Raw genomic sequence first — 115343 nt, forward strand, 5'->3', positions numbered from 1 at the left:
AACGGATCAGCGGCCGGTAACGGATCAGCGGCCGGTAACGGATCAGCGGCCGGTAACGGATCAGCGGCCGGTAACGGATCAGCGGCCGGTAACGGCTCAGCCCAGGTCCAGTGGCGTGGGCACATACCTGGTCGTCGGGCGTCCGGGAGTGAGGACGAGCTCGGTTCCCGGCTCACCGGTCCGCAGCAGCTCGACGACGGCGGCGGCCACGTCGTCGGCGGTGAGCATGGGGACGCCCGCGGCGCGGAACTGATCGCGCGCGGGGGCCGTCAGCGGAGTGTCGACAAGACCGGGGCAGACGGCGCCGAACCGGATGTTCTCCCGGGACAGCGGTCCGGACAGCGCCCGGACCAGGCCGATCACCGCGTGCTTGGTCATCGTGTAGATGGGGTCCTGCTCGACGCCCCGCAGCGCCGCGTGGGAGGCGGTCACGACGATCGAACCGCAGCCGCGGGCGCGCATCGCCGGTAGCGCGCCGCGAAGCCCGTAGACCACCGAATGCTGGTTGACGCCGACCACGGCCTGGTAGCGGTCCAGGTCGAGGGTGGCCGGGTCCTTGTCGACACAGTTGTGCCCGGCGTTGAGCACCAGCAGGTCCAGCCGGTCACCGGCGGCGGCGACCATCCGCAGCGACAGGTCGGGGTCGGTCAGGTCTCCCACCACCGCCGCACCGCCTATGGACGCGGCGACGTCGGAAACCGCCGGGTTGCGGTCGACGAGCACACAGTGCACGCCCGAGGCGGCCAGCCGGCGGGCGACGGCCTCCCCGATACCGCCCGCGGCACCCGTGATGATCGCGACCTCGCCCATGCGCCCCACTCCATCCGGTCCGGCCATGCCCCTGATCCAGTCAACTGTTTACCTGCACTGGAGTCGGCGGCTCAACCGGTCGGCGAGGCGGTCGAGCGGTTTGGCTACGGCTTGCGAGCGATCGCGCCGTACATGTAGACCTGCGTGTCGGCGAGGGCGGCCGACTCGGTGTCGGGATGCCAGCGGTGGACGAGGACGACACCCGGGTCCAGGATTTCCAGTCCGCGGAAAAGTCCTTCGACGGCCTTCCGGTCCCGCGCGATGTTCGGGATGCCGTTGGACCGGTAGGCGGCGACGCCGGCCTCCACCTCCTCGGGGGAGTAGTCCCCCGTGACGGTGGAAAGGGCGAGGATGCTGCCCGCGGGCAGCGGGGCCATCAGCTGGTCGATGACGCCCCGCACGACGTCGTCGTCGGGGAAGAACTGCACGATCGCGAGCAGGCTGACCGCCACCGGCTGGCTGAGGTCGAAGGTCGAGGTGAACTGCGCGGACGTCAGCACGTTCTGCGGTTCGGCGAAGTCGGCGTCGAGGTAGGCGGTGCGGCCTTCGGGGGTRCTGGTGAGCAGGGCCCGGGCGTGCACCAGGACGATCGGGTCGTTGTCGACGTAGAGGACCCGTGACTCGGGGGCGACCTTCTGGACGACCTCGTGCAGGTTCGGAGTGGTCGGCAGCCCGGTGCCGATGTCGAGGAACTGCCGAATTCCGTAGTCGGCGGCGAGAACGTGGGCCATCCGGGCCAGGAACTGCCGGTTAGCCCGCATGGACGAGGGCAGGTTCGGCAGGCTTTTGACGATTCCTGTGGCCGCGGCCCGGTCGGCGGGGAAATTGTCCTTGCCGCCGAGGATGTAGTCGTAGACCCGCGCCGAGTGCGGGATGTCCGTTTTCAGGTCGACATTCGGCGGGGTCCAGCCCGGTGCCGCGGCGCTGCCACCCCAGCTGACGTCGTGCTGGTCGGTCACGGCTACCCCTGTCTCCGATATCACCCGTCGTGGACGGCGGTTGACCTATCGCCAGCCACTCTGCCATCACCCGGCCAGGTCCAGTCGGATGGGGTGGGACATCTTGGGTCACCGTAGTGGAACGGAGCCCTGCCGGGATATGAACAGGGATAACGTCCCCGTTCACGCATATCTGCTCGCGTGAACGGGGACGGCGGGACTCAAACCGATATCAACGCGTCAAATGATTGTGGCGTCAAACAGATCGCCGAGCCGTCAGCCGTGAAGCGGTCAGCCGCCGAGCCGTCAGCGGCCGAGCCGTCAGCGGCCGAGCCTTCAGCCGCAGAGCCCTCGGCCGTGGAGGGGCTGGGTCACGGCTTGCGGGCGATCGCGCCGTACATGTAGACCTGGCTGTCGGCGAGGGCGGCCGACTCGGCGTCGGGATGCCAGCGGTGAACGAGCACGACACCCGGGTCGAGGATTTCCAGGCCGCGGAAGAAGCCTTCGACGGTGCTCCTGTCCCGCGCGGCCATCGGAATACCACTGGCGCCGTATGCGGCGACGCCGGCGGCTATCTCCTCGGGGGCGGAGTCGGCCGTGACGGTGGAAAGCGCCAGGAGGCTCCCCGCGGGAAGGGGAGCCATCAGCTGGTCGATGACGTCCTGCACGATCGCGTCGTCGGGGACGAACTGCAGGATCGCGATCAGGCTGACCGCGACGGGCTGGTCGAGGTCAAAGGTCGAAGCTAGCTGCTCCGATTTCAGGATGCTCCGGGGATCGGTGAAGTCGGCGTCGAGGTAGGCGGTGCGGCCTTCGCGGGTGCTGGTGAGCAGGGCCCGGGCGTGCACCAGGACGATGGGGTCGTTGTCGACGTAGACGATCCGCGCGTCGGGGGCGACCTTCTGGACGACCTCGTGCAGGTTCGGCTCGGTCGGGAGCCCGGTGCCGATGTCGAGGAACTGCCGGATGCCGTGCTCGGCGGCCACAACATGGGCCATCCGGGCCATGAAGTTCCGGTTCGCCCGCATGGATGTCGGCAGGTTGGGCATGCTCCGAGTGAAATCTCCGGCCGCGGCCCGATCTGCCGGGAAGTTGTCCTTCCCGCCGAGGATGTAGTCGTAGACCCGCGCCGAGTGGGGGACGTCGGTCTTCAGGTTGACGTTCGGCGGAGTCCACCCCGGTGCCAGCGAGGTACCACCCCAGTCGGCATCGTCGCGGTCAGTCACGACTACCCCCACCTCTGATATCAGCCGCCCTCGACGGTGGCGTTTGCTTGCTAGCACTTTCCCACCACCCCGTCGCGGCAATCGGACAGGGTAGGACATTCGGACCACTTTGGCTGACGCGAACATACCTGTGAAGAGGCCGGCGCAGGCCCCGATCCGCCCGCGCGCCTTGGTCTTCTCCCAGGTAGCGGGCGTGCGGAGGGTTGGGTGGGACGCGGCAAGGCGGCTCGGCGCCGGTTCCCCGGGGTATTTCGACGAGGAGCGACAGGGTCTTTGGTCCTGTAGGTGGCGTCGGGAAGTTCACTGCAGTGCGCAGCCCGGTGGGGCCGGCCTTACCGGCGACCAACAGGGCGACCAGCCGGCCCGGCGTTGTGCGGCCGGCATCACGCGACCCCGGCCCGCGTCATCCCGTCGGCCCCGCCTACCGGCTTACCTACCGGCCCGGCCGCCCCAGACAAGGCCGCAGAGAAGGCCCAGGACAAGGGTCGCCAGGGCCACCACCAACGCAAGCAGCGACTCCGCGCCGGCTGCCGGCCACGCCCAGCTCCTGGCCTGCCCGTTGACCTGTGCGCCCAGCGAACTGGTGACGACCGCCACGGTAACCGGGAACAGGGACGAGGCCTGGGCGCCGACGATCGCCACACCGACCAGCGAAAGACCTATGTACCCGGCCATGTTGCGGCCCGCGGCGAACCCCTGGTCATTGAGCCCCGTCACCTGGAGCAGGGTTCCCGCCAGCATCCCGATGGCCGCGGTCATCACCATCACCGCGCAGTCGAGCCACCGCGTGGGCTGTGTACCGGTCAGCTCGAGGCCGTCGCGTCTGGACAGGCAGTAGGAGGCCACGCTCGACGGGGCCAGCGGGAGCAGGAGCATGACGGGGAGCCGCAGGCTGGAACCGCCGAGGAGGCTCGGGACCGGAAAGGCCGCGTCACCCACCAGGAGTACGGCGACGAGCGTGCCCACCACGACGGAGAAGTGCATCGTGTAACCACGGTTCCGCCACCACCAGATCACGCGTACCCGCCGGTTGTGACTGAACGGGCCCCGAGATCGGAGCGTCCGCGCCTCGTGGGGTCAGGTGCCATCGGTGCCCCCGAGCGGTCGGCAGTTCCGTACGAGTGCAAGTGTCCGTTCGTATTCTTCCCGTTGGTGGGAGATAGGGTTTCCTGTCCGTTCGTGGAGATATGTCAGAACGTCCACCGGGTAGGCATTCGCGACGTACTGCTCCGGAACGCCCACCTGGAGCGCCAGCCACGCCTGCAGGTAGGGCACCGCGAGCGATGACGATGCCGTCCGCATGCTTTCCCAGGGCGGCAGCTGACGGGGTGGGCGACCCGGCTCGCATTCCGGCGGACGGGGAACCACCGCGCGAGCGAGCGCCAGTCGGACCTCGGCCGCGTCCGCGTCGCTGGGCAGGTAGAAGAACCAGTCCGCGGTGGATGCCTCGGAGGCGGTCCCCGGGACGTCCAGGCCGATCGCCTGCAGGCGGGAGCGGACAACCTGAGCCTGCGTGGCGGCCTCCGAGAGCAGGTTCGCGTGCTCCGGCCAGACGCACACCAGCGGACTGGAACCGGCACATCGCAGGTCACCGGGATCGCGTTCGCTCTGGGGCGAATCCCCCATGGATCTGGCGGTGAGGCAGGCGGCCGTGACCGCGACCGCGGACACGGCCAGGCCGGGAAGCAGCATCCAGCGTGGATGCCTGGTCTCCCGCACCAGCAGGATCAGGACCAGGACAGCCCCCGCCGCGAGTGCGGCCGGGGCGAAGAAGACGCCGGCCGACGGCTGCGCGGCCAGCATGCAGCAGTCCTCCGGCATCCCGTTGAGGTGGCGCAACCAGGGTGGACTGACCGTCACGGGGTATGTGATCAGGATCCAGCCGAGCACAGCGACCGCCGGCGCGGCGATGACCCCTGGAAGGAACCACCCGAAGATCAGCCCGGCCGCGGTCATCCCCGTCACCACGGCGACCGCGGCGGCGGCGATGACAGGACTGGGATGACCGGTCACGGCGTCGAGCTCGAAGCCGACCGCGAGGTAGGAAAGCAGCAGACCGAGAAGCCCCGCCGCGGCGATGGGGCTGACCAGCCGAAGCAGAACATGGAAGACACTGCGTGCGGGAGCCAGCCGAAGCGCGCCAGACCTCCTGAGGCGACCGGCCTCCCAGGCCGCGGCTGCCGCGCACACGGGCGCCACGAACGGAAGCGCATAGGACGCCTTGGCGGAGCCGGTTACCCAGTACCCGTCTCCGAGCTGCATCGTCACGAAGGCGGAGGTCTCGTAGAGGAGAACCATCGGAACGATGAAGAAGGGAGCTTTCAGCGCCGCATGGGATCTCAGGTACCAGGTCCATCGTGAGCTCAGGCGCGAACGCACCGCATAGCCGAGCCGAAGTCGACGGGCCATCAGCTTTCCGAGACCAGATGGGTGTACGCGAGGGCGGCCTGGCGTCCTACCGGGGCATCCGGGCTGTCGGCCAGAGCGAGGTAGTCGGCCACGGAGCCGGAGAACCGCACCTCACCGTGGTCCAGGACGACGACGTTGTCGAAACTCTCGAGGAGATCCTCGGTCTGATGGGTCGACACCACGACCGTGGCCGATTCGGCCAGATCCGACACGAGCTGAGTGAAGACCTGCCGCTGAGCGGGGTCCAGACCCGCCGTCGGCTCGTCCATGAGCACGATCTTCGCTCGGTGGACCACTGCCTGGGCGATACCCACCCGTCTGAGCTGCCCGCCGGACAGGGCCCTGGCCAGTTCGTTCTCCCGGTGGTCGAGGCCGACCTGGGAGAGCGCGTTCTTCGCCTCTCGCCAGGACTCCGACTTCGACATGCCTTTGAGCCAGCCGACGTAGGCGACCTGCTCACGAATCGTCAGACCGGCCATGGGCCTGACGTGCTGCGGCATCCAGGCCATTTCGCGTCGGTACTGCCGGCGCCCGGACCCGTGTTGGATTGGACGCCCGTCGAAGGTGACACGGCCGGTGCGTGGCGCCAGCACCGTCGCGCCGACGGCGAGCAGGGTGGATTTTCCCGCGCCGTTCGGGCCCAGTAGTACCGTGCGCCCGGGCTGGAAGGCGCAGGTCAGGTTCCGAAAGACATCCCGCCCAGCACGATACGAGTAGGATATTTCGTCAAACACGAGAAACACAAACATCATCCATTTTTTCGGAGCGGGCGGGAGGGCGGGTGCCGTGCCCCGCGGGGCACGGCACCCAGCAGCTCCGATGTCTACCAGCTCACGCCGACAGTCTCGACGTCGAGAATTCTACCCGAATCCGAGCCGTTGATGGTCTTCAGCCTGAATCGGTAGTTTGTGGCGGCGGGGTCGGCCCAGTGGTAGTTGTCGCTGTCGTAGCAGTTCAGCACGACGGTGCTGCCCTCGCCGTCCGGCAGATAGGGGCGCGCCCAGCGGAGCGCGATTCCGGCATCCGCGCCTCCGGTGCTGTTGTTGTTGACCCGGCAGCCCTTGAACGTCACGATCGTGTCGTCGTTGGTCGAGTTGTTGTCCTGCCACCAGCGTGACTCGAAGCCGGTCACGGCGTCATCGATGTACGAGCTGAAGGTGCCCTCGTACGCATATGCCGGTAGTCCCATCCCCATGATGGCGACGGGAACACCGGCGACCACGGCCGCGGACCTTCTCATTTCGACCAGCTCTCTTTCGTCGTTGGTTCGGTTTTTCTGGTTCCCGGGCCCGGCGTCGCCGCTCTGGTTCGAATGGGTGAACGTCTCTGGGGGCGCAAAGAGGATCCGTGAATCCGTCGGCCTCGAAGAGGCATGGTGGTCACCTGGGAGATGGCCTGCTCGGTGGAGCTGACGGCCACCCCGGCACGGCGGGTGTCAGGGGCGATCCGAGCCGCGGTCGGCGTCGACCTGTCCCGAAATCCGCGGCCCGAAGGTCAACRGCCCCGACGCCGCTCTTCGCCGGCTCGGCCAGACCGCGATTATGTACTCGTCCCAGTAGCGCCCGTCGTAGTAGATCGCCTCCCGGAGGCAGCCCTCGACGTCGTACCACTTGCCGCGGCCGCTGGCGATCTGGGCGAAGTTGTATTCGGGAAGCTCCGCGTAGAGCTTTCTCGGGCCGTAAACCTGGAAGACGTGGTCGATGAACAGGTTGACCGCCTCCATCGGAAGCCCCCGCGCTATGGCTTCGGGCGTGAAGACAGCCGCAATGTATGCACTCCTGCGCCGTTGATCATAGTTGTAGCAGACAACATGGCCGATAGGTTCGGGTGTCGGCCACAGATATGCGACGAACTGCGTGAGAACGCCCTGCTGGATTCCGTGCTGGAACGCCTCGAAAGTTGGGACCGCACCACGGAACCGCCAGCGGTGACCCAGTTCCTCGCTGATGGYGAGTTGGTAGAGAAAGTGATGCGAATCAGGATTCACCGGGCCCAGGGCGATATTGTGCGTCCTGAGTCGGATGGGGCGCGGATTCAACGCCCCGGGCGCGTCGGCGTCGGCACCGGCGTCGCCTTCGTTCTTTGTCTTCGGCGATTCCTCTGGAATGCTCCCGAGTAGCTCGACGAGATCGCCGAAAGTTTGCGGATGGTTCTTGTCGAGCGCCTCCCGAGGGACACCGGCTGTGGTCAGCCAGTGCACCAGCTCCAGCCACTGCAGAGAATCAACCGCCAGGTCCTCGTGCAATTTTGCGCCGAAGGAGAAGGGCTCCCGAGGGACTCCGGTGAGGTCTGCCAGGAAATCCGCCAGACCCGCCTCAACCGCCTCCCGGGAGGGCGCTCCGGGGCCGCCTCGGGCCGATATGGTTTCGTTCGTCAAATGTCCGGACTCCAGCCCTGTCCTTGGTATGTCTCGAGCCAGGGCGACGTGAGGGAGCGGCCGGACCTCGGCAGCACCGGTTGTCTGCGCACCACAAACGCCCGCCGAGCCGCGTCCCTCTTTCTCGCATCGCCCCGCGGCGCGACACCAGCAGCCTCGATGGATTTCGGTGAAATCTGTGTTCTCCGACTTTCGGCATGCTAGTCGGGCTATTTATGGCGAGCAAGGCTTCGGCGCGGGCGGAATCGCCGAACGTCAGGCGGGAGCCGGAGCGGCTGAAGCGATTTCCTTACCAAGAGTAACGGGCGGATTCTGTGTACCGAGCGTCTCTGGCCCCGCACCGAGGGGAGTGATGCACGTTGGGGGGTCGACCCGCTGTCGGGGGACGAATCGCGATGCCGCGAGCTCCGTACACAGAGCGTGTTGAAATGCGTGAGTGAGAGGCTGGGATGGCCGCGCGCCATGTGAGGCATATCACCTGATGATCCGAGGCTGCCCGCCTGCCAGCCGTCCGTCGCGGGCTGGGGCGGCTCCGCCGAACGTGCGCGGGCCTGAGGCGAAATCCGGGCTTGGGACGGCGGAATCCGGACCGAGCGCCAAGCACGGAACGCCGGCCACGTGGAGGCGTGGCCGGCGCTCAGTCGGCTGCGGGGGCGCCGCCCGTCACCTGCCCGGGTGGCGCCCCGCCGTCGCTTCCTGGAACAGGTCCGGCTCGGTGGAATCAGACCAGGTCGTAGCGGTCGAGGTTCGACACCTTGACCCAGGCGGCGACGAAGTCGTGCACGAACTTCTCCTTCGCGTCGTCGCTCGCGTAGACCTCCGCGAGTGCACGCAGCTCGGAGTTCGACCCGAAGACCAGGTCGACGCGGCTGGCCGTCCAGCGGACCGCACCGGTGGCGTCGTCGCGGCCCTCGTACAGGCCGGCCTCGTCCGCCTTCGGCGCCCAGGTCGTCCCCAGGTCGAGGAGGTTGACGAAGAAGTCGTTCGTCAGTGACCCGGGGGCGGTGGTGAGGACGCCGAGCTGCGACGGCCCGTAGTTCGCACCGAGCACCCGCAGGCCTCCGACCAGCACCGTCAGCTCGGGCGCGCTCAGGGTCAGCAGGTTCGCCCGGTCGACGAGCAGGAACTCCGCCGGCAGGCGGCTGGCCTTGCCCAGGTAGTTGCGGAACCCGTCCGCCTTCGGCTCGAGCGGGACGAACGACTCGACGTCGGTCTGCTCCTCGGTCGCGTCGGTGCGTCCCGGGGTGAACGGCACCTCCACCTCGACACCGGCGGCGCGGGCGGCGGCCTCGACCGCGGCGGCGCCGGCCAGCACGATCAGGTCGGCCAGCGAGACTTTCTTCCCGCCGGTCTGGGCGGCGTTGAAGCCCTCCTGGATCTCCGTCAGCGTGCGCAGCGCCGTGGCCAGTTCGTCGGGCTCGTTCACCTCCCAGCCGCGCTGCGGCTCCAGCCGGATGCGGGCACCGTTCGCGCCGCCGCGCTTGTCCCCGCCGCGGAACGTCGACGCGGATGCCCACGCCACCGCGACCAGCCGCGACACCGGCAGCCCCGAGGCGAGGACCTGCGCCTTGAGGCTGGCGACGTCCGCCGCGTCGACCAGCTCGTGGTCCACCGCGGGCACCGGGTCCTGCCAGATCAGCCGCTCGGCCGGGACCTCCGGGCCGAGGTAGCGCTGGATCGGGCCCATGTCACGGTGGGTCAGCTTGAACCAGGCCCGGGCGAAGGCGTCGGTGAGCTCCTCGGGGTGCTCCAGGAAGCGCCGTGAGATCGGCTCGTAGATCGGGTCGAAACGCAGCGCCAGGTCCGTCGTCAGCAGCGTGGGAGCATGCCGGCGGGACGGATCGTGCGCGTCGGCGACCGTACCGGCGCCGGCACCGTCCTTCGGCTTCCACTGGTTCGCCCCGGCCGGGCTCTTCGTCAGCTCCCACTCGTAGCCGAAGAGGATCTCGAAGAACCTGTTGTCCCAGGTGGTCGGGGTGTCGGTGAAGATACCCTCAAGACCACTGGTGATCGTGTCGCCACCCTTGCCGGTGCCGAAGCTGTTCTTCCAGCCGAGGCCCTGCTCCTCCAGCGGGGCGCCTTCGGGCTCCGGACCGACGTACTCGTCCGGGTTCGCTGCCCCGTGCGTCTTGCCGAAGGCGTGCCCGCCGGCGATCAGCGCGACCGTCTCGACATCGTTCATCGCCATCCGGCGGAACGTCTCGCGGATGTCGCGGGCCGCGGCGAGCGGGTCCGGGTTGCCGTTCGGGCCTTCCGGGTTGACGTAGATCAGCCCCATCTGCACCGCGCCGAGCGGCTCCTCGAGCTCCCGGTCACCGGTGTAGCGCTCGTCGCCGAGCCAGGTCTGCTCCGGGCCCCAGTAGACGTCCTCGTCGGGTTCCCAGACGTCGGGACGGCCGCCGGCGAAACCGAACGTGGGCAGGCCCATCGATTCCAGCGCGACATTACCGGTGAGAATCATCAGGTCGGCCCAGGACAGTGCCTGGCCGTACTTCTTCTTGACCGGCCAGAGCAGGCGGCGGGCCTTGTCCAGGTTCCCGTTGTCCGGCCAGCTGTTGAGCGGCGCGAAACGCTGCTGGCCGGCCCCGGCACCGCCACGGCCGTCACTGATGCGGTAGGTGYCGGCGCTGTGCCAGGCCATCCGGACCATGAACGGGCCGTAGTGCCCGAAGTCCGCCGGCCACCATTCCTGGGATGTCGTCAGCACCTCGGCGATGTCCCGCTTCACGGCGGCGAGGTCGAGGGTGTTGAAGGCGGCCGCGTAGTCGAAATCCGAGCTGAGCGGGTTCGCCACGGCCGGATTCTTGGCGAGGATCTTCAGGTTGAGCTGCTGCGGCCACCAGCCGCGGTTGCCGCCCCCCTGGGTGGGGTGCGGGGCGCGGCCATGCGCCACCGGGCAGCCTCCGGCCGCGTTGCTTTCCGTGTTGGTGGGAAAGACTTCCTTTTCCTGGTTCTCGGACATGCAACCCTCCGGGCAGGGATCTCATCAGGGCAAACTGGGTCACGAATCGCACACTGAGAGTGACGGTTTGATCGATGGCTGATGGAACGGTGGTGGATCGCGACGCGATCGGGTCTTCAGCTGCTCGGGTGCTCGGCGACGGATGGATCGGGCAGTGGGGGATCAGAAACTTCCGGCGTCGGAACCGGAACAGGCGGGGCAGCGGCCCCAGTAGACGACCTCGGCCTCGTCGATCGAGAACCCGTTGTCGTCGGAGGCGGTGAGGCACGGTGCCTCGCCCACGGCGCAGTCGACATCCGAGATGGCACCGCAGGATCTGCAGACGACGTGGTGGTGGTTGTCTCCGACTCGCGACTCGTACCGGGCCACCGAGCCGGCCGGCTGGATGCGCCGCACCAGGCCCGCGTTCGTGAGTACCCGCAGCGAGTCGTAGACGGCCTGGTGGGAGGCGTCGGGGAGCTCCGCGCGCACCGCCCCGATGATCGAATCGGTGTCAGCGTGCGGATGTGCGTGGACCGCGCCGAGCACGGCCACCCGCGGACGGGTGACGCGCAGGGCGGCCCCCCTCAGCATCTGCTGGAAGTCCGCGGACGTCGTCATGCGCACTACGGTGCGCCCTTTTCCTGAACGAGTCAAGAAAACTGTTCAAGATCTTTTTGAGGGTGGGGTGCGGCGGCACTCCCGGGCCGGGTGCGGGCGGCCGGGTCGAGAGAGATCGGGCGGGGCTGGGTCGGGAACGACAAAGCCGCGGCCGGAAGGGATCCGGCCGCGGCTTCGGCGAAGCTGGGTGATCGACCACGGCTCGCCCGCGTTGACCGACTACAGCTTGCGGGCGACTACAGCTTGCGGGCGACTACGGCTTGCGGGCGACGCCGCCGTACATGTAGACGTGGCTGTCCTCGATGGCGGCCGACTCGGCGTCGGGGTGCCAGCGGTGGACGAGGACGATGCCCGGGTCGAGCAGCTCCAGGCCGTCGAAGAAGGCCTCGACGGCCTTCAGGTCACGCGAGACCATCGGGATCCCGCTGGCCCGGTAGGCGGCGGTGCCGTCCGCCACCTCCTCGGGGGCGAAGTCCGCCGTCACGGTGGAGATCGCCAGGACGCTGCCCGGGGCGAGCGGCGCCAGGAGCTCGCTGATGACGTTCTTCACGATCGCGTCATCCGGGATGAACTGGACGACCGCCAGCAGGCTGACCGCCACCGGCTTGCTCAGGTCAAGGGTCTCCTGCAGCTGGGCGGACTGCAGGATCTCCTGCGGCCGGCTCAGGTCGGCGTCGAGGTAGGCGGTGCTGCCCTCGGCAGTGCTGGTGAGCAGCGGCCGGGCGTGCAGCAGAACGATGGGGTCGCGGTCGACGTAGACGACCCGCGACTCGGGCGCGACCCGCTGGGCGACCTCGTGCAGGTTCGGGGAGGTCGGCAGCCCGGAACCGATGTCGAGGAACTGCCGAATGCCGTGCTCCGCCGCCAGGTTGTGCGCCACCCGGGCCATGAAGTTACGGTTCGCCCGCATGGACGTCGGCAGGTTCGGCAAATGCCTGGAAAATTCTGCGGCTGCCGCGCGGTCGGCCGGGAAATTCTCCGTCCCGCCGAGGATGTAGTCGTAGACCCGGGCCGGGTGCGGCACATCGGTTTTCAGGTCGACGTCCAGTGGCGTTCCGTCGGCGGTGATGACGGAAGTGCCGCCGTCGTTGGGCTCGGCCTCAGTGGTCACGAATTCCCCCGTAGTGGGCGCGAATATTCCTCCGGCGCCTGCGTACGGGTGGGTCACATCTGCCGAACGCGGCACTGGCGCTGCCGGCGGACAATGCCGACGTTGCGGGTAGAACCCTACCGTTCCGCTGATGGGGTGGGCGCTGTTTTGTCAGAAGGGAGCAAATGGAGTTCCGGCCCACCCGGACCCGGTGGACGGCTGCCGGCCGTCGCGGCAAACGTGGCCACTGGTTGCTTCTGGAGGCAAACCGGTGCCGTGGAGCCGCCACACGACGGCGCGATCCGCGCGATCTGCACGAAATGTCTAGTCAAGTGGGCCTATTGCCCTCTTGTTCGCATCGTGTATGCGTGCACCGGTGCGGTGAACCCACGTTCTCGGCCCGAGACCACTACCTGCCAGGCCGGCTTGCCTCTGCCCGACTATCTGGCTGGCCCGGCGGTTCTGAGCCCATCCAGCAGGAGGTCGAGCAGGCGCCCGACCTGGGCACGGTCGCCGCGATCCGCGGTCGCCAAGGTCACGCCGCTGATGCCGAGCAGGAGATCGTCGGCGGTGACGTCCGCGCGCAGCATGCCCGCCGACACCCCGGCGGCCAGCAGCATCGCCACCGCGTCGGTCAGCCGCCGGCGGCTGTTCGCGAACGGGTCGCCGCCGGCGGCGACCAGGGCGCGAAGCGCCCCGCCCATCCCGCGCTTCGTCGCCATGTAGTCGACGAACCGGTCCATCCACTCGCGCAGCGCCTGATCCGGTGGCAGGTCGCGGACCAGCCCGTCGACCGAATCGCACAGCCGGTCGAGCTCACCGCGGTAGGCGGCGTCGACGAGCGCCTCCCGGGTGGGGAAATGGCGGTACAGCGTCCCGATGCCGACGCCGGCCTCCTTGGCGATCGCGGCGAGCGTGACCTCGGAGCCGTCCTCCTCCTGCGGCAGCAGGCGGACCGCCGCGTCGAGCAGTCGCTGCCGGTTGCGCTGGGCATCCACACGCAGGGGGCGGGCGGATGGCATCAGCTCTCGACCTCCTGGCCGGCCGGGCTGGCCGGCCGGGAAATTTTCCGGAGCCCCCTCCGGTTCCTGTCGAATGGAACGGAGGAGACTCCGGATAAGCGTACCGAGGAGAACCTGATCATGACTGATCGGATCACGACCCCGTTCGACGCCGAGTCGACCGCCGCCGAGGTGATCGCCGGTATCGACCTCACCGGCCGCCGTGCCATCGTGACCGGCGGCGCCTCCGGCATCGGCGTCGAGACCGCACGGGCACTCGCCACCGCCGGGGCCGAAGTCACCCTGGCCGTCCGTGACCTGGCCGCGGGCGAGCGCACCGCCGCCGACATCGCTGGCACGAGCGCGAGCGCGGTCACCGGTGCCGGCGAGGGCGCGGATGCCGGCACGGCCGCGGGGCGGGTGCTGGTCGAGGCGCTCGACCTCGCCGACCAGGCCTCGGTGGCCGCGTTCGTGCGCCGCTGGGACGGCCCGCTGGACATCCTCGTCAACAACGCCGGCGTCATGGCCTCGCCGCTGACGCGCACCCCCGAAGGCTGGGAGCTGCAGTTCGCCACCAACCACCTCGGCCACTTCGCGCTGACCGTCGGCCTGCACGATGCCCTGGCCGCCGCGGCCGCGGCCGCGGGCGGCGACGGCGGTACGGCCGGCGGTGGTGCGCGCGTCGTCTCGGTGAGCTCCAGCGCCCATCACCGCTCCCCGGTGGTCTTCGACGACATCCACTTCGACCGCCGCCCCTATGACCCGTGGGGGGCCTACGGCCAGTCGAAGACGGCCAACGTGCTGTTCGCCGTCGAGGCCAGCCGCCGCTGGGCGGCCGACGGCATCACCGTGAACGCCCTGATGCCCGGCGGCATCCGCACCAACCTGCAGCGATACGTCTCCGACGAGGATCTCGCCCGGCTGCGTGCCGCCGCGGGAGGCGCCGACCTGAAATGGAAGACCACCGAGCAGGGTGCCGCGACCTCGGTGCTGGTCGCGACGTCGCCGCTGCTCGCCGGAATCGGCGGGCGCTACTTCGAGGACTGCAACGAGGCCCAGGTCGGCGTGCTCGGAGCACGCAACGGGGTAGCCGCCTACGCCCTGGACCCGGACGCCGCCGCCCAGCTCTGGGACGTCTCGGAGCGCACCCTCGGCCTCGGCGTGCCAGCCGCCAGCTGATCCCGCCTCGCCGCTGCCCACTCGGTTCCGGGTTGTCGGCCACGTGGCGTGACGGATGGCCGATGCCGCGGATCGGCCGTCCGCCGGCGTCCCTGCCGGGGCGTTCGTGGTCCTGGGCTTTCTGGCCGCCGGCCTTGTCGACGCATGTGCGCATAATCCGGGCCGACAGATACCTTACACATGGTTACAGATGCTTACCGTGAGCAACAATTTACATGGGTTAACATTCCGGACACATCCAGCTGGCCCTTCTGTCCGTAGACAACGGGCATGGCTCGTAAGCACCCCTCCACCGGCAACATCAGCAGTCACCGTGTCGACCGGCGTGCCCGGCAACGCGTTGTTGCAGTTGGGGGCGCTGCTGCTGTGCTGCTGGCGTCCAGCGCGGTGGCGACCGCCGCGGCCACGGTCACCGGCACCGCCGGGCTGACGGCGGTCGCGTCGACCTCGGCGCTGGTCCATTCCGTGGACTCTTCTCCCACCACCGCGGCGGCCTCGGCGGACACCACGGCCGCGCCCACGTCCACTCCCACCGCGACGACCGCCGCTCCGACGGCCACCCCCGCGACCACGGCCACCCCCGCGACCACGGTCACCCCCGCGACCACGGCCGAGCCCACGGCAACGGCCACAGCCACGGACGCCGGCCCGGCCGGGTCGAATGCCGTCGGCGCCGCGCAGGCTCCCACCCCGCTGGCGGCGAGCACTGCGTCCGCGCAGGGCGGTGTCACCGCGAGCGCCCTGGCGGAGCGGTTCCGCGCCTACCTGGCCGGACGTCCCGGCTCGACCAGTGTCGCGCTGTACGACGCCGCGACCGGTGAGACCGTCGTCAGCAGCAGCGCGACGACCCGGACGGGATGGGAGACGGCGAGCACCGTCAAGCTGGACATCCTGGCCGCGTTGCTGTCGAAGACCGGTGCGAGCGGTCAGCTGACCGCGTCCCAGACGGCGCTGGCCAAGAAGATGATTTCGATCAGTGACAACGCGTCGGCGACCTCGCTGTGGAACCAGGCGGGCGGCAGCACCGGCATGAACGCCTTCTACCAGCGGCTCGGGATGAGGGCGACCACCGCCGGCGCCGGCGGCAAGTGGGGGCTGACGAAGACCACGGCGAGTGACCAGCTCGCGGTGCTCCGCGCGGTTGCCTACCCCAACACGACGCTGTCCGCCGCGGCCCGGGCCACGGCGAAGAGCCTGCTGGACAGTGTGATCACGTCCCAGCGGTGGGGCCTGACGGCGGGCGTGCCGTCCGGGGTGGCAGTGGAGATCAAGAACGGCTGGCTGCCCTACGACGGCGGATGGGTGATCAACAGCCTGGCCCATGTTCACGGCAACGGTCGCGACTACGTGATGGCTGCCTACACCCGGGACAGCGCCAGCGAGAGCACCGGCATCGCCACCGTCGAGGGCCTCTCGCGGATCGCCTGGGCCGCCGGGACCGTGCGGGGCTGACCTGGACGATGCGCGGCTGACGCGGCCTGGAACAGCTGCGTCAGCCGGGTGGCACCAGCTGCGAAAAGGTGCGAGGAGCGTGCTGGTCACCGCTTCCGGGTACGTACCTGTACCGGGGGACACGGAGGTCGCTGCGACGTGAATTCGGYCGGTGATGCGCGGCGGCCTCCGGTGCCTGTGCGACTGGTCCGCCGGACGAGCCCGGTTCTGGAACGAGGCGAGGCTGACGGTCCGGTCGACCTGTCTTCGCTGTTGTGGCTGTCGTGACTGGCGAACCACCGTCCAGGAAGGCGCTTGCGCTGTGCCGATTCTCTGTCGTCCGGCAGTGATGGTGCCGGAGCATGTGATTTCCATGGAACGGACCCTGGAGCTGGCCCGTCAGCTGCACAGCGATCATCCGCGGCTCGACCTGGTGCTGCGGCTCATCGAGAACACCGGGGTGCGTCAACGTCATCTGGTGCGTCCGATCGCGGAAACCCTGCGGCATCCGGGTTTCGAGGCCCGCAACGCTGCTTACGAGCAGGAGGCGCGGCAGCGGGTACCAGCGGTGGTGCACGCCGCGCTGGCCAGTGCCGGGCTCGACGTGGCGGACGTCAACGCGATCATCTTCGTCTCGTGCACCGGGTTTCTCATGCCGTCGATGACGGCGTGGATGATCAACCGGATGGGCTTCCGTAACGACACCCGGCAGATTCCGATCGCCCAGCTCGGCTGCGCCGCCGGGGGTGCCGCCATCAACCGGGCCGGCGAGTTCTGCCTGGCCTATCCGACGGCGAACGTTCTCATCGTCGCCTGTGAGTTCTGTTCCCTGTGCTATCAGCCGACCGATGACGGCGTGGGAAACCTGCTGTCCAACGGACTGTTCGGTGACGCGGTCGCGGCGGCGGTCGTCCGTGGGCAGAGCGGTCACGGCGTCCAGCTGGAGCGGAACGGATCCTTCCTGGTTCCGGACACCGAGGAATGGATCTCCTACGCCGTCAAGGAGACCGGATTCCATTTTCAGCTCGACAAGAGGGTTCCGGCGACCATGCCGATGCTGGCGCCGGCGCTGCGGACCCTGGCTAGCAGTCACGGCTGGGACGCCTCCGACCTCGATTTCTACATCATCCACGCCGGCGGCCCGCGCATCCTCGACGATCTGCGTGACATTCTCGGCGTCGATCCCGCCTTCTTCCGCTTCAGCCGGGCGACCCTCACCGACTACGGAAACATCGCGAGCGCGGTCGTTCTCGACTCGCTGCGCCGCCTGTTCGAGGACGACGCGCTCGAGCACGGCGCCCGCGGGCTGATCGCCGGATTCGGGCCCGGCATCACGGCCGAGACCTGTGTGGGTACCTGGCCCCGAGCCGTCCGCGGTGGCAGCGGCGGAGGTGGCGGCAGCGACCGCTGAGAGGTGGCGGCGACCGCTGAAGGGTGGCAGCGGTCACTGAGGCAGGAACGGCGCGAGCGGGTCACCTGGGCGGGCCCTTCCTGGGCTGCCCGGACGGGCTGTGTGGGAAAACCGTTTGATTTCCGGCCTCGTCGGTTCGATGAATGTCGCGGATGGTGCTTTTCCAGCCCAATCAAATGGCGACTCCAGCGTTCTTTCGGGCTGTCGGGTTAACGTGCACCCGGCGTCTGTAGTCGCGCCGAAAAATCATCTGGAGAGGGATCAAGAATGAATCAGCAGGAGCAGCGCCAGCAGATCGAGCAGCAGCTGCGCCGGAACTGGCGGCAGCTGCGCTACCGCCTGCTTGACCAGTTCGGCCAGGTCAGCACCTCGGACCTGGACGCGGCAACCGGGATCAACGACCTCGTCGCCCGGATCGCGGACCGGACCCACCACAGTGAGCGGTACGTGGAGAACCGCCTGCGGGAACTGGTGGGAATCGGCGCGGGCCAGGGCATCCAGTCCAGCGAGCGTTTCGGATCCGAGTCGGCGGGGCGGGACCAGCCGTTCGGCGGCTAGCAGCAGCGGGGGATTTCTCCACCGGCAGGCGCGGTACGGGGCCACGATCGACCGGGCGCGCCTGTCCTGCGTTCACAGCGCCGCGCCAGGCTGTTCTCGTCGCCCGGCGCGGCGTTTCCTGTGCCTGGTCCCATGTCTGGCGATGCCTGGCCCATGACTGGTGACGTGGCCGCGGCTCGGCCGGGCCTGTGCTCGCTGGCTGATCTCGCTGGTGGCCGGTGCGGTGGCGCCCGTGGGCGCGCCGTGCTCGGCAGGAGCGTCACCGCCGAGCTCGATCCGTCAGGGTTTCCCGCGGCATTCCGGGGCGGAGCACGCCGTGGGACACCAAGCAATTCGCACCAAGAGGGGCAAAAGGGGCGAATAGGCGCTTGGCGGCCCGCAAGATAGAACGATTCTGGTCGTCCCGACGACCAGAATCGTTCACTCTTGCGACTCGCCAGACCGGGCTCCCGGGTGCTCGGGCTCCCGGGTGCTCGGGCTGCCGGGTGCTCGGGCTGCCGGGCGCTCGGGCTGCCGGGCGCTCGGCGGTCCGGCCGCGTTCGTGGAGTGCGAACCTCCCCGACCAGCGATCTTGATCGGCGCCAGCGTGCGGCAGGCTCCAGAACGACGACCATCCGCGGATCTTCGAGCCGTGGCTCCGGGCTGCCGCTGTTCGCTGCTGCCGCTGTTCGCTGGGCTGGATCGGATGATCGTGGTCGTCGGGGCGACAAACATCCTCGGGTCTTCGAGTTCCGGCTCCGGGCTGCCGCTGGGCGTGGGCGGTCGGCGGTGTGCGGTCGGCGGTGTGCGGAGGACTGTGGCGAGCCTGCGTATACCGTCCTGCTTTATGGTGATGGGGTGAGCCACGGAGGACTTCGCGCCACGCCTGCCTTATGGGGTTGCGCCGCCTGGCTTCACATGGTCGGGGAGCTTCCTGCTCCGGCGGGATCGCGGTCGCGGAGGTCGTCATGGCAGGTGGGCTGAAGCGGCGGCGTTGGGGTGTGGCCGATGTGCCGGACCTGACCGGGAAGACGGCCGTCGTCACCGGCTCCAACACCGGAATCGGCTTCGAGGCCGCCAGACTGCTCGCCGTCAACGGGGCGACCGTCGTCATGGCGTGCCGCAACGAGGCCAAGGCGCTGGCCGCCAAGGAGAAGATCGTGGCCGCCGCCCCCGAGGCGGAAGTCTCCGTGCTACAGATGGACCTCAACTCGCTCACGTCTGTCCGCAAGGCGGCCGAAGCGCTGGTCAGTGAGCACCCGGTCATCGACCTGCTCATCAACAACGCCGGTGTGATCCTGCTGCCGCACGGTCAGACAGAGGACGGCTTCGAGCAGCATTTCGGCATCAACCATCTGGGCCACTTCGCCTTCACCGGGCTTCTGCTGGACGCCGTGCTGGCCGCCGACGCCGGCCGCATCGTGACGGTCGGCAGCAACGGGCACCGGATGGGGAAGATCGACTTTGAGGACCTCGCCTACAAGCGGAACTACAAGCCGCTGCGGGCCTACGGCCGATCGAAGCTCGCGAACCTGATGTTCTCCTATGAGCTTCAGCGCCGGCTCGAGGCGGCGGGGAAGACGTCGACGATCTCCCTCGCCGCGCATCCCGGCGGTGCGAACACCGACGTCGGTGGCCGGGGTGACACGCCGATCAAGCGGCGGATCAAGCGGTTCATCGACAGCATCCCCAACCCCATCGTGCATTCGGCGCTCAAGGGCAGTCTCCCCATGCTGCGTGCGGCGTTGGATCCGGAGGCCAAGGGCGGCGAGTACTACGGGCCGTCGGGGCTGCTGAAGATGACCGGTCACCCGGTTGTGGTGAAGTCCAACGCGGCGTCGCACGACGAGGAGGCCTCGAAGCGGCTGTGGGAGGCCTCGGAGCAGATGACGGAAGTGACCATCTCGCTCTGAGGAGCAGCCGGGTGGCCCCGTGGGCCCGTGGCTTTTCGATCCCCGGGCTTGCGCCCTCGCCCGATCCCCGGGCGTGGGTCATCGCCGGTGCGGGCTGGCGGCCATCCGCAGGCCCGCCGTAGGGGCCGACTGCAGTGCCTTGTCCGGTGGCCAGCTGCCGTGGGCGTGAACGATCCGCGGCCCCGGCCTTCAGGCGTGTCGGCGTCCCGGTGTGTCTGCGTGTGGGCGCGGTTGGTAGCTAGATGATTACTGGTTTTGGTGGCGGTGTGTCTTCTCCTTTGAGGGGGCCGGTGGACGTCGCCGTCGCCGAAGGTGTCAATAGGGGTCATAAGGGACGTTGGAGCCCGACGATTGTCGATATTAGTGGCATCGTCCTGAGTCCAATATTAATGAACTTCCATGTCAGTCGATCGGCGTAGATGTTGCCGACATCACTGCTCGGCTGGGAACGGTCGGATATTCGGTGGAAGGCGTGCTACAGTCGCGATGGCTCGAGGGCCAGAAGGCGCCACTGCCGATCCGGGGGGTTCTGCGTTTGACGCCAGCCAAGTCACAGGCGGCGGAGTCTGTGCGGTATGAGGTCATGCATCGTGCTCCGCGATTTCATTTGCGCGGCCGGCTGGCCTCGTGCTCTGAACAGTGCTGCTTCCGGGTGGTGCCCGCCTCTGATGAGGCCGCCCCGGCCCGATGCCGTATGCCCGTCCTCTGAAGCAAGTAAACGCAGTATGTCCTCATATGAAACTTAGCCCGAACGGGGCTTCAGGGCAGCTGCGCCTACAAATTCATGGCTCTTTTTGACATGTCGCCGACTGGGGGATCGGTTCATGCTGCCCATGAAGCCATACGGGCGTTCCGGAAATGAAAGCGCGGCGTGCCCTGTCGTGATGCCGAGAACAACCCGTGCCAGCGTGTCCGCGAAGGTCTGGCCGGCCCCGGTGTCGGGCGCCGGGGGCGCGGGGCGTGGAGCGTCGTGGTGAGCAGATCCGGCGCATCTGACCGCGGCGACGTCGGCGACGTCGATGTGGCGAGTCTGCTGCCACCTCCGCGCCGCCCGGAATCACCGACCGCGGCGGCACCGGCTCCGCTACCGGCCCCGACCGCGGCGGCACCGGCACCGCCACCGGCCCTGACCTCCGTTGCCGCCGCGGCTGGCGGTGCGGTGGCGTCCTCGCCAGCCGGGCCGCCGGCTGTCTCGGTAATCGTGCCCACCCGGAACGAGGCCCTCAACGTCGACCCGCTGCTGCGCCGGCTCGATGCCGCGCTCGCCGGCCTGACCTGCGAAGTCATCTTCGTCGACGATTCGGACGATGAGACTCCGGCAGCCATCGAGGTCGCGCGCCGCAGCTGCGGAATCCCGGTGCGCGTGTTGCACCGGGCTCCGCAGGAACGCCACGGGGGTCTCGGCGGCGCCGTGTGCGAGGGCATTCGGATGTGCGCCGCGGCCTACGTGGTGGTCATGGACGGCGACCTCCAGCACCCGCCGGAGACTGTTCCCGAGCTGCTGGCCACCGCGCGGGAACAGTCCGCGGATGTGGTCGTCGGCAGCCGGTACGTCGACGGCGGCAGTGCGAACGGCCTGGCCGGAAAAGGCCGCCGGCTGATCTCCTCCGGGTCGAACCGCGTCTCACGGCTGGTGTTTCCGCGGCGGCTGCGGGGCGTTTCCGACGTCATGAGTGGATTCTTCCTGCTGCGGGTGCAGGCGTTCGATGTCGACGCACTACGCCCGGACGGCTACAAGATCCTCCTTGAGCTGCTGGTTTCGGCCCGGAAGCTGCGGGTGCGGGAAATCGCCTACGAGTTCGGCGAACGGCAGGCCGGTGCATCCAATGCCTCGCTCACCCAGGGTGTGCGCTTTCTCCGCAGGCTGTTCGCGCTGCGGGTGCCGCGTCCGGCCCGATTCGCGCTCATCGGTATCTCCGGGCTGCTTCCGAACCTGGCCACAACCTGGCTGCTCCACCACGCGGCCGGTCTGAACTATCTGGTCGCGGCGACGGTCGGCACCCAGGTGGCGATTGTCTGGAACTTCGTCGGCTGCGAGCTGCTGGTCTGGCACGGTCCTGAGCGGGTTCCACTGCGTCGGTTCCTGCCGTTTCTCCTCATCAACAACGCTGACCTGGTCCTGCGGCTCCCGCTGCTGACACTGCTCGTCGACGGCTGGGGCCTCGGGGTCGGCCTGTCCACGCTGATCACTCTCGCCGTGGCCGTGGTTGCCAGATATTTCGTGGTCGACCGGACGATCTACCGGACGCGCTCGTTCGACGCCGACCCTCGAGCCGAGTCGCCGCCAGCGCAGGCGTCGGTGCCGGTGGCCAGGACCGCGGCGACCCGTTCGCTGCTTCCCGCGTCGGTGTCGGCACCGGTCTGCGCACCGACCGGCGGTGTGGTCGATCTGCGGCCGCAGATCGAGAACCCAGGGGTGGAGTGACCTGTGTCAGCAGCTGACCTGCGCCGGCCGAAGCGAGGCCGGGCCCGTCGCGGCCCGGCTCGCCGGCGTCGCCGAATCCTGGTGGCCGTGTTGGTGTTCGCGCTGGTCGACCTCGGCGCGCTGCTGCTGGTGGCACCGTCGGCGAACGCGATCACCTGCCCGGCCGGACAGTGGGCCGCGGACTACTACGAGGGCACCGGCCTGACCGGCACACCTGCCGGCTCCCGCTGCGACAGCGAGATCTACTTCACCTGGACGGACCAGGGCCCCGGCATCGGCGGCCTGGGCACGGAGAACTTCTCGGTGCGGTGGACRCAGACCGTCACCTTCCCCGCCGAGGGCACCTACACCTTCACCGGCGTGGCCGACGACGGGATCCGGGTGATCCTCGACGGCACGACCGTCATCAACGGCTGGGTGGACCAGGGGCCGACCGCCTACACGGCCGAGCCGCACATCACGGCCGGTCAGCACCAGGTGGTCGTCGAGTACTACCAGCACGGCGCCGGATCCGTCGTGGCCTTCGACTGGTCCGGTGGCCCGCCACCGACGGCGTCGTGCGAGCCTGGCCAGTGGTCGGCCGCCTACTACGCCGGGCGGACCCTGTCGGGCACCCCGACCCTGCAGTGCGAGACGGCCGTCAACCACGACTGGGGCGCCGGCGCGCCGGGGGTCGGCACGCTCGGGGCGGACAACTTCTCGGTGCGCTGGATCCGGACCGACACCTTCGAGGCGGGGCCGGTGACCTTCACCGCCACCGCCGACGACGGGATCCGGGTGTGGCTCGACAACACCCTGGTCATCGACGAATGGCGCGACCAGGGCACGCCGACGTTCACCGGGACCGTCCCCGCGGTCACCGCGGGTGAGCACACGATCAAGGTCGAGTACTACGAGGCCGGTGGGGGAGCCGTCGCCCGGGTCAGCTACGCGGGCGCGCCACCGCCGGCCCCGGTATGCCAGGCCACCCAGTGGTCGGCGTCCTACTTCGCCGGCACCGCGCTCGCCGGCAACGCGGTCGCGCAGCGCTGCGAGGACGCGGTCGACCACGACTGGGGGGAGGGCACGCCCGGCCTGGCCGGTATAGGGGCGGACAACTTCTCGGCGCGCTGGACCCGGACCGACACCTTCCAGGCCGGCCAGGTGACGCTCAACGCCACCTCCGACGACGGCATCCGGGTGTACCTCGACAACATCCTGGTCATCGACGAATGGCGGGACCAGGGTCCGGAGCCCTACTCGGAGACCGTCGACGTCACCGCCGGCACGCACACCATCAAGGTCGAGTACTACGAGAAGGGCGGCGGCGCGCTGGTCCGCGCCGGCTACACCACGACCGTCGAGACCGGTGTGTCGGCGTGTACGTCGATCGAGTGGTCCGCGTCCTACTTCAACAACAGAACGCTCGCCGGCGCTCCGGTCGCCGAGCGGTGCGAGGCTCCGCTGAGCTACGACTTCGGTGAGACCGGCCCGGGCGTGGGGGGCCTCGGCGGCTACAACTTCTCCGCCCGCTGGCTGCGCACCGACCGGTTCCGCGGCGGGACGACGACCATCTCCGCCACCGCCGACGACGGGGTACGGGTGTGGCTCGACAACACCAAGGTCATCGACGAGTGGCGGGCCCAGGGGCCGACGACCTTCACCGCGACCGTCCCGGTCACCGAGGGCGTGCACACCGTGCGGGTGGAGTACTACCAGGGTGACGGCGGCGGCCTCGTCCGGGCCAGCTACACCGGTGGCGGCGCACCCGGCCCGCTGCCCGCACCGCCGCCCGGCGGCTGCACCTCGAACTGCCAGGGCTCGTGGACGGTGCTGCCGTACGAGGCACCCGTCCGATCCATTCACGCGACCGTTCTGCGTACCGGGAACGTGCTGCTGGTGGCCGGCTCCGGCAACAACCAGCAGAACTTCGAGAACGGCGTGCTGACGTCCAAGGTCTGGAACCCGAGCACCGGTGCCTTCGCGGACGTCCCCACCGCGGACGACCTGTTCTGCGTCGGCCACACCCAGCTTTCCGACGGGCGGATCCTGCTGGCCGGTGGCACCAAGGCCTACCCGACGGCGACCGAGAACTACTACGGCCTGGACGTCACCTACATCTTCGACCCGATCGCCGGCACCTACGAGATCGTCGGGGACATGCCCGGCGGCGGGCACTGGTACCCGAGCCTGGTCAACCTCGGCAACGGGGACGTCTTCGCCACCGGCGGCCTCAACGAGACCGGTTCGGGCAACGTCTCGGTCGAGATGTGGGACGACAGCGCGCAGCGCTGGAAGCAGCTCAACGAGGTCCAGCAGACCTACTCCTACTGGGGCCTCTACCCGAACATGATCCTGATGTCGGACGGGCGCCTGTTCTACGCCGGCACGCACACCTTCGGCAACGCGCTGCCCGGGACGTCCGGCTCGGAGATCTACGACCTGGACGCCGGCACGATCACCGAGGTCGCCGGGCTGCGCGACATCGACTTCCGTGACCAGGGCGGCACCGTTCTGCTTCCCCCGGCGCAGRCCCAGAAGGTGATGACGCTGGGCGGCGGGAACTCGTACAGCCCGCTGGACCCGACCGCGAAGACCGACATCATCAATCTCAGCACCCCGGATCCGTCGTGGACGGCGGGCCCGGATCTCGCCGCCGGGAAGATGTACGTCAGCCCGGTGATCCTGCCCGACGGCAAGGTCTTCGAGACCGGCGGCGCGAAACACAACTACAACGAGTACGCCGTGCACGAGGCATCCATGTACGACCCGGTGACGAACACGTTCACCCCGATGCCGGCCGACCCGCTCAACCGGATGTACCACTCGTCGGCCTTCCTGCTGCCCGACGGCCGGGTCGCGGCAATCGGTAACAACCCGTCGGACGGCTCTTTCGACCTCGGTATCTCCGTGTACTCGCCGTGGTACATGAACCGTGCACGTCCGACTATTTCCGACGCCCCGGCGCAGTTCGACTACGGTGGCAACTACAACCTGACGGTCAGCGGCGGCATCGGCCGCGCCACGCTGATCCGTCCGTCCTCGGTCACCCATTCGTCCGACCCCAACCAGCGCAGCGTCGACCTGCCGATCACCGGCACGGGCACGTCGATCTCGGTCGAGATGCCGACGAACCCCAACCTGGTGCCACCCGGCTACTACATGCTGTTCGTCCAGGACTCCTCCGGTGTCCCGTCGGTGGCCCGATGGGTGCACGTCGGATGAGCCGGCTCGACCGGATCCGGATCCGGCGGCTGCGCGCGGGCCCGCGCCCGAGCCCGCGCGTCCTGCTGGCCCTCGGCACGGTGGTGCTGGTGGCCGGTGGGATCACGGTCGGCCTGCTGCTGGCCGGCGGCGGGTCGCCGGGCGCCGGCCAGACGGCGGGCGGCAGGCCGGCGACGGATCCCGCCGCCACCGCGACCACCGCCGCCCGTGATCCCGTGGGGATCCCGGTGGTGCGGCTGCCCACGCCGCTGGGCAACCCGGACCTGAGCGGCCGGGTCCTGCCGCGCGGCAACGGCAGCCCGTCGCCGGTGCCTCCGGGCGTCGACGGCTGCGACCGCAACTACGTCGACGCCAGCGACACCCGCACCTTCTGTGTCCCGCGGGTGGCCCCGGCCGGCCGGACGCTCGACTGCGACTTCCTGCGGGACGTCGGCCTGGCCCCGCTGCGGGTCGTCGGCGCGGACACCCTCGAACTGGCCGGCGCGGGACGCCAGGCCGGCCCCGGCGATGTGGTCTGCGCGTGACATCGATGCATGATCCAGCGCGTGCGTCGGTGCGTGTCCCGAGACGTGATCCGAGACGTGATCCGAAGCGGCGGGACCTGCTCGCGGTGGCGTTCCTCGGCGCCCTCGCCCCGCTCGCCGCCGGCTGCGGCACCGACAGCACCTCGGCCAGGGCCACCTCGGCCACTCCGGCCACCGGGGCCACCACGACCAGGCTGGCGGGTGCCGGGGAAACCACCGGCACCGCGGGAACGGCCCGCCCGGCGTCGGGCCCGGGATGGCACGGGACGGTTCCGCCGAACGCCCGCCCGAAGCCGTCGTTCACCCTCACGGACACGTCCGGGGTGCCGTTCGCGTTCGCCACCGCGACCGCGGGCCGGCCGGCGCTGCTGTTCTTCGGCTTCACGAACTGCCCGGACGTCTGCCCGACGACGATGGCCGACATCGCCGCCGCCCGCACGCTGGTCCCCACCCGGATCGCCGACGCGGTGCGGACTGTCTTCGTCACCACCGACCCGGCCCGGGACACCCCGGCCGTGCTCCGGCGCTGGCTCGACCAGTTCGACAGCACGTTCATCGGGCTGACCGGCGACCTCGCCGAGATCGACGCCGCCCAGCGCGCCGTGGGAATCCCGCTGGCGATCCGTCCCAGCCTGGCGCCCAGCCAGGCGCCCACCGCGGACTACAGCGTCGCGCACGCCGCCCAGGTCGCCGGCTACGGCGCCGACGACCGGCTGCGGGTCCTCTACTTCGCGAACGCGACCGTCGCCGACTACGCCGCAGATCTCCCGGAGCTCGTTGATGCACGTTGACCACGAGGTACCGCCTTCATCGCCGCCGCAGCCGCGGTCATCGCCGCCGGAGCCGGCGACGTCGGGCGGTGCCGACTCTCACGGTGCCGACTCCCGCCGGGCCGCCCTCCCGCGTCCGGCGCGGCACCGGCTGCGGCCACGGCCGCGGTTCTGGCTGCTGTTCGCCGCCCTCGGCCTGGTCATCGTCTGGGCGGCGATCAGGCTGGGGCCCACCGGGTTCGTCGTGGCGGCCTGGTCGGCGGTGTCATTGATCATGTTCATCGTGGCGGCCCTCACCCTGAGCCGCACCCAGTTCGCCTGGCAGCGCCCGGAGCGGGTGGATCACGTCGATCTCACCGACCAGGAGTCACCCCAGGTACCGATCTCCCTCATCGTGCCGGCGCGGGACGAGCCCGTTCTCGGCCGGACGCTGCAGCAGATCCTCGCCGGTGACTACCCGCACGAGCTGATGCAGATCCTGGTGGTCGTCTCCGAGGACGAGATCGACCGGGAGACCCGCGAGATCGCCCAGTCGTACGCGGACCGGTATCCCTGCGTCGAGGTGATCGCACCGCGCGGAGACCGGCGCAGCAAGCCCATCTCGCTCGAGGACGCCCGGCCCTACTGCCGCGGCGACCTCATCGGCGTCGTCGACGCCGAGTCGCTGATCGCCGCCGGTCTGCTCGGCCACGTGAACACGATCGCCGTGCGCCATCCGGACGTCGGAATCATCCAGGGTGGCGTCCAGCTCATGAACATCCGGGCGGCCCGCGGGCGGGATGGCGCATCCGGTGACGGTTCCGCGGAACCGCCTGCGGGCGATCCCGGGGGCGGTTCCGCGGAACCGCAGCGGCGCGGCCGGCACGGGCGGAGCGGCCGCGGTGGCCGAGGTGGCCGGCGTGGGCCGAAGGCGCTGATCGCCCGGTTCCTCACCTGGTGCAACGAGGGGACCTCGTGGTGGCGGGTCCGCAACTGCCTCGAGTACTACGTCTGGTTCATGTCCCGGCTTCGCTTCCAGGCACAGGCGCGGCTCATCCCGCTCGGCGGCAACACGGTGTTCGTCCGCCGCGACGTCCTCACCGCCCTAGGCGGCTGGGACGCCACCGCCCTCACCGAGGACTGCGACCTGGGGATCCGCTCGTCGGCGCGTGGTGTGCGGACGCTGGTCTTCTACCACCCGGCGCTGACCACCCGGGAGGAGACACCGGAGAGCCTGCAGAAGCTGGTGGTGCAGCGCAGCCGCTGGATGCTCGGCTTCATCCAGGTGCTGCTGAAGGGCGACTGGCGTGACCTGCCGACGCTGCGGCAGCGGCTGCTCGCGATCGAGATGCTGGCCATGCCGTTCTTCCAGGCCCTCGCCGGCCTGCTGCTGCCCACCTCGCTGATCCTGATCTTCGTGCTGCGGGCGCCGGTCGTCCTGGTGCTGCTCTACTGGCTGCCGCTCGGGATCGCGGTGATGCTCGTCGTCGCCGAGCAGGCCGCCTTCGGGGAGTTCCGCCGTTCCTATCGCCTGCGCTCGACCTGGCTGGACAGCGTGCGTCTCGTCATCGGCGCGCCGTTCTACCAGCTGGTGCTCTCGGCCGCCGCGCTGCGAGCCACCATCCGGCTGCTGCGCGGTCAGCTCGAGTGGGAGAAGACCACCCATCTCGGCGCGCACCACATCGTGCCCACCCCGCGGGATCCCAACTCCCGCGAACGTGATCTCGCGCCCCGCGGACTCGAAGGTGTCTCGTGACCACCACAACCGCCAGCCTTCCTGACGGCACCGCCCCGGCCGCGCTGGTGGCCGAAAGCCCGGCGCTGCCCGCGCAGCCTGTGCCGCGGGAGGGCGCTCTGGCCGGCGTGCGGGACGCGGTGGGACTGCTGGTACGCCGGGCCGCGGCCGCTGCCCGCGCGCACCGGACGGGGGTCGTGCTCGTCCTCGCCCTCGCCGTCGGCGCGGGACTGCTGCACGGCATCAACTTCGACGGCTGGCCCGGCCGCGTCAACGAGGACGAGGGCACCTACGCCGCCCAGGCGTTCGCGATCGAGCGCTGGGGCCAGATCTCCCACTACTCCTACTGGTACGACCACCCGTTCGGCGGATGGCTGTTCATCGCCTCCTACACCACCCTGACCCAGGCCTTCGACCGGACCGCGACCGCCGTCACCGCGGCCCGCGAGGCCATGCTCTGGGTGCACGTCGCCAGCTGCGTGCTGCTGTACATGCTGAGCCGGCGCCTCGGCATGCGGCGGTTCTTCGCGGCACTGGCGGTCGTGCTCTTCTCCGTCTCCCCGCTCGCCATCTGGTACCAGCGGATGGCGTTCCTGGACAACATCTCCACGATGTGGGTGCTTGCCGCCCTGGTCTGTGTGGCCTCCCCGGACCGCAGTGTCGGCGCGGCCACCCGGGCCGGCATCTTCATGGCGTTCGCGTTCTGGTCGAAGGAGACCAGCCTCGTCCTGCTACCGGGGGTCTACCTGCTGCTCTGGCAGAACCGGGACCATCGGAACTGGCGGTTCGCGCGGCGCAACTTCCTCGGTTTCCTCTCCGGCATCGCCGGAATCTACATCCTGTACGCCGTCACCAAGAACGAGCTGTTCGAAGGCGAAGGCCACGTATCGCTGTGGTGGGCGGTCAAATGGCAGCTGTTCGACCGGACCCCCAGCGGCAGCGTGCTCGATCCCGACAGCGGCACTCGCGGCATCGCCGATCTCTGGCTCGGCATGGATCCCTATCTGCTCGGTGCCGGGGCGGTCGCGGCGGTCGTCCTGCTGGTCGCGGTACGCCGGTTCCGCGCTGTCGCGTTCCTCCTGCTGATGCAGATCGTCTTCATGGCGCGAAACGGCTACATGCCCTATGCGTACGTGACGTCGATGTTGCCCTTCGCCGCGATCTGCGCGGCCGGCCTGCTCGACGTGGTCGCGCCGTCGCGCGGTATTCGTCCCCTGGTCGTGCTGGGTGCCCGCAACCCCGGACGCCGGCGGGTGGTGCCGAAGGCTCCGTCCTGGCTGACCGGTGCCATCCCGGCCCAGCGCGGCCGTCCCGAACCGAGCAGGCCCGGGGCGAACCAGCCTGGGCTGAGCGGGTCTGGATCGAGCGGGCCTGGGCCGAGCGGGCCTGATTCGCGCACGGCGGCCGACGGCGGAGGGCCGGTCGGCGGTCGCCGGCGGGTCGGGTTCTGGGTGCGTGCCGCCGCGGTCGCCTGCGTCCTGGCCCTGGGCGTGCTGACCATTCCGCCCCGGTGGGCGCCGCTGTTGCGCGACGCCATCACGGATGACGCCGGTGCCCCCAGCCGGGAGGCGACGCAGTGGTTCATCGACCACTACGAGAGGGGGCAGATCGTCATCACCGACGACAACATCTGGACGGACCTCGTGGTGGCCGGGATGGATCCGGTGCCCGTCTGGTTCTACAAGCTCGACCTCGACCCGGCTGTCCGGCGCACCGTCCCGAACGGCTGGTCCGACATCGACTATGTGATTCTGGGCGATCTGACCCCGACCACGCTGGAGACGCTCCCCACGGTCGCCGAAGCGATCGAGCACTCCGAGGTCGTCGCCTCGTTCGGTGACGGCGAGGTCATGATCCGCAAGGTGATCCCGCCCACCTGCACCGACGGGACACCACGAGGGGCCCGGTGCACCGCGCCGGCCGCCGGGGGGTGACCTTGGCTGGCGCCGGGCGGTGGCACTGGCCCGCCCAGCATCCCCGCAGCTCCGCCGTTCGGTATCATGGCTGGAGAGCAGGGCCGTTAGCTCAATTGGCAGAGCATCCGGCTTTTAACCGGTGAGTTCAGGGTTCGAGTCCCTGACGGCCCACGTCGCAAGGTGGTTTCCGTGCATTTGCCAAGGGTTTCCTGGGGTCTTGTGGTTCGATCTCTCCCGGCCCCGGGAACTTGCGGATCCGATCTCGCGGCACCCGCGGATCCTGCCGTAGCCGGGCTATTTTCTCCGCATAGCGGCTGTGGCGAGCATCCCTGATCCAAAAACGCACCTTCGATCAGCAGGCGGGTCGTCGACCGGCGTCCCCATCCCGAAAGTGAGATTCTCATCGCTATACCCACTGCTCAGTTCTCCGCACCGGACACGACACAACCCCGGCCGCGCCAGGCACTGCCACCGCTGACCAGCAACCTCTTCCAGGCGCCCGACTTCGGCGAGACCCACGCCGACGCTCCCGACGCGACGGAGCCCGGGCCCGGGCCCGGATCCGGATCCGGATCTGCCGACCGCCGCCCTTCGGGCCAGGCGAAACCGACCTTCACCGCCACACAGCGCCGTCCGCCGCGTTCCGGTAACCGTGGGGCATCGACACGGACGCGAGCCCAGGGCCAGTCCGGCGGCAGGTTCTCCCCACGCAACCCCTCCGCGTGACTTCCTGATCAGCGCCACTGCATTCAGCTCGAGTCGGCGCGGTCAGGCCGTCCAGTTCTGCTTGCTCAGGCCGGGAGCTCCGCCGAACTCGGAGCTGTTGGCTGTGACGACGCCAGACCACCTGTGGGTGGGTGATGCTCCATGATGGGCGGCTTCGCCCGGCACCATGGCCAGATGGACGCCGACCCGCTGATGACCGTTATCGAGGTGGCCAATCACCTGCGCCTGACGGCGTCGTCGTGGCGTGCCGAGGTCGCGGACGGAACCGCGCCGGCCCCGGACGAGCCGGATGACGACAAGCCCGTCCACCGTCGCCGCCCGCGTTGGCGCCGTTCGACGGTGGATGCCTGGAATGCGCAGCGACGTCTCCGCGGCCAGTCGCAGGAAGCCTAGGCGGCAGTGGCAGGGGCCACTGGCAGGGAAGGCACGTCGCCCTCCGGGTGTGACAGCCGTAGCGTTGGCGCCGTGAAGGTGCTCTCCGTCAACGTCGGCAGGCCGCGCCCCAACCTCTGGAAGGGCCACGGTTCGACCGGTATCGACAAGCGGCCCGTCGCCGGCCCGGTCGCCGTCACCGCCCCCGGCCCCAAAGGCACCGGGGCGGTCGGGCTCGCCGGCGACCGGGTCTACGACGTGAAGCACCACGGTGGCACTGACCAGGCCGTCTACGCCTACGCCCGTGAGGATCTCGACGGGTGGGAGGCCGAGCTGGACCGGCCGCTCGCGAACGGCGTCTTCGGGGAGAACCTCACGACAGCCGGCCTCGACGTCAACGGTGCCCTGATCGGTGAACGTTGGCGCGTCGGGCCGGACGTCGTCCTCGAGGTGTCGTGCGCGCGGATCCCGTGTGCGACGTTTCAGGGCTGGCTGGAGCGGGACGGCTGGATCAGGAGGTTCACGCAGGCGGCACTGCCCGGCGCCTACCTTCGTGTGATCGAGCCCGGAGACATTCGCGCCGGCGATCCGGTCGAGGTCGTGCACCGGCCTGACCACGACGTCACCGTCGCGCTCGTCTTCCGTGCGATGACACGTGAACCGGAGCTGCTGCCGCGGCTGCTGGTCGCCGACGCGCTGCCGGAGGAGAGCAAGGACCGGGCCCGCAGGCGTACGACCGCATAGGCGATCGGCCTCAGGGCGCGTCGAGCCGCGGTCGGCGCGCCCAGGCCGCGAACATCGGCACGCTCACGACGAGGCGGCTTTCGTCACGGCTGACGGCCCACCACGCCTCGACCTCGCCCTCGGTCAGTAGACCCGCGGCGACGATGTCTCGCCGGAACCGTTCCACGAGCAGCCGCCAGGCGAGCCAGGAATCGGTGCCGCCGCGGGTCTGGACGCCCTGGTACTGCGCCGACTCGTCGGTGAGCCCCAGGCTGAGCACATCGCCGAGCAGCCGGCGCCCGTAGGTCGCGTCGAAGCCGGCTGCCTCGCCACCGGCCGCACCGGCCATGACCTTCTGCAGGGCCCGGATCATCGCCGTGTGCACCGGTGCGGCCGGGACGAGGAGGTCGGCGCAGGTCCAGTCGACCTCCTCGACCAGCAGCCAGCCACCTGGCGCGACTGCCTCTGCGAGCCGCCGCAGCGCGTCCGGGTGCGGGTGGAGGTGCGCGACCAGAAGCCGCGCGTGGACGAGGTCGAAGCTGCGCCGGGGCAGGTCGTCCACCATGACGTCCATCCGCCGCACCTCGACCTGCGGTGGCAGCTGGTCGAGGAAGCGGGTGTCACGGTCGACGGCGAGAACCTGGCCGGCCGGGCCCACAACCCCGGCGAGGGCTCGGGCAACCGAGCCGGTGCCCGCCCCGGCCTCGAGGCAGCGGTGCCCCGGCCCGATCCCCAGGCCGGCCACCAGCCGCATCGTGCCCGGATCCCACATGTGTGCCATCGCCTCGAGGCGTGATCGCTCGTCCGGATGCGCCTGGTCCAGAACGTAGGAGGACGACTGAGCCTTTTCCGTCATCGACTCGCACCTGTTTGGTCGGTTGATTAAGCCTTCTCCACCGTCGGATCCGAGCCGCAGCAACAGCGCCTGACGAGTGTGAGATGGAAAAGGCTCATTGTTGATCAGGCCGGATGGATCCTCCTCGTATTCTTTCGTGGCTTGCGGATCTCTCCTCGGTCATCCGCGCTTCCTATTGGCTCATAGGTTTCCCTGCCTGGTACGGAGAACCAGCGCGGCCGGTGCCCGGAGCGCTGGAATGATGGCGGTTCTGATCACGGCAGTGTTTCCGGTGCCGCCAGTGCCGCCAGTGCCGCCGGTGCCGGATCCGGCACCGGAACCGGTCGGCGGAGGATGCTCTGAGAGAGGACGTGGACGTGTCCACTGTTCCGCAGGTTGTCTTCGACGCCTTCCACCCGGCGCACCGGTCGAACCCCTACCCCCGGTACGCGGCCGTCCGTGAGTACACAGCGCTCTACCCGCTGCGGCCGGACATCCTCATGGCGACCCGTTACCGGGAGTGCGCGGCGGTCTTCGCGGACCCGCTGTGGGGGCACGGGTACGAGGACGGCATAAACCCGTTCCGGCCGGGCGTAGATCCCGACGACGTTCCCGGGTCGATGCTGCGGATGGATCCGCCGAACCACACCCGGGTGAGAGGCCTGGTCAAGAGCGCCTTCATGCCGCGCACCACGGCCGGAATCCATGATCGGATCGAGAGTCTCGTCAACAGGCTGCTCGACGCGGCGATCGAGGCCGGCGAGGTGGACCTGATGGAGGCGTTCGCGCGTCCGCTGCCGCTGACCATCATCGGAGACCTGCTCGGCATACCGCGCGAGGACCACACCCTGGTCCAGAAGTGGTCGTTGGAGATCGTCCGCGGTACGGACCCGGACATCCTGCAGACTCCCGAGAGCCTGGCTCGCAGGCCGGCGGCCATGGCGGAGTTCGAGGCCTACTTCGCCGCGCTGCTCGCCCGGCGGCGCGTCGATCCGCGCGACGACATACTGACCGGGCTGTGTGCGGCCCAGGACGAAGGCCAGCTGAACGGCGGTCGCGAGCCGCTCGGGCTCGCCGTCGGGCTGCTGATCGGCGGCTACGAGACGATCTCGGACGTGATCGGCAAGAGCGTCGTCGCCCTGCTGCGCAACCCCGACCAGGTCCAGCGGTGGCTCGCCGACCCGGATCTGGCGGCACCCGCCGTCGACGAGCTGTTGCGGTACGAGCCGCCGGTGCAGTTCACCCACCGGGTGGCACTGGCCGAACGCGAGGTCGCCGGGCACACGTTCGCCCGCGGCGACGGCATCGTCATCTTGACCGCGGCCGCGAACCGCGACCCGGACGTGTACACCGACCCGGACCGCCTGGACATCACCCGGTTCGCCGGCCGGGCCCCGGCGCCGCGCCACCTTTCGTTCAGCGGTGGGCCGCACTACTGCCTCGGCGCGCACCTCGGCCGGCTGGAGACCGAGATCGCGATCGACACCCTCCTGCGCCGTGCGCCCGGCCTGGCACTGACCGACGAGCCTGTCTGGCGTGACACGGTCGCCATCCACGGCCTGGACACGCTCCCGGTCCGCCTTCGGGCCTGAGCCTCTCCAAACCTGAGCCTCTCCAGGTGCGAGGTTTGCCAGGCCTGAGGCTTCCCAGGGCCGAGCCACGAGGGAGCCGGCTGGCCTCACCGCCCACCGCCGTCCTGCCAGGTGCGGCTGATTGCGAGGGGCAGGCGGCGTATTAGCATGCGGGCTGCACCAAAAGCCGGGCGGGCATTGGTGGCTGCGGAGCGGCTGTGCCACGCATTCGAGGAAGGGGCCTTCTCTGCGGCGACCGGGGGGTTGGCTCCACTGCCGATTGCGGTGTTCGTCTCGGAGAGCAAACGACCATGAAAAAAGCAACAAGGATTTTACGAACTGTTGTGGTGGGTGCCCTGCTGGCCGTGGTGGCGGCCTGTGGGGGGTCGTCCGACACGAGTGCTCCGGAGGCGTCCTGCACCAGTCCCGGTGTCACCGCGGACAAGGTCGAGGCCGGCGTCGTCATTTCGGATTCGGGGAGCGGCAGCGATGCCTTCTCGTCCGCCCGTGCGGGCGTGAACGCAAGATTCAGGCTGGCCAACGCAAACGGCGGCGTCCACGGGCGCGACATCGAGTACACCTGGCGGGACGACGCAAGCCAGCCGGAGGAGAGCGTCAGGGCCGCCAACGAGCTCGTCCAGAAGGAGTCCGTCTTCGGTATTCTTCCCATCACCACGGCGCTGACCGGCGCGCTGGACGGGCTGCAGAAGGACGGCGTTCCCGTCGTGGGGTTCGCGCTGCCGTCGTGGTCGTCCTACAGCAATCTCTTCGCCTACAGCTACATCTCGGATCCGACGGCCATCGGCCGGTATTTCATGAACGCCGGCGCCACGAAGGTCGGCTTCGTGATGACGGGCACGGCCGAGTCCACGACGCAGGCCGCGCAGAAGTACCTGCGGGCGTTCGCGGCGATCGGGCTGGACACCACGGACATGACGCCCTACGTGGCGAGCGTGGACAGCCCGACCCAGATCATGGGCAGGCTGAAGGACGCGGACGTCGATGCGCTGATCGGCTTCACCGTTCCCACCGACCTCGCCAACCTGATCGGTGCGGCGCGGGACATCGGCATGCCGCTCAAGGCGACGATCTCGCTCACCGGCTATGACCAGACGGTGCTCCAGTCGCTGGGCCAGAAGCTGGCCGGCGTCTCGTTCGACGTGCACTTCCGCCCGTTCGAGTCGCCCGACGCCGCCATTGACACCTACCGGAAGGCGATGGCGACCTTTTCGCCCGAGACCCAGTCGGACCAGCAGTGGGCCATGTGGGGCTACATCTACGCCGACATGTTCGTGAAGGGGCTGGAGGTCGCGGGTGACTGCCCCACCCGGGACAGTTTCATAACCGGGCTCAGGCAGGTGCACCAGTACAACGCGGGCGGCCTGATCGAGACGGTCGACTTCGCCACCAACGCGACGCAGCCGGCGCCCTGCATGTCCTTCGTGCAGATCAACGCGGCGGGGTCCGCGTTCGAGCTCGTCAACGAGCGCCTGTGTAACGACGGTACGACCGGCCAGTAACCGCTACCCGCGCGTCCCGGTGCGGCCGACGTCGCTGTCGGCCGCACCGAGCACTGGCCGCGGGTCAGCGCAGCCCGGAGCGGACGAACGCGTCGATGACCTGCCGCTGCATCACCAGGTAGATGGCGAAGATGGGCAGGCAGGCCAGCCCGGACGCCGCCATGATCGCGCCCCAGGCGTCGCCCTCGGCGCCCAGGAAGCTGCGGATGCCCAGCTGCACCACCGAGTTCGCGCGGGGCAGCACGAGCGCGGGCCACAGATAGTCGTTCCAGGCCGTGATGAACAGCAGGATCGACAGCGAGGCGAGAACCGGGCGCAGGTTCGGGATCACCACGGTCCACAACGTCGTCCAGGACCCGCGTCCGTCCATCTTGGCCGCGTCGAGCAGCTCGCGGGGAAAGGCCTGCATGTGCTGGCGGAGCATCAGCACGGCCAGCGCCGAGCACAGGTTGGGCACGATCACGCCGGCGAGGGTGTTGAGCAGCCCGATGTTCGACAGCACCAGGTAGTTCGAAACCATCGTCACCTGGAACGGCACCAGCCAGGTGGCGACGAAGAGCAGGAACAGCAGCCCTTTCCCGCGGAAATCCCACGCGGCGAACGCGTACGCGGCCAGCAGGCAGACGAGGAGCTGGCCCACCGCGGTCACCGCGGCGATCACAAAGGTGTTCGCGAGCAGGGTTCCGACGTCCAGGGAATCGAAGACGATCCGATAGTTCTCCAGGCTCAGCGGCCACGGGAACAGCGAGTTGTCGTTGACGTCGCCGGGGCGTCGGAACGAGCTGGCGAACATCCAGTAGATGGGGAACAGGCTGAACAGGCTCAGCACGATCATCAGCAGATGGCGGCCGGATGCGGGCAGCCAGCGCCGCCGCGAGGTCCCGGCCGCGGCGCCGTCTCCTGTCTCCGCCGTGCCCGCCCCCGCCGAGCAGGAGACCGCGGCAGCTGTGTCTTCCTCGGCAACTGCGTCCTCCTCGGCAGCGCCAGCCGAAGAACGGGCAGCTGCCGAGCGAGCGGCTGTGCCAGTCGAGGCGGAGGGTGCGGCGAGGGGCTCGGAGATGCTCATTTCGCGGAGTTCCTCAGTCGTCATGGAAGCTGAAGCGGTCAGCGAGCTTCACCAGGCCGGCGGCGAGCAGACCGAAGCAGCCGAAGAACACGAGCCCGGCGGCGGAGGCCAGTCCGGAGTCCATGCTGCGGAAGCCGAACTCCCACAGCAGGTAGTAGACGTTGGTCGTGCTGTCCGCCGGGCCACCCTGGGTGAGCACGTCGATCAGCGGGAAGGTCCACTGGCCTGACAGCAGCACCGTCATCAACAGCATGAACAGCAGGGTCGGCCGCAGCAGCGGCAGCGTGATCCAGCGCAGGATCTGCCAGCGGGACGCCCCGTCCATCTCGGCGGCCTCGGCGTAGTCGGGGCTGATCCCGGACAGCCCCGCCGAGACGACGAGCACCGCGAATCCGAGCATCTGCCAGGCGCAGATCGCGAGCACGGCCGGCAGCGCCGTCGACTCCTCCCGCAGCCAGTTGTGATCGCCCAGCCCGAACAGGCGGTTCAACAGCCCGGACGGGTCATACAGCCAGCGCCACACGGCCGCGGTCGCCACCGGCGCGACCAGCATCGGGACGAAGACCATCGCGCGGTAGGCCGTCCGGCTGCGTTCCCCCAGCCGGCGGGTGACCAGCGCGATCACCGTGGGCAGCACGATGGAGAACGGCAGCAGGCCGAGGACGTACCAGAGGGTGTTCAGCGCCGCGCCGCGAAGCTGCGGGAGCTGCAGAACCCGCTGGAAGTTCGCCAGCCCCACGTAGGTCTTCGGCGAGGTGGGCAGCAGGTTCCAGTGGTAGACGGACAGCTGCGCCGCCTCGACCAGCGGCTTGTAGGTCCACAGCACCAGGCATGCCAGCGCCGGGAGCAGGTAGAGATAGGGCGGTGCGGCGCCGCGTAGCCGGTGGGCCAGGCCCGGCCGGGTGGCCGAGACCTGGCCAGGCCCGGCCGGGCTCGTGGGCGCCGCCGTCGCCGCGGTCAGCGCGGCTTCGACGAACACGGGTCGTGCTCCTTACTCTCCGCTTGCTTCCTCGGTCTTCTCCACCGCGTCAGCGGTGCCCGGACGGATGGATCAGGCGGAGGTGAGCCCGTACTCCGCGGCAAGCTCGGCCATGTCGGCCAGGTTCATCTCGTAGACCGCGGCACCCGGGTCGACCGGTACCGAGGTCGCGACGGCGCCGAGCGGGAAGACGTCCAGCCGGGTGTAGTAACCGCCGGTCAGGCCGGCGAACTGGTCGGCGGGGCCGAGGGTGCGCGCGCTGTAGGCGGTCGCGCCGGCGACCCACACCGGCACCCCGCCGATGCTCCCGGCGGAGGCGTGGTGCGCGTGCCCGCAGACCACGATCTTGACGTCGCTGCCGCGCAGGACGTCGGCGAGCTCGGCCGACTGGCTGAGGATCATCCCGTTGAGCATCTCGACGGGCGAGGGCACCGGCGGGTGGTGCAGGGCGAGTACCGTGCCCGCGGGCGCGGCGGTGGCGAGCTCGTCGGCGAGCCAGCCCAGCTGCGCGTCGGAGAGCAGGCCGGCGTGCTCGTCCGGCTCGGTGCTGTCGAGGACGATGATGCGCAGGTCACCCGCCCAGTGCACGTAGTCGTGCGGGGTGTCGGCGGTCGGCTCGGCGCCGAGCAGCCCTTCGCGGAACGGCCCGCGGCTGTCGTGGTTGCCCATCACGTAGAGCACCGGCGCGCCGATCCGCTCGGCGACGGGCTCGACGGTGTCCCGCAGGCGGCGGTAGGCGTCGAGCTCGCCCTTGTCGGCGAGGTCGCCGGTGAGCAGCAGTGCGTCCACCTGGACGCCGGACTTCTCCACCTGCTCCAGCGCGGCGACCAGGTTGGCGTGGGTGTCGACCTTGCCCATCATCAGTGAGCCCTCGGGCACGATGTGGGTGTCGCTGATCTGGATCACGGTGTGGGTGAGCTTCTGCGGCTCGGGAATCAGGAACATGGTTCGGCCTTCCGTGCGAAGCGGAGTCGAGGTCTGCGCGGGGGAGACCTGCGCGGGAGAGGCGTCAGGCCGTCGAAACATCGTCGGTCACCGGTTGTCGCCGGTCACCGGCTGTTGTCGGCTATCGGCTGCTGTCGGTCACTGGTTGTCGTCGGTCAGCAGTGCCTCGACCAGTCGGTCGAGGGCCTGCGGGGTCGCGCCGTGCGCCAACAGGTAGCCGCGGACGTCGCCGTGCCGGGCCCGGATGCGTTCCAGCGTGTCGAGGATGAGCTGGGGCGGGCAGGCCATCACGTTCGTCGGGAGGCCGCCGGCGCCGTCGCCGGCCCCGGCCAGCTGCCGCACCGCGGCGATCGCCTCCTCCCGCAGGTAGCGGGCCGTCAGCGCGAAGTCGGCGGCGATGGTCTCGTCCGGCACCCCGCACAGGTCGAGGACCATCGCGACGACCATTCCCGTCCGGTCCTTGCCGGCGCTGCAGTGCACGATGCCGGGCAGTGCACCGGGTTCGGCCAGGGCGAGTACCGCGGCGGTGAGCCGGTCGCCGCGGTTGTCCACGGCGAAGTCGTAGATCGCCTGCAGGCTGACAGCGGCGCCGGCGCCGCGCAGGACGTCCATCGCCGCGTTGGCGCCGGCCGCCGCCGCGGCGCCCGGGGCGGCGGCGGCTGCCTGTGCCGTGTTGGCCTGGGCCGTCGCGGGGGTGGCGTCCGTCGGGGCGGCGTCCGCCGGGGGAACCGTGTAGATCGGTACCCACACCGAGCGGGCCGGGAGCTGCCCCAGCGCGTCCGGTTCCTGCGCGCGCTCGCCGGCTTCCCGCAGGTCGACGACCGAGCGCAGGCCGAACTGGGCGAACCGGGCCCGGGCGGTGTCGGTCAGGGCGTGCATCGCGCCGCAGCGCAGCAGTGTGCGCCAGCGCACCCGGCGCCCGTCCGTGGTGCGGTAGCCGCCGACGTCGCGAAGGTTGACGGCGCCGGGCAGCTCAAGCCCGCGCCGGTCGCTCTCGGCGCTCTCGGCGCTCTCGGTGACCTCGGTGTTCTCAACGGTGTCGACGGTCATCTCGCTCACTTCGTCGGGAGGAGATCGTTGGCCTGACGCTGGGCCTCGGCCAGGGTGGACTTCGCGTCCTTGCCGCCGTAGACCGCGCTTTCGACCGCGGTCATCATCAGGTCGCCGATCTGCTGGTAGTCGTCACCGGGGAAGGAGACCCACGGCTTGAGCCGGGTCAGCTGCGCGAGGTTCGGCTTGATCAGGGGGTTCTTGTCGGCCCAGTCCTTGAGCGTGGCCGGGTCGTCGACGAGGCTCGGCCGCAGTGGCAGGTAGCCGATCTTCGACGAGATCACGGTGTAGGCACGGTCGCTGGTGAGGAACTTGATGAGCTCCCAGCTGGCCCGCTGCTTGGCCGGGTCGGTCGAGAGGATCGTCAGGCCGGAGCCGGAGTTCGTCGGTACCGCGGCCTTCGAGCCGAAGCCGGGCTCGGCCGCCGCCCGCAGCTCCCAGCCCCCGGCCTGGGACTGCTGAATGAACAGTCCCTGGACGGCGCTCGTCTCCAGAAGCATGCCGAGGTCACCGCGACCGAACGTCTCGAACGCCTGCGCCTGCGACAGGTTCGGGCTCACACCCGCCTTGACCAGGTCAGCCGCCATCTGGACGGCTCCGACGGCCCCCGACTCGGCGAACGTCAGCTTCGTGCCGTCCTCGGAGAGCACCCGGCCGCCGTTGGAGAGCACCAGCGACTGGAAGCACCAGTCACCGGAGGACTTCGTCAGGCAGTCGATCAGGACGCCGCCCTTGCCGGTCTTCTCCTTGATGGCGGTCGCGGCCGTCTTCACCTCGGCCCAGGTCGTCGGGGGCTTCTCCGGGTCGAGCCCGGCCTGCCGGAACAGGTTCGCGTTGTACCAGAGCACCGGGGTGGAGAAGACGTACGGAACCGCGTAGGTGTGCCCGTTGACGTCACCGAGTGTGCGCGCGGACTCGGCGAAGGGATGGTCACCTTCGAAGTTCGCCTGGACGGCGTCCTTGCCGACCAGCGTGTCGATGGGCTGGGCGCCCAGGCTGGTGGCGGCGAAGCTGAGCGCGTTGAAGGTGACCTGGGCGACGTCCGGCGGATTGCCGGCGAGGGCCTGGTTCTTGATGCTTCCGACGATGTCGGTCTGGCTGGCGCCCTGCGGCGGCTGCGCCTTGACCGTGATGTTGGGGTGTTCCTTCTGGAACTCGGCGAGCAGGCCCTCGATCGCCGGCTTCCAGGTGCCGGTGGACGTCAGGTTGTAGCTCTCGAAGACGATCGAGACCTTCTGGTCCGCGGAGAGCTCGGGAATCGTGCTGGTGGATCCGGCGGCGTCCGTCGTCGAGGCGGCGGGTGAGGACGACGTCGCGCAGGCCCCGGCGGTCAGCGCGACGAGCGCGATGCCGGCCGCGGCGAGCGACAGGCGTGGTCTGGCCACGTGATGCTCCTCTGCATGATGGCGTGGCGAATGAAGGGCGATCGAACGAACGGGATGAACGGGACGAACGGGAAACGTTGATCGCGGGGAAGCCGCGGCCTGGCGTCTCGGCGGCCTGGAGGTCCGGCGGCCTGGAGGTCCGCGTCAGACCGCGGCGGCGACGGGCTGCTGCGGCAGGTGCTGTGTACTCGGTGTGTGCCGCGGGCTGGCGTCGTCCGGGGTGGGCTGCCAGGCGAGGCGGCGGCCGCTGGTGCGGTCGAAGAGGTGCACTTGGCCGAGGTCGACGGTGAGCGTGACGGCGTCGCCCCGGCTCAGCCCGACCGGGCGCGGCCCGCGCAGCGCGACCGGCTGGCCGCCGATCTCACACCACGCGACCTCCTCACCACCGAGGTTCTCGACGCCGGTGACGACTCCCCGCAGCCGTGCCCGCTCGGCCGATCCGGCTGGCGCGGCCGATCCGGCTGGCGTAGCTGTGTCGGCGGGCGCAGCCGAGCCATCGGCGTCGCGGACGACCCGCAGGTGTTCCGGGCGCAGGCCGACCGTCACGTCCCGGGCGGCGTCCGAGCCGGCCCACAGTGGGATCTCCAGGTCCGTGGCCGCCACGCGCAGCCGGCCGGCGCGTTCGGAGATCCGGGCCGAGAGCAGGTTCATCGGCGGCGAGCCGAGGAAGCCCGCGACGAACACCGAGGCGGGATTGTCGTACACCTCGGTCGGGGTGCCGATCTGCTCGAGACGTCCACCGTTGAGCAGCGCGACCCTGGTCGCCATCGTCATGGCCTCGACCTGGTCGTGCGTGACGTAGACGAACGTCGAACGGAGGCGGTGGTGCAGCGCCGACAGCTCGGTCCGGGTCGCGGTGCGCAGCTTGGCGTCGAGGTTGGACAGCGGCTCGTCCATGAGGAACGCCTGCGGTTTGCGCACCAGCGCGCGGCCGAGGGCGACTCGCTGGCGCTGCCCACCGGAGAGCTCCTTGGGACGTCGCCCCAGCAACGCGGTGAGCTCCAGCTGCCCGGCGACCTCGCGGACCCGCTCGGCGATCTCCCGTTTCGGCAGCCGGGCCGCGCGCAGCGGGAAACCGATGTTCCGCTCGACGGTGAGATGGGGGTAGAGCGCGTAGCTCTGGAACACCATGGCCAGGTCACGGTCCCGCGCCGGCGCGTAGGTGATGTCGGTGTCTCCCAGCAGAACGTGCCCCGCCGTCGGCTCGATCAGGCCGGCGATCATCCGGAGCAGGGTCGTCTTGCCGCATCCGCTCGGTCCGAGCAGCACCAGGAAGTCGCCATCGGCGATCTCCATCGAGATGTCCTCGACAGCGTGAACGGACCCGAACTGCCTGGTAAGGCCCTCGATCCTGATCCCAGCCACCCAGCCCCCTTCGTGTACCACGGTTTCAAGATTCGAAACTGTCATGGCTTGCTGTTACATGAGGAAGGGTCGGCCAGTCAGATGAACAAACCGGGACGGACGGGGGAACGGGCGCGGTAACTTGCGCGACGATGCAGGTCAGAGGCATCCGCCCGGCTCTGGTCACGGAAATCTTGATCGTCAGTACGCCGGGTCGCCTGAGCCGTGTATGAAATGCTGCATGGCGACACCCGGGAACGACACGTCCACCGCGCCGGCAGGGGCCCCGCTGCCCGGCGGGCTGTTCGCCGTCGTCCAGGCCGCGCTGCCGGGGCTGATCCGCAGCGAACGGCGAGTGGCGGAGGTGTGCCTGGCCCAACCGGACGATGTCGTTCAGTGGTCGGTCGCCGAGCTGGCCGCGGCGGCGGGAGTGTCGACGGCGACCGTCGTACGCGCCTGCCAGCACCTCGGATTCCGGGGCTTCCAGCACATGAGGCTGGAGCTTGCCCGCCAGGCCGGGGCTCTCTCGCTGCGTGACGCGCGGGCACCGCTCCCCGACGACCCGCCCGAGCGGGTCGTCGACGCAGTCTTCGCGACCGCGGCGGAGGCGCTGACCGACGCCCTCGGGCCGCTGGACCGCAGCGCGCTCGCGCCGGCGGTCGACCTGCTGGTGCACGCGAACCGGCTGCTGCTCGTCGGCAACGGCGGCTCGGCGCCGGTCGCTCAGGACGCCGCGCTGCGCTTCATCACCATCGGCCGACCGGCCGAGGCCCCGACCGACTCGATCACGCAGGCGCTCGCGGCCCGGCTGCTGGCCCCGACCGATGTCTGCATGGTGATCACCAGCAGTGGGGCGAACGAGCCGACCCTGCGGGCGGCGGAGGCGGCGCGTGCCGCGGGCGCGCCGGTGATCGCGATCACCAGCTACTCGGCGGGGCCGATCACCGAACTCGCGACGGTGCTGCTGGTGGTGGGAACGCCAGGCCTGCCCCTGGGCAGCGAGACGATCGCCAGCAGACTGTCATCGTTGCTGCTCCTGAACGCACTGCAGCTCGCGGTGATGCTCCGGATTCCCGCGGACGCCTCCGCCCGCAACGCGGTCGCGATCAAGGAAGTGCTCGACCACCAGCTGCGCACCGAGGCTCCGTCGTCGCCACGGCGACGGACCACCCGTTGAGATCTGCGGGGCACGGCCTGAACAGCAACGCCGCAGGGCGTGCGAAGCGAGTCGGACGGATGTCCACTCGTATTCGCACGCCCTGCGGCGCGACGCGACTGTGCTGACGCGGGGGTCAGGCCGCGTTTCCAGCGGAGTGCCCGGACTGCCTTCCCCGGGCCCGGTGCCTGCATGGCACCGGTGATCTTTACGGCTTCTCGATGAGCGGAACCGGTCAGCCGGTGTAGTACGGAACGCCGGGCACGGCCGACAACGCCGCCGGAGCCGCAACGGGTACACCGCCGCCGCCACCGCCACCGCCACCGCCGCCGCCACCGCCGCCACCGCCGCCACCGCCGCCACCGCCGCCACCGCCGCCGCCAGTTCCGGTCCCGCCGCCGCCGCCACCGCCACCGCCGCCGCCGCCGCCAGTTCCGGTCCCGCCGCCGCCGCCACCGCCACCGCCGCCAGTTCCGGTCCCGCCGCCACCGCCGGATCCGGTACCAGTGCCGCCGCCCGTCCCGCCCCCACCGCCGGTGCCCGTGCCGCCGCCCCCACCGGTTCCGCCGCCGCTGGAACCGGTTCCGGTCCCACCGCCACCGCCACCGGTGCCGCCGCCGCCGCTACCGGTACCGGTACCGCCCGTGCCGGTCCCACCGCCACCGGTGCCGCCGCCGCTACCGCTACCGGTACCGCCCGTGCCCACACCGCCCGTGCCGCCCCCGGTGGTCCCACCTCCGGTGCCGCCGGGTGTCGCTGTGGCCGTCCCGCCGCCCGCGCCGGTTCCTCCGGTCGACGTCCCGGTTCCACCACCGCCGCCGGTTCCCGGGGTGCGGGTGGCGACGCCGCCACCGGCCCCACCCCCGACGCCGGCCTTCGTCGGGCTCGCACCGATGCCCGGCCCGCCCGAGCAGTTCGAGACACCGACCGCTGGGACCGTGACGAGCAGGCGTCCCGTGGCCGCGCTCCACGGCGAGGCGATGACCGCGAGCGCGCGTGTTGGCAGAGTCATCGACTCGCCCGGCGCGATGGTGGAGATCCCGGAGCCCTGGCTGGTGTCGAACCAGCCGAAACCGTAGGCGTCGGTGGAGTGGTTTCTGATTTTCCAGAGCGGGCCCTGCGCGGTGCACGTGTACGTGAGCGCCAGCGGGTTGACCTCGAAATCCTCGATGCCGTTGATTTCCCGGTCGAAGGGAATCGTGAAGGGCAGCAGGGAGAGGAACTGGTCGAGTGTGGCGTCACCGGTTCCGCCGCCAACCGGCCTCGCGGACGGGCTGGTGATCACGGCTCCCATGCTGGGGGCCGCAGTTGTGGCCAGCGGGCTTGCGCTGGCGCTGGGGGTGGCGCTGGGTGACCCGGTCGGGTCCAGGCCGATGGTTATTCCGTCCTGCGCGGGCCAGGTTGCCTCCGGAGTGGCGAAGATACTGCTCATGATGTCGGTGGTCGCGGTTGCCGTCGGCGTGGGCTCGGCCGAGGCGGGCAGAGCCGCCGCCGTGAGTGCCGCGCCGAGAACGCCGGCCGTCACGGCCCGCATTCTGTTGATGCGCATGAATCCCTCTCCCTGACTGTGGCGAGTCGCCAGGGCACTCGCCGACGGCGCCCGCCGAACCACCGGTTTTTCCGGATGTGGTGGTTGTGCAGGGTGCGGATCAGCGCCTGCCGGACAGGCTCGACTGACGCAGAAAGCTACCCCGTTTGGTTAGAGATGGCCTAGTCAGGTCCGGTCCAGAAAAGATGCGCGAGTGTCCGTCCGCACTAATCGCGTACTGCCCGTCCGGCCCGCGGTCGCCACCGGTGGAGTGATCGACGCAGGCGGACGAATGATCACCAGAAAGATCTTTCCTGCTGGCCGGTCGGCCCTCGATCCGACGGCATCACAGGTGTCTGCGGGCTGATGACCTGTCCTTATGTCCGTAAATAAGGCGGTTCGGGGCGGTCGGCGGCGGCTGCTCATCGTGCGTGAACGAGTCGCTGCGGTGACTGGCGCCGTCGCCGACCGGAGCCCCGGAGGGGGTAGGGCGAACGGGGAGCCCGAATGTGCCGCCGCTATTCTCGGCACCAACGGGTAGGCAAGTTCGGGTAGGAACCGAAGGTGTCCACCGGTACGGGGGCAAGGCGGTACGGCGCGCTTCACAGCCCTTCCAGCAGACCTGGACGACCCCCTCGAACGGGGGTTTACAGGATGTCACTCACCGCATTGTTAACTACTTCGGATCGACTTGTTGCGGGCCTGTCCTGGGGCGATGGGAAGGGCTGTTCTCAATGCTGGCCGTGGTCGCGCCCGACATCCGGTGTGCAGCCGGCTTCTCTCGAAGGCGGTGCGGACAGGAGGGCCGTGTCACGGTGAGGTAAATTCGCGCGGCGGTCGGTCCGAGGTGGCAGGATTTTCGCAGATTCCGGCGCTCCATGGTGTCGGGTGCTCGGTGCCGTCGACGGCGCCCGGGAGGTGCGAAGATCTGGTCATCCCGGTGTCCCCGTGTCTCGGCGTGTCCAATCACGGGTCTTGGCGTGTAGGGAAATCCCGACCTTCGAGCCGCTGCTGCTGCCGACCAGAATCCTCGGATCTTCGAGTCCCGGCGGCGGGTTGCCGGGGCAAGATCTGAGGATCGTGGTCGTTGGGATGACCGAAATCCTCAGATCTTCGAGCTGCGGCTTCGAGTTGCCGCTGCTGCCGGGCGAGACGATCACCGAGATCCTCGATCCTCCCGGTAGCGAGGGTGCGCGGCGGACCTGGGGCGCCGCCGTTGTCACAGAAAGCGGTATCGAGATTACGGTTCGTGCTTCGTGGGTGATCGATCGTCACGAGATGGGCCTACGATGACCTGACATGTGGCTGGAGCGCGCAGAGGGAAGCGCGCGGAGGAAGGAGGCCGGACCGTGGTCGGGCACGTCCCGTTTCCCGCGATCGACCTCGTATCGGTGCGGGCGGCAGTCGAGGGCGGCGAGACCCTGACCGTCGAGTTCAAGGGCGAGCGCCGCCGTGCGCTGGATGACCGGGAGATCGTCGAGGCCGTCGTGTGCCTCGCGAACGGGCGCGGAGGCCTTCTGCTCATCGGGGTCGAGGATTCGGGTGCGGTCACCGGGGCGCGGTCGCGGCATGGCGGAGCGACGGATCCGTTTCGGCTCCAGGCGATGATCGCGGCCTCGACGCAGCCTCCGGTGCAGACGTCCGCCATCACGGTGGACGTCGATGGACTTCCCGTGCTGTGTGTACAGGTCGAGGACAGTCCGCGGCTGGTCGGCACCACGAGGGGCATGTACCAGCGGCGCACCATCGGCGGCGACGGCCGCCCAACCTGCGTGGCCGTCCATTCGCACGAGCTGCTCGCGCACGAGATCGACCGGGGCGCGTTCGACTATTCGACACTTCCGCTCCCGGACGCGAGCTGGGCCGACCTGGACCCGTTGGAGTTCGAACGGCTCCGCAGGCTGATCCGGGAGTCCGGCGGCTATGGCGACCGGGTGCTCGCCGAACTGGGCGATGAGGATGTCGCCCGCGCGCTCGGCCTCGTCGAGCGGAACGGTGAACGGGCGGTGATCACTGTCGGTGCGCTGCTCCTTTTCGGGCGGCAGGAGGCAATCCGCCGGCACTGCCCGGGCCATGAGGCGGCGTTCCAGGTGATGGAGGGCCTGTCCGTCCAGGTCAACGACTTCTTCACCTGGCCGTTGTTTCGGCTGGCGGAAGAGCTTCTCACCCGGTTCCGCGCGCGGAACAGCGAAGAGGAGATCCAGTTCGGGCTCCTTCGCCTGGGCGTGCCCGCGTACTCGGAGACCGCGTTTCGCGAGGCGATCGCGAACGCCCTGATCCACCGGGACTACACGGCTCAGGGCGCGGTGCACATCCAGTGGCAGGACGAACAGCTGGAAATCTCCAACCCGGGTGGCTTCCCCGCCGGGATCACTGTGGACAACTTTCTCGTCGCGCCGCCGCGGCCACGTAACCCCCGCCTCGCGGATGCCTTCAAACGGGCCGGCATCGTCGAGCGGACCGGCCGTGGCATCAACCGGATCTTTGCCGAGCAGCTCCGCTTCGGGCACAGCCCGCCGGACTACCAGCGGACGACCAGGGACTCCGTTGTGGCGGTGCTCCCCGGCGGGAAAGCGGATCTTGCGCTGATCCGCTACCTGGCGGAGCAGGAACACCAGGGGCAGCCGCTCACGTTGCCGGATCTGCAGGTTGTCACCGAGCTCTCACACCAGGGCAGGATGCACACCGACGAGATCGCTCGGCTGCTCCAGACGGGAGAGGCGGAGGCTCGCCGCCAGCTTGCCCGGATGGTCGAGCGGGGTCTGGTGGAGGCGCGCGGCGAGCGCAGGGGCCGCACCTGGCACCTCGCGGCTGCCGTTTACCGCGAGCTGAGCAAGCCGGCCGCCTATGTCCGGGTTCACGGCTTCGACCGGGCGCAGCAGGAGCAGATGGTGCTCAGTTACGTCGCGGCGCACGGCCAGATCAGTCGGACGGAGGCGGCGAACCTGTGTGCGCTGTCTTCCAGCCAGGCGTCCAGGCTCCTGCGGGAGATGGCTCGCGACGAGGGGCCACTGCTGGCCACCGGCGCAGGGCGCGCGACCGCGTACACCCGACGCCCCTAGGCCCCTGGCCCCGAGCTCGCAACGCGTCTGGGCCGGTGCGGGTGCGCGATTAAATCGCGCATCAGAAAAATCGATCGCGCGCGCGCGAAAATGCGCGCAGGCGCCGGGCCGTGCGCGCGAACCGGCGGCTGGTGGCAGCCGCCGGTGTGGCCGGGGCGGGGGTCGCTTCGGGAATCGTTAGTCGGTGGTGAGCGGCGGGGCCGTCCAGTCGATCAGGTGTTCGGTCGCGGTCAGCCGGGCGGCGAGCAGGACCGCACCGGTGGCCGGGGAGATCCGCGGCCAGACGAAGCGCGCGCCGGGGCTGTCGGCCGTCACGTGGCCGGTGAACGAGTCGAGGAAGGCGGGGCCGGAGCGGAAGGCACCGCCGACCATCGAGACGGGGAAGTCGCCGGTCAGGCCCGTGCGGCGGATGACGGTCAGGGTCTGCTCGGCGAGCAGGCGGCCGGCGTCGGCGAGGATCCGGCGGGCGACGTCGTCGCCGTCGGCGGCTGCCGCGGCGACCTCGGTGGCGAACGCGGCAATCCCCGACTTGTCGAGGGTGCCGTAGATCAGATCGTCGATTTCCTCGATCAGGGTGAGGCCGTAGAAGGCGAGCAGGCGGGGGACGACGGCCGACCAGGGGGCCCGCCCATCGCGGTACGTCACCGCCGCGCGCAGCCCTTCCAGGCCGATCCAGTAGCCCGAGCCCTCGTCGCCGAGCAGGTGGCCCCAGCCGCCGCAGCGCCAGGTCCGGCCGTCGGCGGCCACGCCGAGGGTGTTGCTGCCGGTGCCGCTGATGACCGCGACCCCCGGTTCGCCCAGCGTGCCGGCGGCCCAGGCCGCGACGGTGTCGTTGAGCACCAGCGTGTTCTCGGCCGGCGCGAGAACGGGCAGTTTGGCCAGCAGGTCGGCCTGGTTCTCCTCGGTGTCCGCGCTGGCGATCGCGAGCACCGCGCCGGCGAGGTCGCCGACGCCTGCCCCCGCCGCGTCGAGCGCCCCGAGGATCGCGTCCGTGATCGAGGCGGTGGCGGCCTCGATCCCGTTGACGTCGGGGTTGCTCGGCCCGGCGGTGAAGGTGCTCAGGGCCAGGCGTCCGACGTCGAGCACGGCTGCGGTGGTCTTGGTGCCACCGCCGTCCACCCCCAGCAGGTGCGTGCCGGGCCGGGTGGGCCGCCGGGCCTCACCGCGGCTGGACGGACGCAGGGCCGGCGGCAGGATGATCAGTGGGCTCAGGTTCTCCCGCGGTGGGCTGTGCACCTGTGCTGTGCCTCGCAATCGGCGTCGTTCCCGGAGCCGTTCGGGTCCGGTCGATGATCTGTGTGCTTGACGATCTACAAGCGTTCGCTTACGTGTGCTCGCTCTCCGGTACCCGTCCGAGGAGGCCGGACGGGGCCGGTGACGTCGGCCCGGGTGTGGTCCGAGCGTCGCCTGAAGGTGGCTGGAAGGGGCGCGTACGCCGGGCACCGGGCGAGTCGTCCGGCTGGGAGTTCGGGCGATGGAGCGGACGTCCTGGCGGCGGCGCCGGCCACCCGGCCTGCGGTGACGTGGACGGGGCTGCCCGAGCGGCGGTGGCCGGGCGGCTTGCGCGTGGCCAGGCCCGTGTGCTTCATCCTGCCCCGGTGGGACCTCTGTATCCCTGTGCGTCCGGCCACTCCAGGTCTCGTTCCGGCTTCGCTGGGAGACGGTAGTGGGGTGACCGATGACGACGACGACTGGGCACCGCCACCCGTGCCGGACGGAGACGGCGACCCGGTGGCCGCCGTGGACGAGGCGTTCACCGAGGCCGAGCTGGCGCTGGTCGCCTTCGAGTGGCTGCCGGACGACGATGAGCTCGACGCGGCGGCGACGATCCTGCACCACACCGACCAGGCCCGTCAGCGACCGGACACGCCTCTGCGCAGAGTGCTGCACCAGGCGCTCGGTGAGACCTACCCGCAGCTGACCGCCTGGCGGCCGCGGCCGCACTACCTGTACGCGGTGGTCAAGACGCTGCACCAGCTCGCGTCCGACCGGGCGGCCCAGGAGGACTCCGCGGCCCTGCTCGTCGGCTGGGACAGGCTGATCGTGCTGCTTCGTCAGGTGATCGAGTCGGCGGGCGGCGCGGACGACGCGGGTGGCGCGGGCGGCTCTGGCGGTGCGGGCGGTTCGGGTGGCGCGCCGTCGGGTTCTGCGGGGCCGGGCGCGCGTTCATAGTCGACGTGACGACTCGGGTACGGCGGGGATCTTCAGCCGCTTCCGCGACGGAAAAGGGAAACCAGGTGGTGTTGGGAGCACTCCTCACCGAGTATCTGTCTCGTGTCCATTCCACGGCAGGGGTCCACGTCCAAAGGCGATCGTGTGAGGGGTGAGCGTTCCGGGGGCGGCGCCGGCGACCTCCCCTTCGTCGTCGCCCTCGACGACTCGGACACGCCCTACGACGTCGTCGACGCCCTCGCGCTGGCGCCGTTCACCAACGGGGACCAGCCCTGGGCCCGCAGCGTGCGCATCGACCGGCTGCGGCCCGGGGCGAGCCTGCTGCCGGTCGGCGCCGAGATCGTGCGCACGGTGGTGGAGGACTCGCGTGACTCCCGCCTGGCGACCGGTGACGGCTGGACGGTCCGCGCGGTGCGCTGGCGCGGCGGCAGCGCCGAGGTCCTGGTGACGGCGGTCAGCGAGGAGCTGGCCCGGACGGTGCTGGACGGCGTGGTCCGTCAGGCGGCGGCCGAACCCGGCACCGAAGGCACCGTGACCATGGGGTTCTGGTACCTCTCCGCCCAGYGCGGCCCGACCCGAATCATCCGCCGCGCCGCGACGACGGACTGGCCGTCGATCCGGCGGAACTATCCGGCCTCCTCGCTGGAAGCCCTCGACCGCCTGATGACGATGCGCCCCGAATCGCTGGTGGGCCGTCTGATCCTGCTGCACGGGCCGGCAGGGACCGGCAAGACGACGATCCTGCGTGCGCTGGCGCACGAGTGGCGGCGCTGGTGCCAGGTCGACTGCGTCCTCGACCCGGAGGCCCTGTTCGGCGACCCCGGCTATCTGATGGAGGTCGCGATCGGGTCGGACGACAGCGACGACGACGAGGCCGCCAGCGGGGCGAGCATGGCGTTGGAGGCCCCGGCGGGCAAATCCGAGGATGGCACCGGGAGTGCCAGAGCCGCGCTCGCCGACGCCGCCGATCCCGATGTCGGGAAGTCCGGTCCCGACGCCGGGGAGCACGACGAGGGCGACGAGGACGACGAGGGCGATGAGCACGACGAGGACGACGAGGACGACGAGGACGACCGGGACGACGGCGGGGCCGAGGCGGAGGCGGATCGGCCGCGGCGCCGCTGGCGGCTGCTCGTGATCGAGGACTGCGACGAACTGCTGCGCGGTGACGCCCGAAGCGTCTCCGGGCAGGCGTTGTCCCGGCTGCTGAACCTCACCGACGGTCTGGTCGGCCAGGGGCGGGAGGTCCTGGTCGCGCTCACGACCAACGAGCCGCTGGCACGGCTGCACCCGGCGATCGTCCGCCCGGGGCGCTGCCTGGCGCAGGTGGAGGTCGGTGCGCTCCCGCATGAGGAGGCCGTCGCCTGGCTGGGAGGCACGACGGGCGTCCTGCCGTCGATGACCCTCGCCGAGCTGTTCGCCCTGCGGGACGGGCGGCTGCCCGCGGCCATACCGGACCGGGATGGTCATACCGGCCTTTATCTGTAGTACGTTCTCCGGTGGCGCGACCTCGGGTCGCGCCACCTTTTCTTTATGCCCTGATGTTCCTCTTCCGGGGTATGGTCATGGCCTTTCATGATTAGTCCGTAAGGTGAAGAAGTGGTGTCGGCTGCGGTTGGGGTGGCCGGTGGGGGCGCCGATGGGAGCGAACCCGGTCCATTTCTGGTGATCGCTATCGCGCAATTCTCTGGCTGAATTCACCGTCGAGCGAATCAGGTAACACGCCTGGTGCCGTCCCTGTGGGACGGAACAGGTGCCGATCGACTACCATTCCAATCGCGGGAACGGCATTTGGGGATGCTCTGTTCTCGCTGAATCATCGATCGATAAAAATGTGGGGGGTTGGTTCCGGGGTCCGACCGAGAACCGCAGGGGGAATCACTGACAGCGCCGCATCGTGTGACGCCGCATGCTGCGGCGCCGCCGCATGCGGACGGGGCCGTGGGCCCCCGTGTACGCATGACCTGGCGCAGCGGCGGAGCGCCGTATTGCGGAGGCGTCGCGAAGCCGGCCGGGTGGGCCGCGCGGGCGGCGAACACCTGAGAGCAGCAGGTACACAGTTTGTCATGCCCATTTCCGGCGGACGTCAGCCGCCGATCAGGAAGAAACCAACCGCGGACCGGGGCGGCGCAGTGTGCCCTGCCGCATCACCGTCTCGGACGTCATCGTCCGCCGTCGCTCGATACCGCCTGGCCATTCAGTGCCCGGGCGGCCCCAAGGAGCTTGAGAAGATGCGAATCTTTGTAGTTGGATCCGGCGTGGTGGGTACGGCCACCGGCAAAGGTCTGCTCGAGGCCGGCAACCAGGTGACCTTCGTCGACGTCGCGCCGGAGCGTGTTTCCCTTCTGCAGGGGCTCGGCCTGGACGCACGGGCCGAACTCGATCTCCGGGCAGAGCGGGATTCCTTCATCTTCCTCACGCTGCCGACGCCCAACGTCGGCAGCCGTTATGACCTGTCGGCGTTCGTCGCCGGCACCCGCGGGGTCGGGCAGGCGCTGCGCGTGAGCGGTGGCCGTCATACCGTAGTCGTACGCAGCACCGTCGATCCGGGTACTACGGATGGCCTGGTCGGCCCGTTGCTGGAGCAGGAATCCGGCCTTCGCCAGGGCGACGGATTCCTGCTCGCCAGCAATCCCGAGTTCCTGCGTGCCGCCTCTGCGGCCGAGGACTTCCGCTGGCCGTGGATGACCGTGATCGGATCCCGGAACCGGCGCGTCCAGGAGCGGCTCGCGGAGCTCTTCGCCCCCTTCGGCGGGAGTCTGCGCATCTTCGACGACCCGATGACCGCCGAGTTCGTGAAGTGCGCGCACAACCTCTTCAACGCGACCAAGATCTCGTTCTGGAACGAGATGTACACGGTCGCGGATCGGCTGCGGCTCGACCTCGGCGCGATCGCGGACACGGTCTCGCGGTCGGCCGAGGCGTCCTTCAACCCCGCCTACGGCACCCGGGGTGGGGCACCCTACGGCGGTGTGTGCCTGCCGAAGGACACCATGGCCTTCCTCGGGTTCGCGGCGGGGGTCGGAGTGGACATGCCGATCCTGCGATCGGTCATCGAGACGAACTCCAGATTCGTCGACCGGACCGACCGGACCGACCGGGCCGACCGGGGCGACTTCGACGGGAGCGAGGGGACCGACGGCATCGACGTCGACGACGTCGACTACTTCCGGGAGCCGCTGCCCGGGCGTTCCGGCGCCGCGGACCGCGGGCTGGGCTCGACCGGGCGTGCGACCAGGGCTGCGGTGCTGGCCGCCGAGGCGGGGGAGCGCGGCGTCCGCTGGTCCACCAACGAGATCCGGGCGGCTGACGAGATCCCGCGCCACGCCACGGACCCGTTCGGACTCGAGCCGACGGACGGTACGCAGCGATGAGGACCGTGCTGCCGTGGCTGCTTCTCGTGGCCTTTCTGCGACCGCTGATGGAGATCTTCATCCTGGCCGCCGGTGAATGGTGGTTCCACACGACCTTCCGGCAGAACCGGGACCTCTTCTCCCGCTACATAATCCAGATCACCACCGTCGGCCGGGAACAGGACAGGGTAAACGAGATCATTCGGGAGATCCGGTCCTACCCGATGACGATGGACTACGAGATCTGGGTGACCAACGAGCCCGGCAACGGGGATGTGTACCCCGACGCCGACCGGGTCATCACCGTCCCGACCGACTTCAGCTGCGTGGCGCAGTACAAGGCCCGGGCGCTGGAGTTCAGCCGTATCGTCCGCCAGCATCTCGGCTACGACACGGCGGACACCAAGATTACATTCCTGGACGATGACACCTCACCGACCTGGGAATATCTGGAGACGGCCTATGCGGCCGACTACGACATCTGCCAGGGGGTGACAGCGCCGCGAATCGACTACGGCCGGGGGCCGTTCGCGCACTTCCTGCTGAGCCACATCGACGATCTGCGCTTCCACAACTGCATGACCTACTGCTCTTCGTTCCAGGGAATTCTGGGCCGCCCGCTGTTCGTCCACGGTGAGGGCCTGACCATCACCGGCCACACCGAGCGGACCGTCACCTGGGACTGGCGGATCTTCGCCTCCGAGGATCTCACGTTCGGCTGCAACGCCGCCGCCGCCGGGCTGCGGTGGGGCTTCTTCCACGAGTACATCCAGCTGACCTCCCCGTGGACGTGGAAGGCGTACTTCAAGCAGCGCCGCCGGTGGATGTGGGGGAACATCCACGCCATCGTGAACCGGGACGTCCTGCCGCTCGGCGCGGCGATCCGGATCGCGATCCGGTATTTCCTCAGCCTATTCACGTTCCTCGCGTCGGGTACCGCGGTCGTGCTGATCCTCACCGACGTCATCGAGGTGGCCGGCTGGGCGCACTCGCTGTTCTGGTGCTCGCTCGTGGTCTGGCTGGTGAACTTCGGGCTGAGCGGCTGGGTCAACGCCGGGCTGCGCCGGCCCGGCCAGAGCAGCGCGAGCTTCTGGACCAACCGGGTCCTGCAGACGCTCGCCGCGGTCGTACTGGCCCCGATCACCGCGACCTTCACCATCGTCGCCCTCATCACCACCCTCTACATGGGCAACCCGCGCAGCTTCGAGGTCATCGCCAAGACCGCGGCGACCAGCGACCAGCGGGAGCGCGACGGCCGCGACGGCCGCGACGGCGACGGCCGCGATGACCAGATCACCGCGCCGACCATCCCGACAGCCCGGGGCGCCTCCACCACGGATGACACCCAGCGGATTCCCTCCACGATCGGGGAACGGCTTCGATGACCACGAGATCCCCGGCCCCGGCCGCCGGCTCGGCGAACGACCTGCTGACGGCGAACCACGCGCTGACGGCGGCCCTGCTGCGCCGTGAGCGGTCCCGCAGGCGCGGTGTCCACCTGCTCATGGTGGTGATGACGCTGCTGTGCGCCGTGACGCTCAGTGTCACCGTCGGGCGCCAGTACCGGGAGCTGCAGTCCACCAGCGAGTTCTTCCACCGGCATGCCTACGTGCCGTCCTACGACCCGCTCAGCAACGTGATCCTCGGCCTGCCGCCCAACACCATCGACGTCCGGGACAGCGCGCCGGCGCCGGACATCCGCGGCATCACGCTGCGCCGGACCGAGATCGCCCTCGTCGCGGGGGGTGAGCTGGTCCGCAGTATCCCGCTGGCGGGTCCGGTGACAGGCCTGCCGGATGTCGTCCGGGCGGTCGACGATCCGTCCTGGATCGACCAGGACGGGCACGGGAAGGTCACGCTGCACGCGGCGCTGATCGTGTCACCGGGGGGGTCGCTGACCGTGACCGCGCCGGTCACGGATCTGGTGATGACCGTTCGCCGTGGGGTGCTGCTCGGCGTCGACGGCGGCCGGCTGACCCTCAACGGCGTCAACGTCCGGCCGGACACTGCCGGTGGGGACGTCAACCGCCACGCCGTCGACGAACGGCGCCCGTTCATCGTCGCCACCCACCAGGCACATCTCGCGATCACCCGCAGCCATCTGAGCTACCTGGGCCGGGACTGGAACAGCTCCTACGGCGTCGCCTGGTCGGACGGCTCCACCGGGAGCATGACCCATTCCGAGGTGGACCACAGCTTTATCGGGACGTACACGGACCACGCCCGGGACGTGTTGATCGAACAGAACTGGTTCCACGACAACACGCTCTACGGCGTCGACCCGCACAGCTATTCCACCAACATCTCCGTCCGGCACAACGTGAGTGAGCGCAACGGCCGGCACGGGATCATCTTCTCGGACTTCGTCACCGGCGGTGTCGTCGAAGGCAACATCACTCGGGACAACCGGCTCAACGGCATCATGATGGACGCCTCCAGCACCGGTAACCGGATCATCGGCAACACGTCCACCGGGAACCGGGGCGACGGCATCGTGCTCGCCTCCTCGCCGGACAACGTGCTCGCGAACAACATGGTCACCGGCAACCGGGTCGGCATCCACGCTCGCGGCGACCGTGCGAACGTCCAGGTCCGCGGGAACACGGTCGAGGGCAACCAGCTGGCCAGCCAGGGCGTCGAGCTGGCCGGAAACACCGTGCGGGACAACGGCGACCAGTGGCGGCCGCGGGTCCTGATCGGGATCTGGTCGGCGGTGCCGCTGGTCGTGGTGCTGCTGGCCGGCGTGACCGGGCTGGCGCGCCGGCGGCGGGACCGGATGAGCGGCCGCCCGGCGCTGGCTGTCGGGACCTGACTTGGCCGCCGGTGGAGGCACGCCGACCGCGCCCGGCCCACGGGCGTCCGACCAGCGATCCCCGGGCACGACGTTCGCCTATCCGGGCCTGCTCTACCCGCGGGTGACCGACGCGCGGCCGCCCACCGCGGCCGCGCCCGTCGGCACCGGGCCCGCTCCGGCCGTTCCCGTCGCGGACACGCCGGACAGCCCCGACCAGGCCGGCGGTCCCGCCCGGCCCGCCGGTCCCGCCCGGCCCGATGGGCTGGACACGACGGACGGGTCGGCTGGTCGGCTCAGAAAGTTCCGGCCGGATATCGAGGGCCTGCGTGCGGTCGCGGTGATCCTGGTCGTCCTCGGCCACTCCGGACTGGCCCTTCCCGGTGGCTTCGTCGGCGTCGACGTGTTCTTCGTGATCTCCGGCTTTCTCATCACCCGGCAGCTGATCACGGAAAGATCCGCCCGCGGACGAATCTCGCTGGCCGGGTTCTACGCCCGCCGGGCCCGCCGGATCGTGCCGGCCGCCACGGTCGTGATCGTGGCGACGATGCTCGGCGCCTGGCGGTGGGTGTCGCCGCTGCGCATCCACTCGACCGGTGTCGACGCGGCGCTGTCGGCCGTGTCGGCGATCAATATCCGGCTGGCCCAGGCCGGCACCGACTACCTCCGGGCGGAAGGCCCGCCCTCGCCGTTCCAGCATTTCTGGTCGCTGGCGGTCGAGGAGCAGTTCTATGCGGTGTGGCCGTTGCTGCTCGTCGTGACGGCCGCGCTGGTCGGCCCGGCCCGACGGCGGCGCACCGGCCCGGTCGCGGTGCTGCTGCTCGTGGTGGTGGTGGCGTCGCTGACCCTCAGCGCGGTCCTCACCCCGCGGTCGGCGCCCTGGGCCTACTTCGGCAGCCACACCCGGGCCTGGGAGCTGGCACTGGGCGCGCTGGTCGCGTTGGGAGCACCGCGGCTGGGCCGGCTGCGGCCAGCCCTGTCCGCACAGCTGACCTGGCTGGGGCTCGCCGGCATCCTGGTGGCCGCCTGCGTGTTCGGCGAGGACACGCTGTACCCCGGGCTGGTGGCAGTGCTGCCGGTCGCGGGGTCGGCACTGGTCATCGCCGGCGGGTGCGCCGCGCCGCGCCGCGGCGCCGAGCTGCTGCTGCGCCGGCGGCCGTGCCAGCTGGTGGGACGGGTCAGCTACTCCTGGTACCTGTGGCACTGGCCGGTGCTGGTTCTCTGGCCGCTGGCCTCCGGGGAGCCGCTGCGCACGGGTGAGAAGCTCGCCGCCATCGCACTGTCGCTGGTGCTCGCGGTCCTCACGTACCACCTGGTCGAGAATCCGATCCGGCGCAGGCCGGTGCTGGCCCGGCGGCCGGCGCTGGGGCTGGGGCTCGGCCTGGTCTCGTCCGGTGCCGCGGTGCTGGTCGCGCTCCTCGTCGCCCAGGCCGCCGCGCTGCCCACGGGCGGCCCGACGGCGACCACCAGCCTGGCCGCGGCCGTCGGGGCGACGGTCGGCCCCGGCCCGCTCAGCCCGGACGGACCGGCCGCCTCAGGTGCCGACCCGGCCGGCACGGGTGCCGTCACGGTGCGGTCCGCGGCGCTCACCGGGCTGATCGAGCGGTCGCTGGACCTCGGCGACCTGCCGGGGGGCCTGCGGCCGTCGCTGGAGCAGGCCCCGAACGACTACAAGTCGAACCGGTGCTACACCTCGATCACCAGCGGCACCCCGACGGACTGCGTCTACGGCGACCCTCAGGGCCGGCGGACGGTGGTGCTGTTCGGCGACTCCCACGCCAACCAGTGGTTCAACGCGATGAACGAGGTGAGTCGGCGGAACGGCTGGCGGCTCGTCCCGTACACAAAGGGCGGCTGCCCGCCGGCGGACTACCCGAACTTCGTCCTGGAGACCCTCAAGCGGGTCTACACCGAGTGCAACACCTGGCGTGCCGACGTGCTGGGCCGGATCAGGGCACTGTCGCCCGACCTGGTGGTCATCGGCTCGGAGGCGCGGACGGAGGCGATTCGGGTCGGGCCCGGGGGCATGACGAAGGTCGTGCGCGACCTGCGCTCGACCGGGGCCAAGGTCGTCCTCATCGAGGACACCCCCTACCCGGGCTTCGACGTGCCGGACTGCCTGGCCCGGAACCCGACGAACGTTCGCAGGTGCATTGTTCGGGTCGCCGGCGCGAAACTGACCGAACCGCAGCGCGCCATCGAGATCAGGGGTGCGGCGGCCGGCGGAGCGATGCTCGTCGACCCGGTTCCGTGGCTGTGCACGAAGGACGAGTGCCCGCCGATCATCGGTGACACCATCGTGTACTACGACAAGAGCCACATAACCGGGACGTATTCGACCGCGTTGGCATCCTATCTCGGTCCGGCCCTTGTTCGGCTGGCCGGCTGACCTGACCGATCCGCGGGTGTTTCACCGGCGATACTGAGCCTTTTCCGTCTCACGGTGCACGGCCAGCGATGCTGCGGATCCGAGTCGACGATGGAAAAGGCTCAGCCGGGCGCGGCCTGCACCGCCCCGGGCCGCCGTCAGGCGCAACATGTGGTCCTGCGCCCGCGGGGAACGGGTGACGCCCAGCGGCAGAAGAGACAAAACGCGGGTCGGGGGAGAACGCGGTGAGTGCAGGGTCGCGACGGAGCGTGCTGCTGGCGGCGCTGCTCGGTGCCGGTGCCGGTGCCGGTGCCCTGGCGGGCTGTGCGTCCGGTCCGCGGCACGGTGATCCCGAACGTGCTCCCGAGGTGCCGCTGCTGGCTCCGGCGACCACGCCCGTCGCCCCGCGTCTGCAGAGCTTCTTCGGGCCCGGGCTGGTCATCCGCCGGCACGGCTCGTACGGCCTGGAGCGGGTGGCCGTGCGGCCGGCCGGCGCGGGCTGCGGGTGGAGATACATCCGGGTCGGCTACCCGGCCGGGTCGGCCAGCCAGCTGTCGGTCGAGCGCGACGGTGCGCCCTCCGGCGGCGCGCAGGCCTATCTCCTTTTTCGGGACGGCCCCCGCGACGACGTCCACCTCAGCTACCGGGTCCGCTTTCAGGAAGGTTTCCAGTTTGCCCGGGGCGGCAAGCTGCCAGGTCTTTTCGGTGGTGACCACGTGGCTGGTGGGCACACTCCGGACGGAACCAACGGATTCTCCACGAGATACATGTGGCGCGCCGGTGGAAAAGGGCAGGTGTATGCCTACCTGCCGACATCGACGGATTACGGGACGACTCTCGGCCTGGGCACCTGGGAATTCGTCCCGGGGCGCTGGGCGGTGGTGCAGCAGCGGGTTCGGCTCAACACCCCGGGCCTGGCCGACGGTTCGGTGGTCGTCTGGGTGGACGGCCGCGAGGTCTTCCGCCAGGACGGAATGCTCTTCCGTACCACTCCGGCGCTGCGGATCGAGGGGGTCTTCTTCTCCACCTTCTTCGGCGGCGACGACCTGAGCTGGGCCAGCCCGATCAACCAGTACGCGGACTTCGCGACCTTCGTGGTCTCGGACCGCTTCATCGAGGCGGCTCCCGCCGGGCTGTGCTGAGACGATCCTGGGATCCCCGCCGACAATTAGTGCAAGGGCGACAAAGGGGGTGCAGGGCCGCCTGGCGACCCGCAAGAAGGAAGGATTGTGGTCGTCGCGACGACCACAATCGTCCACTCTTGCGACTCGCCAAACCGGGCTACCGGGCTACCGGCGGCCGCGGCGGCGGCTGTCCCTGCTGTCGTTACCGGTGTCTCCGAGCGTGACCTCGTTGCCGGTCACCAGCCCCGCGCGGCGCAGCGCGTCGGCAATCGCGCCGTCGGTTCGCCCGCCACCGCGCTGGCCACCGCCGCCGCCACCACTGCCGCCACGCTGGCCGCCGCCGCCACCGCGCTGGCCGCTACCGTCGCGCTGGCCACCGCCACCGCCACCGGCCCCGCCGCCGCGACGCTGGCCGCCGCCACCACCGCCACCGCGCCCGCCGGCCGACTCACCCGAGGACCCTCCGGCCGCCTGGCCGCCGTCCCGCCCGGCGCCACCGCGGCCGGCCCCGCCTCGGCCGCCACCGCGACCCGTGCGCCGCTCGCCCTGGCCACCGCCGCCGGCCTCCGCAGTGCCCGGGGCGGCGTCGTCCAGCCGCAGGGTGAGCGAGATCCGCTTGCGCGGGATGTCGACGTCGAGCACCTTCACCCGCACGATGTCACCGGGCTTGGCGACATCCCGGGGGTCGCTGACGAAGTTCTTCGACATCGCCGAGACATGGACGAGCCCGTCCTGGTGCACGCCGATGTCGATGAAGGCACCGAAGGCCGCGACGTTCGTGACGACGCCCTCCAGGACCATGCCGGGCGTCAGGTCGGCGAGCGTCTCCACGCCTTCGGTGAACTCCGCGGTGCGGAACGCCGGCCGCGGGTCACGGCCGGGCTTCTCCAGCTCGGCCAGGATGTCCGTGACGGTCGGCAGACCGACGGCGTCGTCGACGAAGTCCGTCGGCCGCAGCCCGCGCAGGGTCTTCGTGTCACCGATCAGGGCCGCCAGCTCGCCGCCGGCGGCGGACAGGATGCGGCGCACGACCGGGTACGACTCCGGGTGCACGCTGGAGCTGTCGAGCGGGTCGTCGCCGCCGCGGATGCGCAGGAAGCCGGCGCACTGCTCGAACGCCTTGGGCCCGAGCCGCGGGACGTCGAGCAGGCCCGTCCTGGACCGGAACGGGCCGTTGGCGTCACGGTGGCGGACGATGTTGTCGGCCAGTCCGCCGCCGATGCCGGAGACGCGGGCCAGCAGCGGCGCCGAGGCGGTGTTGACGTCCACCCCGACCGCGTTCACGCAGTCCTCGACGACCGCATCCAGCGAGGAGGACAGCCTGGTCTCGGACAGGTCGTGCTGGTACTGCCCGACCCCGATCGACTTCGGATCGATCTTGACGAGCTCGGCCAGCGGGTCCTGCAGCCGGCGCGCGATCGACACCGCACCGCGCAGGGAGACGTCCAGCGCGGGCAGCTCCTGCGAGGCGAAGGCCGACGCCGAGTACACCGACGCACCGGCCTCGGAGACCATGACCTTGGTCAGCTTCAGGTCCGGGTGCCGGCGGATCAGGTCCTCGGCGAGCTTGTCGGTCTCCCGCGACGCGGTGCCGTTGCCGATGGCGACCAGGTCGACGTTGTGCTCGGTGGCGAGCCGCGCCAGGGTGGCGATCGACTCGTCCCAGCGGCGGGCCGGCACGTGCGGGTAGATCGTGTCGGTCGCGACGACCTTGCCGGTGGCGTCGACCACGGCCACCTTCACGCCGGTGCGGAAGCCGGGGTCGAGGCCGAGAGTGCGCCGCTCCCCGGCGGGGGCGGCGAGCAGCAGGTCGCGCAGGTTCGCGGCGAAGACCCGCACGGCGGTGTCCTCGGCGGCTGTCCACAGCCGCATCCGCAGGTCCACACCGAGGTGGACGAGGATCCGCGTCCGCCAGGCCCAGCGGACGCTGTCGAGCAGCCAGCGGTCGGCCGGGCGGCCCTCGTCGGCGATGTCGAAGCGGTCGGCGATGCGCCGCTCGTAGTCGCTGGGGCCGGCCGCCGCCGGTTCGGCCGGGTCGACGGGCGCGTCCGGCTCCAGGCTGAGGTCGAGCGCCTCCTCCTTCTCACCGCGGAACATCGCGAGGATGCGGTGCGACGGGAGCTTGGTGAAGGGTTCGGCGAAGTCGAAGTAGTCGGCGAACTTGGCGCCGTCGGACTCCTTGCCCTCGCGCACCCGGCTGACGAGGAAACCGCGGGACCACATCCGCTCGCGCAGGTCGCCGATCAGGTCGGCGTCCTCCGCGAAGCGCTCGACCAGGATGGCGCGGGCGCCTTCCAGCGCGGCGGTCTCGTCGGCGACGCCCTTCTCCGCGTCGACGTAGGCCGCGGCGGCCGTACGCGGGTCGAGGGTGCGGTCGGCGAGCAGGGCGTCGGCGAGCGGCTCCAGCCCGGCCTCGCGCGCGATCTGCGCCTTCGTACGGCGCTTCGGCTTGTAGGGGAGGTAGATGTCCTCCAGCCGGGCCTTCGTCTCGGCGGCCATGATCTGCGCCTCGAGCGCGTCGTCAAGCTTGCCCTGACTGCGGATGGAGTCGAGGATCGCCGCCCGGCGTTCCTCGAGCTCCCGCAGGTAGCGCAGCCGCTCCTCCAACGCGCGCAGCTGCGCGTCGTCGAGGGTGCCGGTCGCCTCCTTGCGGTACCGGGCGATGAACGGCACGGTCGCCCCGCCGTCGAGCAGTTCGATCGCCGAGGCCACCTGCCCCTCGCGTACGCCCAGCTCCGCGGCGATCCGCGCCTGGACAGTCACCGTCTCCGGGAGGGACGCCGTCGTCACGATCCGCAACCGCCTTTGCCTGTGTCCTCATCGTCCCCGCCGGTACCTCTCCCGGGGGTTGGTACTCCAGATAATCCCTCTCCACCGATCGCCCGTGGCGGTCGGGGGGAGCACGGTGCCCCGGCGGGACTCGTTGGTGCGGGCACGCGCACATGGTCACGTCTGTACTTTTTGTGCTTATTCGGCGTGCTGGGCGCGCTTCGTCCCCCAGTTCGGGTAGGCCACCTCCGGGCAGCCTCGGGCAGCCCCGAGCCGCGGCGCAGGCCTGTGCCCGCACCGGGCCCACACTGTGCCCGCCCTGGAAGTGCCCCGCTGTGATCCGAAGGCCTTCCACGCGGCCACGCCGGGCGTGGATACGGACCGTGACCGCGGTCCGCCGGCCGCCGGCGGGTTGCCGCCGGCCCGTGGCGGCTGGCCGGGTCAGTGCAGCCTGGCCTCAAGCCCGTCCAGGACGGCGTTGCTCAGCTTGCGGATGCCGATCGGGGCGAAGGTCTTCTCGAAGAAGCCGCCGATGCCGCTCGCGCCATCCCAGGTGGTGTGCGCCGACACCGTGCTGCCGCCCGCCCCGGCGGCCCGGACCGACCACTCGGTGCGCAGTGACGAACGCTGGTCGGCCTCCAGCAGCTTGCCGGCCGACGGGGTGCTGACGAGCGCGTCCACCTCGCGCACCCGCTTGCGGGTCGCGTGCAGCCGGTAGGTGATGCGGGTACCGGCGCCCTCGCCGCCCTCGACCACCCGATAGTCGGTGATCATCTCGGGCCACAGCTGCGGCCGGGTGCCCGCGTAGTCGGACAGCAGGGCCAGCACCCGCTCCGGTGACCCGCCGACGATCCGCTCCACCTCGACACTGATACGTGCCATTCGCCACTCCGTCCGTTCGGCTGGGCCCTGATGGCCGTCGTCCGCGCAATGCCGAGACTATCCCAGGGGCCGCAAATGCGGTGCACGAGCCCATCGTCGCGGGCCGCCACCGGCGAATTGTGGGAACGCCGCCCGGTCGATAATGTGACCGCGCTGCCCGGCGGCGGGGCCCGTCGCGCGCGGTCCGTTTGTGGAGAAGGCAGCGCGAAACCTGTGTCGTGCCGGTTGGACGGGGGTCCTGTGCAACATTCTCCGCAGACGTCCAGTAATCCTGGGGAAGTAGCGGCTCCGTCGCGCGGACCGCTGCGCGCGGTCGGTGACACCCTGGTCTTCCTCGCCGGAGCACAGCCGAAATTCCTGCCGCCGACCGACCGGGCCCGGTTCGTCACCGCGGGCGTGCTGATGCTGCTGACCTCGGCACTCGCCACGTATGCCGGCGCGACCGTGGTGTCCGTCGGTTTCGGCACCGGAATGGCCCGCGCGCTTCCCTACGGGCTCTTCTACGCCCTGTTCATATTCTTCATCGACCGCTCCGTCCTGCTGACGCAGTCGTCCTACCGATATGACGCGGAGGGTGGCGTCAAAACGACCGGACCGGGCTTCTCCGTGATGGTCCGGGTCTTCATCGCGGTGTGCGGGGCAATTATCGTCGGCGAGGCCATACTGCTCCGCATCTTCGAAACCTCGATCGCCACCACCGTCACCGAGATCCAGCAGGAGGAGAACGGTCGGATCATGGCCTCCTGGGATGCGAACCAGGAGGGTGAGCTGGCCGCCCGCACCGCTGATCTGGCCGCGAAGAAAAGGGGGCTGGATGCCGCCAACTCACTTGTCGAGGCCAAGACCGCGGAGGTGAACTGCCAGCTCACCGGCGGCCCGTCCTGCCTCGTCGGGGCCGGGCCGATCTACCAGATCAAGCTCGCCGAGCTGGCCGCCGCCACCGCCGCCGTAGGTGACGCCACCCGGCTGCGGGACACCGCCCAGCGTGGTCTGGACGAGTTCCGCGCCACCCAGGAGAAGAACCGGACCGCCTTCGCCAGGACCGCCGCCAGCACCAGCGTGGCGGCGAACGACCTGCTCATGCGGGAGAAGGCGTTCTGGAGACTGACCACGCGGGACCGGTCGGTGCTCGCATGGCGGCTGCTGCTGACCCTGCTGCTGCTCGGGGTGGACCTCGCGCCACTGCTGTCCAAGCGCGGGCTGGACGCGAGCCCGTACCGGCGCCGGGAACGCCTCGCCCGGTGGCGGGACGAGACATCCGCCGAGGTCGAGGCACTGCAGGTGGGTCACAACGCGCGCGAGCGGCGGGATCTCGCGCCCGCGGTGGCGGCCCGGCTCGCGGCCCGATGGGAGGACTACCAGATGCGGCGGGACGGCGTCGAAGGCGCTGTCCGCTGGACGGCCGACACCGCCGACGCACGTCTGGCCGAGGAGGAGATCAGCGCGGATCGGCAGTCGCAGCTGCTGGAGCTGCGTGCCCGGCACGGCATCGTCGCGGTCCCGCGCACACCAGGCCTTCCGACGGCTCAGGTGCCCGCGGCCACACCACCGTCGGCTCAGGTGCCACCGGCGGCGGCACAACCGGGCCCGACGGCCTCGCCGAGACCACCGGCGGACGCCGCCGAGCACTGACATCCGGCTGGGTATGCCCGGCTGGGTATGCCTCGGGCCCGGGCTAGGCGGTGTGACCGCGCCGGTGGCGGCGGCGTGCGACGACAGCGGTCAGGACGCCGAGCGCGGCCGCGCCGCCAGCCGCGGAGCCGGCGATTCGCGGGTTCTCCCGCGCCCGGTCCCGGCCCACCACCGCCAGCGAGGTCGCCTTCGTGCGCCCCGCCGTGCCAGCACCGGCGACCTTGGTCTTCACGCCCTGCGCGGTGCGTCCGGCGACCTTGTGCGGGCGGAGCCGGTCGGACAGCACGTCGAGGTCCTGGCCGAGCTGCGCACGGGTCGCCTCGATCTCAGAACGGATTTCGTCGGGCTTGGTGCTGGTCACGTGCGCCATCCTTTCGACGATGCTGGGTGCCTGCCTTGCCGGGTGCCTGCCGTGCCGGGTGCCGGCGCGGGGTGGTCAGTGCCGCCGGTTCTGGGCCCAGTGGATGTCCTCGCGCAGCGTCTCCACCGTCTGCTTCGGTGCAGGGTGCACCGCCTTGACCGTCCGGCGGCCCAGCAGCGCCAGTGCGCCCGCCGCGGCGGCCAGCACGACACCCACGATCAGCGCCGCCCATCCCAGCGCCATGACCGAGCCGAGCCCGAACATGACGGCGAGCAGGACGAACACGAGTGCGAAGAAGCCGGCGCCGCCGGCCGCCGCGAACATGCCGGCGCCCTTGCCGGCCTTCGTCGCCTCCTCGCGCAGCTCGGCCTTGGCGAGGGCGACCTCCTGGCGGAACAGCGTCGAGACGTCGGTCGCCACCTCGGCGACGAGATGCCCGGTCGACGCCGGGCGTCGCCGTTCAAGGCCGGCGCCGCTCGTGCTCCCGGCACCGGGCATGCTCCCGGCCTCGGTGCCCACCGCGACGGCCCCGGAGCCGGGGTGAACGGCGGTGCCGGCGCCGACACCGGAGGCCGTCGGGGTGGCTGTCGCGGCCCCGTGCGGGCTGGCTCCCCGTGCGACCGTGCTCGCCTGGCGCGCTCCGGTGGCCGCGTTCGCCGGGGGCGAGCCGTCGACCGGCACACGCACGGTGACCTGCGCGTCCGGCGGTATCCCCGTGCGGTCCACGGGGGGTGTGGCCGGTGTCGTCGGCTGGCGGCTGAGTGTGCTGGTCATGCCATCCCCTTCTCAACCGGACCGGAGACCCGCCCTCCGGCGGTGTCCATACGGATCGGTGTAGACCCGGATGCCCGCCGGTCGCCGGATAAACCGTGGTCGGGGGGGACGGATCGGGGTGACGAGGGGGCGGGGAGTGCGTCAGTCGGCGCGTTCCTGCGGGGACGAGTGCTCCCAGTCCGCGAGAATGGTGCGAATCCCGGTGACCAGTGACAACGGCTGGTCGAGCATCACGTGGTGCCCGGCGAGCGGAATCTCGATCACTGGCGCGACCCGGCCGAGCAGGTTGTACATCAGGTGGCCGATGTCCGGCGTCACCAGGCCCTTCTCTGCGCGGAACAGGACGACCCGGCAGTGGACCTTGCGCAGGATCTCGGGGGACGGTGTCCGGTTGCCGAACACGTTGGGGTCGAACTTCCAGGCCCAGCCGCCCAGCATCGCCCCCATCGAGTTCCGTGCGATGTGATCGATGATGTAGGAAAGGCTGTTCGGCTGTTCGGGAACGGTGCGGAACCGGGCCAGCGCGTCGGCCGCAGTCGCGTAGACCCGCAGGGGGCCGAACGCCGTCCGCTCCCGCGCCGCCCGCTCCTCGGGGGTTGACTCCTTCACCGGCGAGTCGATGACGACGATTCCGGCGACCCGGTCCGGGTACTCCGCCGCGGTGGTGATCGTGACCCAGCCACCCATGCTGTGGCCGATCACGATCGGCGGCGAGGTGATCCCCGCGTGGTCGATCACCGCGATGACCTCGGACGCCCAGGTGCTCAGCGAGTACTCTTCGCGCCGGCCGCTGTCGCCGTGACCGGACAGGTCCAGCGCCAGGACCCGGTACTCGGCCGGTATCAGCGGCGCGATGTGGTCCCACCAGCCGGCGTGGGCCGCCCCGCCGTGCACCAGCACGATCGCGGGCCCGTCGACCGGCCCCCAGCACCGGTAGCTGATGGCCGTCCCGTCGACCTCGGTTTCCAGCCGATCGGGGCGAGTATCGATGGCGGCCTCGAACCAGGCCGGTGCTTCGTCATACATCCATGTCTGCCGTTCGGCTCGTCGTTGTGGTCCTCGGCGACTGCCGCATCCCTGATGAAACACCGTGGACGAGCTCGCGCCGGTGTCTGCCGGTTCGGTGACGGATTCGTCGGATTTCCGACTCACCGGTCGAGACGGAATCGCACCTGCTCCAGAACCCTCCGGAATCGGTCGCATGGTTGCCGCCACGCTGCGTTGGCGCAGCCGTACCGTTCATCGTTGCAGGGCACGGTAGAAGGCCACATGCCGGGACGCGGCGAGATCCCAGCTGAAGCGGCTGGCCACCGCCCGGCCGGCGGCGGTCCGGGCGGGATCCGGCAACGTGCCCGGCCACGGCTCGGTCGCGTCGAGAACCTGGTCCAACGCGGCCGCGAAGCCCGTCGGGGACGACGCGAAGGACACGGCGCTCCCGGCCGCGCCGAGCACCTCGCGCAGCACCGGCAGGTCGCGGGTCACGACGGGCACCCCGGCGGCGAGCGCCTCCAACGCGGCGAGCCCGAAGCCCTCCTTCGCGGACGGGAACGCGAACACGCTCGCCGCGGCGACCAGGGCGGGCAGCTCCTCATCCGGCACCGGACCGAGCAGGACGGGCTCGATGCCGAGCTCGGCGGCGCGGGCCAGCACATGATCACGGTAGCCACGGTAGTCGAACAGCGTCTCCCCGCCGGCGAGGACCAGCGACACCGGCGTCGAGCGGCCGCGCAGCAGCGCGAACGCCTCGATCAGGTCGGACGTCCCCTTGCGCGGTTCGATCCCGCCGACGGTGAGGACGTACCGGCCGAGCCGGGACTGCCAGCGTTCCCGGGCCRCCCGGGCGGGGCCCTGCGGGGCCGCCGCGGCGGTGAACCGAGCCGCGTCCACGCCGTTCGGGATGACGGTGGCGTTGATGCCCCAGCCGGCGGCCAGCTCCGCGGCGACGGCGGTCGAGACGCACACATGCGCCCGCGGGCGGCGCAGCGCGCGTTCATGGCAGGTGACCAGCTCGGGAGTGGTGAACGTGTCGAGATGGTGCACCGTGCGGACGCAGTCGACCACCGCGTTCGCGGAGATGCAGTCCTGGGCATGTACGACGTCGTAGGCGGCGCCGGAACCGGTGCCGGTGCCGCGGTGCGCGTCGAACGCCTCGCCGAGCACGGCGATTGAGCGCAGGATGCGCTGCCCGACCGACTCGTCGCCCGGGGCATCCGGGAACGGCACCGCACGCACACGCACGGCGGGGTCGACCGGCCGGAAGAATCCCGTGTCGCCACCGCGGGCCAGCGTCCACAGGTCGACCTGGTGCCCGGCCCGCGCCAGCGCCTCGGCGAGCGCGAGGGTTGCCACCACCCCGCCACGTGGCCGGGTCGAGTAGGTCAGCAGTGCCACCGAGAGCGGCCCGATCCCGCTCGGCCCGATCCCGCTCGGCCCGGTGCCGCTCGGCCCGGTGCCGCTCGTGGTGGCGCCGCGCTCAGTTCCCACGGGCACGGGCGCCGGCGCCCTCCTGGGCGAGGGCCTCGGTCGCGATTCCCATCAGCTCCCCGTGGCTGGGRCCGGGTACGGGATCCGGGCGCCAGCCCGTCGCCAGGACGTCGCGCACCCGGGCGACGAACGTGCTGTCGGTCAGCACGGCGGACGGCGGCAGCAGCGCGTTCTGCAGGCGGGTGAAGCGGTCCCACACCCAGGGGTCGCGGCGGGCGGCCAGGTACGCCTCACCGTTGGTGACGCCGGCCCCGGCCGCGGCCAGGGCGTTCGCCCCCCACTCGGGTCTCGGCGGCCACGGGGTGTATCCAGTCGGCAGCGCACCATTGGTGGGTGACGGGTGGTCGCCGCTGCGCACGCCCGGATTGTCCGGCCGCCACCGCAGCAGGCGGGCGGCGTCCTGGTGGACGGAGTCCTCGAACCAGGGGGCGAACTCCGTGCGCAGCGACTGGTCGAGGGCGAGCGCCCGGTCGGCCGGGTCGCGGATCGCCCGGACCGTCTCGGCCAGCCGCACGGCACCCAGCAGCGCGAGCGTCACCCCCCGCGTGTGCGCGGGGTTCGTGATGATCGCCGCGTCGCCGACCGTGAGCAGGCCGAGCACCCCTGGACGCCCGTCCGCCACCAGCGGCCGTAGCCGGTTGCTCAGGTGCGACATCGCGGTGACGGGTGAGACCGGCACGACCTGCTCGGCGTCAAGCCACGGCGCGAACATCTCGATGGCCCGGGCCGCCGCGTCGAAGGCCGCGCCGTGACGAAGCACCCGGATGTCGCCGTCCTCCGGCAGGACGCCGAAGGTCATCGAGAAGACATCCCGGTCGGCGGGGAACATCAGGCAGGAGTAGCGGTCGAAGGACGCGCCGGCGGTGTGCCCGCGGTTGAGCGCCACGGCGGGCTCGGGGCCGCGCCGCCGGTAGAAGCGCGAGTAGTAGGCGATGCCGCAGTCGACCTCGGCCGGCGGCGGCAGCTCCGCTCCCGCGTCGACGAGCCAGCGGCGGACCGGCGACAGCCGCCCCGCGGCATCGACGACCAGGTCGGCGGTGCGGCTGCTGCCGTTGGCAAGGCGCACACCGCGAACCACCAGCGGCGCACCCGCCCCCGACGCCGCCTCCGCTCCTGGCACCGCCTCCGCTCCCGACGCGGAACCCGCTCCCGACGCGGACCCCGACCCGCGCGCTTCGGTCAGCAGCCCGGCGACCCGAGCACCGGACCGGATGGTGACACCGGGCTCCCGGCCGACCACATCCCGCATCACCCAGTCCAGGGTGGCGCGGCGGCACCCGAGCACGACGAGCTCGTCGTCCTCCGGTGGGACGTCGGTCAGCGTCGGCGGGGCATGCTCGCTCAGCCGCGTCTCCCGGACACCCACGGCCCGCAGGCCGTCGAGGATCTCCGGGGCGTGCTCGCGGAGCAGGGCCCGGCCCCGGGCCAGGAACGCGTGCGAGTGCCAGGTCTGCGTCGCGCCCGGACGGTGCCAGTCCGCCACGTCCGCGAGGTCGGAAGGCCGGTCGTCGGGGTCGCGATCGAGGACGTCGACGCGCCAGCCGCCGCGGGCCAGCAGCAGGGCTACGGCGAGCCCGGAGGCCCCGGCGCCGATCACGATGGCGCTCGGCATCAGTGCGTCCGGCATCAGCGGGCCACCGCGCCGGAGCGCCGGGGGTCGTACGGGTCACCGGCCAGCAGGCACGGCGGCTGGTAGGTCGCGGCACGCCGGTCGGCCAGCAGGTTCATCCCGCCGCGTGCCCGCCGTAGCGCCTCGGTGACGTCGACGGTCGTGACGGCCTGGCCTTCGGCCGTACCGGTGGTGGCCAGCACCGAGCCGTCCGGGTGGACGACCTTCGCGTTGCCCACGAACCGCAGCGACCCGAAAGCGCCGGTCTGGTTCGACGCCACCCAGACAACCTGGTTCTCCAACGCGCGAACCTGGTCGTAGAGATTGAACCGGTGCAGGGAGCGGTCGTCACCGACCTCCTGGGCCGGCTGGGTGCTGGAGATCGGCCACGCTGACAGGCAGGCGATGATCGCCGCGTCGGCGAGGGCGAGGCTTCGCCCGGCTTCCGGGAACGCCTTGTCGTAGCAGATCATCATTCCCATCCGGCCGAGCGGGCTGTCGAAGGCGGTGAAGGAGCGGCCGGCTTCGAACACGAGGCCCTCGCCGAGTGGCTGGTGCACCTTGCGGTGGCGGCCCAGCACGCCGTCACCGTGGACACACACCGCACTGTTGTACCGGTAAGGACCGTCACGCTCCGTGTAGCCGGCGCAGACCACCATATCTTGGGCGAGCGTGACGAGCCTGGCGATTTCCGGTCCGTCCGGATCGAGTGCGGGCGGCCCGCCGTCCGGCGCCAGATCGGCGCCGCTGGGCGGCAACGTGTGCAGGTAACCGCCGAGCGCGGCCTCGGGCAGGACGAGGAGATCCACGCCGCGCTGCCGGGCCGCGTCGATGTGCGCACCGATTCTCGCGAAGCATTCGTCCAGGTCACGGCCGAACGGCGCGGCGACCGCGGCGATGGTCACCGGGCCGCGGGCAGGCCGCGCCCGCCCGCTGCCCACCACCGGGCGCCACGTCGTGCTCACGCGTGGCCCAGGCCCGTCACATGGCCTGACAGCGCCGGGGTGAGGACTCCGTCCGGCCAGCGCAGCGTCACCCCGGAGCCGTTGAGCAGGCGGCCGCAACGTCCCGAGGTCGCCGGGCGGGGCGCCGGCACCGGGCGGTCGTCGACGTCCGCCGTAAGCATGGCGTAACCGGGGAAGCAGGTGAGCCAGTCACCGACAGTCGCCTGCGCCGGCCGGGGAACCGCGGCGACGTCCAGCTCGGCGGCGCAGCCGCTCGCCTCGGCGAGCATGCCGAGCGTGCCGACGATGCCGACCATGCTGACATCCTTGGCGGCGCACGGCCGGTGCCGGCGGGGCAGGTCCAGCATCGCGCGCAGCTCGGCGGTGCGCCGCGCGGACGTCGAATCCCACTGCCGGCCGGAGTACCCGGCCCGCCAGTCCCCGCCCAGGTCGGCGGTGAGGGTGACCGCGTGCCCGGGCAGGCCCCCGCCGGCGGGGATCGGCTGGTCGGAGCGGCCCAGTGCCGTGACGGACAGTGCCGAGGCCACTCCGAGCTGGGTGTGCCCGCCCAGTATGGGGACGCCGTACCGCTCCGCGGCGGCCCGCAGCCCGCCGATCACCCGCGCCACCCGGGACACGGTCGGCCCGGCGACCGCGTCGAGCAGGCCGACCGGCCGCGCGCCCATCGCCGCCAGATCGTTCAGGTTGACCAGCACCCCGCACCAGCCAGCCCAGTACGGGTCACGCTCGACCATGGACGGGATGATCGCGTCGCAGGCGGCGACGACGTCGGTGCCGGGCACCGGCGCGCCGTCGTCGCCGACGAAGCCGGGGCCGCCCGGACGCAGGCCGGCCAGCAGGTTCGCCAACGGCGCCTTGATCGAGGCGGCGACCGCGGCCAGCCGGTTGATCGGCCAGCGCATCAGCACATGGGGGCGGCCTGCGACCGTCGTCGTCCCGGCGATCATCCAGCCGAGCCGGCCGAAGAAGCGGACCCGCTCGGGCTGCACCGCGGCGTCGAAACGCAGCACCCCCTCGTTCTCGGCCCGTGCGCAGGCCGCCCGCACCAGTGCGGCACCGACCCCCGCGTACCGGGCGCGCGCCGCGGTCGCGACGACGAGCCGGCCGCCCTGCCAGGCGCCGATGTCCTCACCGCGCCAGATGGGTGCGAGCCGTACACCGCCGATGACGACCCCGTCATCCGGGCCGCCGACCACCCGGGCCACCAGGACGATGCTGCGCGGATCGGTGTCGACCTCGTCGAGGTCGCCGGCGACGCCGGCGGGGAAGAGTCCCTGCTCGTCGACGAAGACCTCGCGCCGCAGCCGCGCATAGGCGGTGAAGGTCGCCAGGTCGTCGGCCTGTTCGACGCGGTAGGGCGGCTGCGCGTCCAGCGTGCGCCGGTCGCCCCAGACGGCCAGCGTGTCCACCGTCTCCGCCCGGTTCCGGGATGGAGCGCGATCTCCCGGCAACAGACCGTACATGATCATCCCCCGGCCTGGGGCAGCGCCGAGCACGCCCCGCAGGCCGCGCAGCCGGCGCCCTGATCGGCACCACGCATCCCGGCCGCCGCCAGCGCTGCCGCGACGCGGGCCGTCACGTCCGAGACGAGCTCGGGGTCGGGCGCCTGGGCGCCGTCGCGCGCCGCGAGCGTTCCAGCCAGCGGACGGAACGGGACGACGAAGGGGTACACGCCCAGCGAGATGAGCCGGCGTGCGCCCTCGACCAGCTCCTGGGGGTCCTCCCCGAGCCCGACCAGCAGATAGGTCGACACCCGGTTCCAGCCGAAGACCCGAACCGCCTCCGCCCAGGCCCGCTCGTACTCCGCGAGGCTGACGGTCGCCTTGCCGGGCGTCCAGCGGCGCCGGACCTCGTCGTCCAGCGACTCGATGTGGATGCCGATCGTGCTCGCCCCGGCGGCGCGCAGCTCACCGAGGATGGCCAGGTCCTCCGGTGGCTCGCACTGCACCTGGACGGGCAGGCCGGGAACGGCGGCCACCACCGCGCGCACACAGTCGGCGATCAGCTTGGCGCCCCGGTCGGGGCCGGCGGTGCTGCCCGTGGTCATGACCATCTGACGGACACCGTCGAGCGTGACCGCGGCCCGCGCCACCTCGGCGAGCTGCTCCGGGGTCTTGAGCCTCGTCGTCGCGTCGGCGCGCAGTGACTCCTCGATGGCGCAGAAGCGGCAGCGGTCGGGCTCGCGGTACCGGACGCAGGTCTGCAGCACGGTGGTGGCCAGGACGTCCGCGCTGTGCAGGCGGGCGAGCCGCGAATACGGCACCCCGTCCGCGGTCGTCAGGTCGTAGAAACGCGGCCGGCGTACCGGTGTGGCCTCGACGCCGAGATCCGTCCCGGCGAACAGGAGCCGGCCGGCGTCGATGGAGTAGGGGCTGGTCGGGACGATGGGCAGGGCCAGGCCTCGGCCCGCGACGACGACGTGGCCGTCGTCGCTCGGCCCGGCACCGCTGCGGCGCTGGACCGGAGCGCTGACACGCACTCCGTGGACGGCGACAGCGCTGCGCACGGCGAGGTCGAAACCCCCGGGAGGCCGGGTGTCCGCCGCCTCGTCCGGCCGGCGATCGGTCGCCAGGCCATGGTTCATCTGTGTCTCCCGTCGGGGGTCCGCGCCCGGCCCGTCGGCGCGCGTGGGCATCCAACGGCGGGCCTGGGCGGGAGATCGGGGTGGAGCGGTGAGATCGCGCCCGCGCCAGGCGCATGGTCCGGCGCGGGCGGCGCGGCCTGATGCGGCGTCAGAGCATGTACGTCGAGTTCACGATCGCGCCCTTGCGCGTGTAATAGATCACGCAGTCCTGGATGTCGAGGGGGTGGGCGGGGATGACCCCCTCGATCAGGTCCTCCTCGCGCAGGCCGTGCAGGGACAGGCCGAACCGGCAGACGTAGACCTTCCCGCCCTCCTTGATGAAGGTCTCGATCTGAGCGTTGATGTTGTGCTCGCCGGCGAACGCCGAGTCGCCGGTGTGCGGGAAGCCCCGGGTGGCCATGCAGTTCATGGCGCCGGGACCATAGAAATAGATGACTGTTTCGAAGCCTTTGCGCAGGGCCCGGGTCGCCTGCAGGATGGCCACGTAGGTCACCGAGGACTCGTGCGCGATGCCGTGGATGAGCGTGAGGTAGGACTCGCCGTTCTCGGCCTGGAAATCGGGGAACAGCTTCGTCGAGCCGTACAGGTTGCTCCCCGGGGGGAGCGACGGGTGTGGCACCTCGGTGAGGCTCTGGCGCTCCAGCTCCGTCAGCTCCATTAGTGCTCCTGTCCTGATCTGGTCCTGGTCTGGCCTGGAGTGATCGACTACTGCATCTTCGCCTGGATGGGCTACTTCAAGTAGTCGTCGGGTGTGGTCGTCCTGTCCGCTTTCGGAAGTAGAGGTCCTGGAAGTTCTCCGACAGGACCCTGCGCGCGAGCTCCGGGTCGTCGATCGCGGCGGTGAGCCGCGCGAGCTCACCGGGGTGGTCGCTCCACGGCTCGTCACTGGCGAAGAGCAGCCGGTCGTGGCCGAAGCCGCGGCGGGCGACCTCCGCCGCGTACCAGCGGGGCGCGAAGCCGACCGCCCAGCTCGCGTCGGTGTAGACCCGCCGGCCGGCCGCGACCCAGTCGAAGAACCGCCCACCGATCAGCTTGATGTGCCCGCTCACGCCTCCGCCCAGGTGCACCAGATGCACGGCGACCCGATCGGCGTACTCGTCGACCAGCCGACCCATCCGGTCGACGTCGGCCGGGCCGCCGGGCGAGGTGTGGACATGAACGACGAGGTCGTGGGCGGCCGCGACCGCGAAGATCCGATCGAGCCGCCCCTGGCACGCCGGGTCGTCCGCGTCGCCGCCGAGCAGGAAGCTGAGCTTGAGCGCGGCGACGCCGGGCTCGCCGGCGAGCGCGAGCGCCCGCTCGGTGGCCGCCGTGTCCCGTACCAGCGGCGACACCCACAGACCGGCGAGGATCCGCTCGTCCGCCTGGGCCGCCTCCACGCACAGCTCGTTCAGCCCGAACGGGACCGACGGGTCGGGCACGCCGTAGTTCGGGATCACCAGCGCCGCGGACGTRCCCTCGGAGTCCAGGTCGGCGCGCAGCTCGGCGATGGTGGCGCGGGCACCGACCGTGGGCAGGACCGCTGGCCCGYCGTAATAGGGATGGGCCGGCAGCACACCGAGATGTCGATGCCCATCGTGTACGTCCGGTCGCGGCACGGTGGCAGTGAAGCACCCTGGTGTTTCCCGTGTGTGGCCAACGTGACAATCCGGTCGCATCACTGGCTCCTTTGGTCCTCGCGTTGCCGGAAACTGGTCTTCGGATGACCCCTCTGGGTAGTCGGGGCGCAGTTCCCGTCCGCTCGATGTGATCTTTCCGTTGATCGTCCCGTCCGCCCCCTCATCGTTGGAGCAAGCTGGAAACATGCGGTACGCGGTGATGGCAGACCTGCATGGGAAGCGCAAGGCACTGCGCCGGGTCCTCGCGGCCGCCGACAAGGTCGGGGTCGACGAGGTGGTGTGCCTTGGGGACTACCTGGAGGCGAAGGTGCCCTGGCGCAGGCACGACCCGGCCCGGTTCTGGCCACTCGACGAGGTCGTCGATCCCGACCCCGAGCTGTGGTCCGACCTTGTCGCCGTGCGGCGCATCCTGGGGAACCAGGAGGAGCGGATCCGGGACCTGCTCACCCCCGAGCAGACGCCGGACCTGCTCGCGCCGCTGCTCTCCGGGCAGTCGATGACCCACATCGACTGCGCGCTGGGGATGCACGGGCACCAGATCGGCTGGAGTCACGACGAGGTCTCGGATTCCTACCTGCCCCGCGTCGAGGACGTGCCGGCGGTTCCGCTCATCCTGGTCGGGCACACGCACCGGCGAGCGGTGTTCGAGATCCGCTGGGGCGTCGAGCCGGGTGACGGCGGCACCCACGCGCCCGCGCCCGGGGCTCGGGGGGAGGACGAGCCCGAGCCGGATGAGCGGGTCGGGTCGGTCAGGTCCGTCCCGGTGGTCTCCGGTGTACCGGTACCGGTTCCCACGCGGGCGGTCGGCGGGCGTGGGCTGGTGACAACGGTCGTCAACGTGGGCCCGGCGATCGGCCGCCCCAGCAACTGGCTCTTCTTCGACGCGGATCGCGGCGAGATCGTTTTCGAGGAGGCCTGACCAAGGCCCAGGCCCCTGGGGGCCAGGCCGAAGGCTCCGGCTGGACGACTCGATGGCTCGACGGCTCGACGAGGCCCTGACACGGTGTCCAGTTGCACAGGATCACCCCTCCATGTCGTTGGTCCCACAGGGTGGGGACTTTGGTCCTGTCGCGTCTGACATCTGGGGGTCGTAAGGTGGATATACGTCCCGGCGAGACCCGCGCAAACCCTACGTTCCCCCCGTACGTCAGGAGTTGCTCGGCCCGCCGGGGCTTCTTCTTTTTCCGGCTCCGACGCGTGACCTGCGCCCGCCTTGGAACCGAAACAAGCCCACAACATCGCTGAAACGTGCCGATGAATRGCACATCCGGTGGGCTGGTGGTGCGAGAACCGCCGAGTGGCCATCTGGCGCGCGGGTCGATTCTCCTGGTCGAGTTCATCCGGTTCGCCCATGGTGAGCTGCCGCACTGATCCCAGCCTTCACGTGAGGGTGCTCTTTTCCTGACACGGATGACCGCTGTCGGCTGTGATAGCTGCGGACGGCGATAGCGGGCATGCCGATCGCTGCGGCCAGTACGACATGTGCACTGGTTCGGTCGCCCGTTCCGCTTGCAGGATCGAGTCGGTATCAGCTCGGTATCGCCGCTGCGGGGAGGTCGGAACGGTGACGATCGTCGTGTGTACGACACCGATCGGGCGAACCCATTCGGTGACCTACCATCATCATGATGATGACGATACGAATGCGGTCGACCCCGGTTGGGCAGCACTCGGCTGGCGTTGGCCTTCGTTCGTCGCATAGGCAATATGTGTCGTCGCTTTGGGTTGGAATTGCGTCGGGGGTGGAGCTCACCTGCGAGGCGTGGTCGAGGGTCACTCGGCCGGGCTATGAAAGTCGTGGCGGGTGCCGCTCACGGGGTCTGTAGCCTTCCAACAGCAAGGTGGGGGCAAATACACGCGATCCGGGCGGGTCGGACCTTTGGTTTTGATCAGTCGGATGGTCTGGTTTCGCGACGTTGCGAGCCGGCCTGGGGGCGAGCCGGTAGCGTGCAGAGCCGATCGCATTGCGTATGCGGTCGGTTACAGGCAGCTGGCCTTGTTGACCTAGGGGGTGAACTGGTGCAGGTCCCCGCGGCGCGCATCGTGTTCTCGCAGGAAGACCGTGCGGAGGTCGCGTCAGTCGCGGCCGAGGTACTCACGACCGGCGCAATGACTCTTGGCAGGCAGACCCAACAATTCGAGGCGGCCTTCGCCGCGGCACACGGTGCTCCGTACGCCGTTGCAGTGAACAGTGGAACGGCCGCGCTTGAGATCATCCTCAGAAGTGTCGACGTGGACGGATTCGACGTCGTCGTGCCGACGAACACCTTTGCGGCCACTGCTTTCGCCGTCCTGCGGGCGGGCGGAACCCCCATCTTCGCCGATGTGAGTGCGGACACGTTCGCGTTGAGCCCCCAGACCGTCCTGGCCGCGGTGACCCCGCGAACGAAGGCGGTGGTCGTCGTGCACATCGGTGGGCTGATTCCGCCGGACATTGACGAACTGCGAGCTGTTCTCGATGAGCGTGGGATCGTGCTCGTCGAGGATGCGGCGCACGCGCACGGATCAAGCCTCGCCGGCCGGTGCGCCGGTTCCTTCGGAGTCGCCGGATCGTTCTCCTTCTATCCGACCAAGCTGATTACAAGCGGTGAGGGTGGAATGGTCGTCACCGCGGACGAGCGCCTGCGTGACGAGGCTCTCGTCTATCGGGACCAGGGCAAGGCTGGATTTCTCGGCAACATCCATATCAGGCAGGGATACGCCTGGCGGATGAGTGAGGTACACGCGGCGACCGGTCGGGTGCATCTGCGTCACCTCGACCGGTTCCTGGACCACCGGCGTGGCGTCGCTGCCTGCTACGACCTGGCGATCGACGAGATGGGGGTGGACCGGCCGCGTGCGGTCGAGGGCGGAGTGACTAACTACTACAAGTATCCGGTCCTTCTTCCGCCGGGCGCTGATCGTGCCCGGGTGAAGTTGGAGCTGCGAGATGGTCACGGAGTTTCGCTTGCAGGCGAGGTGTACGAGGTTCCGCTACATCGGCAACCGGTCTTCGAAAAGTTCGCGCGGTCCGGTCTGCCGGTGGCGGAGGACATCTGTGCCCGGCACGTGTGCCTCCCGTTGCATTCCGACATGACCGAGGCGGAGGTCGAGCACGTCATCGCGTCTTTCCGTGCGGTTGTGCGCGCTCTGGAACTGGACGGGGCGGCGCGATGAGGATCGCCGTCACCGGAGGCTCCGGCTTCATCGGCGGTCACGTCGTCGATCGTCTGCTCGACGCCGGCCACGAGGTCCTGTCCCTTGACCTGGCCACCTGCTCCCGGCCGGATCCGCGCGCGGTCTACCGCGAGATCGACGTGCTGGACCTCGAGGCGCTGACCGACGCGTTCGCCGGTGTCGAGGTCGTCTTTCACATCGCCGGCATGTCCAACGTCGACTTCGCCTTCGCGGACCCGGTGCGCACGGTCCGCCTCAATGTCGAGGGCACCGGCAAGGTCTGCGAGGCGGCCCGGCACGCCGGTGTCAGGCGCGTCATCTTCGCCAGCACTGTCTGGGTCTACGGAGCCGCGGCCGACCCCGCCGACCTGACCGACCTCTCGGACCCGTCAGGCGGCCGGATCCCGCCGCCCTCGCCGCATGCCGACGGCCCGGAACCCGACCCGCTCACCGAGGACGCCCAGATCGTGCTCGCCCGCGCCGGGCATGTCTACACCTCGACCAAGCTGGCGGCCGAACTGCTGCTGCAGAGCTATCTGCAGACCTACGGGCTCACGTTCACGATCCTGCGGTACGGCATCCCCTACGGCCCCGGTATGCGCGACGAGCTGGTGCTTGCCAGATTCGTCAACAACGCGATGGCCGGCCGCCCGCTGACCGTCGCGGGTGACGGCAGGCAGTTCCGGAAGTACGTCTACGTTCGTGATCTCGCGGATGCGCACGTGCTCGCGCTCGCGGATGCCGCGGAGAACACGACCATCGCGCTCGAGGGCAACGAGCGGGTGAGTGTGCTGGAGATGGCGCAGGCTGTCCAGGCGTACTTCCCGTCGGTGGCGATCGAGCGCATTCCCGCCCGGCCGGGGGACTTCCGTGGCCGGGAGATCTCCGCGCAACGTGCGGCGGACCTTCTCGGCTGGCGGCCGACAACGCCGTTCCGGGACGGGGTTCGGCAGTACATCGAGTGGTATCAGGCAAACCGGCAGCCACCTGCGGCGGCTGCGCCATCCGTCGGGGATCTCGGCGTCTCCGCGGCCTCATCGGAGTGAGCGTGACGAAGATGGACGAGATCAGTGGAACTGTGAGCGAGACCCTTGCGGAAAGCGGGGCCGAGTCGCGGAGAGGCAACGTGCTGTTGCTCTCCGGCTCACTTGGAATGGGCCACGACGTGATGGCGGAGGCCTGCACGACCTCGCTGGAACGCCGCGGGTTCACCACCCGCACGGCGGACAGCCTGCGGATGACGGATGGTCGTAACGGTGCGCTGGGGCAGAACGTCTTCCGTGGCCTGATCGCCATTCCCGGTGTCTACGACGCGCTACATTTCTCCCAGCTCCGCACCGGGGGCCGCGTCGCCCGCGCGATCGAGCAGACGTCCAGCAGGTTTCTGGTGCCGCGCCTGCGTGAGGACCTGCAGGCCCAGCCGGTGGACATGGTCATCTCGATTTTCGCCTCCGCGGCGGCGGCGGTCAGCCGGCTCAAGCCGGAGTTCCCGGGCCTGGTTACCGCCGTGTTCTCCTCCGACTGCTGTGTGCACCGGATCTGGGTTCAGGAGAACACCGACCTGTTCCTCGTGACATCCCAGACCGCTGCCCGCTACGTGCGCAGGTTCTCGCCGCAGGCACGGGTCGCCGTGGTGCCGACACCGGTGCGGACGCCCTTCTACGACCCGCCGACCCAGGAGGAGGCCCGGGGCAGTCTCGGTATTCCGCTGGAGAGCCGGTGCGTGCTGCTCATGTCCGGTTCCTGGGGCCTGGGCCCGCTGGTGGAGGCGGCCGAGGCGCTTGCCGCCGCCGGTGTGTGGGTCCTCGCTGTCGCCGGGCGTAACGAGAAGCTCGCCGGCCAGCTCGCCGCGCTCGCGGAACGAGACCACCGGGTGATCCCGTTTGGATTTACCAACCGGATTCCTGAGCTGATGGCTGCCAGTAATCTTGTGGTCACCTCTTCGGGAGACACTTGCAGTGAGGCCCGTGTGATCGGGCGCGATCTGCTGCTGATGGACGTCGTGCCCGGGCATGGGCGGGACAACCTCCAGAAGGAGCTCGACCGCGGTCACGCCGAGGTGACGAGTACGGATTCGCTGTCCCTGACCCGGTCGGCGTTGGCCTGCCTGGATCGGGTCAAGCCGCCCTCGGAGCGCGTTGTCGGCACCCCCCAGGCGTGGGAGCAGGCATTCGGTGCGGCTCTTGCACAGGTGGGCTTGGGCGCCAACTGGTGAGGCAGCGAGTTACCCGGGTCGGGGTGACCTACCCCGGCTCGGATGCCGTCATAGGCGGATGGGACGCTGCGGGGGTGAGCCGAGCATGAACACGGCGCTCGTTGTCGGGCTGCCCACAACCGTCGTCTCCGCGGCCCTGTATGGGGTCGCTCCGCTGATCCAGGCGATGGCCGCGCGCAGGGAGGAGGCCGGAACCGGGCTTGGCCTGGGGCTTCTTGCGCGTCTCGCGACCCGTCCGCTGTGGCTGGTCGGCCTTGCCGTCGAGGCAGGGTCGTTCCTGCTGGAGGTCTACGCGCTGTCCGTGGCACCGRTCGCCCTGGTGGCGCCGGTCATGGCGCTCGACATGATCGTGTTCACCCTGCTGGCCCGCCGGCTCCTGGGGGAGCACATCAGCCGGGGCGGCTGGAGCGGGGTGGGCCTCATGGTGGTCGGCGTCGTGCTGCTGGCCTATGCGTTCCAGCATCACGCCGAGGTCGGAAGTCCCGCGGGCAACGACGTACTGCTCGCGTTCCTGGTGCTGGGGTTGATCTTCTCGCTGCTGTGTGCCTTCGGTGCGAACCTGGCCTCCGCCCGACAACAGATCGCGGGCGCGGCGCTGGGCTTCGGGCTGGCGGCCGGGGTCAGCTACGCCATCGCGACGTTGGCCACCCGGCAGATCGGCCTGGCGGTGAACGAACGCCGCAACGGTGACTCCACGTTGATCGACCTGCTGTCGACGCCCACGCCGTATCTCCTGGTGCTCTTTTCTGTGCTGGCGCTCGGGCTGGAGCAACGAGGCCTGCAGGGGCGTGCCGCGGTGATCGCCTTTCCGGTGACCAGCGGGGTCTCGGCCTTTCTACCCGTGACACTCGGGCTGACCCTGTTCGACGAGCCCGCGCCGGACGGCCCGCGCCTGATCGCGTTCGTCATCTCGCTGGTTCTGGTCGCGGCTGGTATCGCCGCGCTCGGCCGGGACCGCTCGGCTGCCAACCGGTCGATCGAGGACGAGGAGGCGCCGGCAGACGCGCCGACGGACGAGACGCATTCGGGGGGCACGCACTCAGGTGGCACGTACCCGGGCGGCGACGCGCGCTCCGGGGGCCGGCACTCGGCCGACACCGTCGTGGGAGCCGGTGCCAACTACGGCTCGATGGGGGGCGAGGGCGGCTACCGGCGTTTCGACGGCACCGATGAGGACGACGAGGGCTGGCCGGGATCGGCGTCGCCGGGCGGCCCCCGCCTGGGCGGCAGTGGTTCGGTACCGCGGGGCGCCCAGGGACGGGGTCCCGAAGCAGGTTCCGGTGACCGGTTCGGACTTGTTCGCGACCCATTGCGGAGTGCGCAGGGCTGAGTAAAGATGGATTTTGTGTCTGAAATGTTCGGCGGCTCGGTCGTGTCTGGTGACTCGGTCGTGTCTGGTGGTTCTGTCGTGTCTGGCGGTTCTGTCGGTCGGTGAGAGCCRCACTCGGCCGGGATTGGTGGGTCGCATGTATGCGGACGGCTCGGGGTTCGGCAATCCTGGCCACCAGGAGCAGGGATATCAGGTCGTCTCCGTCAGCCTGCCGAGCGACCTGCTGGACGTCGTGTTGCGCCGGGTGGGTCCGAACGGGCTGTCGGCGTATGTCACGCAGGCCCTGTGGCGGCAGGAGCCGCGGGCATCTCTGATCGATTTCCACCGCTGGACCGCGGCGCTCAGCCGAGTGGCGCTGGAGCAGGATCAGGCTCGGGCCGAGCCGCCTGCCCTGCACTGACTCGCTGCCACCGCAGTGGCGTGGACGGCCGGGCGCCCGGGCGATCGGGGGGTGAACCCGGGCGGCCGGCCACGACGACTATCTCACGCACGGCATCTGGAGAGTTACCAAGAGTTTCTGAAAGTGCGCATCGCGTGAGCGGCTCTACGGATAGAGCTGTATTCGCGGCGGCTCGCCCCTTCTGATCTGGTATGCCGCTGCGATGGTTCCGCGGTGCCGGCTCCTGCGCTGTTGGCCTTCAGGAACCGGCACCCGGTGTGCGGCGACACGCGAAGGGCTCCCGCGCCTCAGAACCTGAGCGCCCCAGAGGTCCCGCGCCTCAGAGCCCCAGCGCTTCGGAGCCCAGTGCCGTGCTGCCCTGGTGGGCGCCGGCGGTGGGCGTGAAGCGATCGATGGCCTTGCGGACCCGGGAGTTGGCCTGCGCGAAGCTGATCTTCCCGTCGACGTAGGCGGCGAGGGCTGTGCGCCGTACCCGCTCCACACGTGGATCGGGCAGAGGAGTGTTCAGCAGGTTGGTCGTGGCGGTGGCCACGGCAATCACCTCCCGGTACCAGGGGAACAGGCGGACTACTACGAAAACCGCGGCGGAGTGGACACCCCGACTCGACCGGACCCGGACTCGCCGGAACCCGGTGGAGACGCGACTACGGCGGTGCGAGGCGGTGGGCGGACAGCCCGGACCGCGCGCCGCTACGAGGAAAAGGGCGTGACGGTCTGGCTAGCGCCGCAGTCGGGCCGGTGCGCGTTCGGTGGCCTTCACGGGATCGCTCCTCCGCTACGAGATGGGCGCCGTGGTGGAGCTGAGCCCATCGAGCGGAGCCCATCCTCAACGCTACATAGYCGCAACATTTGTCACCTTCAGTCAATGATGACCGGGTGAACATCTACAGAGTGCGTGACGGTGGCCGGTTACGCAAGAGGCGATGAACGACCACCTGCGTCCTCGTGGCGGTGCTGCCCGGTGCGGGACGCTCCGGACTCCGCCAGCCCGGGCACCCGCGTGCGGTGCAGGTCGAAGCGGCGGTTTCCGCGGGGCCGGCTGCCGGCGGGCCGTCGGCAGCCGCGAACCGCCGGGGCCGTCGAGGTACCGGCCGGTGTGCCCGTCACCGGTCGGGCGTCGGGCGAGCGCTCCTCAGGGGCGGTCGATGGCCGTGACTGTGCGTAGGGCCGGCGGGTCGTCGAACTGGCCGTCCCGAACGCCGGCGAGGAAGGCGCCCCACTCGGCGCCGCTGAAGAGGAGCATCGCGCCGAGGGGAGCCTTCGAGTCGCGGACGGCGACGCCGCCGTCGATGTGCGCCACCTCCACGCACATCCCGCCCTCGCCTCCGCTGTGGCGGCTCCTGATCCATTCCAGCGTCGCCGGGTCCGCCACTGTCGGTTTTCTGGACGTATTCACCGAAAATCCTCCGAAGCGTCAGAAATCAGGACCAGGGAGTCCGCCGGGCTCAGTGCGGACGCCATCAGATGATCGAGCCTGACTCTATAGCGGCGAATTTCGGAAGGGCGTTCTAGGTAGAGGCTTCCAGCCCCTTTCTCTATATAGACCACATCGTGATCCGTCTCATCCGCAAAGCTCAGAACGGAGAACGTGCTGCCCAGCCCGGCATGTGCCCCGACAGCGAAGGGAAGTACCTGAACGGTGACATTCGGGAGCTCGGCCGCCTGGGCGACCTGCTGAAGCTGGCGGTTCATGGTGGTGGTCCCGCCCACCGGTCGCCGGAGCACGGCTTCGTCGAGAATGACCCAGAGTCGGGGTGGGTTCTCGTCGCGCAGCCGTGACTGCCGGTCAAGCCTGAGTGCCACCCGGCGTGCGATCTCGTCGTCGGAGGCCTCCGGCAGGCTTGCCCGCATCACCGCCCGTGCATAGTCTGCGGTCTGGAGCAGGCCGTGGACGAGCTGCGGCTCGTAGACGCTGATCGAGGAGGCATCGGCCTCCAGGCCGATGTAGACCTCGAACCAGGCGGGGACGACATCCTGGTAGGCCTGCCACCAGCCGTGCCGCCGGGACTCGCGGGCAAGAGCGAGCAACGCGGCGCGGTGCTCGCCGTCAGGAACCCCGTACAGCGCCAGCAGGTCGGCGACATCCCTGGTGCGTACGGGTATTCGCCCGTTCTCCAGTCGGCTGATCTTGGACGTGGAGCAGCGCAGTGCTTCGCAGGCCTGTTCGACCTCGATGCCCGCGGTCTCCCGCAGCCGGCGCAGTTCCGCGCCGAGTCGACGACGGCGCACGGTCGGACCGCTGTTCCTCGCTGTCACCGCGCCCTCCTGGGGTACTCGTCCGCGATGCCCACTGAGTGGCGATCGTGGGGACGCATTTCGTCACGCATCCACAAACTGATCGCATAGATAGTGCGCAATCTGTAGCGAAACCATCACACAAGACCTTGCATATGCGTGGTGCAAGCTCCATGCTGCAGAAGCGGTGCTCACCTTGAGTGGCGAAATCCAGCTCCTGGGTGAGATGTTGTCGATGAATAGACCTACCAAGGGGAGCGTCGGTGCTGGTCGGGACGGCTTGGGTAGCCACGGCTCGACGCGGCCCCGGGCGCCCCGGGTACCTCGTGCGCTTCGGCTGCCCCGATGGGCCGGTGCAGCCCTCCGGGTGGGCTGGTGCAGGGGTCCGCCACTCTGATCGTCTCAGCGATCGCGGCGTGTGTCCGCCGGTGCGGGCATCCCAGCAGAACTGGAGTCCCGTTGAATCGTTATTCGCGTACCGCATCCGGCTGTGGCAGACGAGTCCGGCCGGCGATGCCACGGCCGGTGGAGGGCGGAGATTTCGACCCGTCGTCGATGTTCGGGGTGATCCTCCTCTCCGGGGGCGCGCGTCGCGCACGGCGAATCGTCCTGGCCTTTGACTCCGCATCCGAAGCGGATGCGTTCGCGGTCGAGAACCACTACGTGGACTACCTGGTCGCGCCGTTGTCCTTCCTGTCGCCGACCGGTGTCCGTGGGCTTCGGTGAAATGCGTGGTGAAACCGCCCGAACGGCGGGGAGAAGCGAGGATGATCAATGATGATCCGACGATTCCTGGTTTTTGACGGAGACGGCGAGCTCGTCGGCACCTTCGCCGGCTGGGAGGACGCTCATACCTGGGCGCACCTGCGGTCCGCCGAATCGGCGACCGTCGGCCCGATCCAGGTGGAGGACCGTGCCGAGCGCCGCACCTGGACGGTGAGCGCGGACCACTGCCGGCTGACGGTCTGGCGGCGCCAGGTCGAGTACGGTTACTGCCTACCGCCCTCGCCGGCACCGGTACCGCCGTCGACCTTCGTGCCACCGTCGGCGCCGCCCCCGGGCACGGTCAGCCCACGTCCGCGTAACCGGCTGCGCCGGCAGGTCACGGCCTCCTGAGCACCGCCGAGCGGGGCGCCGTCGTTCGGATCAACGCCGTACGGATCAACGCCGTACGGATCCGCGCAGTGYGGATCGCCCCAGCCACGCCGTGAGCGGGACAGGCGCCGCCAGCAGAACAGGAGCAGCGCCGCCAACAGGCCGAGCGCCGCCGCGAAGTAGCTGTTCGCGCAGGCGGTCTGCCAGGCATTGTGCGTGAACTCGACGTTGTCGCCCCGAGGCACCCACCAGATCGGCGCAAGGGCAGCCAGGGAGTAGCCGGTCAGCGCCGCGGCCCGGCCCCAGGGCGGTCTGGCCGGGTCGGCGAACAGGCAGAGCAGGAGCGGCACCAGCCAGACCCAGTGATGGCTCCAGGAGACCGGTGAGACGAGCAGCCCGGTCAGGGCGCAGGTCGAGGCGCCCAGCAACGGCTGACCGGTGCGGCACAGGAACACCGCGGCGGCCAGCCCGGTGACGAGCAACAGCCCCGCGATCGGCAGGTAGAGGGGCTGTGCCTGGTCCTGGCCTGCCAGCAGGCGTGACAGCACGCCCAGCAGCGACTGGTTCCCGACGTACGGGACGCCGCCCACGTGGTCCGCGTCCAGCATGGTGTGCGTCCAGAACGTGGTCGAGGGGCCGGCGCTTACCGCGAACCCGACCGCCACGGTGACGCAGAACGCGGCCGTGCCCGTCATGGCGTCACGCCACCTGCCGACGCACAGCAGGTACAGAAGGAAGATGAGGGGCGTCAGTTTGATCCCGGCAGCGATGCCCACCAGGGTGCCGCGCGGGAGGAGCCGGAGCCGACCGAAGAGATCAACCATGATCATGAGTGCGAGGATCGTGTTGATCTRGCCGAAGCTGAAGGTGTTGCGAACAGGTTCGAGCAGTAGCGCGAAACCGGCGACAGCCCCGTGGGTCAGGATCCGTCCGCGCCGATCCGACCTGGGCCGGGGCCGCACCGCCTCGTTCGACAGCGCGTCCATCGACACCGCGCCGAAGAAGTAGAGGCTGACCAGCAGGGCGGTGGTCCACAGAGTCTGGGCGACCCACGGCGGCGGAAGCGAGATCGGCGCGAAGAGCGCGGCGGCGAAAGGCGTGTAGGTGAACGGGAGCCCGGAATCGGGCTGCAGCCGCGCATAGGGATCCGCGCCGTCGAGGACCGCGGCGCCGCCCAGGCGGTAGACCGCGAGGTCCACCAGCCTGCTTGTCACGGCGAAGTAGAGGAAAGCGCTGGTGAAGACGAGTCCGAGCGCGATCCCGACGACGCGAAACGCAATCCGGGGCTGGATCCGCCGCAGAGTTCCCGGCAATGCGTCTTCCACAGCTGGCCCCCCGGTCAGTGGGCCGCGTGAATCTCACGGCGCACCTGTCGGGGTCGCCACGGCGACCTTCGGGCACACTCGCTGCCGGGTGGATCCCGGTCAGGCCCGAAGGAACTGTATTCCCCGAAATGGCCGGTGGGTGTGGCGGGGTCCGCTATGAGCCGCTGGAGGTCTCCGGCGCCGAAATACCAACGACGGGGCGCAGGGAAGGCAACGGCCGACAACTGTTCGTGGTGCAACTATTCCGGCTGGCTGCCCGGCCGGTCGGCCGAAGCCGTCGTAGCGGACCCGACGGCCGCGTATGCGAGTCTGGAGAGGCCGGTGACCCGCAGCGGGTCCTGCCGGTTCGCCCACAGCCTGCTCCCGAGCGCTTCGACCGGTCCGACGTCCTCGACCATCGCGAGGCCGTGGCGTGCCAGCAGGGCGTGGACCTCCTCGGGGTGCAGGAATGTCAGCCACGGCTCGCCCTGCTGGGCAGCTATCGGTGCAACCGCTTCCACATAGGCCTGGCCATCGGTATCGCGCACGCCATCGGGAAGCATGTATTCCAGCACGATCTCGCTTCCCGGCGCGAGCGTGCCGACGACTCGGAGCACCTCCTCCACCGCGGCGCGCGTGAGATAGAAGGTGACGCCGAGCCAACCCACGAAGACGGGCCGGCTGAAGCTGAACCCGACGTCGCGGAGCAGGGCGTCCAGTGGCTCGGAACCGAGGTCGATCGGCAGGAACCTGACATTTTCCGGCACCGGAATTCCGGCCTCGGCCAGTCGCGCGATTTTCCAGCGGTGGGTGGCGGCCTGGTCGGCCTCGAATACGGTGATGCCTGCGGCCAGCGGCGATCGGTAGGCGAACGAGTCGAGGCCCGCACCGAGCAGAAGGTACTGGGTCGTTCCGCGTTCGATCGCCTGGCGAAGTCGGTGTTCGGTGTAGCCGGCGCGGGTGGTCACCATGGCACGGGCGTTCGCGAGTACCAGATGCGAGCCGTACAGGCGGTGATAACCGATAAGGTCATCGGCGCCCTCGCCCAGCATCGTCGATGCGAGCGGGTCCGAGAACAGAAATGGTTCGGAATCGACGAGCAGATGGGCTGCCCGGGCAGCGGCAGCGGTGAGCGCGGTCTGGCTGGGTCGATCATCCGTAGGCATGCGAATGAACCTACCGACAGCTTTTCAAGCTAACACAAAACGAAATTAATTTCAATGATCTGGCGGGGTGTGTCGCGATTGGTTGTGACGGGTCGGGGTGCTCAGCGGGCCGAGTGGTGATCGTCCAGCTGCCGTAGGAGGCGGACAAGCTCCGCGCGTTCGGCTGAGGTGAGTGGCGCGAGCAGCTCCTCCTGGGACTCGTCGACGAGTCGGTCCAGGGCACTCAGGTGGTCGCGTCCGGCGGGGGTGATCGTGACGATGTTGCGGCGGCGGTCGGCGGGGTCGAGGGTCCGTTCGACATATCGGGCGTCAGCCAGGCCGCCGAGCACCGCGACCATGTCGCTGCGGTGGATGCCGGTGCGTTCGCTCAGCGCCGCCTGGCTCGCCGGGCCGCTGTCGCGCAGCGTGACCAGCGCCGAGTAGTGCCAACGGGTCGCGCCGGCGGTGGCGAGATGGGCGTTCGAGATCCGCTCCGCGTGCAGTGCGCCGCGGCCGAGGAGTCGGCTGGTCAGTGACCGCAGGCGGGCGGGGACGGCGGCGGGGTTGATCGGCGCGTGGTGGTCGTGCTCCGGCATGGACCGCATCCTAGGCGCTTGCGTTGGTGTTCCCAACGATTTACCGTTGGGAACATAAACGTTAGTCAGGCGAACGGAAGTGGACGATGATGATCGAGCGGACGATGACGATCGAGCCTTTTCGGATCGACGTACCCCAGAGCGACCTCGACGACCTGCACGCCCGCCTCGACCGCACCCGCTGGCCCGACGAGCTGCCAGGCGTCGGTGACGAGTTCGGCGTGGCGCTGGGCAGGGTCCGGGAGCTGGCCGACCACTGGCGCCACCGGTACGACTGGCGTGCCGCGGAAGCCGAGCTGAACAGCTACCCGCAGTTCGTCACCGAGATCGATGGCCAGCGAATCCACTTCCTGCACGTGCGCAGCCCGCGGCCGGATGCGCTCGGCCTGGTGCTCACGCACGGCTGGCCCGGGTCGATCGTGGAGTTCCTCGACGTGATCGGGCCGCTGTCGGCCGACTTCCACGTGGTCGTCCCCTCGATTCCAGGCTGGGGCTTCTCCGGCCCCACCCACGAGCGCGGCTGGGATGTCGACCGGGTGGCGCGGGCCTGGGCGGAGCTGATGCGCCGGCTGGGATATCAGCGCTACGGCGCTCACGGTGGTGACTGGGGCTCGGCGATCTCCCGGGCGTTGTCCGCCCACGACGCCGAGCACGTCGTCGGTATCCACCTCAACTACCTGCCGACCCCGGCGGTTCCCGGCGACCCGGACCGTGCCGAGCTCACCCCACAGGACCAGGAGCGGCTCAGGCAGACCGAGGCCTACCTGCAGGCCCAGCCCGGCGTCCGGCAGATCAACGGCACCCGGCCGCAGACCGTGGCCTACGCGATCAACGACTCGCCGGTCGGTCTGCTCGCCTGGCTGCTCGACGTGATGACGATGTGGGCGGCGGATGATTTCCCGATCAGTGATGACCGGGTGCTCACCAACGTGACGCTGTTCTGGCTGACCGGCACCGGCGGCACCGCGCCGCGCCTGCACCGGGAAACCAGCGGCCCGCCGTCGTGGCGGACCGTCCAGCCGGTGGGTGTCCTCGTCCTGCCCGAGGACATCACCCGCTCGGTCCGGCCGTACGCCGAGCGCCGGCTGCCGATCACCCACTGGACGGAGGCCGACCGCGGCGGTCACTTCCCCGGGCTCGAGGTGCCTGAACTGCTCGCGGCCGACATCCGGGACTTCTTCCTGAGCCTGTGAACGCCTTCCTGAGCCTGTGAACGCCGCCGTCGTCAGGCGGGTACCTGGCCAGGCGGGTACCTGATCAGGCAGCCACGGCACCCGACGGGACGTGGGGGATGGCCGAGGCGGGATCAACACCCGCGAACGCCAGCCCGATGACGAAACCGGCGACCTCCTCGAGCTGACGCGCCCGGCTGAGCGGCCCCAGCACCGCCGGCACGCCACCGACATCCCGGACGAGATCGCTGGTGATCCGCAGTGCCGTCTCGTCGTCGCCGCAGATCGCCACCGTCGGCCCCGGGGCGCCGTCGCCGTCGCCGTCGCCGTTGCCGGGAGCGCGCGTCCACTGGTCGGCCGGGAAGAGATGGAACGCCTTCACGACGTGCGCTCCGGGGGCCGCCGCGGCGATCTGGCCGGCCGCGCCGCCAGGGTGTTCGGGAAGCAGCACACCGACGCCGTGCTCGACCGCGTTGGTCGGGTCGATCAGCGGGGTTCCCGCAAGCTGGCCGTCGGCGGCGCCGGCGCTGCGCAGAATGTCCTCGATGCCCTCCCACAGCACGGCGAGCAGCACCGCGTCACGGCCCGCGGCGGCCTCCCGCGGGGTGCCCGCCCGGGTCGGCCCGCCCAGGCGCTCGGCGAGCGCGTCCGCCTTCGCGCGGGACCGGCCGCCGATCACCAGTTCGTGCCCGGCCTGGACCCAGCCTCGCCCCAGGCCCTCGGCCAGACCGCCCGTTCCCAGAATCCCGATTCGCATGCTCTCCGGTCCCCTCTCGTCCGCGCTCTGCGCTCTGCGTTCCGCGCTCTGCGCTCTGCGCGGAAACGCGCGTCGAAAACGAACGCTAGGCATCCGTCACGCACCGATCGGTGCGTGCGAATCCTGCGACGATGTAGAGGATGAGCGAGCCCGGGAACCACTGCGAGCGGCTGATCGTGGATTGCCGGCTGCGGGCCGCGACCGAGCTTTTCGCCCACACCTGGGACCCGGTCGTGCTCGCGGCGCTGCAGTCGGGCGCCTGCCGGCGCCGCGAGCTGCGCGCCGCGATCGGTGGGATCAGCGACAAGGTCCTGACCGAGGCATTGCGTCGGCTGTGCGCGCACGGCCTGGTGGAGCGCCGCGCCTTCGCGCAGGCCCCGCCGCGGGTCGAATACGCGTTGACACCGCTGGGGCGCAGCCTCGTGGACGGACCTATGCGGGCGCTGGCGGCCTGGATAACCGAACACGGCGACCAGTTGCTGGAGGCTCAGGAAGGCACGGCCGAACTGCGACCCAGCGGAAGCTGACGCCAGCTCTCGGCCCAGGACTGAGGAATTTTGGTCGTCGGAACGACAAAAATCCTTCACGTTTGCGACTCGTCAAACCGGGTCGTCGAACCAGCGGGCTCTCGGAGGTCCGCCCGTCGATTACTGATCTTGGCCGGTGTCATTCTGTGACCGGCTCGCCACCGCCACCGGTGCGACGTGTCAGACGCCGGTGCCGAGGCCGCGGCGGACGGCGAGCTCCACCGGGGAGTAGGCGCCGTCGGCGCGGTCCAGGTCGAGCAGGCCTGCCGGGTCGAGCGGCGGCTGGGCGAGGAAACGCGGAACGGCCCCGCGGTGCCGTTGCGCGGCATGGATGAGGAACGGATGGCACAGGTAGACGTCGCCAGCCTGACCTGTCGCGAGAGCCGTCGGGCGGTCAGGGCTGTCGAGCCTGCCGGCCGCGTCCATCTCCCGGCACAGCTCCAGGCCATCCCGGCCCTGGTCGCCGGCGGGTGCGAGAAAGGGCGGGACGTCGAGATGGGATCCGGCCTTGATGCGGGTCGGGGCGTCGTCGGGGCCGACGTCGGAGAACAGGAACAGCATCAGCAGCGCGCGGCCACGTGATCTGATGTTCAGCCAGGGCCAGGTCGCACCGTGTGGAAGATAGCCGCCGTCCATGTGCCAGCCGGCGTCACCAGGGTCGTCGGGGTGGGGGAACCGGATCGGGAAGGTACCCAGGCCGGTGCGGGGCAGCCACCGCCCGGGCCCCACGAGCTGGTCGTAGGCGCCGCGAAGCCGTGTCGTGTTGGCTGCCTCGTGGAACGGCGCTTCGGCGCTTCCGCCGAGGCGGATGACGGGGCTTGTCCAGGTCGCCGGATCGTCGGGGTCAAGGCCGGTCATCCGCCACAGCATCGACCGGCCCTCGTCGGCCGACGTTCGTGGGAACGCCTCGGGCACCCGGACGAACCCGTCATCCACGAAGCTCTGAATCTCTTCCTCCGCAAGCGTCGGCGCCGCGGTCACCATGCACCACCTCCGCCCGAGACGATCGCCGACCGGTCTCGATCGCTCAAACGAATTTCGCCACCGGGCCTCTCGTGGCTCTTCGTGCCCGAAGGCCGACGGATCCGCGTCATCGGGCCCGCGTCATCGGATCCCGAGCGGACGTAGACCGTCGAACACGACGGTGAGCGTTCGAGTGCGCAGGTCCTGGTCCCAGTCACCGCGTAGGGCCGCCTGACAGACGGCGGTGAGGAGCGCAAGCACCTCCGGTATGCGGACGTCGTCCCGCACGGCGCCGACCTGCTGGGCGCGGGTGAGGAGCGCCTCGATCGGCTGCCGCAGCGCGTGGACGGGCTTGGCCACCGGCAGGTCGATTCCGGAGGTGGCGAGAAGGTCGACGACGGTCTTCTTCGCCGCCGCCTGCTCGACCATGCCCGTGAAGAAGGTGAACAGACTGGTGGTGGGGTCACCTTCGGCGACCAGGACCTCGACTTCGGCTCCCAGCCGCTCCACGAGGTCGCCGACGAGCGCCCCCAGCAGGGCTTCCTTGGTCGGGAAGTGCCGGAAGACGGTGCCGATGGCGACCCCGGCGCGTCGGGCCACCTCCTCGGTCGACGCCGAGGCGCCCTTCTCGGCGAAGACGGCCTCGGCGGCATCCAGGATGCGTGCTCGGTTACGCCGGGCGTCCGCACGCAGGCCCTGGCTCGCCGGCCGGCCGTCGCGGGGGGCCGCCGAGGGCCTGTCTGTGCTCATGGGTGACGTCCCCGGTTCGCGTTGACAACATGAGTCGTGACTCACTATATTCTGAGTCTCTACTCATGTTAGCTCGGCGGCTGCCCTGTGCTGCCGGCGGTCGCCCACCACCGAGCTGGAGGGATCGCACGTGGTGTCGCCTTCCGTTGTCCGAAACCCCGGTCCGCGTGACGCTTTTGCTCGATTTCAGGAGATGCTGCTCGGCGGCGCCCCTGAAATCGCCGACGAGCTGTATGTCGATGATGTGGTCATCGAGTTCCCGTTCGCCCGTCCGGGCATGCCGAATCGCTTCGAGGGGCGTGAGTCGTTCAAGGCGTTCACCTCGGCGCAGAGCGTGCCGTTGCCGGTGCGTTTCGAGGGGTTCCGCAACGTTGTCATCCACGACACCGCCGACCCGGAGGTGATAATTGTCGAGTACGACCTGGCCGGGACGGTGACCACCACCGGCCAGCGCGCTTCGCAGTCGTTTCTTCTCGTACTCAGGGTCCGCGACGGGCGGATTGTCCACCTTCGCGAATACCAGAATGTCCTCGGTATGGCCGCCGCGCTGGGGCAGCTCCCCGCCCTGCTGGCCAGTATTCGCCCCGACTCGGTCAGCCCCTAGGCCGGACCGGAACTGGGCCGGAACTGGGCTGGAACCAGGCCGGGTCGGCCCGCCGGGCCAGAGTGCCCAGGCGGTCCAGGGCGCGCATCGTTGTCTCGGCGTCGGTGACCGGAAGCAGGCTGAACAGGATGCGGCGGACCCCGAGGGCCGCGACCTTCTCGATGGTCGCCTCGTCGGGATCGGCCAGGGTCGCGATCACCGGCGGTGCGGGCACTCCGGCCCGGTCTGCCACCTCGGCCAGCTCCGTGACCCCTCGGGTCAGCAGATCGACCGCGATGCCGGGAGCGAGCCAGCCGTCGCCGTCAGCGACGATCCGGTCGAAGGTGGTCGGGCCCCAACCTCCGATCCACACTGGTGGGTGCGGTCGCTGCACCGGCTTCGGCCATTGGAAGATCGGATCGAAGTCGACGAAACGCCCGTGGAACTCCGCCTGCTCGGTGGTCCAGATGGCTTTCGCCGCGGCCAGCCGTTCCCGCAGCAGTGGCACCCGGGTCGCCGGGCTGGTGCCGTGGTTGAGTATCTCCTCGCGTAGCCAGCCGGCGCCCACACCCAGCTCGAACCGGCCGTCGCTGATCAGGTCGAGGCTGGCGGCCTCCTTCGCGAGCAGGATCGGGTCGCGCTGGGCCACCAGCGCGACCGCGGTGCCCAGTCGCAGTCGGGTCGTCACGGCCGCGGCGGCTGCCAGGCTCACGAACGGATCGAGGTTGCGGTAGTAGTCGCGGGGGATCTCCGCCCCGTCCGGGTACGGCGTATCCCGCCGGGCCGGGATATGGGTGTGCTCGGCGACGAACAGTGACTCGAAGCCCCGCTCCTCGACCGCCCGGGCCAGCGGTGCCGGCCTGATCTGCTCGTCCGTGATTCCGGTGAAGATCCCGATGTCCATGGCTCGTACCGTAAAGTCTGACACCAATGTGAGGGTCAAGTGCGACGGTGAAGGCGGTGCCGGATGCGGATCGGTGAGCTGTCACAGCGATCCGGCGCGAGCGTCCGCTCGCTGCGCCACTATGAGCAGCACGGCCTGCTCGTAGCCGACCGTGGCACGAACGGTTATCGGCATTTCCCGGAGTCCGCGGTGGAGACAGTTGCGCGGATCCAGGCGCTGCTCGGCGCCGGGTTGTCGGTGGCGACGATCCGCCGGGTGCTTCCCTGCACCCTTGACGCGACGCCGAGAGTCGTCCCGTGCGCCGAGCTTTCGGCGACACTGCGCCGCGAGCTGGCTCGGCTCGACAAGCAGGCCGCACAGCTCGAACACGCCCGCGGCATGATCTCCGCGATGCTCACAGCCTGACGCTCCGCGCTCCCGCGTGGTGGTGCGGCGGTGCGACGCCAGGAAAGCCGGAGGTGGTCGGCTAAGATCGAGGGACGCATCGCGTGTCGGTCACCGGCAGGGTGAGGCATGGAGGTGCTGAGATGCCTCTGGAGGCACTCCAGTCATGTCAGTCGAGCTGAACCACACCATTGTCCATGCACGGGACAAGCGCGAGTCAGCGGAATTCCTCGCGCAAATTCTGGGGCTTGCGGTCGGAGCCGAATGGGGTCCGTTCATCCCGGTTTCCACCAGTAACGGCGTGACTCTCGATTTCGCCACCGTTCCCGACGGCTCCATCACGATGCAGCACTACGCCTTCCTCATCTCGGACGAGGAGTTCGACGCAGCCTTCGCCCGGATCCGGCGGGCCGGTATCACCTACTATGCGGATCCGCATATGAAGCAGGTGGGTGAGATCAACCACCATCACGGTGGGCGCGGTCTGTACTTCCTCGATCCGTCCGGGCACGGCATGGAGATCATCACCCGCCCCTACGGCTTCGCGTCCTGAGCCGGGGAGCGCCGGTCTCGTAGCCTCGCCGGGGCTGTGGGAGGGGCGTCGGTTCCGCCCACAGCCCTGTGATCGAACGGCGGAATTTTTTCGCCGGGGTGTCGAGAAACCGGTGCCGGCTCCGTCCCAGGGGCATGAGTGGCCAGGGCAGGCCACGCGACGTACCAGGAGGACGAGAGTGAAGTACCTGCTGATCAAGCACTACCGTGGCGGCCCGGCCCCCACCTGGGACTGGGCACCGATGGACCAGTGGACGCCGCAGGAGGTCGATGCGCACATCCAGTACATGCGCGACTTCGCGGACCGGCTGAAGGAGTCGGGCGAGTTCGTCGGCGAGGCGGCGCTGGCACCCGAAGGCACCTTCGTCCGGTACGACGGTGAGGGGCGACCGCCGGTGACCGACGGACCGTTCGCCGAGACCAAGGATCTCATCGCCGGCTGGATGATCATCGACGTCGATTCCGGGGACCGCGCGCTCCAGCTGGCCGGGGAGCTCTCCGCCGCTCCCGGGCCAGGCGGGAAGCCGATCCACGAGTGGCTCGAGGTCCGCCCGTTCCTCACCGAGCCACCGAAGACCGTCACCGAATAACGGCAGGCGTCGAGTAACGGCAGGCATTGGGTGAACGAGCAGCTGGTGCGGGAGCTCGTGCCCGCGGTGATCGGTGTCCTCGTCCGGCGCGGAGCGGACTTCGCGTCGGCCGAGGACGCCGTGCAGGAGGCCCTGATCAGGGCGCTCGGAACCTGGCCGGACGATCCGCCGCGCGATCCGTTGGCCTGGCTGGTCACGGTCGCCTGGCACAGGTTCCTCGACGCCGCCCGCGCCGAGGCGTCGCGGCGAGGCCGCGAGCTTGTCGTCGACGCCGAACCACCCGCCGGCCCGGTGCCCGCCGAGGACGACACGCTGCGGCTCTTCTTCCTGTGCGCGCACCCCACCCTGCCGCCCGCTGCGGCCGTCGCCCTGACGCTGCGTGCGGTCGGTGGCCTGACCACCCGGCAGATCGCGGCGGCATACCTCATCCCGGAATCGACCATGGCGCAGCGAATCAGCCGGGCCAAGCGGCGGATCGCCGGGCTGCCGCTCGACCGGCCCGGCGATCTCGCCACCGTGCTGCGGGTGCTCTACCTGGTCTTCAACGAGGGATACGGCGGTGATGTGGACCTCGCGGCCGAAGCGATCCGGCTGACCCGCCAGCTCGCCGCCCTGACCGTGCGCCGGACCCCGACCCCGACCCCGACCTTGCCTCCGACCCCGACCTTGCCTCCGGCCCCGGCCCCGGCCCCGCCCCCGAGCCCGGCCCGGACCCGGGCGGCCGATCCCGAGGTCGCGGGGCTGCTCGCGCTGATGTTGCTGCATCACGCGCGCCGGGCGTCGCGCACCGGCCCGGGAGGCCGCCTGGTGCCGCTCGCCGAACAGGACCGGTCACGCTGGGACACCGGCATGATCGCTGAGGGGGTGCGGATCCTGCAGGCCGCGCTGGCCGGCGACCAGCTGGGTGAGTACCAGGCGCAGGCCGCGATCGCCGCCCTGCACGCGGACGCGCCCAGCACCGCCGAGACGGACTGGGTGCAGATCGTCGAGTGGTACGACGAACTGCTGCGCCTCACCGGCAGCCCGGTGGTGCGGCTCAACCGCGCGGTGGCCGTCGGCGAGGCGGACGGGGCGCGGGCCGGGCTGGCAGCGCTGGCCGACGTGCGCCCGGACCTGCCCCGCTACGCCGCGGTGACGGCCTACCTGCACGAACGCGCCGGCGACCTCGCCACCGCCGCCGAGCGGTACGCCGAGGCGTCCCGCACCGCCGTCAGTGTGCCGGAGCGTGACCATCTCATCCGCGAGGCCGCGCGGGTACGGCAACAGCTGCGGCGGTGAGCGCCGCCTCGGCCCGGGCACGCCCGGTGGCCCGGGGCCCGGCAGCCCGGTTTGGCGAATCGCAAGAGTGAATGATTTCGGTCGTTCCGACGACCAGAATTCTTCACTCTTGCGGGTTGCCAGGTGAATCGGCGGGCTCTTTGCTCATTTGGGGCGATTTGCGGGTGTGGCGGGGCGGTCGGGCGCACGATCCTTACCGGGCAGCCTGGCTTTCGGCGACCGCGGCGAGCTGCTTGGTGACGGTGCCCCAGCCGTCGAAGAAACCGAGCTCCTCGTGATGGGCTCGGGCGGCCGGGTCGCCGTGGCGGACGACGGCCCGGTAGGTCGTGCCGTCTGGATGGTCCGCCAGGATGATCTCCGCGGTCATGGCGACCGGTGCCGGGTTTGTGGGCCGCCAGGCGCTGTCGATCGCGTTCGTGAAGACGATGCGCTCGAGCTCGTCGACGACGAGGAAGGTCGCGTCCATATGCGGGACGAACTCCACCCCGTCGTCGCTGAGCAGGGTCACGAGCCCACCGCCGGGCCGGACGTCCAGACGCTCGACCCGGCACAGGGTCGGCGCGGGCAGCCACCACTTCTCGAAGCGGGCCGGGTCCGTCCACGCGCCCCACACGGCGGCACGGGGGGCGCGGATGACCCGCTCCAGGGTGAGGTCCAGGTCGGGGTTCATCGGTTCTCCTCCGGGTCGTCGATGAGGCGTTCGGTGACGGGCTGTTCGGGAACAGGGGGTTCAGTGACGAGGTGTTCGGCGACGAGGTGTTCGGTGACGAGGCGTTCGAGGCGATCGGTGCGTGCCTCCCAGAGCCGGCGCTGCTCGCCGAGCCAGTCGTCGACGAGCGCGAGGCGCTCACGGTTGAGCACGCAGGTGCGCACCCGGCCCGACTTGACCGTGTGGATCAGCCCGTTCGACTCGAGGGTGCGTACGTGCTTCATGAACGAGGGAAGGGTCATCGGGAACTCGCGGGCGAGGTCGCCGACGCTCGTCGGTCCCTGGCCGAGGCGCCGGATGACGCCGCGCCGGGTCGGGTCGGCGAGGGCGACGAAGACGCCGTCGAGCTCCGCCGAATACTGTGCCATGAAGCTAAGTATTGCCGTGTCGAGATACTTAGTGCAAGGGCAAAGTATTCGGCCGGCGTGTCACTCCAGGTCCCGGTGCGGGTGCCGACCGCGTAGCCTCACGGCGTGTCCGAGTCTGTGAACTTTGACCGTATGGCGGACCGTTACGACCAGACGCGCGGCGGTGAGGAACGCGGGCGCCGGGTGGCCGGTGCGCTCGCGCCGCACCTGGGCGGCGGCACACTGCTGGAGATCGGCGTGGGTACCGGCCTGATCTCCGCCGGGTTCGCCGGGCTCGGATGGTCCGTGGCCGGCGTGGACGTTTCCGAGCGGATGCTCGCCCACGCCGCCCGGCGGCTGCCCGGCCGGGTGCTGCGCGCCGACGCGACCGCGATCCCCTTCCGGGCCGGAGCCGTCGACGCCTGTGTGGCCGTGCACGTGATCCACCTGGTCGGTGATCCGGGCGCGGCGCTGGCCGAGGTGGCCCGGGTGTTGCGTCCCGGCGGCCGGTTCGCGTTCGTCGGGGGCGGGAAGCACGGCGGATCCGACGTGGCCGAGATCGTCGGCGCGATGCAGGCCGAGCTGAGCGGCGGGGCGCCGCGCCGGGACGACCCCGAGGCCGTCACCCGCCTCGCCGAGCACGCCGGCCTGCGCCACGCGGCGGGCCTCACCCTCGTCGACTCGGGACATCCCTCGACCCCGCTGGAGTCCGCCCGCCAGATCGAGCTGCGGACCTGGTCGCATCTATGGGCTGTCCCCCCGGCCCGGTGGACGTCGGTCGTCGAGCCGGCACTGGAAGCGCTGCGCGGCCTCCCGAACCCCACCGAGCCGCGGTCGGACCGGATCAGCACCCCGTCACTCGTCTTCGAGAAGCCTGCCGCTGCCGGCTGACGTGGCCCGTTCCGTCCCATCCAGCCAGTCGGCCCACGACAGGTAGTTGCCAGCCCGACGACCGGGGCCGGTCAGCGCGGTGTGTGTTCCTGTGCTGCGGGTCGGCGCACGGCGCTGTCGAGCGCCTGCCTCAGGAGCTGGGTCAGGGTGGCCCGTTCCTGCGGGGAGAGCCCGGTGAGGATCTCGTCCTCGATCGTTTCCTGGGCCTGCTCGGCCTGCTCGAGGGCACGGCGGCCGGCCTCGGTCATGGTCACGATGTGGCGGCGGCGGTCGGCCGGGTCTCGGCGCCGCTCGGCCAGACCGGCGGCCTCCAGCTCGTTCAGGAGCAGGACGCAGTAGTTGGCGTCGACGCAGAGGCCCTGGGTCAGGGCCCGCTGCGTGGTCGGGTCGTGATCGCGCAGGTAGGCCAGCGCTGCCAGCTCCTTGAGGCTGATGCCCAGCAGCTCCGGCGTGCTGGCCCGGTGGACCAGCCGGGACAGGCGGGTGAGCAACACGATCGGACCCGAGGTGGTGGCTGTGTCCGACACCGTTCTAGAGTAGCGTGAGCGAGACCATCACTCTCTCGTGATGATTCACAAATCTTGATTGTCGCGATGGATCCACGATCGCGACCTCGACCGGCCCGGAGGAGATCCTCAGATGGCCCACGCAGCCGATGTCTGACCCCACGACGGCTCCCGTGGCGGCACCCGCGCCGGGACCCGCGGCCGCTCCCGTGGCGGCCCCCGCTCCCGGCGGGGCCGACCGCCGCCGCTGGATCGCGCTGGTGGTCGTGTGTATGGCGATGCTGATGAACGCGCTCGACGGGTCGATCGTCAACGTGGCGTTGCCGTCGATCCAGAAAGATCTCGACTTCACCCAGTCCGGCCTCACCTGGGTCGTCGACGCTTATCTGATCTCCTTCGGGAGCTTCCTGCTGCTCGCCGGGCGGCTCGGCGATCTGGTCGGCCGCAAGAAGGTGTTCCTGGCGGGAGTGCTTCTGTTCACCGTCGCCTCCGTGCTGTGCGCCGTCTCGCCCGACCAGGGCACGCTGATCGCCGCGCGTTTCGCCCAGGGGCTCGGCGGCGCGGTCTCGTCGTCGGTCATCATCGCGATCATCGTCACCGAGTTCCCGGACCCGGCCGAGCGGGCCCGGGCGATGAGCGCGTACATCCTGGTGACCGTGGGTGGCGGGTCGCTGGGCCTGCTGGCCGGCGGGGTCCTCACCCAGGCTGTCAGCTGGCACTGGATCTTCCTGATCAATCTCCCGATCGGGATTCTCACGTTCGGCCTCGGAGTGTTTCTGATCGAGGAGAACGCCGGTCTTGGCCTCGGCCGGGGTGTGGACGTCACCGGGTCACTGCTCGTAACCAGCTCGCTGCTGGTCGGGATCTACGCCATCGTCACCGCGGCCACCCACGGCTGGGCCTCGGTCCACACCGTCGGCTACGGCGGGGCCGCCGTGATCCTGCTGGTGATGTTCTTCGTCGTCCAGGCGCGGCGGAGCAACCCGATCATGCCGCTGCGCATCCTGCGGATCCGTAGCCTGGTCGGCTCCAGCGTCGTGCGCGGCTGCCTGTTCATCGGGATGCAGGTCCTGTTCTTCTTCGGGGCGCTCTATCTACAGCAGATCCGTGGCTACAGCCCACTGCGCACCGGCCTCGCGTTCCTGCCCACGACGATCGTCGTCGCGGCTCTGTCGATGGGCATCGTGAGCCGGCTGCTCCTTCGGTTCGGGCCGCTGCCGGTTGTCGTCCCAGGCCTGCTCGCGGCCCTGGCCGGGCTGCTCATGCTGGCCCGGGCGGACGAGCACACCAGTTACGCCACCGGCCTGCTGCCGCCGCTGCTGATCCTCGCGGTCGGCATCGCCTGCGCCACCGTCCCGCTGCTGTCGCTGGCCATGGCCGACGTCCCGGCGGCCGACGCCGGGCTCGCCTCCGGGCTCGTCAATGTCTCGATCTGGCTCAGCTCGTCGGTCGGCCTCGCTGTGGTCTCCTCGGTGGCCGCCAGCCGGACGAAGAGCCTGGTCCAGGACGGGCATTCCGCCGCGAGCGCGGTGGTGAGCGGCTATCAGCTGGGCTATCTGATCGGTGCCGGCTGCGTGGTGGTCGGTCTGCTGACCGTGCTGACCGTCCTGCTGGGGCCGGCCCGGGCGGTGGCGAAGGCGATGGCCAGACCGGCGGGTGGCGGCGCCCCCGCCGCCGAACCGGCCCACGCCGACAGCGCCGCGACGTAGGGCGTGGACGGCGCGACCTGGCCGGCATGCCGCGCAGGCGCTGGACGGATCGCTGCCCGCCGCGATCAGCAGGCGGTACCCGCTCGCGGACGGCATCCGTGCCTGCGTCGAGTTCCTGAACGAGCACACCCGTGGGAAGGTTGTCGTCGTCGTGGCGGAAGACGGGGCAGGTTGACCTGCGGTCGCCTTCGCGCGGCGGAGTGATCCGGCGTGCGGGTGGTCAGATCCGGCCGGCCACCGTTCGCGCCAGATTCTCCAGGGGCCCGCGGTTCTCGGCGGGATCGTTGTTGCGGGCCAGCACGATCGACACCCAGAAGTCGTTCACGTTGACGAAGACCGCGTAGTCCTCGATGTAGGCCTCCTTGCCGATACCCGGCAACGGGGTGAGCGTGTGGCCGATGCCGCGCTCGGCGGTGAGATAGTCCTGCGCCGTTTGCCCGGAGAAGATCTCCACCTGGCCGGTCGGCCCGTCGGGCGGTGCTGTGTAGACGCACCTCTCCGGAGTGGACTCGGGGCTGCCCAGCGCGGTGCCGGCGAGTTGCTCGGCCTCCTGCCGGGACACGAGTTTGCAGGGATCCGGGACTCCCGCCGCGTTTCCCTCCGGCCCCGCCGATTTCTCGCTGCCGGTTCCCCCTGTGGTCGTCGCCGCCGTCGCCGGCTGGCTGCCGTTCGCTGGGGGAGTCGAGGACTCGTCCGAGGAGCCGCATCCTGACAGGCTGATCGTCATGACGACCGCGAGCGCGGGCAGCATCCCGCGAGCCGCGCGGCGAATCCGATCCATCGCAGAACGAGCCATAAGAATCCCCGAGCCCCCCACCTGCCGGCCTCCGCCGACGCAACGCCCCATCCTGGGCGAACGCGACGAACCTATTGCCCGTCGGCGGTGGCGACGGCCAATAGTCGGCTGCCTGACGATCCGGCGTCGGGCGGGCTCGCCACGCTCCGGACCTGCAGGTTCGATGAACCTGGCGAGCTGCCGATCAAGGTCTGCGGGGCACGCGGCGGTTGGGCGGGCTGACGATGGTGTCGCCGGCTGGGCTGGCGAGGCGTCGTTCAAGGTAGACGAACGCCTCGATGGCCTCGGGGGCCTCGAACGCACGATTGCGGCGTCCAACTGTGATCTGGCGGAGAACGCCGACGTCGACGAGGCGGTTGATTGCCTGGTTTGTTGCCTGCAGGCTTCGACCGGACAGGGCGGCAGCCGAGCCGACGGTGAGCACCGGCGCCGCGGGTAGCAGGTGCAGGATGCGTTCCAGCGTGGAGTCGGCGCGCACGGGGCCGGCCCTGCGGAGCCAGTTGTCGCGAAGCGTCTCGACGCGCTGCTCGAAGTCGACGGCATCTGCACACGCCCGGGTGCAGGCGGCGGCGAACAGCGCGACCCAGGAGTCGGTTGCCTGCTGCGCCTCGTCGGAGGTGGCAGGACCCAAGTAGTGAGTTGCGGCAAGCGCCGCGAGGTATTCCCGGGACCAGGTCGCGAGAATCAGGGAGACAGGGGGCAGGACGCCTGCGGCGAGACCGCGGCGCCGCAGCACCATGTGGATCAGTGCGCGGCCGGTCCGGCCGTTCCCGTCGACAAACGGGTGAATCGTTTCGAACTGTGCGTGCGCGATGGCTGCCTGGGCGACGGCCGGAAGGGCATCGTCGGCGCAGAACGCGCAGAGGTCTTCGAGCAGGTCGGGTACGGCCTCCGGGGGCGGTGGGACAAAGGCGGCCGAACATGGGTTGTAGCCGCTTCCTCCGATCCAGTTCTGTTCGGTTCGAAGCCTGCCGCCATGCTGCTCCAGGCGACTGGCGGCGAGCAGGCGCCGGTGGACGTCGAGCAGAGACGCGACCGTGATGGGATCACCGACACCGACCAGTTCGGTCGCACGCACCATCGCGTCGATGTTGGCCAGCACCTCGGCTGCGGTGACGTCTGTGGCGGGCTCACCGAACCCGCGCGCTGCCTCGGCCCGAAGGAGGCGCCGGCCGCCGACCTCGAGGCCTTCGATCCGAGACGAGGCGACCGACTCGGCCCGCAGGAGGATGCGCGCCAGCACCTCGGTACCTCGTAGTGCGGAGGCCTCGCGGTCGAGCCGGCTGATCGCGACCTCGGCCTCCGCGACGTCTGCCGCTGTCGCGGCATCGAGACGCCACTTCCGGCTGCCCAGGCGGTCCGGCAGGTAGGCGTCGTAGTCGCAACCGAGTCGGTCTCGCCGGGACAGGCCCGCACCGAGATCGCTCTCCCAGCGCTGCCGTAGGAGCTCAGCCATTTCGACCATCCTCCATAGTCCAGGTTATGTCACAACCTTGATTATGGAGGAGTTGACGTCAAGGTTGCCGTTGCCGGCCCGGGGCCGCCGATGGGTCGTCGCGGATGGGCCCGGCGCTGGCCTTGCCAGCTGGGCGGTTTCCTCGTCGGTGAGCAGGCGGGAGCGGGTGAGGAAGCGGTAGCCCTCGGGTGCCTCCAGGCTGAAGCCGGCGCCGCGGCCGGGCACAAGGTCGATGGTCAGATGGGTGTGCGACCAGTACTCGAACTGGGCCGCGCCGATGTAGACAGGCACACCCTCGCCCTCGCCTGGCACAGCGTCCTCCGCGGCGACGTCCTCCGCGGCGCCGATCACGCCGAGGAGGACGTCGCTGTCACCGACCAGGAACTCCCCGCGCGGAAAGCACATCGGCGACGAGCCGTCGCAGCACCCACCGGACTGGTGGATCATCAACGGCCCGTGCTCCTGGGCGAGGCGGCGCAGCATGGCGAGCGCGGCAGGCGTGGCGTCGACCCGGGTCACCTGTGCGCTTTCTGTGCTCTCCTGGTGCATCGCAGTCTCCTGTCGGCTGCGGATGGGATGGCAGCCCCGGGCGCTCCGAGGAGCCCCGGCGGCTGGCGGCCTAGAAGAAGCCCATCGCCTTGGGGGAGTAGCTGACCAGCAGGTTCTTCGTCTGCTGGTAATGGTCGAGCATCATGCTGTGGTTCTCCCGGCCGATCCCGGACTGCTTGTACCCGCCGAACGCCGCGTGCGCCGGGTAGAGGTGGTAGCAGTTCGTCCAGACCCGGCCCGCCTGGATGTCCCGCCCGGCCCGGTAGGCGAGGTTGCCGTTACGGGTCCACACGCCGGCGCCGAGGCCGTAGAGGGAGTCGTTGGCCTGGGCGATCGCGTCGTCGTAGCCGTCGAAGGAGGTCACCGACACCACCGGCCCGAAGATCTCCTCCTGGAAGATCCGCATCCGGTTGGTGCCCTGGAAGATCGTCGGCTGGACGTAGTAGCCGCCCGAAAGGTCGCCGCCCAGCTCGGCGCGCTCGCCACCCAGGACGAGGCGGGCGCCCTCCTTCTTCCCGATGTCGATGTAGGAAAGGATCTTCTCGAGCTGGTCGGAGCTGGCCTGCGCGCCGATCATCGTGTCGGTGTCGAGCGGGTCGCCCTGGCGCACCGCCTTCGTGCGGACGGCGGCCGCGTCCAGGAAGTCGTCGAAGATCGACCGGTCGATGAGCGCGCGGGACGGGCAGGTGCAGACCTCGCCCTGGTTGAGGGCGAACATGGTGAATCCCTCCAGGCACTTGTCCTGGAAGTCGTCATGCTCGGCGAGGACGTCCCTGAAGAAGATGTTCGGGCTTTTCCCGCCGAGCTCCAGCGTCACCGGGATCAGGTTCTGGCTCGCGTACTGCATGATCAGGCGTCCGGTCGTGGTCTCACCGGTGAAGGCGATCTTCGCGATCCGGGGCGATGACGCCAGCGGCTTGCCGGCCTCGACGCCGAAGCCCTGCACCACGTTGAGAACACCGGGCGGCAGCAGGTCCGCGATCAGCTCCCACAGCAGGTTGATGGACGCCGGTGTCTGCTCGGCGGGCTTGAGCACGACGGCGTTGCCGGCCGCGAGCGCCGGCGCGAGCTTCCACGTCGCCATCAGCAGCGGGAAGTTCCACGGGATGATCTGCCCGACGACTCCGAGCGGCTCGTGGAAGTGGTAGGCGACGGTGTCCTCGTCGAGCTGCGACAGGGTGCCTTCCTGCGCCCGGATGGCGCCGGCGAAATACCGGAAGTGGTCGATGGCCAGCGGAATGTCCGCCGCCAGCGTCTCGCGGACCGGCTTGCCGTTGTCCCAGGTCTCACCGACCGCCAGCAGCTCGAGATTCGCCTCCATCCGGTCGGCGATCCTGTTGAGGATGTCGGCGCGGGCGGCCACCGCCGTCTTCCCCCACGCGGGTGCGGCCGCATGGGCGGCGTCGAGGGCCTTCTCGACGTCCTCGGCGCTGGAGCGGGCGATCTCGGTGAAGGCCTGGCCGGTGACCGGGCTCGGGTTCTCGAAGTACCGGCCCTTCACCGGCGGCACGTACTCGCCACCGATGATGTTGTCGTAGCGCGACGCGTAGCGGACTGGCGAGCCCGGTTCGCCAGGGCGGGCGTAGATGGTCATCTCGAGCGCTCCCTCTGCGATGTGAGGCCGGTCACCGTGACGCCGGCTGCGTGCACGCTAGATCGGTGAACGTTGCAACACCGTTGCAACACGGCCGGGGTGCCAGCGGCCCCTTGCCCACTGATCCGGTTCGCGCCACCCTGTCGGGGGGAGGTCTCCATGACCAACGGGTGCGACGGGCGCCGGGTCGCGCAGGAGCAGCTGCTCACCGGGGTCCGCACCGCCGCCGCGGCCGACCGTCGTGCGCCTGGCGGTGGCGAGCAGGCGCTCGGCCAGGTGCGCCCCGAGGTACTGGAATCCTGGACACGCTCCCGCACCTTCGGGGTGGACCCGGAAGCCACCGTCCCGCCCGTCGATCTCGTCGACGACGCGCTGGAGGACTACCGGGCGTCGCACCCGCTGGGGCAGGCGATGCCGGTGGTGCGCGACCTGCTGGTCGAGCATGCGGCGTCCGACGAGATGATCGTCGCGGTGAGCGACGCCGCCGGCATGCTGCTCTGGGTGGAAGGCGACCCGGCCGCCTGCCGCCGGGCCGAGCGGATGCGGTTCGTCGCCGGGGCCCGCTGGGACGAGCAACACGCCGGCACGAACGCTCCCGGCCTGGCGTTGGCGCTCGGGGTCGGCATGCGGGTGGTGGCCGCCGAGCACTGGGCCCGTCCCGTGCAGCCGTGGAGCTGCTCGGCGATGCCGGTCCGCGATCCGGTGGGCGGTGCGCTGCTGGGCGCGCTCGACGTGACCGGCGACGAGCGGGCCGCCTCTCCCGGGGCGCTGGCGCTCGTCCGGGCCACCGCCGCCGCGGTGGAACGCGAGCTGCTGCTGCGGCAGCACCGAGACGAGGGCGTGCGTCGTGCAGCCGAGCAGCCGCTGCGTCTGTCCGTTCTCGACCCGGGTGGGCCGACGCTGTCCCAGCACGGGCGCACCAGGCGGGTCAGCCTGCGCCATGCGGAGCTGATGCTCCTGCTCGCCGAGCATCCGCAGGGATGCAGCGCCGGCCGGCTCGCCGTCCTGCTCGACGAGCGGGACCTCGACGAGGTGACGGTCCGTGCCGAGCTTTCGCGGCTACGGCGGGTCCTCGGGCCCGAGGCGCTGCGTTCCCGTCCGTACCGGCTCGCCCCGGGGGCGCTCACCACCGACGTGGACGACGTCCGGCGGGCGCTGGCCGCCGGCGACCCCGCGGCGGCCATCACCCTGTGGCGCGCACCGTTGCTCGCGCGCTCCGGCTCCCCGGGGGTCGCCACCGTGCGCCTGCGGATGGCGCAGGAGGTGCGGGCGGCCCTGGAGCGCAACGGTGATCCGATCCTGCTGCTGCGCTGGGTCGAGGGCCCGGTCGCCGCGGACGACCTCGCCCTCTGGCGCCGATGCCGGGACCTGCTGCCCGCGGGCCCGGAGCGGGACCGCGCGATCGCCCGGGTGCGCCTACTCGACCGCGAGAGCCGCTGACCGACGAGGACCGCTGACCGACGAGGACCGCTGCTCGCCCTCGCCGCCGCCGGAGTCCTGGAACCGCGGGTGGCCGGTCAGGTACCGCTGGCCGACGCGGCCACGGCGTACGCCAAGGTCGCCGGCGGCGGCCAGCGTGGCCGCTGGCTACTGATCCCCTGACCGATCCCCTGCCTGGCCCGCTGACCCGCCATCTGGCGGGAGCGCCGCCCCCGCGCCCGCCGTGAGGTCCCGCGGTTGCCGCAGCCGTACTCGGCTGGCCCGGGCTTCGAGGTAGCGCTGCTCGGCGAGGCTGGCGGTGGCCCGTGCGGCCCTCCGGTAGTGCTCGTACGCCCCGGCCGGGTCGCCGTTCCGCTCCAGCAGATGCGCCCGGACGGACAGCAGACGGTGATGCCCGGCCATCCGCTCGTCACCGTCCAGGGTCGCCAGCAGCTCCAGACCGGCCGGCGGGCCCTTGGTCTCGGCGAGCGCGATCGCCCGGTTGAGGGTGACCATCGGGTTGGGTGCGATCCGTTCCAGGATCAGATAGAGGGCGTGCACCTGCGGCCAGTTGGTCTCGGCGGCCGTGGCCGCGTCGGCGTGCGTGGCGGCGATGGCGGCCTGCAGCTGGTAGGGCCCCAGGGCCGGCCCGGCCAGCGACGCCGCGGCCAGCTCGGTGCCCTCGTCGACCATCCCGCGGTCCCACCTCGCGCGGTCCTGTTCGTCCAGTGGCACCAGGTCGCCGGCCGCCGTCGCCCGGGCCTGGCGGCGGGAGTGGGTCAGCAGCATCAGGGCGAGCAGCCCCGTCACCTCGCTGTCCTCGGGCAGCTGGGCGTGCACCATCCGGGTCAGCCGGATCGCCTCGTGCGCGAGGTCGGCGCGGTGCAGCTCGCTGCCCGACGAGGCGACGTAGCCCTCGTTGAAGATCAGGTAGAGCACGTGCAGGACGACCCGTAGCCGCTCGGCGTGCTCCGTGCCGCCCGGCAGGCTGAACGAGCTGCCGGCGGCCCTGATGCGCTGCTTGGCGCGACTGATCCTGGCCGCCATCGTGGCCTCGGGCACCAGGAACGCGCGGGCGATCTCGGCGGTGGTCAGACCGCCGACCGCCCGCAGCGTCAGCGCGGTCTGGGAGGCGGGCGTCAGCGTCGGATGGCAGCACAGGAAAAGCAGGACGAGCGTGTCGTCGTTGTCCGGAACGTCCTCGGGCACCGGCTCGGTGGCCGTCGCGCTCTCCCGCTCGCGGCGCGCGTGGTCACTGCGCATCTGGTCGATGAGCCGCCGGGACGCAACCGTCATCAGCCAGCCGCGCGGGTTGTCCGGCACCCCCTCAGCCGGCCACTGCACGGTGGCGGCGAGGGAGGCCTCCTGCACGGCGTCCTCGCATCCTTCGAACTGCCCGTGCCGACGTGCCAGGGTGCCGAGGACCTGCGGCGCGATCTCACGCAGCAGGTCCTCGATCGCTGGTGCGGTCATACGTCCAATTGTCCGTCGGCGAACATCACCTGCCGCACCTCGACACCCAGGCCCTCGATCGCGGCGTCCGGGATCTGCGCCGCCAGCTCGATCGCCCGCTCCTTGTTCTCGACATCGATCAGGTAGAAGCCGCCCAGATACTCCTTGGACTCGACGAAGGGCCCGTCGGTCACCACCCGCTGGCTGTCGCGCACGGCCACCACGGCGGCCTGCGCCGGGTCGACCAGCGCGAGTCCGGTGATCAGCTCGCCGGACTTCTTCATCGCCTCGATGAGCCTGCTGTGGCCGTCACCGACCGCCGCCTTCTCCTCCTCGGTCAGGACGTCCAGCAGGGCTGGGTTGATAACCAGGCTGATCACGAACTTCATGGGTTGCTCCTCGTGGTTCGCGAGCCCCGGCTGGGCCCGCCGACCACCTGGTCGGAGCCGACCGAGCCGTCTTGACGTGCCCGCCCGAACATCTTCCGCCCGAACATCTCCTGATGAGAGGGCCCGGAGGAATCGGACGGTCTACCAGGCGACGGGGCCGTCGGCGTCGACGAAGGTGCCCGTCTCGGCGTCGGCGGGCAGTGTCGCGGCGCTGACCACGACGTGCGCGGCTTCGTCGGCGGTCAGCGGCGCCAGCTGGCGGTTCATCGGGGTCAACTCCGTCTGGACGAAGCCCGGGCACACGGTCGTGACCTTGATGGAGGTGTCCTTGAGGTGCTTCGCCAGCTCGATCGTGAGGCTGTTGAGTGCGRCCTTCGAGCTCCGGTACGCGGGCAGGAACATCGAGTAGTACGGAGACTGCGAGTTGTTCTGATCGGCGAGCGAGCCCATCGTCGAGGACACGTTGACAATCCGGCCGGCGCTGCTTCGTCGCAGTAGCGGAAGGAATATCTCGGTTACCGTTACCACGCCGAAAACATTTGTCTCGAACGTTTGCCGGAACGTGTCCGGGTCCGCGAGGTCGTGGGTGCTGGTGTCGGTGGCCTCGGGGAGAACGCCCGCGTTGTTGACCAGCACGTCGAGACGGCCGTATCGCTCCTGGACGGCGGCTGCGGCGGATCTCACGGTTGCCGGCCTGGTGACGTCGAGTTCCACCCAGTCCACGGTCCCGCGGTTTGCGCCCAGTGCCTCGACGGCCGTGCGCGCTGCTGTCTCCCGGCGCGCTCCAATGATTACAGCGGAGCCCGATCGGCTCAGATGCGCGGCGGTCGCATACCCCAGGCCTCGGCTGCCGCCAGTGATGAGAACGATGGTGGGCATTCGGATCTCCAGGATCTCCGGCGTATTTCCTTGCAGGCTAGTTCCTGCGTGCCGAACAATGCTGGCGAGAATCCGACGTGGCATTCTCCGGCCCGATACAGGACGGCGGCGTCGTTCCCTCCGTGGCAGTCTCCGGTATGAGGCGAAACGTGAGCTAGCCACTCAGGGCGACGAACCGCTTGAGCTTGCCTGTCGAGGCGTGCCGGGGGATCCGCGCAACGGTGGTCACGCCTATGTCGGCATCCGGGAGACCGTAGGGCCGTAGCGAGCGGGCCAGCGCCGTGGCCACCGCGGTGGTGTCGGGTGACCCGACCACCAGCACATCCGCCCCACCAGCGGTCTGGCGCACCTGGTACTCCGAGATCAGCGGGTCGGTGCCCAGCACATGCCGGAACACGCTCGCCGGGACCGTTCGCCGCCCGTAGCGGAAGTCGTCGTCACGCCGGCCGACGATGTCGGCGACGCGCGGCATCGAACTCCCGCACGCACAGCGGCCAGGCAGCATCGTGATCTCGTCGCCCAGGTCGTAACGGATAAACGGGAAGGTTCGCCCCGCCAGTCCGGTCGCGAGTGTGCGCGCCGCCGGCTCGTCGGGGGCGACCGGCCGCCCGGCCGCATCGACCCGCTCGAGGATCACCTCGTCCGAGCAGATGTGCAGGCCGTCGCCGTCGGGGTGGCCGCAGCCGACGGCCTGGACGCCGATCTCCGTCGAACCCCACAGGTTGTGGACGGGGACGCCCCAGGCGGCGTCGATGGCGTCGCGGTCCTGGGCGCTGAGCGGCTCGGAGTTGGTGCTCACCCGAACCGGCCGGATGTCGAGCTCTCCCGCGTTCGCGGCCCGGGCGAGACGGCCGATCACCGAGGCATAGCCGACGAGATGGGTCGGCCGTGCCTCCCTCACCGCGCGCAGGATCTGATCGAACGGGGCCGTCGTCGGGATCACGAAGGTCCGCGTCGACGGCCCGGTCGCGACGTCGAACAGCGGCGTGCTGGCGTGCGGCGGCTCGCCGGCCTCCAGCACGGCCAGCCGCGCCGGCCGACCGGCCGGGCCCGCCGGGCCCGCAGCGCGGTCCGAGTCGGCAGCGCGGTCCGAGTCGGCTGATGCTCGCTCGCCCCGCACCTGCCATCGCCAGGCGAGACAGGCGAGCGTGATGAACTGCTCCCAGTCCCAGATGTAGACGCCGCGCACACCACTTGAGCCGCCCGAGCTGAAAACCTGCAGTCCGGTGGGCGTGTAGGAGAACCAGCCCTGCTGGGCCAGCACCCGTTCCGCGCCTGCCCGGTCGATATCCGGCGTGGTGACTATCGCGTCCCAGTTGCTCTGGACGTCCTGCTTGGTCATGGCCGGCAGTCGCGCGAGGTCGTCAACCGTCGCCGTGGCCGGGTCGATGTCGGCCATCCGGGCCGCGTGGAAGGGCGAGTGCTCGCGCGCGAGACCCAGCAACGACCGGAGCCGTTCCGTGCGGTAGTCCTCGATCCGCTGGCGCGGCCACGTGAGCCGTGCCGCATGGTCCTCGAGCGCGGCCCGCACAGCGCTCAGATGCGCTGCGCGCAGACGCCGGTAGACCGCTCTGGGGTCCTCGCCGAACACGCACACAGTGTCGGCCGCAGGCCCCGGCTACGCCAACCATGGCTCCGCGGGCAGTCAGACCGGGGCGGAGGAGAAAACTGCCCAGCCGGATGATGCCGGCACGTGGAGCTGACGCGAGACTCAGCTCGGCGGTTTCGCAAGGCGATATGTCGCATGGGGATCGCTGTGTGTCTTCGTCGTTCTGTCGATCAGGCCGTCGGAGGTCAGTCTGGTCAGGGCATAGGTGGCCTGTCGATTGGTGAGGGAAAGCCGTGTGGCGATCTCCGCTCGGCTCAGCGGTGACTCGGCAGCCAGAAGTTCCAGAACCCGCTGTTTGCGCAGTGCGAGGATCGTCCCGGGTCTGGCGGGTGTCACAGCTGCGTGTGCCGGCTCGGGACCGGGCTCGTCGGAGAAAAGCGTCGGATGTGGATCCTCGGCTGTGTCGTCCAGGACGTACCGTGCCCATCGGCGCTGGTTCACCATTCTGACCAGGCCACGCTGGACAAGATCGGCGAGCTCGCGCCGGGCTACCTTGCTGTCCACCGCGAGCTCGATGCGGTACTCGTCGGTCGTCATGGCGCGGCCAGTCCTGAGGATCGCGAGGGCCATCTCCTGGGTCGACGAAATTCCCGGCTGACCCAGCGAGTGCAGCCAGGCCCGGGTACCTTCGTCGAGCAGGGTCCTGTTCGGCACGATGACCCTGAATTCGCTGATGTGGTCTTTGAAGCTGGGTGGTGCGAGTCCGGCCTGGCGAAGGCTGTTGAGAACGGTGGGGATGCCGGTCGCCCGTCCCTCGCACAGTGCCCTCCGGTCTCGGTGGAGGCGAACGCTCTCGAGAATGTCAACGAGCACCCTGTTTCGCGCTGAGGCGATGTTCGTGTCTCCCAGGCGGTCGATGGTGACCGGCCCGAAGAGGCCACCCGGTGAAATCACCTCGAGTCGATCGGGGTACATCTCCACCTGAATGCGTGTTCCTCGGGACATCGGGCTGTAGTCGCGGTGGGCCACGGCATTCACCAAGATCTCACGGAGGGCTTCTGGTGGGTATTCCCAGCGATCCTCCCGGCCGAGTCCCTGCACCATGCCGCGTCTGCTCATGCGGGCGAGCAGGACCGTGAACACCTCTTCGAGCAGGACGGGGGCAGGACCTTCGAGAATCTTGTCGTCCAGGAAGCGCTGGCCATCCGGGCCGGGCTCTCCCTTGCGCGTCGTGGGATACACGGTCACGGTGATCGAGCAGGCGCGCAGTGCGTCGAAACCCTGCGGGTCCAGGCCCAGTGCGAGCAGTCCGCCCAGCGACGGGACGAGTCTCTGGTCGTCAGGAGCGCTCCTTACAAGCACTCCGCACCGATGAAGCAGATCCTCGTCGTCCCGTCGGGCCAGCGCTGGCCGGGACCGGCGAAGCTCGCGCAGATAGTCCGCGACGAGCTCGCCGTCCAGGTCGGCACGCCGGGCCTCTTCGACGGGTTCCCTGTCGAAGGCCGGCTGGCCCCGATTGATCAGTAGTTGACTGACCTCGTAGGAGGTGAGTCGATGATCTCCGTCCGAGATGCGGATGTACGAGCCGTTGGGCTGGCCCTTCCCTCGGAGGTAGCAGGGCTTGTCCGCGGGGTCGAGCTCCGGCACTTCTGCGACGACCAGCGTCAGGTTCTCGAACTCCGGCAGGCTGATCACGGGTGCGAGTGGTGGTACAAGAGCGTCCCGGCACAGGCTTGCGATGTCGCCGGCGAGCTTCGCGGCGTGCTCGCAGCCAGTCGTCGCGAACCCGTGCGCCTCGTCGAGACCCAGGATCAGGGTGCCGCCACCCGGCGTGTTCGCGAAGGCGCACAGCGTCTGAATCGTTTCGCTGGGCAACTTGCCAGTTGACGCCCGCTTTACCTCAAGGCCCGCGTCATCCCGGCCGATCCGGCGGAGAGAGGCGACGATCTCGGCCAGTTCCGCAGCCTGCACGCCATGACCTCCAGAGCCTGACACGAGCCTAACACGAGCCTAACACGAACTCGTCAAGCCCCATTGATTGCGTTAGGCTACGATGCGCGCATTAACGATGACTCCTGCTTGTTGGTGTCTCGTGGTGGTCGGCGACGGGTGAACGCGGGTCAGATGCGGTTGACGACCGTGCGGGCCAGGCTCTCRGCCGCTCTACCGATCGCCGGACGGCCGTCGACGTCCCTGCAGGCCGCGGCGAACGGCCAGGTAGATCAGGAACAGTGCGAGGATGGCCGGGCCGACGTGCACGATCACGTAGCCCGCGTAGTAGGGGCCGCCCCAGTCGTCCTGATACGTCCCCGGGTCGCCGGGGTGTTCCGTGGCGAGGATGTATCCGGCCCGGGCGACAAGAACGGCGCCGGCGGCCAGCAGGAGGAGGTGTAGGGCGATGCGCCGTAGCCGGGTGGCCCAGCCGGTGGCAGGCCGCGGCGCCGGCCGGCGTGCCGCCACCAGACCCACCATGATCAGGGCGGCGGTGACCACGGCGGCCACGGCGAGCCCCGTCATGGCGACGCCTGCCCGCGGTGCCGGGCGTGGCGCACGGCGGYGGAGCCGACCAGCAGTGCCGCCGGCATCAGGACCGCGACCAGGGCCAGTGCCCGCAGCGGTGTCGTCGGTGCCCACAGGATGTTGTCGGTCAGCTCGGCTCGTACGGCGGCTGCCTCCACGGCGGCGGTGGCGAGTACCGAGCCGGTAAGCCGGGTGAGCCGCGGCCTGCCCCGGAGGTGGAGCCCGACGGCCAGGCGAAGGACGTCGAGGACGACGGCGAAGGTCAGCGGGGTGTCCTGGAGGAGCGCGGCGAACTCGTCGCCGTAGTGCGCCCGCCACCGTCTGGGGCACAGGGCGAGAAGGGAGTGCCGCACGGTGCTCACGCCTGGGCCAGCCGGATCTGCCCGGTGTGGACGACCCGGGACCAGGTCGCCAGCTGGGCGGCGAGGGCAGCCCGTCCCGCTGCCGTGATCTCGT

General features: G+C 70.1%; 101 protein-coding genes and 1 tRNA gene (1 of these 102 running past the window's edge). 44 read left to right on the top strand and 58 right to left on the bottom strand.

What is annotated here, in order from left to right; translation table 11 throughout:
- Positions 1 to 96 precede the first annotated feature (96 nt).
- The 12 genes from CcI49_RS10500 to CcI49_RS10555 all read right to left on the bottom strand — a co-directional run bounded on the left by CcI49_RS10500 (position 97) and on the right by CcI49_RS10555 (position 13434).
- On the bottom strand, positions 97 to 810 hold the full coding sequence (locus CcI49_RS10500; protein WP_076826039.1) for an SDR family oxidoreductase: 714 nt from the start codon (positions 808 to 810) through the stop codon (positions 97 to 99).
- Positions 811 to 914: 104 nt separating this feature from the next.
- Positions 915 to 1769 carry an SAM-dependent methyltransferase gene (locus CcI49_RS10505; RefSeq protein WP_076826041.1) on the bottom strand — a complete coding sequence of 285 codons (855 nt, stop codon included), beginning with the start codon at positions 1767 to 1769 and terminating at the stop codon, positions 915 to 917.
- 350 nt (positions 1770 to 2119) lie between these two features.
- A complete protein-coding gene (locus CcI49_RS10510) occupies positions 2120 to 2974 on the bottom strand; it encodes an SAM-dependent methyltransferase (protein WP_054570947.1) in 855 nt (284 codons plus the stop codon).
- Positions 2975 to 3403: 429 nt separating this feature from the next.
- Positions 3404 to 3958, bottom strand: a complete 555-nt coding sequence (locus CcI49_RS10515) for a hypothetical protein (RefSeq protein ID WP_131831054.1) — start codon at positions 3956 to 3958, stop codon at positions 3404 to 3406.
- 93 nt (positions 3959 to 4051) lie between these two features.
- Positions 4052 to 5383, bottom strand: a complete 1332-nt coding sequence (locus tag CcI49_RS10520; RefSeq protein ID WP_131831055.1) for a hypothetical protein — start codon at positions 5381 to 5383, stop codon at positions 4052 to 4054.
- A complete protein-coding gene (locus CcI49_RS10525) occupies positions 5383 to 6117 on the bottom strand; it encodes an ATP-binding cassette domain-containing protein (protein ID WP_198955496.1) in 735 nt (244 codons plus the stop codon). The genes CcI49_RS10520 and CcI49_RS10525 overlap by 1 nt, the downstream gene beginning before the upstream one ends.
- Positions 6118 to 6206: 89 nt before the next feature.
- Positions 6207 to 6623, bottom strand: coding sequence for a hypothetical protein (locus CcI49_RS10530; protein ID WP_131831056.1), 417 nt, complete (start codon positions 6621 to 6623; stop codon positions 6207 to 6209).
- A gap of 195 nt (positions 6624 to 6818) precedes the next feature.
- Positions 6819 to 7760, bottom strand: a complete 942-nt coding sequence (locus CcI49_RS10535; protein WP_131831057.1) for a GNAT family protein — start codon at positions 7758 to 7760, stop codon at positions 6819 to 6821.
- A 721-nt stretch (positions 7761 to 8481) separates the two neighbouring features.
- The gene (gene katG, locus CcI49_RS10540) at positions 8482 to 10722 is read right to left on the bottom strand and encodes a catalase/peroxidase HPI (protein ID WP_076826048.1); all 2241 of its coding nucleotides are present in this window, start codon (positions 10720 to 10722) and stop codon (positions 8482 to 8484) included.
- Positions 10723 to 10884: 162 nt separating this feature from the next.
- Positions 10885 to 11322: a Fur family transcriptional regulator gene (locus CcI49_RS10545; RefSeq protein WP_054570954.1), complete on the bottom strand. Its 438-nt coding sequence runs from the start codon at positions 11320 to 11322 to the stop codon at positions 10885 to 10887.
- A 253-nt stretch (positions 11323 to 11575) separates the two neighbouring features.
- On the bottom strand, positions 11576 to 12433 hold the full coding sequence (locus CcI49_RS10550; protein WP_083749421.1) for an SAM-dependent methyltransferase: 858 nt from the start codon (positions 12431 to 12433) through the stop codon (positions 11576 to 11578).
- Positions 12434 to 12852: 419 nt separating this feature from the next.
- Positions 12853 to 13434, bottom strand: a complete 582-nt coding sequence (locus tag CcI49_RS10555; protein ID WP_076826050.1) for a TetR/AcrR family transcriptional regulator — start codon at positions 13432 to 13434, stop codon at positions 12853 to 12855.
- Positions 13435 to 13554: 120 nt separating this feature from the next.
- Here CcI49_RS10555 and CcI49_RS10560 point away from each other — a divergent pair, with 120 nt between their 5' ends.
- The 14 genes from CcI49_RS10560 (at position 13555) to CcI49_RS10630 (ending at position 32279) form a co-directional block, all read left to right on the top strand.
- The gene (locus CcI49_RS10560; protein ID WP_076826052.1) at positions 13555 to 14592 is read left to right on the top strand and encodes an SDR family NAD(P)-dependent oxidoreductase; all 1038 of its coding nucleotides are present in this window, start codon (positions 13555 to 13557) and stop codon (positions 14590 to 14592) included.
- A gap of 366 nt (positions 14593 to 14958) precedes the next feature.
- Positions 14959 to 16044 carry a serine hydrolase gene (locus tag CcI49_RS10565; RefSeq protein WP_076826055.1) on the top strand — a complete coding sequence of 362 codons (1086 nt, stop codon included), beginning with the start codon at positions 14959 to 14961 and terminating at the stop codon, positions 16042 to 16044.
- 301 nt (positions 16045 to 16345) lie between these two features.
- Complete coding sequence (locus CcI49_RS10570) at positions 16346 to 17434, top strand: type III polyketide synthase (RefSeq protein WP_116437379.1); 1089 nt, start codon at positions 16346 to 16348, stop codon at positions 17432 to 17434.
- Positions 17435 to 17701: 267 nt separating this feature from the next.
- A complete protein-coding gene (locus CcI49_RS10575) occupies positions 17702 to 17992 on the top strand; it encodes a hypothetical protein (RefSeq protein WP_054570959.1) in 291 nt (96 codons plus the stop codon).
- A gap of 947 nt (positions 17993 to 18939) precedes the next feature.
- Entirely contained in the window at positions 18940 to 19884 is a 945-nt protein-coding gene (locus CcI49_RS10580) for an oxidoreductase (RefSeq protein WP_076826059.1), read from the top strand.
- 973 nt (positions 19885 to 20857) lie between these two features.
- The gene (locus tag CcI49_RS10585; protein WP_076826236.1) at positions 20858 to 22309 is read left to right on the top strand and encodes a glycosyltransferase family 2 protein; all 1452 of its coding nucleotides are present in this window, start codon (positions 20858 to 20860) and stop codon (positions 22307 to 22309) included.
- A 3-nt stretch (positions 22310 to 22312) separates the two neighbouring features.
- On the top strand, positions 22313 to 25513 hold the full coding sequence (locus tag CcI49_RS10590; protein WP_076826061.1) for a PA14 domain-containing protein: 3201 nt from the start codon (positions 22313 to 22315) through the stop codon (positions 25511 to 25513).
- Positions 25495 to 26037 (top strand): hypothetical protein, encoded by a 543-nt coding sequence (locus tag CcI49_RS10595; protein WP_158230744.1) that lies wholly within the window; start codon positions 25495 to 25497, stop codon positions 26035 to 26037. Before CcI49_RS10590 ends, CcI49_RS10595 begins: the two co-directional genes overlap by 19 nt.
- A gap of 29 nt (positions 26038 to 26066) precedes the next feature.
- Positions 26067 to 26828 carry an SCO family protein gene (locus tag CcI49_RS10600; RefSeq protein ID WP_241839990.1) on the top strand — a complete coding sequence of 254 codons (762 nt, stop codon included), beginning with the start codon at positions 26067 to 26069 and terminating at the stop codon, positions 26826 to 26828.
- The gene (locus CcI49_RS10605) at positions 26818 to 28542 is read left to right on the top strand and encodes a glycosyltransferase family 2 protein (RefSeq protein WP_076826065.1); all 1725 of its coding nucleotides are present in this window, start codon (positions 26818 to 26820) and stop codon (positions 28540 to 28542) included. The genes CcI49_RS10600 and CcI49_RS10605 overlap by 11 nt, the downstream gene beginning before the upstream one ends.
- Positions 28539 to 30455, top strand: coding sequence for a 4-amino-4-deoxy-L-arabinose transferase (locus tag CcI49_RS10610; RefSeq protein WP_076826068.1), 1917 nt, complete (start codon positions 28539 to 28541; stop codon positions 30453 to 30455). The genes CcI49_RS10605 and CcI49_RS10610 overlap by 4 nt, the downstream gene beginning before the upstream one ends.
- Before the next feature lie 80 nt (positions 30456 to 30535).
- Positions 30536 to 30608: transfer RNA gene (locus tag CcI49_RS10615), tRNA-Lys, on the top strand.
- A gap of 699 nt (positions 30609 to 31307) precedes the next feature.
- Positions 31308 to 31556, top strand: coding sequence for a hypothetical protein (locus CcI49_RS10625; RefSeq protein WP_235498283.1), 249 nt, complete (start codon positions 31308 to 31310; stop codon positions 31554 to 31556).
- Positions 31557 to 31628: 72 nt separating this feature from the next.
- Complete coding sequence (locus CcI49_RS10630; RefSeq protein WP_054569675.1) at positions 31629 to 32279, top strand: MOSC domain-containing protein; 651 nt, start codon at positions 31629 to 31631, stop codon at positions 32277 to 32279.
- Positions 32280 to 32289: 10 nt separating this feature from the next.
- On the opposite strand, the gene CcI49_RS10635 is transcribed toward CcI49_RS10630, so the two are convergent.
- Complete coding sequence (locus CcI49_RS10635; RefSeq protein ID WP_076826072.1) at positions 32290 to 33114, bottom strand: methyltransferase domain-containing protein; 825 nt, start codon at positions 33112 to 33114, stop codon at positions 32290 to 32292.
- 356 nt (positions 33115 to 33470) lie between these two features.
- Between CcI49_RS10635 and CcI49_RS10640 the strand changes: the two genes are divergently transcribed.
- Complete coding sequence (locus CcI49_RS10640; RefSeq protein WP_076826240.1) at positions 33471 to 34685, top strand: cytochrome P450; 1215 nt, start codon at positions 33471 to 33473, stop codon at positions 34683 to 34685.
- A 290-nt stretch (positions 34686 to 34975) separates the two neighbouring features.
- Positions 34976 to 36184 carry an ABC transporter substrate-binding protein gene (locus CcI49_RS10645; protein ID WP_054569673.1) on the top strand — a complete coding sequence of 403 codons (1209 nt, stop codon included), beginning with the start codon at positions 34976 to 34978 and terminating at the stop codon, positions 36182 to 36184.
- A 64-nt stretch (positions 36185 to 36248) separates the two neighbouring features.
- On the opposite strand, the gene CcI49_RS10650 is transcribed toward CcI49_RS10645, so the two are convergent.
- From CcI49_RS10650 to CcI49_RS10675, 6 genes are all read right to left on the bottom strand, one after another.
- A complete protein-coding gene (locus CcI49_RS10650; RefSeq protein ID WP_083749422.1) occupies positions 36249 to 37250 on the bottom strand; it encodes a carbohydrate ABC transporter permease in 1002 nt (333 codons plus the stop codon).
- 13 nt (positions 37251 to 37263) lie between these two features.
- A complete protein-coding gene (locus CcI49_RS10655; protein ID WP_054569672.1) occupies positions 37264 to 38229 on the bottom strand; it encodes a sugar ABC transporter permease in 966 nt (321 codons plus the stop codon).
- Between the two features lie 72 nt (positions 38230 to 38301).
- The gene (locus tag CcI49_RS10660; protein ID WP_076826074.1) at positions 38302 to 39174 is read right to left on the bottom strand and encodes a metallophosphoesterase; all 873 of its coding nucleotides are present in this window, start codon (positions 39172 to 39174) and stop codon (positions 38302 to 38304) included.
- Between the two features lie 138 nt (positions 39175 to 39312).
- Positions 39313 to 40224, bottom strand: a complete 912-nt coding sequence (locus CcI49_RS10665; protein WP_076826243.1) for a tyrosine-protein phosphatase — start codon at positions 40222 to 40224, stop codon at positions 39313 to 39315.
- Between the two features lie 5 nt (positions 40225 to 40229).
- Complete coding sequence (locus CcI49_RS10670) at positions 40230 to 41609, bottom strand: ABC transporter substrate-binding protein (protein WP_076826076.1); 1380 nt, start codon at positions 41607 to 41609, stop codon at positions 40230 to 40232.
- A 144-nt stretch (positions 41610 to 41753) separates the two neighbouring features.
- A complete protein-coding gene (locus CcI49_RS10675) occupies positions 41754 to 42974 on the bottom strand; it encodes an ABC transporter ATP-binding protein (protein ID WP_241839991.1) in 1221 nt (406 codons plus the stop codon).
- Positions 42975 to 43194: 220 nt separating this feature from the next.
- On the opposite strand from CcI49_RS10675, the gene CcI49_RS10680 reads away from it, so the two are divergent.
- Complete coding sequence (locus CcI49_RS10680; protein ID WP_235498281.1) at positions 43195 to 44130, top strand: MurR/RpiR family transcriptional regulator; 936 nt, start codon at positions 43195 to 43197, stop codon at positions 44128 to 44130.
- A gap of 214 nt (positions 44131 to 44344) precedes the next feature.
- Here the strand turns inward: CcI49_RS10680 and CcI49_RS42020 are convergent, their stop codons facing one another.
- On the bottom strand, positions 44345 to 45658 hold the full coding sequence (locus CcI49_RS42020; RefSeq protein WP_076826080.1) for a hypothetical protein: 1314 nt from the start codon (positions 45656 to 45658) through the stop codon (positions 44345 to 44347).
- A 1071-nt stretch (positions 45659 to 46729) separates the two neighbouring features.
- Between CcI49_RS42020 and CcI49_RS10690 the strand changes: the two genes are divergently transcribed.
- Both CcI49_RS10690 and CcI49_RS10695 read left to right on the top strand, forming a co-directional pair.
- Positions 46730 to 46930 (top strand): hypothetical protein, encoded by a 201-nt coding sequence (locus CcI49_RS10690; protein ID WP_131831058.1) that lies wholly within the window; start codon positions 46730 to 46732, stop codon positions 46928 to 46930.
- Positions 46931 to 46986: 56 nt separating this feature from the next.
- Positions 46987 to 48699, top strand: a complete 1713-nt coding sequence (locus CcI49_RS10695) for an ATP-binding protein (protein WP_198955497.1) — start codon at positions 46987 to 46989, stop codon at positions 48697 to 48699.
- Positions 48700 to 48876: 177 nt separating this feature from the next.
- On the opposite strand, the gene CcI49_RS10700 is transcribed toward CcI49_RS10695, so the two are convergent.
- The gene (locus CcI49_RS10700) at positions 48877 to 49953 is read right to left on the bottom strand and encodes a BadF/BadG/BcrA/BcrD ATPase family protein (RefSeq protein WP_241839992.1); all 1077 of its coding nucleotides are present in this window, start codon (positions 49951 to 49953) and stop codon (positions 48877 to 48879) included.
- Between the two features lie 417 nt (positions 49954 to 50370).
- On the opposite strand from CcI49_RS10700, the gene CcI49_RS10705 reads away from it, so the two are divergent.
- From CcI49_RS10705 to CcI49_RS10735, 7 genes are all read left to right on the top strand, one after another.
- Positions 50371 to 50871 (top strand): hypothetical protein, encoded by a 501-nt coding sequence (locus tag CcI49_RS10705; RefSeq protein WP_076826084.1) that lies wholly within the window; start codon positions 50371 to 50373, stop codon positions 50869 to 50871.
- 144 nt (positions 50872 to 51015) lie between these two features.
- A complete protein-coding gene (locus CcI49_RS10710) occupies positions 51016 to 52359 on the top strand; it encodes a DUF5925 domain-containing protein (protein WP_076826086.1) in 1344 nt (447 codons plus the stop codon).
- A gap of 743 nt (positions 52360 to 53102) precedes the next feature.
- On the top strand, positions 53103 to 54245 hold the full coding sequence (locus CcI49_RS10715; protein WP_076826088.1) for a UDP-glucose/GDP-mannose dehydrogenase family protein: 1143 nt from the start codon (positions 53103 to 53105) through the stop codon (positions 54243 to 54245).
- A complete protein-coding gene (locus tag CcI49_RS10720; RefSeq protein WP_076826090.1) occupies positions 54242 to 55609 on the top strand; it encodes a glycosyltransferase family 2 protein in 1368 nt (455 codons plus the stop codon). Before CcI49_RS10715 ends, CcI49_RS10720 begins: the two co-directional genes overlap by 4 nt.
- Positions 55606 to 57036 (top strand): right-handed parallel beta-helix repeat-containing protein, encoded by a 1431-nt coding sequence (locus CcI49_RS10725; protein ID WP_076826092.1) that lies wholly within the window; start codon positions 55606 to 55608, stop codon positions 57034 to 57036. The genes CcI49_RS10720 and CcI49_RS10725 overlap by 4 nt, the downstream gene beginning before the upstream one ends.
- A 1-nt stretch (position 57037) precedes the next feature.
- Positions 57038 to 59404: an acyltransferase family protein gene (locus CcI49_RS10730; protein ID WP_083749424.1), complete on the top strand. Its 2367-nt coding sequence runs from the start codon at positions 57038 to 57040 to the stop codon at positions 59402 to 59404.
- 224 nt (positions 59405 to 59628) lie between these two features.
- On the top strand, positions 59629 to 60525 hold the full coding sequence (locus CcI49_RS10735; protein WP_076826094.1) for a polysaccharide lyase: 897 nt from the start codon (positions 59629 to 59631) through the stop codon (positions 60523 to 60525).
- A gap of 147 nt (positions 60526 to 60672) precedes the next feature.
- On the opposite strand, the gene CcI49_RS10740 is transcribed toward CcI49_RS10735, so the two are convergent.
- Positions 60673 to 63297 (bottom strand): Tex family protein, encoded by a 2625-nt coding sequence (locus tag CcI49_RS10740; protein WP_076826250.1) that lies wholly within the window; start codon positions 63295 to 63297, stop codon positions 60673 to 60675.
- A 420-nt stretch (positions 63298 to 63717) separates the two neighbouring features.
- A complete protein-coding gene (locus tag CcI49_RS10745) occupies positions 63718 to 64158 on the bottom strand; it encodes an SRPBCC family protein (protein WP_006544117.1) in 441 nt (146 codons plus the stop codon).
- A 240-nt stretch (positions 64159 to 64398) separates the two neighbouring features.
- On the opposite strand from CcI49_RS10745, the gene CcI49_RS10750 reads away from it, so the two are divergent.
- The gene (locus tag CcI49_RS10750) at positions 64399 to 65790 is read left to right on the top strand and encodes a DUF4407 domain-containing protein (protein WP_054568514.1); all 1392 of its coding nucleotides are present in this window, start codon (positions 64399 to 64401) and stop codon (positions 65788 to 65790) included.
- A gap of 43 nt (positions 65791 to 65833) precedes the next feature.
- On the opposite strand, the gene CcI49_RS10755 is transcribed toward CcI49_RS10750, so the two are convergent.
- The 10 genes from CcI49_RS10755 to CcI49_RS10800 all read right to left on the bottom strand — a co-directional run bounded on the left by CcI49_RS10755 (position 65834) and on the right by CcI49_RS10800 (position 76225).
- Entirely contained in the window at positions 65834 to 66151 is a 318-nt protein-coding gene (locus CcI49_RS10755) for a DUF3618 domain-containing protein (RefSeq protein WP_054568513.1), read from the bottom strand.
- A gap of 75 nt (positions 66152 to 66226) precedes the next feature.
- The gene (locus CcI49_RS39605; RefSeq protein ID WP_083749425.1) at positions 66227 to 66925 is read right to left on the bottom strand and encodes a phage holin family protein; all 699 of its coding nucleotides are present in this window, start codon (positions 66923 to 66925) and stop codon (positions 66227 to 66229) included.
- A 141-nt stretch (positions 66926 to 67066) separates the two neighbouring features.
- Entirely contained in the window at positions 67067 to 67951 is an 885-nt protein-coding gene (locus CcI49_RS10765; RefSeq protein ID WP_054568512.1) for an alpha/beta hydrolase, read from the bottom strand.
- Positions 67952 to 68164: 213 nt separating this feature from the next.
- On the bottom strand, positions 68165 to 69346 hold the full coding sequence (locus tag CcI49_RS10770) for an MSMEG_0565 family glycosyltransferase (RefSeq protein WP_076826255.1): 1182 nt from the start codon (positions 69344 to 69346) through the stop codon (positions 68165 to 68167).
- 52 nt (positions 69347 to 69398) lie between these two features.
- Positions 69399 to 71036 carry an NAD(P)-binding protein gene (locus CcI49_RS10775; RefSeq protein WP_241839993.1) on the bottom strand — a complete coding sequence of 546 codons (1638 nt, stop codon included), beginning with the start codon at positions 71034 to 71036 and terminating at the stop codon, positions 69399 to 69401.
- Positions 71036 to 71983: a carbon-nitrogen hydrolase family protein gene (locus CcI49_RS10780; RefSeq protein WP_063793183.1), complete on the bottom strand. Its 948-nt coding sequence runs from the start codon at positions 71981 to 71983 to the stop codon at positions 71036 to 71038. The genes CcI49_RS10775 and CcI49_RS10780 overlap by 1 nt, the downstream gene beginning before the upstream one ends.
- Positions 71980 to 73446 carry an MSMEG_0567/sll0787 family protein gene (locus CcI49_RS10785; RefSeq protein WP_076826261.1) on the bottom strand — a complete coding sequence of 489 codons (1467 nt, stop codon included), beginning with the start codon at positions 73444 to 73446 and terminating at the stop codon, positions 71980 to 71982. The genes CcI49_RS10780 and CcI49_RS10785 overlap by 4 nt, the downstream gene beginning before the upstream one ends.
- A gap of 2 nt (positions 73447 to 73448) precedes the next feature.
- Positions 73449 to 74567 (bottom strand): MSMEG_0568 family radical SAM protein, encoded by a 1119-nt coding sequence (locus CcI49_RS10790; RefSeq protein WP_076826259.1) that lies wholly within the window; start codon positions 74565 to 74567, stop codon positions 73449 to 73451.
- 148 nt (positions 74568 to 74715) lie between these two features.
- The gene (locus tag CcI49_RS10795) at positions 74716 to 75225 is read right to left on the bottom strand and encodes an MSMEG_0572/Sll0783 family nitrogen starvation response protein (RefSeq protein WP_054568510.1); all 510 of its coding nucleotides are present in this window, start codon (positions 75223 to 75225) and stop codon (positions 74716 to 74718) included.
- Between the two features lie 76 nt (positions 75226 to 75301).
- Positions 75302 to 76225: an amidohydrolase family protein gene (locus CcI49_RS10800; RefSeq protein ID WP_198955498.1), complete on the bottom strand. Its 924-nt coding sequence runs from the start codon at positions 76223 to 76225 to the stop codon at positions 75302 to 75304.
- A gap of 145 nt (positions 76226 to 76370) precedes the next feature.
- On the opposite strand from CcI49_RS10800, the gene CcI49_RS10805 reads away from it, so the two are divergent.
- The 6 genes from CcI49_RS10805 to CcI49_RS10830 all read left to right on the top strand — a co-directional run bounded on the left by CcI49_RS10805 (position 76371) and on the right by CcI49_RS10830 (position 83287).
- Positions 76371 to 77105: a metallophosphoesterase family protein gene (locus CcI49_RS10805; protein WP_054568508.1), complete on the top strand. Its 735-nt coding sequence runs from the start codon at positions 76371 to 76373 to the stop codon at positions 77103 to 77105.
- A 1100-nt stretch (positions 77106 to 78205) separates the two neighbouring features.
- Positions 78206 to 79342: a DegT/DnrJ/EryC1/StrS aminotransferase family protein gene (locus CcI49_RS10810; RefSeq protein ID WP_054568507.1), complete on the top strand. Its 1137-nt coding sequence runs from the start codon at positions 78206 to 78208 to the stop codon at positions 79340 to 79342.
- Complete coding sequence (locus tag CcI49_RS10815; protein ID WP_054568506.1) at positions 79339 to 80388, top strand: NAD-dependent epimerase/dehydratase family protein; 1050 nt, start codon at positions 79339 to 79341, stop codon at positions 80386 to 80388. Before CcI49_RS10810 ends, CcI49_RS10815 begins: the two co-directional genes overlap by 4 nt.
- Positions 80389 to 80399: 11 nt before the next feature.
- The gene (locus tag CcI49_RS10820; protein WP_054568636.1) at positions 80400 to 81557 is read left to right on the top strand and encodes a glycosyl hydrolase; all 1158 of its coding nucleotides are present in this window, start codon (positions 80400 to 80402) and stop codon (positions 81555 to 81557) included.
- A gap of 85 nt (positions 81558 to 81642) precedes the next feature.
- Complete coding sequence (locus CcI49_RS10825; RefSeq protein WP_076826101.1) at positions 81643 to 82887, top strand: hypothetical protein; 1245 nt, start codon at positions 81643 to 81645, stop codon at positions 82885 to 82887.
- 136 nt (positions 82888 to 83023) lie between these two features.
- The gene (locus CcI49_RS10830; RefSeq protein ID WP_006545474.1) at positions 83024 to 83287 is read left to right on the top strand and encodes a hypothetical protein; all 264 of its coding nucleotides are present in this window, start codon (positions 83024 to 83026) and stop codon (positions 83285 to 83287) included.
- Between the two features lie 319 nt (positions 83288 to 83606).
- Here the strand turns inward: CcI49_RS10830 and CcI49_RS10835 are convergent, their stop codons facing one another.
- From CcI49_RS10835 to CcI49_RS10845, 3 genes are all read right to left on the bottom strand, one after another.
- On the bottom strand, positions 83607 to 83819 hold the full coding sequence (locus tag CcI49_RS10835; protein ID WP_054568504.1) for a hypothetical protein: 213 nt from the start codon (positions 83817 to 83819) through the stop codon (positions 83607 to 83609).
- A gap of 600 nt (positions 83820 to 84419) precedes the next feature.
- Positions 84420 to 84683, bottom strand: coding sequence for a DUF397 domain-containing protein (locus tag CcI49_RS10840; RefSeq protein WP_054568503.1), 264 nt, complete (start codon positions 84681 to 84683; stop codon positions 84420 to 84422).
- Positions 84680 to 85543 carry a helix-turn-helix transcriptional regulator gene (locus CcI49_RS10845; protein ID WP_054568502.1) on the bottom strand — a complete coding sequence of 288 codons (864 nt, stop codon included), beginning with the start codon at positions 85541 to 85543 and terminating at the stop codon, positions 84680 to 84682. Before CcI49_RS10845 ends, CcI49_RS10840 begins: the two co-directional genes overlap by 4 nt.
- 492 nt (positions 85544 to 86035) lie before the next feature.
- Between CcI49_RS10845 and CcI49_RS10850 the strand changes: the two genes are divergently transcribed.
- A complete protein-coding gene (locus tag CcI49_RS10850; protein ID WP_076826104.1) occupies positions 86036 to 86248 on the top strand; it encodes a hypothetical protein in 213 nt (70 codons plus the stop codon).
- 263 nt (positions 86249 to 86511) lie between these two features.
- Here the strand turns inward: CcI49_RS10850 and CcI49_RS10860 are convergent, their stop codons facing one another.
- The 3 genes from CcI49_RS10860 to CcI49_RS10870 form a co-directional block, all read right to left on the bottom strand.
- Positions 86512 to 87942: a glycosyltransferase 87 family protein gene (locus tag CcI49_RS10860; protein ID WP_076826106.1), complete on the bottom strand. Its 1431-nt coding sequence runs from the start codon at positions 87940 to 87942 to the stop codon at positions 86512 to 86514.
- A 239-nt stretch (positions 87943 to 88181) separates the two neighbouring features.
- Positions 88182 to 89087: an SAM-dependent methyltransferase gene (locus CcI49_RS10865; protein WP_076826109.1), complete on the bottom strand. Its 906-nt coding sequence runs from the start codon at positions 89085 to 89087 to the stop codon at positions 88182 to 88184.
- A 101-nt stretch (positions 89088 to 89188) separates the two neighbouring features.
- Entirely contained in the window at positions 89189 to 89662 is a 474-nt protein-coding gene (locus CcI49_RS10870; RefSeq protein ID WP_076826111.1) for a MarR family transcriptional regulator, read from the bottom strand.
- Positions 89663 to 89766: 104 nt separating this feature from the next.
- Here CcI49_RS10870 and CcI49_RS10875 point away from each other — a divergent pair, with 104 nt between their 5' ends.
- Positions 89767 to 90855 carry an epoxide hydrolase family protein gene (locus CcI49_RS10875; protein WP_076826262.1) on the top strand — a complete coding sequence of 363 codons (1089 nt, stop codon included), beginning with the start codon at positions 89767 to 89769 and terminating at the stop codon, positions 90853 to 90855.
- 64 nt (positions 90856 to 90919) lie between these two features.
- Here the strand turns inward: CcI49_RS10875 and CcI49_RS10880 are convergent, their stop codons facing one another.
- Complete coding sequence (locus CcI49_RS10880; protein ID WP_076826112.1) at positions 90920 to 91591, bottom strand: NAD(P)-binding domain-containing protein; 672 nt, start codon at positions 91589 to 91591, stop codon at positions 90920 to 90922.
- Positions 91592 to 91731: 140 nt separating this feature from the next.
- Between CcI49_RS10880 and CcI49_RS10885 the strand changes: the two genes are divergently transcribed.
- The gene (locus CcI49_RS10885; RefSeq protein WP_054568497.1) at positions 91732 to 92118 is read left to right on the top strand and encodes a helix-turn-helix domain-containing protein; all 387 of its coding nucleotides are present in this window, start codon (positions 91732 to 91734) and stop codon (positions 92116 to 92118) included.
- 180 nt (positions 92119 to 92298) lie between these two features.
- On the opposite strand, the gene CcI49_RS10890 is transcribed toward CcI49_RS10885, so the two are convergent.
- Positions 92299 to 93102 (bottom strand): phytanoyl-CoA dioxygenase family protein, encoded by an 804-nt coding sequence (locus CcI49_RS10890; RefSeq protein WP_054568496.1) that lies wholly within the window; start codon positions 93100 to 93102, stop codon positions 92299 to 92301.
- Between the two features lie 120 nt (positions 93103 to 93222).
- On the bottom strand, positions 93223 to 93831 hold the full coding sequence (locus CcI49_RS10895; RefSeq protein ID WP_076826114.1) for a TetR/AcrR family transcriptional regulator: 609 nt from the start codon (positions 93829 to 93831) through the stop codon (positions 93223 to 93225).
- 193 nt (positions 93832 to 94024) lie between these two features.
- Between CcI49_RS10895 and CcI49_RS10900 the strand changes: the two genes are divergently transcribed.
- Positions 94025 to 94435, top strand: a complete 411-nt coding sequence (locus tag CcI49_RS10900) for a nuclear transport factor 2 family protein (protein WP_063793182.1) — start codon at positions 94025 to 94027, stop codon at positions 94433 to 94435.
- On the opposite strand, the gene CcI49_RS10905 is transcribed toward CcI49_RS10900, so the two are convergent.
- Positions 94425 to 95318: an LLM class F420-dependent oxidoreductase gene (locus CcI49_RS10905; RefSeq protein WP_076826117.1), complete on the bottom strand. Its 894-nt coding sequence runs from the start codon at positions 95316 to 95318 to the stop codon at positions 94425 to 94427. The two genes, CcI49_RS10900 and CcI49_RS10905, sit on opposite strands and share 11 nt — an antisense overlap.
- Positions 95319 to 95381: 63 nt before the next feature.
- Between CcI49_RS10905 and CcI49_RS10910 the strand changes: the two genes are divergently transcribed.
- The 4 genes from CcI49_RS10910 (at position 95382) to CcI49_RS10925 (ending at position 98122) form a co-directional block, all read left to right on the top strand.
- Positions 95382 to 95723 (top strand): MerR family transcriptional regulator, encoded by a 342-nt coding sequence (locus CcI49_RS10910; protein ID WP_054568493.1) that lies wholly within the window; start codon positions 95382 to 95384, stop codon positions 95721 to 95723.
- A 145-nt stretch (positions 95724 to 95868) separates the two neighbouring features.
- The gene (locus CcI49_RS10915) at positions 95869 to 96255 is read left to right on the top strand and encodes a VOC family protein (protein ID WP_054568492.1); all 387 of its coding nucleotides are present in this window, start codon (positions 95869 to 95871) and stop codon (positions 96253 to 96255) included.
- 178 nt (positions 96256 to 96433) lie between these two features.
- Positions 96434 to 96844, top strand: a complete 411-nt coding sequence (locus CcI49_RS10920) for a YciI family protein (protein WP_076826120.1) — start codon at positions 96434 to 96436, stop codon at positions 96842 to 96844.
- A 30-nt stretch (positions 96845 to 96874) separates the two neighbouring features.
- Entirely contained in the window at positions 96875 to 98122 is a 1248-nt protein-coding gene (locus CcI49_RS10925) for a DUF6596 domain-containing protein (RefSeq protein WP_076826122.1), read from the top strand.
- 193 nt (positions 98123 to 98315) lie between these two features.
- On the opposite strand, the gene CcI49_RS10930 is transcribed toward CcI49_RS10925, so the two are convergent.
- The gene (locus CcI49_RS10930) at positions 98316 to 98792 is read right to left on the bottom strand and encodes an SRPBCC domain-containing protein (RefSeq protein ID WP_054568489.1); all 477 of its coding nucleotides are present in this window, start codon (positions 98790 to 98792) and stop codon (positions 98316 to 98318) included.
- On the bottom strand, positions 98789 to 99199 hold the full coding sequence (locus CcI49_RS10935; RefSeq protein ID WP_083473501.1) for a metalloregulator ArsR/SmtB family transcription factor: 411 nt from the start codon (positions 99197 to 99199) through the stop codon (positions 98789 to 98791). The genes CcI49_RS10930 and CcI49_RS10935 overlap by 4 nt, the downstream gene beginning before the upstream one ends.
- Positions 99200 to 99316: 117 nt before the next feature.
- Here CcI49_RS10935 and CcI49_RS10940 point away from each other — a divergent pair, with 117 nt between their 5' ends.
- Positions 99317 to 100069 (top strand): class I SAM-dependent methyltransferase, encoded by a 753-nt coding sequence (locus tag CcI49_RS10940; RefSeq protein WP_241839994.1) that lies wholly within the window; start codon positions 99317 to 99319, stop codon positions 100067 to 100069.
- 71 nt (positions 100070 to 100140) lie between these two features.
- Here the strand turns inward: CcI49_RS10940 and CcI49_RS10945 are convergent, their stop codons facing one another.
- The gene (locus tag CcI49_RS10945; protein ID WP_235498141.1) at positions 100141 to 100563 is read right to left on the bottom strand and encodes a MarR family transcriptional regulator; all 423 of its coding nucleotides are present in this window, start codon (positions 100561 to 100563) and stop codon (positions 100141 to 100143) included.
- A 161-nt stretch (positions 100564 to 100724) separates the two neighbouring features.
- On the opposite strand from CcI49_RS10945, the gene CcI49_RS10950 reads away from it, so the two are divergent.
- Positions 100725 to 102284, top strand: coding sequence for an MFS transporter (locus tag CcI49_RS10950; RefSeq protein WP_241839995.1), 1560 nt, complete (start codon positions 100725 to 100727; stop codon positions 102282 to 102284).
- A 220-nt stretch (positions 102285 to 102504) separates the two neighbouring features.
- On the opposite strand, the gene CcI49_RS10960 is transcribed toward CcI49_RS10950, so the two are convergent.
- The 4 genes from CcI49_RS10960 to adh form a co-directional block, all read right to left on the bottom strand.
- Complete coding sequence (locus CcI49_RS10960; RefSeq protein WP_235498140.1) at positions 102505 to 103065, bottom strand: DUF3558 domain-containing protein; 561 nt, start codon at positions 103063 to 103065, stop codon at positions 102505 to 102507.
- Positions 103066 to 103264: 199 nt separating this feature from the next.
- Positions 103265 to 104536: a Fic family protein gene (locus CcI49_RS10965; protein ID WP_054568483.1), complete on the bottom strand. Its 1272-nt coding sequence runs from the start codon at positions 104534 to 104536 to the stop codon at positions 103265 to 103267.
- A gap of 24 nt (positions 104537 to 104560) precedes the next feature.
- A complete protein-coding gene (locus CcI49_RS10970) occupies positions 104561 to 105085 on the bottom strand; it encodes a DUF779 domain-containing protein (protein ID WP_235498139.1) in 525 nt (174 codons plus the stop codon).
- 70 nt (positions 105086 to 105155) lie between these two features.
- Complete coding sequence (gene adh, locus CcI49_RS10975) at positions 105156 to 106679, bottom strand: aldehyde dehydrogenase (RefSeq protein WP_054568482.1); 1524 nt, start codon at positions 106677 to 106679, stop codon at positions 105156 to 105158.
- Between the two features lie 159 nt (positions 106680 to 106838).
- Between adh and CcI49_RS10980 the strand changes: the two genes are divergently transcribed.
- Entirely contained in the window at positions 106839 to 108119 is a 1281-nt protein-coding gene (locus tag CcI49_RS10980) for a GAF domain-containing protein (RefSeq protein ID WP_076826130.1), read from the top strand.
- A 147-nt stretch (positions 108120 to 108266) separates the two neighbouring features.
- Here the strand turns inward: CcI49_RS10980 and CcI49_RS10985 are convergent, their stop codons facing one another.
- From CcI49_RS10985 to CcI49_RS11020, 8 genes are all read right to left on the bottom strand, one after another.
- Positions 108267 to 109571, bottom strand: coding sequence for a sigma-70 family RNA polymerase sigma factor (locus CcI49_RS10985; protein WP_076826132.1), 1305 nt, complete (start codon positions 109569 to 109571; stop codon positions 108267 to 108269).
- Complete coding sequence (locus tag CcI49_RS10990; protein ID WP_054568479.1) at positions 109568 to 109939, bottom strand: YciI family protein; 372 nt, start codon at positions 109937 to 109939, stop codon at positions 109568 to 109570. Before CcI49_RS10990 ends, CcI49_RS10985 begins: the two co-directional genes overlap by 4 nt.
- A gap of 141 nt (positions 109940 to 110080) precedes the next feature.
- On the bottom strand, positions 110081 to 110818 hold the full coding sequence (locus CcI49_RS10995; protein WP_076826135.1) for an SDR family NAD(P)-dependent oxidoreductase: 738 nt from the start codon (positions 110816 to 110818) through the stop codon (positions 110081 to 110083).
- A gap of 154 nt (positions 110819 to 110972) precedes the next feature.
- A complete protein-coding gene (locus CcI49_RS11000) occupies positions 110973 to 112415 on the bottom strand; it encodes a phenylacetate--CoA ligase family protein (RefSeq protein ID WP_054568477.1) in 1443 nt (480 codons plus the stop codon).
- Positions 112416 to 112529: 114 nt separating this feature from the next.
- Complete coding sequence (locus tag CcI49_RS11005) at positions 112530 to 114338, bottom strand: ATP-binding protein (protein ID WP_076826137.1); 1809 nt, start codon at positions 114336 to 114338, stop codon at positions 112530 to 112532.
- Between the two features lie 192 nt (positions 114339 to 114530).
- Entirely contained in the window at positions 114531 to 114884 is a 354-nt protein-coding gene (locus CcI49_RS11010) for a hypothetical protein (RefSeq protein ID WP_076826140.1), read from the bottom strand.
- Positions 114881 to 115249 (bottom strand): hypothetical protein, encoded by a 369-nt coding sequence (locus tag CcI49_RS11015; protein ID WP_241839996.1) that lies wholly within the window; start codon positions 115247 to 115249, stop codon positions 114881 to 114883. Before CcI49_RS11015 ends, CcI49_RS11010 begins: the two co-directional genes overlap by 4 nt.
- Positions 115246 to 115343, bottom strand: the final stretch of a protein-coding gene (locus tag CcI49_RS11020; RefSeq protein WP_054568475.1) for a PadR family transcriptional regulator. 226 nt of this gene lie beyond the right edge of the window; 98 of the gene's 324 nt are visible here — the last part of the coding sequence; its start codon lies off the right edge, out of view; its stop codon occupies positions 115246 to 115248. Before CcI49_RS11020 ends, CcI49_RS11015 begins: the two co-directional genes overlap by 4 nt.

The sequence above is a fragment of the Frankia sp. CcI49 genome, from assembly GCF_001983215.1.
GTDB lineage: Bacteria > Actinomycetota > Actinomycetes > Frankiales > Frankiaceae > Parafrankia > Parafrankia irregularis.

Bases quoted from the DNA above. Each gene is read 5' to 3' on its own strand.
- CcI49_RS10500 (WP_076826039.1), bottom strand. From the start codon at position 810: ATGGGCGAGGTCGCGATCATCACGGGTGCCGCGGGCGGTATCGGGGAG.
- CcI49_RS10515 (WP_131831054.1), bottom strand. From the start codon at position 3,958: ATGCACTTCTCCGTCGTGGTGGGCACGCTCGTCGCCGTACTCCTGGTG.
- CcI49_RS10520 (WP_131831055.1), bottom strand. From the start codon at position 5,383: ATGGCCCGTCGACTTCGGCTCGGCTATGCGGTGCGTTCGCGCCTGAGC.
- CcI49_RS10530 (WP_131831056.1), bottom strand. From the start codon at position 6,623: ATGAGAAGGTCCGCGGCCGTGGTCGCCGGTGTTCCCGTCGCCATCATG.
- CcI49_RS10545 (WP_054570954.1), bottom strand. From the start codon at position 11,322: ATGACGACGTCCGCGGACTTCCAGCAGATGCTGAGGGGGGCCGCCCTG.
- CcI49_RS10555 (WP_076826050.1), bottom strand. From the start codon at position 13,434: ATGCCATCCGCCCGCCCCCTGCGTGTGGATGCCCAGCGCAACCGGCAG.
- CcI49_RS10560 (WP_076826052.1), top strand. From the start codon at position 13,555: ATGACTGATCGGATCACGACCCCGTTCGACGCCGAGTCGACCGCCGCC.
- CcI49_RS10575 (WP_054570959.1), top strand. From the start codon at position 17,702: ATGAATCAGCAGGAGCAGCGCCAGCAGATCGAGCAGCAGCTGCGCCGG.
- CcI49_RS10580 (WP_076826059.1), top strand. From the start codon at position 18,940: ATGGCAGGTGGGCTGAAGCGGCGGCGTTGGGGTGTGGCCGATGTGCCG.
- CcI49_RS10595 (WP_158230744.1), top strand. From the start codon at position 25,495: ATGGGTGCACGTCGGATGAGCCGGCTCGACCGGATCCGGATCCGGCGG.
- CcI49_RS10605 (WP_076826065.1), top strand. From the start codon at position 26,818: ATGCACGTTGACCACGAGGTACCGCCTTCATCGCCGCCGCAGCCGCGG.
- CcI49_RS10625 (WP_235498283.1), top strand. From the start codon at position 31,308: ATGGGCGGCTTCGCCCGGCACCATGGCCAGATGGACGCCGACCCGCTG.
- CcI49_RS10635 (WP_076826072.1), bottom strand. From the start codon at position 33,114: ATGACGGAAAAGGCTCAGTCGTCCTCCTACGTTCTGGACCAGGCGCAT.
- CcI49_RS10645 (WP_054569673.1), top strand. From the start codon at position 34,976: ATGAAAAAAGCAACAAGGATTTTACGAACTGTTGTGGTGGGTGCCCTG.
- CcI49_RS10650 (WP_083749422.1), bottom strand. From the start codon at position 37,250: ATGAGCATCTCCGAGCCCCTCGCCGCACCCTCCGCCTCGACTGGCACA.
- CcI49_RS10660 (WP_076826074.1), bottom strand. From the start codon at position 39,174: ATGTTCCTGATTCCCGAGCCGCAGAAGCTCACCCACACCGTGATCCAG.
- CcI49_RS10665 (WP_076826243.1), bottom strand. From the start codon at position 40,224: ATGACCGTCGACACCGTTGAGAACACCGAGGTCACCGAGAGCGCCGAG.
- CcI49_RS10680 (WP_235498281.1), top strand. From the start codon at position 43,195: ATGGCGACACCCGGGAACGACACGTCCACCGCGCCGGCAGGGGCCCCG.
- CcI49_RS42020 (WP_076826080.1), bottom strand. From the start codon at position 45,658: ATGCGCATCAACAGAATGCGGGCCGTGACGGCCGGCGTTCTCGGCGCG.
- CcI49_RS10690 (WP_131831058.1), top strand. From the start codon at position 46,730: ATGACCGAAATCCTCAGATCTTCGAGCTGCGGCTTCGAGTTGCCGCTG.
- CcI49_RS10715 (WP_076826088.1), top strand. From the start codon at position 53,103: ATGCGAATCTTTGTAGTTGGATCCGGCGTGGTGGGTACGGCCACCGGC.
- CcI49_RS10720 (WP_076826090.1), top strand. From the start codon at position 54,242: ATGAGGACCGTGCTGCCGTGGCTGCTTCTCGTGGCCTTTCTGCGACCG.
- CcI49_RS10725 (WP_076826092.1), top strand. From the start codon at position 55,606: ATGACCACGAGATCCCCGGCCCCGGCCGCCGGCTCGGCGAACGACCTG.
- CcI49_RS10745 (WP_006544117.1), bottom strand. From the start codon at position 64,158: ATGGCACGTATCAGTGTCGAGGTGGAGCGGATCGTCGGCGGGTCACCG.
- CcI49_RS39605 (WP_083749425.1), bottom strand. From the start codon at position 66,925: ATGACCAGCACACTCAGCCGCCAGCCGACGACACCGGCCACACCCCCC.
- CcI49_RS10765 (WP_054568512.1), bottom strand. From the start codon at position 67,951: ATGTATGACGAAGCACCGGCCTGGTTCGAGGCCGCCATCGATACTCGC.
- CcI49_RS10785 (WP_076826261.1), bottom strand. From the start codon at position 73,446: ATGTACGGTCTGTTGCCGGGAGATCGCGCTCCATCCCGGAACCGGGCG.
- CcI49_RS10790 (WP_076826259.1), bottom strand. From the start codon at position 74,567: ATGAACCATGGCCTGGCGACCGATCGCCGGCCGGACGAGGCGGCGGAC.
- CcI49_RS10795 (WP_054568510.1), bottom strand. From the start codon at position 75,225: ATGGAGCTGACGGAGCTGGAGCGCCAGAGCCTCACCGAGGTGCCACAC.
- CcI49_RS10805 (WP_054568508.1), top strand. From the start codon at position 76,371: ATGCGGTACGCGGTGATGGCAGACCTGCATGGGAAGCGCAAGGCACTG.
- CcI49_RS10815 (WP_054568506.1), top strand. From the start codon at position 79,339: ATGAGGATCGCCGTCACCGGAGGCTCCGGCTTCATCGGCGGTCACGTC.
- CcI49_RS10820 (WP_054568636.1), top strand. From the start codon at position 80,400: ATGGACGAGATCAGTGGAACTGTGAGCGAGACCCTTGCGGAAAGCGGG.
- CcI49_RS10830 (WP_006545474.1), top strand. From the start codon at position 83,024: ATGTATGCGGACGGCTCGGGGTTCGGCAATCCTGGCCACCAGGAGCAG.
- CcI49_RS10850 (WP_076826104.1), top strand. From the start codon at position 86,036: ATGCCACGGCCGGTGGAGGGCGGAGATTTCGACCCGTCGTCGATGTTC.
- CcI49_RS10865 (WP_076826109.1), bottom strand. From the start codon at position 89,087: ATGCCTACGGATGATCGACCCAGCCAGACCGCGCTCACCGCTGCCGCT.
- CcI49_RS10870 (WP_076826111.1), bottom strand. From the start codon at position 89,662: ATGCCGGAGCACGACCACCACGCGCCGATCAACCCCGCCGCCGTCCCC.
- CcI49_RS10875 (WP_076826262.1), top strand. From the start codon at position 89,767: ATGACGATCGAGCCTTTTCGGATCGACGTACCCCAGAGCGACCTCGAC.
- CcI49_RS10880 (WP_076826112.1), bottom strand. From the start codon at position 91,591: ATGCGAATCGGGATTCTGGGAACGGGCGGTCTGGCCGAGGGCCTGGGG.
- CcI49_RS10885 (WP_054568497.1), top strand. From the start codon at position 91,732: ATGAGCGAGCCCGGGAACCACTGCGAGCGGCTGATCGTGGATTGCCGG.
- CcI49_RS10890 (WP_054568496.1), bottom strand. From the start codon at position 93,102: ATGGTGACCGCGGCGCCGACGCTTGCGGAGGAAGAGATTCAGAGCTTC.
- CcI49_RS10895 (WP_076826114.1), bottom strand. From the start codon at position 93,831: ATGAGCACAGACAGGCCCTCGGCGGCCCCCCGCGACGGCCGGCCGGCG.
- CcI49_RS10900 (WP_063793182.1), top strand. From the start codon at position 94,025: ATGCTGCTCGGCGGCGCCCCTGAAATCGCCGACGAGCTGTATGTCGAT.
- CcI49_RS10905 (WP_076826117.1), bottom strand. From the start codon at position 95,318: ATGGACATCGGGATCTTCACCGGAATCACGGACGAGCAGATCAGGCCG.
- CcI49_RS10910 (WP_054568493.1), top strand. From the start codon at position 95,382: ATGCGGATCGGTGAGCTGTCACAGCGATCCGGCGCGAGCGTCCGCTCG.
- CcI49_RS10915 (WP_054568492.1), top strand. From the start codon at position 95,869: ATGTCAGTCGAGCTGAACCACACCATTGTCCATGCACGGGACAAGCGC.
- CcI49_RS10930 (WP_054568489.1), bottom strand. From the start codon at position 98,792: ATGAACCCCGACCTGGACCTCACCCTGGAGCGGGTCATCCGCGCCCCC.
- CcI49_RS10935 (WP_083473501.1), bottom strand. From the start codon at position 99,199: ATGGCACAGTATTCGGCGGAGCTCGACGGCGTCTTCGTCGCCCTCGCC.
- CcI49_RS10950 (WP_241839995.1), top strand. From the start codon at position 100,725: ATGTCTGACCCCACGACGGCTCCCGTGGCGGCACCCGCGCCGGGACCC.
- CcI49_RS10960 (WP_235498140.1), bottom strand. From the start codon at position 103,065: ATGGATCGGATTCGCCGCGCGGCTCGCGGGATGCTGCCCGCGCTCGCG.
- CcI49_RS10965 (WP_054568483.1), bottom strand. From the start codon at position 104,536: ATGGCTGAGCTCCTACGGCAGCGCTGGGAGAGCGATCTCGGTGCGGGC.
- CcI49_RS10970 (WP_235498139.1), bottom strand. From the start codon at position 105,085: ATGCACCAGGAGAGCACAGAAAGCGCACAGGTGACCCGGGTCGACGCC.
- adh (WP_054568482.1), bottom strand. From the start codon at position 106,679: ATGACCATCTACGCCCGCCCTGGCGAACCGGGCTCGCCAGTCCGCTAC.
- CcI49_RS10980 (WP_076826130.1), top strand. From the start codon at position 106,839: ATGACCAACGGGTGCGACGGGCGCCGGGTCGCGCAGGAGCAGCTGCTC.
- CcI49_RS10985 (WP_076826132.1), bottom strand. From the start codon at position 109,571: ATGACCGCACCAGCGATCGAGGACCTGCTGCGTGAGATCGCGCCGCAG.
- CcI49_RS10990 (WP_054568479.1), bottom strand. From the start codon at position 109,939: ATGAAGTTCGTGATCAGCCTGGTTATCAACCCAGCCCTGCTGGACGTC.
- CcI49_RS11010 (WP_076826140.1), bottom strand. From the start codon at position 114,884: ATGACGGGGCTCGCCGTGGCCGCCGTGGTCACCGCCGCCCTGATCATG.